Origin of the sequence: Actinobacillus porcinus, assembly GCF_901764995.1 — a bacterium.
GTDB classification, from domain to species: domain Bacteria; phylum Pseudomonadota; class Gammaproteobacteria; order Enterobacterales; family Pasteurellaceae; genus Exercitatus; species Exercitatus porcinus.
Window position 1 is genome coordinate 1 of sequence record NZ_CABFKI010000007.1, and the last position, 115343, is coordinate 115343.

Annotated in this window: 95 protein-coding genes and 2 pseudogenes (1 of these 97 running past the window's edge); 50 read left to right on the forward strand and 47 right to left on the reverse strand. The window is 41.0% G+C overall.

The genetic code is table 11. The features are described 5' to 3' along the window. Window positions 1-9: 9 nt before the first annotated feature. A complete protein-coding gene (locus tag E7T07_RS06225) occupies window positions 10-984 on the reverse strand; it encodes an IS30-like element ISApl1 family transposase (RefSeq protein ID WP_012478345.1) in 975 nt (324 codons plus the stop codon). Window positions 985-1139: 155 nt separating this feature from the next. Here E7T07_RS06225 and E7T07_RS06230 point away from each other — a divergent pair, with 155 nt between their 5' ends. Continuing rightward, window positions 1140-2036, forward strand: a complete 897-nt coding sequence (locus tag E7T07_RS06230; protein WP_135710032.1) for a homocysteine S-methyltransferase family protein — start codon at window positions 1140-1142, stop codon at window positions 2034-2036. A gap of 17 nt (window positions 2037-2053) precedes the next feature. Further along, entirely contained in the window at window positions 2054-3463 is a 1410-nt protein-coding gene (locus E7T07_RS06235; protein ID WP_135710033.1) for a basic amino acid/polyamine antiporter, read from the forward strand. Window positions 3464-3777: 314 nt separating this feature from the next. Here E7T07_RS06235 and E7T07_RS06240 read toward each other — a convergent pair whose 3' ends face one another. The 5 genes from E7T07_RS06240 to E7T07_RS06260 form a co-directional block, all read right to left on the reverse strand. After that, complete coding sequence (locus tag E7T07_RS06240; RefSeq protein WP_135710155.1) at window positions 3778-4626, reverse strand: DMT family transporter; 849 nt, start codon at window positions 4624-4626, stop codon at window positions 3778-3780. A gap of 82 nt (window positions 4627-4708) precedes the next feature. Next, complete coding sequence (locus E7T07_RS06245) at window positions 4709-4972, reverse strand: hypothetical protein (protein WP_135710034.1); 264 nt, start codon at window positions 4970-4972, stop codon at window positions 4709-4711. Next, window positions 4963-6612, reverse strand: coding sequence for a glucose-6-phosphate isomerase (gene pgi, locus E7T07_RS06250; RefSeq protein ID WP_135710035.1), 1650 nt, complete (start codon window positions 6610-6612; stop codon window positions 4963-4965). Before pgi ends, E7T07_RS06245 begins: the two co-directional genes overlap by 10 nt. Window positions 6613-6647: 35 nt before the next feature. Beyond that, window positions 6648-7724 carry an alanine racemase gene (gene alr / locus E7T07_RS06255; RefSeq protein WP_135710036.1) on the reverse strand — a complete coding sequence of 359 codons (1077 nt, stop codon included), beginning with the start codon at window positions 7722-7724 and terminating at the stop codon, window positions 6648-6650. Window positions 7725-7760: 36 nt separating this feature from the next. Continuing rightward, a complete protein-coding gene (locus tag E7T07_RS06260; RefSeq protein ID WP_135710037.1) occupies window positions 7761-9173 on the reverse strand; it encodes a replicative DNA helicase in 1413 nt (470 codons plus the stop codon). 134 nt (window positions 9174-9307) lie between these two features. On the opposite strand from E7T07_RS06260, the gene gntR reads away from it, so the two are divergent. Continuing rightward, window positions 9308-10306, forward strand: coding sequence for a gluconate operon transcriptional repressor GntR (gntR, locus tag E7T07_RS06265; RefSeq protein ID WP_135710038.1), 999 nt, complete (start codon window positions 9308-9310; stop codon window positions 10304-10306). A gap of 206 nt (window positions 10307-10512) precedes the next feature. On the opposite strand, the gene E7T07_RS06270 is transcribed toward gntR, so the two are convergent. After that, window positions 10513-11031 (reverse strand): gluconokinase, encoded by a 519-nt coding sequence (locus E7T07_RS06270; RefSeq protein ID WP_135710039.1) that lies wholly within the window; start codon window positions 11029-11031, stop codon window positions 10513-10515. A 217-nt stretch (window positions 11032-11248) separates the two neighbouring features. Between E7T07_RS06270 and idnD the strand changes: the two genes are divergently transcribed. From idnD to E7T07_RS06310, 8 genes are all read left to right on the forward strand, one after another. After that, window positions 11249-12292: an L-idonate 5-dehydrogenase gene (idnD, locus tag E7T07_RS06275; protein ID WP_135710040.1), complete on the forward strand. Its 1044-nt coding sequence runs from the start codon at window positions 11249-11251 to the stop codon at window positions 12290-12292. 9 nt (window positions 12293-12301) lie between these two features. Further along, window positions 12302-13066 carry a gluconate 5-dehydrogenase gene (gene idnO, locus E7T07_RS06280; RefSeq protein WP_135710041.1) on the forward strand — a complete coding sequence of 255 codons (765 nt, stop codon included), beginning with the start codon at window positions 12302-12304 and terminating at the stop codon, window positions 13064-13066. A gap of 12 nt (window positions 13067-13078) precedes the next feature. Beyond that, the gene (locus E7T07_RS06285; protein ID WP_135710042.1) at window positions 13079-14428 is read left to right on the forward strand and encodes a GntP family permease; all 1350 of its coding nucleotides are present in this window, start codon (window positions 13079-13081) and stop codon (window positions 14426-14428) included. Between the two features lie 159 nt (window positions 14429-14587). Then, window positions 14588-16945 (forward strand): EcoAI/FtnUII family type I restriction enzme subunit R, encoded by a 2358-nt coding sequence (hsdR, locus tag E7T07_RS06290; protein ID WP_135710043.1) that lies wholly within the window; start codon window positions 14588-14590, stop codon window positions 16943-16945. A 3-nt stretch (window positions 16946-16948) separates the two neighbouring features. Beyond that, window positions 16949-18421, forward strand: a complete 1473-nt coding sequence (locus tag E7T07_RS06295; RefSeq protein ID WP_135710044.1) for an RNA-binding domain-containing protein — start codon at window positions 16949-16951, stop codon at window positions 18419-18421. A 229-nt stretch (window positions 18422-18650) separates the two neighbouring features. Beyond that, window positions 18651-20120 (forward strand): class I SAM-dependent DNA methyltransferase, encoded by a 1470-nt coding sequence (locus E7T07_RS06300; protein ID WP_135710045.1) that lies wholly within the window; start codon window positions 18651-18653, stop codon window positions 20118-20120. Window positions 20121-20178: 58 nt separating this feature from the next. Then, window positions 20179-21687: a restriction endonuclease subunit S gene (locus E7T07_RS06305; protein ID WP_135710046.1), complete on the forward strand. Its 1509-nt coding sequence runs from the start codon at window positions 20179-20181 to the stop codon at window positions 21685-21687. Window positions 21688-21743: 56 nt separating this feature from the next. Beyond that, entirely contained in the window at window positions 21744-22547 is an 804-nt protein-coding gene (locus E7T07_RS06310) for a tyrosine-type recombinase/integrase (protein ID WP_135710047.1), read from the forward strand. Window positions 22548-22602: 55 nt separating this feature from the next. On the opposite strand, the gene E7T07_RS06315 is transcribed toward E7T07_RS06310, so the two are convergent. The 12 genes from E7T07_RS06315 to prfA form a co-directional block, all read right to left on the reverse strand. Further along, complete coding sequence (locus E7T07_RS06315; RefSeq protein ID WP_425455036.1) at window positions 22603-23862, reverse strand: restriction endonuclease subunit S; 1260 nt, start codon at window positions 23860-23862, stop codon at window positions 22603-22605. A gap of 161 nt (window positions 23863-24023) precedes the next feature. Then, on the reverse strand, window positions 24024-26930 hold the full coding sequence (locus E7T07_RS06320; RefSeq protein ID WP_135710049.1) for an autotransporter family protein: 2907 nt from the start codon (window positions 26928-26930) through the stop codon (window positions 24024-24026). A 244-nt stretch (window positions 26931-27174) separates the two neighbouring features. After that, on the reverse strand, window positions 27175-31842 hold the full coding sequence (locus E7T07_RS06325; RefSeq protein WP_135710050.1) for an exo-alpha-sialidase: 4668 nt from the start codon (window positions 31840-31842) through the stop codon (window positions 27175-27177). Between the two features lie 283 nt (window positions 31843-32125). After that, the gene (gene aroG / locus E7T07_RS06330) at window positions 32126-33208 is read right to left on the reverse strand and encodes a 3-deoxy-7-phosphoheptulonate synthase AroG (RefSeq protein WP_135710051.1); all 1083 of its coding nucleotides are present in this window, start codon (window positions 33206-33208) and stop codon (window positions 32126-32128) included. 128 nt (window positions 33209-33336) lie between these two features. After that, entirely contained in the window at window positions 33337-34575 is a 1239-nt protein-coding gene (lolE, locus tag E7T07_RS06335) for a lipoprotein-releasing ABC transporter permease subunit LolE (RefSeq protein ID WP_135710052.1), read from the reverse strand. A 1-nt stretch (window position 34576) separates the two neighbouring features. Beyond that, window positions 34577-35260, reverse strand: coding sequence for a lipoprotein-releasing ABC transporter ATP-binding protein LolD (gene lolD, locus E7T07_RS06340; RefSeq protein WP_135710053.1), 684 nt, complete (start codon window positions 35258-35260; stop codon window positions 34577-34579). A gap of 642 nt (window positions 35261-35902) precedes the next feature. Beyond that, window positions 35903-37108 (reverse strand): lipoprotein-releasing ABC transporter permease subunit, encoded by a 1206-nt coding sequence (locus tag E7T07_RS06345; protein ID WP_135710054.1) that lies wholly within the window; start codon window positions 37106-37108, stop codon window positions 35903-35905. Beyond that, a complete protein-coding gene (locus E7T07_RS06350) occupies window positions 37108-38049 on the reverse strand; it encodes a 2-hydroxyacid dehydrogenase (protein WP_135710055.1) in 942 nt (313 codons plus the stop codon). Before E7T07_RS06350 ends, E7T07_RS06345 begins: the two co-directional genes overlap by 1 nt. An 81-nt stretch (window positions 38050-38130) precedes the next feature. Further along, window positions 38131-38985, reverse strand: coding sequence for a 3-deoxy-8-phosphooctulonate synthase (gene kdsA / locus E7T07_RS06355; RefSeq protein ID WP_135710056.1), 855 nt, complete (start codon window positions 38983-38985; stop codon window positions 38131-38133). A gap of 37 nt (window positions 38986-39022) precedes the next feature. Further along, on the reverse strand, window positions 39023-39832 hold the full coding sequence (locus E7T07_RS06360; protein ID WP_135710057.1) for a SirB1 family protein: 810 nt from the start codon (window positions 39830-39832) through the stop codon (window positions 39023-39025). Next, the gene (prmC, locus tag E7T07_RS06365; protein ID WP_135710058.1) at window positions 39832-40692 is read right to left on the reverse strand and encodes a peptide chain release factor N(5)-glutamine methyltransferase; all 861 of its coding nucleotides are present in this window, start codon (window positions 40690-40692) and stop codon (window positions 39832-39834) included. The genes E7T07_RS06360 and prmC overlap by 1 nt, the downstream gene beginning before the upstream one ends. Window positions 40693-40788: 96 nt before the next feature. Next, entirely contained in the window at window positions 40789-41871 is a 1083-nt protein-coding gene (gene prfA, locus E7T07_RS06370; protein WP_135710059.1) for a peptide chain release factor 1, read from the reverse strand. A gap of 137 nt (window positions 41872-42008) precedes the next feature. Between prfA and sixA the strand changes: the two genes are divergently transcribed. After that, entirely contained in the window at window positions 42009-42506 is a 498-nt protein-coding gene (sixA, locus tag E7T07_RS06375; protein WP_135710060.1) for a phosphohistidine phosphatase SixA, read from the forward strand. A 45-nt stretch (window positions 42507-42551) separates the two neighbouring features. On the opposite strand, the gene folE is transcribed toward sixA, so the two are convergent. Then, window positions 42552-43205 (reverse strand): GTP cyclohydrolase I FolE, encoded by a 654-nt coding sequence (folE, locus tag E7T07_RS06380; RefSeq protein WP_135710061.1) that lies wholly within the window; start codon window positions 43203-43205, stop codon window positions 42552-42554. A gap of 176 nt (window positions 43206-43381) precedes the next feature. Between folE and asnS the strand changes: the two genes are divergently transcribed. The 3 genes from asnS (at window position 43382) to E7T07_RS06395 (ending at window position 45864) form a co-directional block, all read left to right on the forward strand. Next, window positions 43382-44785 carry an asparagine--tRNA ligase gene (gene asnS, locus E7T07_RS06385; protein WP_135710062.1) on the forward strand — a complete coding sequence of 468 codons (1404 nt, stop codon included), beginning with the start codon at window positions 43382-43384 and terminating at the stop codon, window positions 44783-44785. A gap of 69 nt (window positions 44786-44854) precedes the next feature. Further along, window positions 44855-45379, forward strand: a complete 525-nt coding sequence (locus E7T07_RS06390) for a hypothetical protein (protein WP_135710063.1) — start codon at window positions 44855-44857, stop codon at window positions 45377-45379. Between the two features lie 251 nt (window positions 45380-45630). Continuing rightward, a complete protein-coding gene (locus E7T07_RS06395) occupies window positions 45631-45864 on the forward strand; it encodes a hypothetical protein (RefSeq protein ID WP_135710064.1) in 234 nt (77 codons plus the stop codon). A gap of 73 nt (window positions 45865-45937) precedes the next feature. Here E7T07_RS06395 and E7T07_RS06400 read toward each other — a convergent pair whose 3' ends face one another. Then, a complete protein-coding gene (locus E7T07_RS06400; RefSeq protein WP_135710065.1) occupies window positions 45938-46711 on the reverse strand; it encodes a TIGR01619 family protein in 774 nt (257 codons plus the stop codon). A gap of 9 nt (window positions 46712-46720) precedes the next feature. Continuing rightward, window positions 46721-47521 carry an exodeoxyribonuclease III gene (gene xthA, locus E7T07_RS06405; protein ID WP_135710066.1) on the reverse strand — a complete coding sequence of 267 codons (801 nt, stop codon included), beginning with the start codon at window positions 47519-47521 and terminating at the stop codon, window positions 46721-46723. Window positions 47522-47703: 182 nt separating this feature from the next. Between xthA and moeA the strand changes: the two genes are divergently transcribed. The 5 genes from moeA (at window position 47704) to dxs (ending at window position 52762) form a co-directional block, all read left to right on the forward strand. Further along, on the forward strand, window positions 47704-48915 hold the full coding sequence (gene moeA / locus E7T07_RS06410; protein ID WP_135710067.1) for a molybdopterin molybdotransferase MoeA: 1212 nt from the start codon (window positions 47704-47706) through the stop codon (window positions 48913-48915). A gap of 3 nt (window positions 48916-48918) precedes the next feature. Then, window positions 48919-49644: a molybdopterin-synthase adenylyltransferase MoeB gene (gene moeB, locus E7T07_RS06415; RefSeq protein WP_135710068.1), complete on the forward strand. Its 726-nt coding sequence runs from the start codon at window positions 48919-48921 to the stop codon at window positions 49642-49644. A gap of 42 nt (window positions 49645-49686) precedes the next feature. Further along, a complete protein-coding gene (gene xseB, locus E7T07_RS06420; protein WP_135710069.1) occupies window positions 49687-49923 on the forward strand; it encodes an exodeoxyribonuclease VII small subunit in 237 nt (78 codons plus the stop codon). A gap of 1 nt (window position 49924) precedes the next feature. Then, window positions 49925-50821 carry a (2E,6E)-farnesyl diphosphate synthase gene (ispA, locus tag E7T07_RS06425; RefSeq protein WP_135710070.1) on the forward strand — a complete coding sequence of 299 codons (897 nt, stop codon included), beginning with the start codon at window positions 49925-49927 and terminating at the stop codon, window positions 50819-50821. Window positions 50822-50905: 84 nt separating this feature from the next. After that, a complete protein-coding gene (gene dxs, locus E7T07_RS06430) occupies window positions 50906-52762 on the forward strand; it encodes a 1-deoxy-D-xylulose-5-phosphate synthase (RefSeq protein WP_135710071.1) in 1857 nt (618 codons plus the stop codon). Window positions 52763-52975: 213 nt separating this feature from the next. Here dxs and rplT read toward each other — a convergent pair whose 3' ends face one another. From rplT to ald, 5 genes are all read right to left on the reverse strand, one after another. Continuing rightward, entirely contained in the window at window positions 52976-53329 is a 354-nt protein-coding gene (gene rplT, locus E7T07_RS06435; RefSeq protein ID WP_005596075.1) for a 50S ribosomal protein L20, read from the reverse strand. 62 nt (window positions 53330-53391) lie between these two features. Continuing rightward, entirely contained in the window at window positions 53392-53589 is a 198-nt protein-coding gene (gene rpmI, locus E7T07_RS06440) for a 50S ribosomal protein L35 (RefSeq protein ID WP_005596065.1), read from the reverse strand. Between the two features lie 241 nt (window positions 53590-53830). After that, window positions 53831-54373, reverse strand: a complete 543-nt coding sequence (gene infC, locus E7T07_RS06445; RefSeq protein ID WP_135710072.1) for a translation initiation factor IF-3 — start codon at window positions 54371-54373, stop codon at window positions 53831-53833. Window positions 54374-54553: 180 nt separating this feature from the next. Continuing rightward, on the reverse strand, window positions 54554-55921 hold the full coding sequence (locus E7T07_RS06450; RefSeq protein ID WP_135710073.1) for a sodium-dependent transporter: 1368 nt from the start codon (window positions 55919-55921) through the stop codon (window positions 54554-54556). 85 nt (window positions 55922-56006) lie between these two features. Continuing rightward, window positions 56007-57119 (reverse strand): alanine dehydrogenase, encoded by a 1113-nt coding sequence (ald, locus tag E7T07_RS06455; protein WP_135710074.1) that lies wholly within the window; start codon window positions 57117-57119, stop codon window positions 56007-56009. Between the two features lie 295 nt (window positions 57120-57414). Here ald and dolP point away from each other — a divergent pair, with 295 nt between their 5' ends. Then, window positions 57415-58002, forward strand: coding sequence for a division/outer membrane stress-associated lipid-binding lipoprotein (dolP, locus tag E7T07_RS06460; protein ID WP_135710075.1), 588 nt, complete (start codon window positions 57415-57417; stop codon window positions 58000-58002). A gap of 52 nt (window positions 58003-58054) precedes the next feature. Here dolP and E7T07_RS06465 read toward each other — a convergent pair whose 3' ends face one another. Beyond that, on the reverse strand, window positions 58055-61219 hold the full coding sequence (locus E7T07_RS06465; RefSeq protein WP_135710076.1) for a type I restriction endonuclease subunit R: 3165 nt from the start codon (window positions 61217-61219) through the stop codon (window positions 58055-58057). Between the two features lie 194 nt (window positions 61220-61413). On the opposite strand from E7T07_RS06465, the gene E7T07_RS06470 reads away from it, so the two are divergent. Beyond that, window positions 61414-61719: a type II toxin-antitoxin system RelE/ParE family toxin gene (locus E7T07_RS06470; protein ID WP_135710077.1), complete on the forward strand. Its 306-nt coding sequence runs from the start codon at window positions 61414-61416 to the stop codon at window positions 61717-61719. A gap of 10 nt (window positions 61720-61729) precedes the next feature. Next, complete coding sequence (locus E7T07_RS06475) at window positions 61730-62056, forward strand: HigA family addiction module antitoxin (RefSeq protein ID WP_135710078.1); 327 nt, start codon at window positions 61730-61732, stop codon at window positions 62054-62056. Window positions 62057-62232: 176 nt separating this feature from the next. On the opposite strand, the gene E7T07_RS06480 is transcribed toward E7T07_RS06475, so the two are convergent. From E7T07_RS06480 to E7T07_RS06500, 4 genes are all read right to left on the reverse strand, one after another. Beyond that, on the reverse strand, window positions 62233-63138 hold the full coding sequence (locus tag E7T07_RS06480; protein WP_135710079.1) for an FRG domain-containing protein: 906 nt from the start codon (window positions 63136-63138) through the stop codon (window positions 62233-62235). A 3-nt stretch (window positions 63139-63141) separates the two neighbouring features. Then, a complete protein-coding gene (locus E7T07_RS06485) occupies window positions 63142-64494 on the reverse strand; it encodes a restriction endonuclease subunit S (RefSeq protein ID WP_135710080.1) in 1353 nt (450 codons plus the stop codon). Next, window positions 64485-66137, reverse strand: coding sequence for a class I SAM-dependent DNA methyltransferase (locus E7T07_RS06490; RefSeq protein ID WP_135710081.1), 1653 nt, complete (start codon window positions 66135-66137; stop codon window positions 64485-64487). The genes E7T07_RS06485 and E7T07_RS06490 overlap by 10 nt, the downstream gene beginning before the upstream one ends. Window positions 66138-66263: 126 nt before the next feature. Further along, entirely contained in the window at window positions 66264-66875 is a 612-nt protein-coding gene (locus E7T07_RS06500; protein WP_135710082.1) for a riboflavin synthase subunit alpha, read from the reverse strand. 38 nt (window positions 66876-66913) lie between these two features. Between E7T07_RS06500 and E7T07_RS06505 the strand changes: the two genes are divergently transcribed. From E7T07_RS06505 to E7T07_RS06535, 7 genes are all read left to right on the forward strand, one after another. Further along, complete coding sequence (locus E7T07_RS06505) at window positions 66914-68311, forward strand: MATE family efflux transporter (RefSeq protein WP_135710083.1); 1398 nt, start codon at window positions 66914-66916, stop codon at window positions 68309-68311. Between the two features lie 133 nt (window positions 68312-68444). Continuing rightward, window positions 68445-70610 carry a TonB-dependent siderophore receptor gene (locus tag E7T07_RS06510; RefSeq protein ID WP_135710084.1) on the forward strand — a complete coding sequence of 722 codons (2166 nt, stop codon included), beginning with the start codon at window positions 68445-68447 and terminating at the stop codon, window positions 70608-70610. A gap of 338 nt (window positions 70611-70948) precedes the next feature. Then, a complete protein-coding gene (locus E7T07_RS06515) occupies window positions 70949-72712 on the forward strand; it encodes an ABC transporter ATP-binding protein/permease (protein WP_135710085.1) in 1764 nt (587 codons plus the stop codon). A 204-nt stretch (window positions 72713-72916) separates the two neighbouring features. Continuing rightward, window positions 72917-74131 carry an acetate kinase gene (locus tag E7T07_RS06520; protein ID WP_135710086.1) on the forward strand — a complete coding sequence of 405 codons (1215 nt, stop codon included), beginning with the start codon at window positions 72917-72919 and terminating at the stop codon, window positions 74129-74131. 114 nt (window positions 74132-74245) lie between these two features. Then, window positions 74246-76387: a phosphate acetyltransferase gene (pta, locus tag E7T07_RS06525; protein WP_135710087.1), complete on the forward strand. Its 2142-nt coding sequence runs from the start codon at window positions 74246-74248 to the stop codon at window positions 76385-76387. A 239-nt stretch (window positions 76388-76626) separates the two neighbouring features. Continuing rightward, complete coding sequence (locus E7T07_RS06530) at window positions 76627-77058, forward strand: tetratricopeptide repeat protein (protein WP_135710088.1); 432 nt, start codon at window positions 76627-76629, stop codon at window positions 77056-77058. A 1-nt stretch (window position 77059) separates the two neighbouring features. After that, on the forward strand, window positions 77060-77764 hold the full coding sequence (locus E7T07_RS06535; protein ID WP_135710089.1) for a hypothetical protein: 705 nt from the start codon (window positions 77060-77062) through the stop codon (window positions 77762-77764). Window positions 77765-77922: 158 nt separating this feature from the next. Here E7T07_RS06535 and mdh read toward each other — a convergent pair whose 3' ends face one another. Next, window positions 77923-78861 carry a malate dehydrogenase gene (gene mdh, locus E7T07_RS06540; protein WP_135710090.1) on the reverse strand — a complete coding sequence of 313 codons (939 nt, stop codon included), beginning with the start codon at window positions 78859-78861 and terminating at the stop codon, window positions 77923-77925. 207 nt (window positions 78862-79068) lie between these two features. Between mdh and argR the strand changes: the two genes are divergently transcribed. Together argR and E7T07_RS06550 are read left to right on the forward strand one after the other, a co-directional pair. After that, a complete protein-coding gene (gene argR / locus E7T07_RS06545) occupies window positions 79069-79536 on the forward strand; it encodes a transcriptional regulator ArgR (RefSeq protein WP_135710091.1) in 468 nt (155 codons plus the stop codon). After that, window positions 79537-80424 (forward strand): TIGR01777 family oxidoreductase, encoded by an 888-nt coding sequence (locus E7T07_RS06550; RefSeq protein WP_135710092.1) that lies wholly within the window; start codon window positions 79537-79539, stop codon window positions 80422-80424. It begins immediately after the preceding gene. Here E7T07_RS06550 and E7T07_RS06555 read toward each other — a convergent pair. From E7T07_RS06555 to E7T07_RS06565, 3 genes are read right to left on the reverse strand one after another with little or no spacing between them, the layout of a single operon-like run. Further along, window positions 80421-81791, reverse strand: coding sequence for an anti-phage deoxyguanosine triphosphatase (locus E7T07_RS06555; RefSeq protein ID WP_135710093.1), 1371 nt, complete (start codon window positions 81789-81791; stop codon window positions 80421-80423). The genes E7T07_RS06550 and E7T07_RS06555 overlap by 4 nt on opposite strands. Then, the gene (locus E7T07_RS06560) at window positions 81788-82471 is read right to left on the reverse strand and encodes a CidB/LrgB family autolysis modulator (protein WP_135710094.1); all 684 of its coding nucleotides are present in this window, start codon (window positions 82469-82471) and stop codon (window positions 81788-81790) included. The genes E7T07_RS06555 and E7T07_RS06560 overlap by 4 nt, the downstream gene beginning before the upstream one ends. Further along, window positions 82468-82899, reverse strand: coding sequence for a CidA/LrgA family protein (locus E7T07_RS06565; RefSeq protein WP_135710095.1), 432 nt, complete (start codon window positions 82897-82899; stop codon window positions 82468-82470). The genes E7T07_RS06560 and E7T07_RS06565 overlap by 4 nt, the downstream gene beginning before the upstream one ends. Window positions 82900-82998: 99 nt before the next feature. On the opposite strand from E7T07_RS06565, the gene E7T07_RS06570 reads away from it, so the two are divergent. Genes E7T07_RS06570 through E7T07_RS06580 form a run of 3 tightly spaced genes read left to right on the forward strand, consistent with a single transcriptional unit; the run spans window position 82999 to window position 85080 of the window. Continuing rightward, the gene (locus tag E7T07_RS06570; RefSeq protein ID WP_135710096.1) at window positions 82999-83496 is read left to right on the forward strand and encodes a thermonuclease family protein; all 498 of its coding nucleotides are present in this window, start codon (window positions 82999-83001) and stop codon (window positions 83494-83496) included. After that, a complete protein-coding gene (locus E7T07_RS06575; protein WP_135710097.1) occupies window positions 83496-84692 on the forward strand; it encodes a cysteine desulfurase in 1197 nt (398 codons plus the stop codon). The genes E7T07_RS06570 and E7T07_RS06575 overlap by 1 nt, the downstream gene beginning before the upstream one ends. A 1-nt stretch (window position 84693) precedes the next feature. Continuing rightward, on the forward strand, window positions 84694-85080 hold the full coding sequence (locus tag E7T07_RS06580; protein WP_135710098.1) for a SufE family protein: 387 nt from the start codon (window positions 84694-84696) through the stop codon (window positions 85078-85080). Here E7T07_RS06580 and E7T07_RS06585 read toward each other — a convergent pair. The 4 genes from E7T07_RS06585 to E7T07_RS06600 form a co-directional block, all read right to left on the reverse strand. After that, window positions 85072-86058 (reverse strand): capsular polysaccharide synthesis protein, encoded by a 987-nt coding sequence (locus E7T07_RS06585; RefSeq protein ID WP_210403515.1) that lies wholly within the window; start codon window positions 86056-86058, stop codon window positions 85072-85074. The genes E7T07_RS06580 and E7T07_RS06585 overlap by 9 nt on opposite strands. A 151-nt stretch (window positions 86059-86209) precedes the next feature. After that, entirely contained in the window at window positions 86210-86539 is a 330-nt protein-coding gene (locus E7T07_RS06590) for a branched-chain amino acid transport AzlD family protein (protein ID WP_135710099.1), read from the reverse strand. Next, complete coding sequence (locus E7T07_RS06595) at window positions 86529-87227, reverse strand: AzlC family ABC transporter permease (protein ID WP_135710159.1); 699 nt, start codon at window positions 87225-87227, stop codon at window positions 86529-86531. Before E7T07_RS06595 ends, E7T07_RS06590 begins: the two co-directional genes overlap by 11 nt. 62 nt (window positions 87228-87289) lie before the next feature. Continuing rightward, window positions 87290-88219 (reverse strand): LysR family transcriptional regulator, encoded by a 930-nt coding sequence (locus E7T07_RS06600; protein ID WP_135710100.1) that lies wholly within the window; start codon window positions 88217-88219, stop codon window positions 87290-87292. A gap of 166 nt (window positions 88220-88385) precedes the next feature. On the opposite strand from E7T07_RS06600, the gene E7T07_RS06605 reads away from it, so the two are divergent. From E7T07_RS06605 to tehB, 9 genes are all read left to right on the forward strand, one after another. Then, a complete protein-coding gene (locus E7T07_RS06605; protein ID WP_135710101.1) occupies window positions 88386-89426 on the forward strand; it encodes an ABC transporter substrate-binding protein in 1041 nt (346 codons plus the stop codon). A 118-nt stretch (window positions 89427-89544) separates the two neighbouring features. Next, on the forward strand, window positions 89545-90582 hold the full coding sequence (locus E7T07_RS06610) for an ABC transporter substrate-binding protein (protein ID WP_135710102.1): 1038 nt from the start codon (window positions 89545-89547) through the stop codon (window positions 90580-90582). An 81-nt stretch (window positions 90583-90663) separates the two neighbouring features. Continuing rightward, complete coding sequence (locus E7T07_RS06615) at window positions 90664-92721, forward strand: ABC transporter permease (RefSeq protein WP_135710103.1); 2058 nt, start codon at window positions 90664-90666, stop codon at window positions 92719-92721. A 99-nt stretch (window positions 92722-92820) separates the two neighbouring features. After that, window positions 92821-93879, forward strand: a complete 1059-nt coding sequence (gene fbpC, locus E7T07_RS06620; RefSeq protein WP_135710104.1) for a ferric ABC transporter ATP-binding protein — start codon at window positions 92821-92823, stop codon at window positions 93877-93879. 37 nt (window positions 93880-93916) lie between these two features. Further along, entirely contained in the window at window positions 93917-94846 is a 930-nt protein-coding gene (gene uriH, locus E7T07_RS06625) for a uridine-preferring nucleoside hydrolase UriH (protein WP_135710105.1), read from the forward strand. A gap of 268 nt (window positions 94847-95114) precedes the next feature. Beyond that, entirely contained in the window at window positions 95115-96218 is a 1104-nt protein-coding gene (locus E7T07_RS06630; protein ID WP_135710106.1) for a carbohydrate kinase, read from the forward strand. Continuing rightward, window positions 96211-97122, forward strand: a complete 912-nt coding sequence (locus E7T07_RS06635) for a pseudouridine-5'-phosphate glycosidase (protein WP_135710107.1) — start codon at window positions 96211-96213, stop codon at window positions 97120-97122. The genes E7T07_RS06630 and E7T07_RS06635 overlap by 8 nt, the downstream gene beginning before the upstream one ends. A gap of 52 nt (window positions 97123-97174) precedes the next feature. After that, window positions 97175-98440: a NupC/NupG family nucleoside CNT transporter gene (locus E7T07_RS06640; protein ID WP_135710108.1), complete on the forward strand. Its 1266-nt coding sequence runs from the start codon at window positions 97175-97177 to the stop codon at window positions 98438-98440. Between the two features lie 117 nt (window positions 98441-98557). Then, the gene (gene tehB / locus E7T07_RS06645) at window positions 98558-99418 is read left to right on the forward strand and encodes an SAM-dependent methyltransferase TehB (protein WP_135710109.1); all 861 of its coding nucleotides are present in this window, start codon (window positions 98558-98560) and stop codon (window positions 99416-99418) included. A 334-nt stretch (window positions 99419-99752) separates the two neighbouring features. Here the strand turns inward: tehB and modA are convergent, their stop codons facing one another. Continuing rightward, window positions 99753-100517 carry a molybdate ABC transporter substrate-binding protein gene (modA, locus tag E7T07_RS06650; RefSeq protein WP_135710110.1) on the reverse strand — a complete coding sequence of 255 codons (765 nt, stop codon included), beginning with the start codon at window positions 100515-100517 and terminating at the stop codon, window positions 99753-99755. Window positions 100518-100631: 114 nt separating this feature from the next. Between modA and E7T07_RS06655 the strand changes: the two are divergent. From E7T07_RS06655 to metE, 4 genes and pseudogenes are all read left to right on the forward strand, one after another. Further along, a pseudogene (locus E7T07_RS06655) lies at window positions 100632-101202 on the forward strand (TOBE domain-containing protein); the annotation flags it as partial. A gap of 202 nt (window positions 101203-101404) precedes the next feature. Then, window positions 101405-101818 carry a hotdog fold thioesterase gene (locus tag E7T07_RS06660; protein WP_135710161.1) on the forward strand — a complete coding sequence of 138 codons (414 nt, stop codon included), beginning with the start codon at window positions 101405-101407 and terminating at the stop codon, window positions 101816-101818. 19 nt (window positions 101819-101837) lie between these two features. Beyond that, entirely contained in the window at window positions 101838-102797 is a 960-nt protein-coding gene (gene hemH, locus E7T07_RS06665; RefSeq protein ID WP_246046160.1) for a ferrochelatase, read from the forward strand. A 129-nt stretch (window positions 102798-102926) separates the two neighbouring features. Beyond that, window positions 102927-105197 (forward strand): 5-methyltetrahydropteroyltriglutamate--homocysteine S-methyltransferase, encoded by a 2271-nt coding sequence (gene metE, locus E7T07_RS06670; protein WP_135710113.1) that lies wholly within the window; start codon window positions 102927-102929, stop codon window positions 105195-105197. 143 nt (window positions 105198-105340) lie between these two features. Here the strand turns inward: metE and E7T07_RS06675 are convergent, their stop codons facing one another. Beyond that, entirely contained in the window at window positions 105341-106303 is a 963-nt protein-coding gene (locus tag E7T07_RS06675) for an SEL1-like repeat protein (protein ID WP_135710114.1), read from the reverse strand. Window positions 106304-106513: 210 nt separating this feature from the next. Between E7T07_RS06675 and E7T07_RS06680 the strand changes: the two are divergent. Beyond that, a pseudogene (locus E7T07_RS06680) lies at window positions 106514-106705 on the forward strand (hypothetical protein); the annotation flags it as partial. Window positions 106706-107102: 397 nt separating this feature from the next. Here E7T07_RS06680 and E7T07_RS06685 read toward each other — a convergent pair. From E7T07_RS06685 to sucA, 5 genes are all read right to left on the reverse strand, one after another. Further along, window positions 107103-107660: a DUF5358 domain-containing protein gene (locus E7T07_RS06685; protein WP_135710115.1), complete on the reverse strand. Its 558-nt coding sequence runs from the start codon at window positions 107658-107660 to the stop codon at window positions 107103-107105. A 142-nt stretch (window positions 107661-107802) separates the two neighbouring features. Then, the gene (gene sucD, locus E7T07_RS06690) at window positions 107803-108672 is read right to left on the reverse strand and encodes a succinate--CoA ligase subunit alpha (RefSeq protein ID WP_135710116.1); all 870 of its coding nucleotides are present in this window, start codon (window positions 108670-108672) and stop codon (window positions 107803-107805) included. 2 nt (window positions 108673-108674) lie between these two features. Next, window positions 108675-109841 carry an ADP-forming succinate--CoA ligase subunit beta gene (gene sucC / locus E7T07_RS06695; RefSeq protein ID WP_135710117.1) on the reverse strand — a complete coding sequence of 389 codons (1167 nt, stop codon included), beginning with the start codon at window positions 109839-109841 and terminating at the stop codon, window positions 108675-108677. A 110-nt stretch (window positions 109842-109951) separates the two neighbouring features. Continuing rightward, on the reverse strand, window positions 109952-111157 hold the full coding sequence (gene odhB / locus E7T07_RS06700) for a 2-oxoglutarate dehydrogenase complex dihydrolipoyllysine-residue succinyltransferase (RefSeq protein WP_135710118.1): 1206 nt from the start codon (window positions 111155-111157) through the stop codon (window positions 109952-109954). A 66-nt stretch (window positions 111158-111223) separates the two neighbouring features. Then, window positions 111224-114031: a 2-oxoglutarate dehydrogenase E1 component gene (sucA, locus tag E7T07_RS06705; RefSeq protein ID WP_135710119.1), complete on the reverse strand. Its 2808-nt coding sequence runs from the start codon at window positions 114029-114031 to the stop codon at window positions 111224-111226. Between the two features lie 174 nt (window positions 114032-114205). Between sucA and E7T07_RS06710 the strand changes: the two genes are divergently transcribed. Next, window positions 114206-115343: the 5' portion of a DASS family sodium-coupled anion symporter gene (locus E7T07_RS06710; RefSeq protein ID WP_135710120.1), read on the forward strand. Its footprint extends 257 nt past the window's final position; 1138 of the gene's 1395 nt are visible here — the first part of the coding sequence; the start codon lies at window positions 114206-114208; its stop codon lies beyond the right edge, outside the window.

Here is a 115343-nt window from a genome sequence, read left to right on the forward strand (position 1 = left end):
CTTGAATTGTCAAACCAAGTGCAACGATTTTTTGAAGTAAACTTCATAAGGTGTTTTCCAACCTAAACATTTACGTGGTCGTAAATTCAGTTTATTGATCACCTGTTGAATATCAACTTCGCTCCACTGATTGATGTCTTGGTGCTTCGGAAAGTATTCACGAAGTAACCCATTTGTATTTTCATTCGTTCCCCGTGTCCACGGTTGATGCGGCTCGGGGAAGTAAAATTCTACACCCAGTGCTTCTGTTACCAAACGATGTTGGGCAAATTCTTTACCACGGTCTGGCGTAATTGACCGCAATATATGTGAATCCAGCAATTCAATCATGGCTTTTTGGACTGCTTCGGCTTTTTTGGCAGGAATTTTCTTCACCAACTCAAAACGACTTTTGCGTTCCGTCAGCGTCAGCAAACAAGCTCCACCCGCTTTACCCAGTACGGTATCGGCTTCCCAATGTCCAAAGCGACTGCGATTTTGCGCCGAAATGGGACGGTCGTTCAAATGGTTGGATATCTGAATTTTGCCACGTTTTTCATGATGATTTTTTGTATGCCGTGTTTTGCCTTTGTGGCGCAGTTTGCGACTGGCTTTGCGTTCGCCTATATCAAACAACCCTGAATAAATACCACGATAAATGGTTGAATAACTAATGGATAATTCAGATTTTTCCAATTTTAATCGTGCGCTGATTTGTTCGGGCGACCAGTTTTCTGTCAGAAACTTTTCTTGCACCAAATTGAAATATTCAGGCTGCTCTAATTTGCGCTGTGCTTTGCTATTTTGACGATGCTTCAAATAGCTGTTTTGTGCGTTCGTTGCACTGTAGCTTTCTAGAGCGTGTCGTTTCAGCTCGCGAGAAATGGTGCTGGAGCTACGTCCCAGTGCTTTGGCAATTTCTGCTTGTTTTTTGCCCTGTGCGAGTAAAATCATTATCTTTTCTCGCTCGTTTATTGTAAGATGTCGGTAGGAAGTACTCATCATTTGGAAGTGGTTTTTGTGTGGAAACAAAATTATATTCTAGTTGATGAGTACTTCTTTTTTTGTTGCACTTGGATTGTAAATTCAGCGTACAAAAATTTGGTAAACAATATTTAAACTATAAACAATCTGTTAGACGATGGATTTAAGGAAATTTTATGTCAATCACAATCTTAGATGGCGGTATGAGCCGTGAATTAATGCGTTTAAACGCGCCTTTCAAACAACCTGAATGGTCTGCCCTTTCTTTATATGAAAAACCTTCCGCAGTACAACAAGTACATGAAGAATTTATCAAAGCCGGTGCGCAAGTCATCACAACAAACAGCTACGCCGTTGTACCATTTCATATTGGCGAACAACGCTTTCACGCAGACGGCAAAATGTTATCTGATTTAGCCGGTCGTTTGGCAAAAAGTGCGGTGAAAAATTCAGGGGTTTTAACCACCAAAATTGCCGGTTCTTTGCCACCTATGTTTGGCTCTTATCGCGCAGATTTAATTGAGCAAGATCGTTTTGCTGATATTGCTCAGCCTATTATTGACGGACTTTCGCCTTATGTGGATTTATGGCTTTGTGAAACCCAAAGTGCCATTATTGAGCCTGTTTCAGTGCAAAAATTATTGCCAAAAGATGAACGTCCGTTGTGGGTTTCCTTTACTTTAATTGATGAAAAACCAACGCCGGAGCCGCAACTTCGTTCAGGTGAAACGGTAAAAAGTGCGGTGGAAAAAATGGTTGAAATTGGGGTATCCGCTATTCTATTCAATTGTTGTCAACCTGAAGTCATTGAGCAGGCGTTAATTGTAACACGTGAAACATTAAAGCAGCTTAATGCCACTCATATTCAAACAGGGGCTTACGCCAATGCTTTTGCACCACAACCCGAAGATGCGACGGCAAATGATGGCTTGGATGAAGTGCGTAAAGATTTAACCCCTGAATCCTATCTTGAATGGGCCAAAAAATGGACAGGGCAAGGTGCAACAATTGTAGGCGGTTGCTGTGGCATTGGTCGTGAATTTATCAAAGTATTAAGCGAAAATTTAGCATAGGTGTATAAGGATTTTTTATGTCAAACAAAAAAATCGGATTACTCTCTCTCACAGCGTTAGTGTTGAGTTCAATGATTGGTTCGGGTATTTTTAGCTTGCCACAAAATATGGCGGCCGTGGCGGGGGCGGAAGGAATTTCCATCGGCTGGCTCATTACCGGTGTGGGAATTATCTTTCTTGGGCTTTCCTTTTTCTTTATTTCTCGCTTACGCCCTGATTTAGACGGCGGTATTTATACTTACGCGCGCGAAGGCTTTGGTGATTTGCTCGGTTTTATGTCTGCTTGGGGCTATTGGCTTTGCGCAACCATCGGTATTGTGGGCTATTTAACCGTTGCTTTTGAAGGCTTAGGCGTGTTTACCGACAACGAAAGTGCGGTGATTTTTGGGCAAGGAAATACCATTGCCTCTTTCATTGGGGCATCGATTATCGTTTGGTTGGTTCACGCTTTAATTGCAGGTGGGATCAAGGAAGCGGCATCGGTGAATTTAGTGGCAACCTTTGTGAAAGTCGCGCCGTTGGTCTTATTTATTTTGCTGGGCTTGTGGTACTTTGATGTGGATATTTTCAAATCAGACCTAAAAGCCACCGCACTTGGCAACAGCACCACGGCGCAAGTAAAAGATACCATGTTAATTACCCTTTGGGTGTTTACCGGCGTGGAAGGTGCTTCTATCTTATCGGCACACGCGAAAAAGAAAAGTGATGTGGGCTTAGCCACTGTTTTGGGTATTATTATTGCCTTAGGTTTATATGTCGCCATTACTATTCTGTCTTTAGGCATTTTACCCCGTGAAACCATTGCCAATTTAGCCAATCCTTCGATGGGACCATTGCTCGATGTGATGATGGGGCCAACAGGCAAAGTGATTATCACGGCGTGTTTAATTGTGTCTGTATTAGCCTCTTATGTGAGTTGGACTATGTATTCGGCGGAAGTGCCTTATTTAGGTTCAAAAAATGGCGCTTTCCCGAAAATTCTCGATAAGCTGAATGACAACGGAACACCGATAAACTCTCTGTGGTTTACTGGGTTTATCGTGCAATTATGTTTGGTGATGGTGTTGGTGTTTGAACAAAGCTATAACACATTGTTGCTGATTTCCACTTCAATGATCCTGATCCCCTACTTCCTAATTGGTGCCTATTTAACGAAACTTGCTTTCCAAACACAAGCAAAATGGTTTGTAAAATTAACAGGTATTATGGCGTCCATTTATGGTTTATGGATCGTTTATGCGGCGGGTTTGCAATATTTGCTTTTATCTGTGGTACTTTACGTGCCCGGAATTGCATTATTCCTTTATTCAAATCGCCAATTCCACGGCAAAATCAAATTAACCGCTTTAGAAAAAATCTTGCTTATCATTATCTTAGCAATTTTTGCCTACGCGGTTTGCGTTTTACCTGAGTTGTTAGGGGCGTAATAAAATATAGCAAAAGCACAAAGCTGAAATTGCCGGATTTTAGCGGTATCGTAAATTCTGTTGGTAAAATAGAAAAATACAGGGGCGAAAGATGTTTCGCCCCTACAAATATTCATCAATCCCACGCCGTTTTTACGGTTGTGGACAGGCATAAAGCCTGTCCCTTCGGGATCGTAATATTGCCCCATTTTTTAATGTTTCACCCAAATTGTACTTGTGTCCGTTGTGATGACAACGTGAGATTTGGATAAATGGCTGTAGGGGCGAAATATCTTTCGCCCCCATTAAATTCAATCAAAGTGCGGTCAGAATTTTTATTTTTTCAGATTTGCCCAAGCGACAGAAAGTAAAATAATGGCACCACCAATCAACATTCTTAAAGTGGGAACTTCATTAAAACAGATCCATGCAATGGCGATGGCATACACAGGTTCTAATGAGATAATCATTGATGCGGTTCGGGCGTTAATGGTGTCGAGACTCGAGACAAATAAGGTATAGGCTACCGTTGTACATAAAAATCCGATACAAAAAATCCAGAACCAATCTACCGCCGAAACCACCAATAATTTTTCCGCCGAAAAAGGCAACAGAATTAACCCTGCAAAAAGATATTGCCACCAGCTTGCTTGTGTACCGGATAATTTGCTCATGCTTTTGCGGTTTACAATCGCCAAAATACCATAAGACAGCGCAGAAAAAACGCCCCAAAGCAAGCCTTGTGTCCCTTCGCTTCCTAGCGTAAATTCAGGGGTAACTAAAATTAATCCAATGGTAATGGCGACCAATAAGATAAGTTCTTTTAGATGTAATTTTTCTTTAAAAAAGATCACTTCAAACAGCGCAACAAAGGCGGGGAAACCGGCAAATCCTAAGGTGGCTAAAGCCACCCCACCGACTTTTACCGCCACAAAAAAGGTAACCCAATGGGCGGCTAATAATACGCCCGAAAGCGCAAGTTGTCCTATATCTTTTTTAGCTAATGGGGTAAGGGATTGTTTTTGCCAAAGGAAATACAAAGAGATCATAAAAAAGGCGATCCAAACGCGCCCTAAGACCAGTGTGTCTGCGCTACTTTGAATTAAAGCCCCAAAAATGCCTGAAGCACCAAAAAGCACGGCTGTTCCGTGGACTTTGAGTAAGGCTAAGGTGTGTTTATTCATCATGAATGTGTTTTATGCCGAATATAGCTATTGCAATGATTACGTGAGATTTAGGTCATTATTCATACGGACGGAGCATCTTTTATCCCGAATCATCTCGATAAATTAGGGCGAAAAATTTTTCGCCCCTACAAATGTTCATCAATCCCACACCGTTTTTACGTTTGTGGACAGGCATAAAGCCTGTCCCTACGGGATCGTGATATTGCCCCATTTTTAATATTTCACCCAAATTATACTTGTGTCCGTTGTGATGACAACGTGGGATTTGGGTAAATGGCTGTAGGGGCGAAACATCTTTCGCCCCCAAATAATCACCATTAATTAAGGCGAAAATTAACGCCAAGCTTTGAACTGGTTGATTAATCCATTGGTTGAGCTGTCGTGGCTTGAAACCGGTTCGTTGCCGGCAAGTTCAGGCAGAATGCGGTTAGCGAGTTGTTTGCCTAACTCTACGCCCCATTGGTCAAAGCTGTAGATGTTGAAGATAACGCCTTGTACGAAAATTTTGTGTTCATACATGGCAATTAACGCACCTAAGCTGAACGGTGTGATTTTTTGTAACAAAATGGAGTTCGTTGGTTTGTTACCTTGGAACACTTTAAATGGCACAATGTCTTTCACATCGTCTAAAGATTTACCTGCTTTCACAAATTCCGCTTCCACTTCTTCTTTGGTTTTACCGAAAGCTAAGGCTTCTGTTTGAGCAAAGAAGTTTGAAAGTAATTTTGCATGATGATCCGCTAATGGATTATGTGTTTGTGCCGGTGCAATAAAATCACAAGGAATTAAGGTTGTCCCTTGGTGAATTAATTGATAGAACGCGTGTTGGCCGTTGGTGCCCGGTTCGCCCCAAATAATCGGGCCGGTTTGATAGCTGTCAATGACTTTGCCATCACGTCCAACATATTTACCGTTAGATTCCATATTGCCTTGTTGGAAATAAGCGGCAAAACGGTGTAAATATTGATCGTAAGGTAAGATCGCTTCTGTTTGTGCGCCTAAGAAACTGGTGTTCCATAAGCCCACCAAGGCTAAGGTTGTTGGGATATTTTGCTCAATTGGTGCTGTGCGGAAATGTTTATCCATTTCGTGCGCACCGGCTAATAATTGTTCAAAATTCTCAAAGCCAATAGAAAGTGCGATAGATAAACCGATAGCTGACCATAAAGAATAACGACCGCCTACCCAGTCCCAGAAACCAAACATATTGTCGGTATCAATACCAAATTTAGCCACTTCTGCCGCGTTAGTTGAAAGTGCTGCAAAGTGTTTTGCTACGTGTTTTTCATCTTTTGCTGAAGCCAAGAACCAATCACGCGCGCTGTTTGCGTTCGTCATGGTTTCTTGTGTAGTAAAGGTTTTTGAAGCCACTAAAACAAGGGTGGTTTCAGGGTTCACTTTTTTCAAGGTTTCCGCGATATGCGTACCGTCCACGTTAGACACAAAGTGCATGGTTAAATGGTTTTTATACGGGCGCAAAGCTTCCGTGACCATGTAAGGGCCGAGGTCTGAACCGCCGATACCAATGTTAATCACATCGGTAATGGCTTTGCCTGTATAACCTTTCCACTCGCCTGAAATAACGCGTTCGCAGAAAGATTTCATTTTTGCCAATACTTCATTCACTTCAGGCATCACATCTTTGCCGTCTACTAAAACAGGGGCATTTGAACGATTACGTAAAGCCGTGTGCAATACCGCGCGATTTTCAGTACGGTTAATTTTTGCGCCTGTAAACATCGCTTCTTTTGCGCTGTCTAAAGCACATTCTTGCGCTAGTTGACGCAATAATTTCAAGGTTTCTTGGTTGATATTATTTTTAGAATAATCCACCAAAATCTCATTGTTGAAAGTCAAAGAATAATCCGCAAAACGGTTAGGTTCTTGTGCAAATAATTCTTGAATGGTTGTTTTACCAAACGCCGCTTTGTGCGCGTCTAATGCTCGCCAAGCTTGGGTGGTGGTTGGGTTAATATTTTGCATTATTTTCTCCTATGAATAATCAAATTTTAAAAAATCTAGTCAATATATTCGGTTAGAACACGTGGTGTCAATTTTGTCATTAATTCATAACTTAACAGCCCCATATGTTTTGCCACGGTTTCAAGAGGTAATTCTTTACCCCATAAAATCACTTCATCGCCTACTTTGTCTGTGCAATCCGCACCAAGATCTACGGTGATCATATCCATAGACACACGCCCTACAATAGGGACTAATCTGCCGTTGATATACACTGGCGTGCCTTGTGGGATATTACGCGGATAGCCATCGCCATAACCAATAGCCACTACGCCAATTTTTGTCTCTTTCTCACTGGTCCAAATACCACCATAACCGACCGGCTCTCCGGCTTTGTGATCACGCACGGCAATCAGTGAGGAAGTTAATGTCATCACAGGCTCTAAGCCATATTCTTGCGCAGGGGTATCCGTTGGTGAAACGCCGTACATAATAATCCCCGGGCGAATTAAATCTAAATGGGAGGCTTGCCAAAATAAAATACCGCCTGACGCCGCGATGGTTCGCTCGCCTGCTTTTCCTTTCGTTGCGGTTAAGAAGCGTTCAAGCTGAATTTGGGTATAATCACTGTCAAGCTCATCGGCACGGCTAAAGTGGCTGACAAAGCCAAAGTGCGGTTCAATATTCGGGCATTTTTCAAAGGCTTGGCAATAGGCATCCACTTCTTCTAATGCCACCCCTAAACGGTGCATCCCCGTGTCAATTTTTAGCCAAACTTTGATCGGATTAGGTAATTTTGCCGCTTTTAACGCGTCAAGCTGCTCTTTATTATGCACCACGGTTTGAATATTGTTCACCGCAATAATCGGCAAATCCGTTTCAGAAAAGAACCCTTCCAATAAGAGAATCGGTTTAATCACGCCTTTGGAACGTAAGGCTAAGGCTTCTTCCAAACGCGCCACCCCAAAACAATCGACATCTTGTTCAATTTGTGAAGCCACAAATTCCACACCATGCCCATAAGCATTGGCTTTTACAATGGCAATAATTTTACTTTCGGGGGCTTTTTGTTTAATTAGTTGAATATTATGTTTTAACGCCACGGAACTAATTTTGGCGGTTGCTGGTTTCATGTTGTACTTCTTTTTTAATTCATTTTATATTTACATCTAATACTCATCCGATAACTGCCACGCTTGCGGTGCATTATCAAAACGAGAATATTGCCCTTGGAAAATCAATGGCACACGCCCGATTGGGCCGTTACGTTGTTTACCGATAATGATTTCTGCACGGTTGCGGTTTTCTTCCGTGGTTTCATGATACACCTCATCACGATAAATAAACATAATCAAATCCGCATCTTGCTCAATAGAGCCTGATTCACGTAAATCCGAGTTAACCGGTCGTTTGTCCGTACGGTTTTCCAAGGTACGGTTTAATTGTGACAACGCCACAACAGGCACTTCCAATTCTTTTGCCAACGCTTTTAATGAACGGGAAATTTCCGCAATTTCTAAGGTTCGGTTATCAAATCCCGGCGCGCGCATTAGCTGCAAATAATCCACCATAATCAAACTCAAGCCTTCATGTTCACGATAAACACGGCGCGCGCGCGAACGCAATTCCGTTGGCGTTAATCCCGATGAATCGTCAATATACATATTCGGTTTTTCCGCCAACATTGCCATGGTGCTTGAAATCTTCGCCCAATCGCCATCATCATTAATTTGCCCGGTACGAATGGCCGTTTGGTCAACGCGCGAAAGGGATGCCAAGGTACGCATCATAATTTGTTCCGCCGGCATCTCAAGGCTGAAAATCAACACCGGTTTATCGCTATTCATTGCCGCATTTTCACATAAATTCATAGCAAATGTGGTTTTCCCCATGGAAGGACGCGCCGCCACGATAATTAAATCGGAAGGTTGTAACCCTGCGGTTTTCTTGTCTAAATCCACAAAACCGGTTGTCACACCCGTTAAGCCTTTATGACCGCTCATTTTCAACATTTCAATCCGATCCAAAGTGCGGTCTAAAATAGAAGCAATATTTTCAGGGCCTTCATTCTGTGATGTACGCTTTTCTGCAATACTAAACACTTCGCGCTCGGCTTCATCCAAAATTTCTTTAATATCTTTTCCTTTTGGCGAATAAGCACGTTGGGCAATATTATTCCCAACCCCAATTAACTCACGCAAAATCGCTTTTTCGCGCACAATGTCCGCATAAGCATTCACATTCGCCGAACTTGGCGTATTTTTAGATAATTCCGCAAGGTAAGCAAATCCCCCAACATCATTAATCACACCGCGATTTTGCAAGGATTGATCTAAGGTTAACAAATCAATAGGTGAATTTTGACGGGCTAAATGCTCAATTTCTTGGAAAATAATACGATGCGCCGCAAGGTAAAAATCCGCAGCAATCACGCGCTCCACCACATCTTCCCAATGCTTATTATTAATCATCACCGCGCCCAAAACCGCTTGCTCCGCTTCAATGGAATGAGGCGGAATACTGGCTTGTGCTAATTGCTGATCTCGCTCGGAAGAATATGTGGAAGTGGGTTGTTTAGCCATTGAATTAACCTAAAATACCTGTCAAAAATTGCCGTATATGATACCTGAAATCAAAATAAGAATTAAGTTAAAAGTGCGGTGAAATTTTACGAAGTTTTGAGTAAAATCAATAAAAAATAATCAACGAGCATTTTATGTCAAAATCTAAACGCCCTACTTTACAAGATATTGCTAACTATCTTGGTATTACAAAAATGACTATTAGTCGTTATTTGCGTAATCCTGATACCGTTGCGCCGGAAACACAGGTTCGCATTGCACAAGCTATCGAACATTTTGGTTATATTCCCAATAAAGCCCCTGAAATGCTGTCTAATGCCAAAAGCCGTGCCATTGGAGTGCTTCTCCCCTCCTTAACGAATGCGGTTTTTGCGGATGTATTAAAGGGGATTGAAATTGTGACGGATAAAGCAAACTATCAGACCATGCTCGCTCACTATGGTTATAGCCTAGAAAAAGAAGAACAACGTATTGAAAGCCTGCTTTCTTATAATATTGACGGTTTAATTTTATCGGAAAATCAGCATACCGCACGAACCTTAAAAATGCTTGAAGTGGCCAATATTCCTGTTATTGAAATTATGGATACCTCTGAACCGGGCATTGAGCAAGTGGTCGGGTTTGATAATATTTCCGCCGCACAGGCAATGGTGGAAACTATGATTTTACGTGGTTACAAAAATATTGCCTATTTTTCTGCCCGACAAGACAAACGCACCTTACTCAAAATGCAAGGTTATGAAAAAGCCATGAAAAAACACAAGTTAAAACCCAAGGTGATCAGTTCTGAAGAACCATCATCTTTCACCATGGGCGCAGAATTTTTACAGCAAGCGTTAAAAGATTATCCGGAGCTCAATGGGATTTTTTGCACCAATGACGACCTTGCCATTGGTGCTTTATTTGAATGTCAACGTTTAGGCATTTCAGTGCCTGAGCAAATGGCAATCGCAGGATTTCATGGTCACGATGTAGGGCAATCTCTCACACCACAACTTGCCACCGTCATCACCCCACGCTTAGAAATTGGACAAGTCGCCGCCCAAGAACTATTAAATCGAATCAATCAAATCCCCCAACAAAGCCGAATTATTGATTTGGGGTATGATATTCATTTGGGGGAAACGTTATAAAGCGCAAAGTGCGGTTAATTTCACCGCACTTTAAAATCGCTGACAACCCTATACGAGCCGTATAGAGTTGCTTAATCTGAGCCGCTCTGCGGCTCTTCCATTCAGCCCCGGCGGGGCTGGGCTTAACGAACCTAGCACGGCTCGTGCTAGGTTATTTTTCCAAAGTACGATTAAATTTCACCGCACTTTCCCATCACACTTCCCTCTTAAATCAATGGCTTTAAGGCTTCCACACAACGCGCCACTACCTCATCAAAACTGCCATCAATACTAATCGGAATAACATCTGTTTCTTCTGAAATATCAGGTTCTTCCAACGCTGCAAATTGGCTTTTGAGCATTTCTTCTTTCATATAATGCCCTTTACGCTGGCGCATTCGTTCTAAAATCAAATCATAACTGCCATATAGCCAAATAAATTTCACATTTTCATTGCCATCACGGATTAAATCACGATATTTTTTCTTCAACGCAGAACACACGATAATCCCGATTTCACTTTTTTTCTCCAAGCTAAATGCCGCGTCACGAATTCGCTCCAACCAAGGCGCACGATCTTCATCATTCAACGGCTGCCCCGCCCCCATTTTCAAAATATTCGCTCTAGGGTGCAAATCATCGCCATCAATCAATTTTATCCCCAACTGATGAGCTACTTCTGTTCCAACCGTTGTTTTGCCTGTACTTGATACACCCATTAAGATAAAACTTTTGCCAATTGTCATATTACTGCTCCTTGTTTTTTCCCATTACCATATCTTACTTTGGGGTTAAATGTTACTGGTAACAATTAAATCTGTGATCTTGATCACAAAGAATTTTCCTATTTATCCATTGAATCATTTAATTTGTGATATAGCTCACAATTTATAAGATTGAAACTTTACCTTTTCATTAAAGTTAACTATGTTACGCGTAACAGTAAGCAAAAAGGAGAATTTTATGGAAATAGAAACATTATCCTGTGTGGTGAAAGGTAAATTAGATTTAGATGTAATCACTCAGCGGATTGAATATGATGAAAATAGTCCTAATCAGACCCTTGTTCAAATTACCCGTGGGGGGATTTGTGGTTCAGATTTAAGCTATTACCAACATGGCAAAATTGGGAATTTTGAAGTAAAACACCCGATGATTTTAGGACATGAAGTGATAGGCAAAGTGGTCAAAACCAATGACCCAAATCTTTATGTTGGGCAAAAAGTGGCGATTAATCCAAGCAAACCTTGTTTGAAATGTAAATATTGTCTATCAGGCGATACCAATCAATGCGAAACCATGCGTTTCTTCGGGAGTGCGATGTATAACCCACATGTAGATGGCGGTTTTACACAATTTAAAGTCGTTGATAATGTGCAATGCGTAGATTATCCGCAAGACGCACCTGATGATGTGATGGCATTTGCCGAACCTTTAGCTGTGACCATTCACGCGGCTAAACAAGCAGGTGATTTAACAGGTAAAAAAGTTTTTGTATCAGGAGTTGGACCTATCGGATGTTTAGTGGTTGCTGCAGTTAAGGCATTAGACGCTGCTGAAATTGTGTGTGCAGATATGAGCCAACGTTGTTTAGATTTAGCGACCGCAATGGGTGCCACTAAAACCTTACACGCGGCTAACGATGATTTTTCATCTTATGCGGAACATAAAGGTTATTTCGATGTGTCTTTTGAAGCTTCAGGTCATCCTTCTTCTATTGAACGCTGTTTAGCCATTACCAAAGCGCGGGGAACATTAGTTCAAGTGGGAATGGGCGGTGTTGTGCCTGAATTTAATATGATGACATTAATTGCCAAAGAGATGAGTTGGAAAGGAACATTCCGTTTTGTGGAAGAATTTAATACTTCTGTTGAATGGTTAAGTTCAGGAAAAGTCAACCCATTGCCTTTACTGTCAAAAGTCGTGCCATTCCAAGCCTTTGAAGAAGCAGTAAAACTGGCTGGAAATAAAAATGAAATTGTAAAAGTTCAACTTAGTTTTGAATAAGGATTAATGATGAGTGACTTATTTTCTTTACAAAATAAACGGATTTTAATTACCGGCTCTACGCGAGGAATTGGGCGTTTATTGGCGCAGGGTGTGGTTGAACATGGTGCGGAAGTGATTATTAATAGCACCAATCAAGAAAAATCCCAAGCGGTTACCGATGAATTAAATGCACAAGGTTTTAAAGCCCATGCTGTCGCCTTTGATATCACGGATACACAAGCCGTTCATAACGCGATTGATTATATTGAACGCGAAATTGGTGCTATTGATGTATTAATCAATAACGCAGGCATTCAACGCCGCCATCCATTCTGTGAATTCCCAGAAAAAGATTTTGATGATTTGGTAAGCGTAAACCAAAAAGCGGTCTTTATTGTTTCTCAAACGGTAGCACGTTATATGGTGAAACGTCAGCGTGGCAAAATCATTAATATTGGTTCGATGCAAAGTGAATTGGGGCGCGATACGATTACGCCTTATGCCGCCACAAAAGGCGCGGTTAAAATGCTCACGCGTGGTATGTGTGTTGAATTAGCGCGTTATAACATTCAAGTCAATGGCATTGCGCCAGGCTATTTTGCTACAGAATTAACCAAACCGCTGGTTGAAAACAAAGAGTTTACCGAATGGCTATGCAAACGTACGCCGGCTAATCGTTGGGGCGATCCAAAAGAACTTATTGGCGCAGCGGTATTTTTATCATCAAAAGCCTCAGACTTCGTGAACGGACATTTATTGTTTGTTGATGGCGGTATGTTGGCGGCAGTATAAGAGGGATTGTCTATGTTAATCGTAACTTTAATAGGTTCCATTGCACTACTACTTGTATTAATTATGAAATTTAGAGTGCATGCGTTTGTTGCATTAACTTTAGTAAGTTTATTGACCGCACTTGTGACTGGTGTACCTGTCAATAAAATTCTACCGACCTTAATGACGGGGTTTGGTGGCACACTGGCCTCCGTTGCATTATTAGTTGGTTTTGGCGCGATGATTGGTCGTCTGCTCGAAATTACCGGTGGAGCAAAAGTTCTCGCGGATACCTTAATCAATAAATTTGGGGAAGAAAAAGCACCATTTGCATTAGGTGTGGCATCATTCTTATTTGGCTTCCCTATTTTCTTTGATGCCGGTTTAGTGGTGATGCTACCGATTATTTTCAGTGTAGCAAAACAATTCGGTGGTTCGCTATTCCGTTACGCATTCCCGGCGGCTGGTGCCTTTGCGGTAACACATGCATTCTTACCACCCCATCCCGGTCCCGTTGCCGCAGGAGATTTATTAGGTGCTAATATCGGTTTATTAACCATTGTCGGTTTTATTCTTGCTATTCCAACTTGGTATTTTGCTGCTTATCTCTACGGAACATTCTTAGGTCGTAAATTTCATTTAGATTTACCAAAATCATTTTTAAATGCCGCCCCGATTAATGAAACTGCTGTACTTAACCCACCAAGTTTTAGACGCGTATTATTTATCCTATTACTACCACTTTGCTTAATTATGTTAGATACGGTACTCAATACCTTATCGGTAGCAAAAGTCATTGATGGTTCTCAATTATGGGTAGAAAGTTTACGTTTGATCGGTAAAACGCCGGTAGCATTGCTCATTACACTTATTGTGACAATCTATCTATTAAAAGAACAACGTAGCGTTGAGCAAATAGAAAAAATCTGTGATAACGCATTAGGTCCTATCTGCTCCATTGTACTTGTAACGGGAGCGGGGGGAATGTTTGGTGGCGTATTGCGTGCAAGTGGTATTGGAGATGTGTTAGCGAATATGCTTTCAGACACTGGCATGCCTGTGATTGTCGCCGCATTTATTATTTCTAGTGCATTACGTGTCGCACAAGGGTCTGCCACTGTTGCTATCACCACTACATCAGCGCTTGTTGCTCCAATGGTTTCTGCAACAACAGGATTAAGCGAATTTGATTTGTGCTTTATTGTTATCTCAATCGCCTCCGGCGCGACTGTTCTTGCCCATGTTAACGACAGTGGTTTCTGGCTAGTCAGCCGTTTCTTGGAAATTGATACTAAAACCATGTTTAAAACTTGGACAGTTCAAGAAACCTTGATTGGCTTAGTTGGATTTGGATTATCGGTGATCGGTTCGATTATCTTATAACCTTTCATACTCAAAGCGCGGTTAAAAAATACGAAGATTTTTAACCGCGCTTTTTCTTTATTACCTATCAAAATCTGAATTCCCGGATTTCTGTTATTTTGACGCTATGCGTTAAACTTGGCATAATAGTGAAAATCAAGATCTTATCGGAAGTTGTTTATGTACACCAAACAAGAAAAACTCAAAATGTCTGAAACGGATATTCGTACTAAATTTATTACGCCCGCAATTCAAAAATCAGGTTGGGCGGATCGCCAAATACGCGAAGAGTATTCTTTTAAAGCTAATAAACAATTTACCGATGGGCAGATGATCGTTGATCCTAAAACCAAGAAAGCCCATCGATTAGATGCCAAACGAGCTGACTATCTACTTTACCATTCACCTAATCAAAAAATTGCTATCGTTGAAGCTAAAGATAATAAACATACTCCAAGGGATGGATTGCAACAAGCGATGGATTATGCTCGTTTACTTGATATTCCTTTTGCTTACAGTTCTAATGGCGATGAGTTTATTGAGCACGATTTCACCACTGGTGTTCAACGCACTTTAAATATGGAGCAATTCCCAACCCCTGATGAACTTTATCAGCGTTGGTCAGAACAATATACGCAAGAAGCGCTGAAAATTATTCAACAACCTTATTACACAAGTGCAACGGAAACATTCAAAGAGCCCCGTTATTATCAAGAAATTGCAATTAACCGTACCGTTGAAGCTGTCGCCAAAGGACAGTCGCGTATTTTATTGGTTATGGCAACAGGGACGGGAAAAACCTATACCGCCTTCCAAATTATTCATCGATTAAAAACAAGTGGAACAAAAAAGAAAATTCTGTTTTTAGCAGATCGCAATGTATTAGTTGATCAACCGATGACCCAAGACTTCAAACCCTTTAAAGACAAAATGGTAAAAGTCACGAATAAAACGCTTGATAGTGCTTTTGAAGTCTATTTAGCGTTATATCAACAGCTTGATGGTTCTGCAGATAATGAACTCTTTAAGCAATTTCAGCCGTCTTTCTTTGATTTAATCATTATTGATGAATGTCATCGTGGTAGTGCGAAAGAAGACTCTAACTGGCGTGCGATTTTGGAGTATTTTAATGAAGCAACGCATATCGGTTTAACTGCAACCCCAAAAGAAACCACGGATGCTAGTAATATCACTTATTTTGGCGAGCCAATTTATACTTATAGTTTAAAACAAGGTATTGAAGATGGCTTTTTAGCGCCTTATCGGGTAATTCGTGTGGAGCTTGATTGTGACAGAGGCTGGCGACCAACTAAAGGAATGAAAGATAAAGAAGGTAATGAAATTGAAGATCGTGAATATACGGTAAAAGATTTCGATTACAACATTATTCTAGATGATCGCACTCGCTTGGTAGCAGAACGAATTACCGAATTTTTGAAGAAAACCAACCGCTTAGATAAAACCATTGTTTTCTGTGCCAATATTAACCATGCACAGCGAATGGTGGCAGCGCTTTGTCGTTTAAATGCTGATATGTTACAGCAAAATTCCAAATATATTTGCCAAATCACAGGCGATCAATCAGGGAAAAGTGTTGATTTAGAAGAGTTTTGTGATGTACATAATGAAGGCAAAGACTATCCTGTTATTGCCGTTACATCTAAATTAATGACTACTGGCGTGGATAGTAAAACCTGTAAACTGGTTGTACTGGATGCCAATATTCAGTCAATGACTGAATTTAAACAAATTATTGGGCGTGGCACACGTTTACGGCCAGACGCAGGCAAAGAGTTTTTTACAATTTTAGATTTCCGTGGCGTAACAAAATTATTTGCCGATCCTGATTTTGATGGTGAACCAGTCGTTATTCTTGACGTACCAGAAGATAAACCTTTTGATAATCCAAAAGATGATGAAGATGACTCTGCTAAGCAACCTAACGGCGAAGTAAATGAACCTGAACCAACTTATAAACCTATTGTTGTTGTAGAAGCAGGCTTGCTCAAATTAAGAATTTTAGATGAAAAAGTACAATATCTTAATGAAAAAGGGGAATTAATTTCAGAAGACATTGATGTATTCTCAAAACGTGAAATTCAAAAAGATTTTACTAGCTTTGAGCAATTACAACACCAATGGCTAACAAGCGGTGAAATTCCAGCAAAATTTTACACTGATTCTAAATGGCTCAACGCACTACGCAAAAAGCAAGCCCTATCTGAAGAGTTTGATGATTTAGATGTTATTGCTTCCGTTGGTTTTGGTAAAAAACCTTTAACCAAAAAGCAACGAGTCGAGAAAGTCAAACAAAGTCATTATCTCAATCAATACTCTGCTGAAAATCAGCAAATCTTAGGTTTATTACTTGATGAGTATGTAAAATCAGGTTCAAAAGATCTCACTAAAACCGAATTATTACAAACACCACAATTTAGTCCTTTAGGTGGACTGGTTTCTATTGTCAAAAAATTTGGCGGTAAGGAGCTTTATCAAAAAGCTGTAAAAGGCTTAGAAAAGATGATTTATTCGGAATAATGTATGAAAACAGAAGAATTACAACAATTATTAAAAGCATTAATTAATCATCCAAATGAAAGTGAATGGTTGGAATTTAAACTGAATTATCATTCTGATAATGAAATTGGGGAAAGAATTTCTGCGCTTTCGAATTCTGCTTGCATCCATCAACAGGCTTATGCTTATTTAGTTTTTGGGGTTGAAGATAAAACACATAGTGTGTTAGGCACAACATTTAGCCCTAAATCAGCAAAAGCCAAGGGGGAAAAAGGCAAGGAAAGTAAAGAAGAACTAGAAAATTGGTTAGTTCAACGTTTAAATCCAAGAATTGATTTTACGATTGAAGAATTTGAATATGGCGGTAAACACATCGCTTTATTCAAAATCCCTGCAACTTACAATCAGCCGGTGGAATTCTCGCACACTGCTTATATTCGAGTGGGTTCTTATACCAGAAAGCTCAATGAATTTCCTGAAAAGGCAAGAAAAATTTGGAAAAATAGTACTAATAATGTGTTCGAAGAACGCCTTGCACAAGAAAATGTGTCTGCTGATCAAGTTATTGAGTTACTCAATACGCAATCTTATTTTGAATTAATGAAAATTCCTTATCCAACAGATAGAAAAGGTGTGTTGGAAAAATTCTGCACTGAGAAATTTATTCATCTGAATAATGATGGAAGTTACGATATTACTAATTTAGGGGCACTATTATTTGCTAAGGATCTTAATGCGTTTGATCAACTAAAACGAAAAGCGGTTCGTGTCATTGTGTATGATGGAAAGAATAAATTAAATACGATTCGTGAAGTGATCGGAAATAAAGGCTATGCTGTAGGATTCGAAAATCTTATTGAATGGATAAATGGGCAGTTACCCTCTAATGAAATTATTGGGCAAGCTTTGCGAGAAGAGATTCGAATGTATCCCGAAATTGCTATTCGTGAATTAATTGCAAATGCTTTAATTCATCAAGATTTTGATGAAAAAGGATTTCCTATGGTTGAAATCTTTAGTGATCGGATTGAAATTTCAAATGCTGGTTTACCACTGATTATTCCAGAACGCTTTATTGATGAATATCAATCAAGAAATGAAAAATTAGCTGATGTTTTACGTCGTGCAAGAATTTGTGAAGAAAAAGGTAGCGGTATTGATAAAGTTATTTCTTGGGTAGAAGCATATCAGCTTCCTGCCCCTAATTTTCTAGTGCAAGAAAAACATACTAAAACGATTTTATACGCTCATCAAACGCTTAATGAAATGGACAAAAAAGACAAGGTTCGGGCAACTTATCAACATTGTTGTTTGTGTTATGTCAATAATGAAAAGATGACAAATCAATCTTTACGAGAACGATTCAAAATCGACGATAGAAATGCGGCAATTGTTTCACGAATCATTGCTGAAGCGATTGCGGAGAATTTAATTAAAAATGATGATCCTGAGGCCAAATCCAAAAAGTACGCAAAATATATCCCATATTGGGCATAGTTTTATTTGATAAGTCATTTTATAGCATGAGTATTTTATATTTAACTATATGATTTTATTGTGTATTTTTATTTGATGGTTATTTGATTTTTTGTGCAAAACTTAGCCCAAAAATAAAGGTTGTTTGACATAGTCTGAATTTTGGGTATAGATGAATTGCTAACTAATTGATAAATAAGGAATACCTTATTTGATGGTTATTTGATAGATAGAATAAATAAGGAACAAAATGAGCCTAAATAATTTAGTAAAACGCCTACAAGATGTGATGCGAAATGATGCGGGAATTAATGGTGATGCACAACGTATTGAACAAATTGTCTGGATATTATTTCTTAAAATTTATGATGCTAAAGAACAGGAATGGGAACTCTTGAACGATGAATATCGTTCTATCATTCCAGAAAAGTTACGTTGGTCAAATTGGGCAAAAGATAACAAAGACGGAAAAGCAATGACAGGCGATGAGTTACTCTCTTTTGTCAACAATGATTTGTTCCCTACACTTAAAAATTTGTTAATTTCTTCAGATATGCCAATGAATAAGCGGATTATTCGTGCCGCTTTTGAAGATAATAACAACTATATGAAAAATGGTATTTTGCTTCGCCAAGTTATTAATATCATTGATGAAATCAACTTTGAACAATACCAAGAACGCCACGCTTTTGGCGATATTTATGAAAATATCCTAAAAAGCTTACAAAGTGCAGGTAATGCCGGTGAGTTTTATACGCCACGAGCAGTCACCGATTTTATGGTTAAAATGATCAAACCAAAACTTGGCGAACGAATTGCTGATTTTGCTTGTGGAACGGGCGGATTTTTAACTTCCGCATTGAAAGTATTAGAAGCTCAAATTTCGTCTGTTTCCGATCGCACTTTATTTAACAATTCTGTGTATGGTATTGAGAAAAAAGCATTGCCACATCTGCTTTGTATTACAAACTTGTTGTTGCACGATATTGATAATCCCAATGTCCATCACGACAATGCTCTTGAAAAGCCTGTCAAAGATTACACAGAAAAAGATAAGTTTGATGTTATTTTGATGAATCCACCTTACGGCGGTGCGGAAATTGAGCAAATTAAAACCAATTTCCCTACTGCCTTGCGTTCTAGCGAAACCGCTGACCTATTTATGTCGGTTATTATGTACCGTTTGAAGAAAAATGGACGAGTAGCAATCGTATTGCCTGATGGCTTCTTATTTGGTACAGACAACGCAAAAATGGCAATTAAGAAAAAACTGATGACAGAAATGAATTTACATACTGTTATTCGTTTACCACACAGCGTGTTTGCCCCTTATACGTCTATCACGACTAATATTTTATTCTTTGATAACACCAAACCGACTGAAGAAACTTGGTTTTATCGTCTGGATATGCCACAGGGTTATAAAAATTTCTCTAAAACGAAGCCAATGAAATTAGAACATTTCAATGATGTTATGGAATGGTGGGATAACCGTCAGCCTATTGAAATTGATGGCTTTGACAAGGCTCGTTGTTACTGTTTCCAAGAAATTGCCGATCGTCAATTTAATATTGATCTTTGTGGTTTCCCACACGAGGAAGAAGAAATCCTACCGCCAGATGAACTTATTGCAAATTATCAGCAAAAACGAACCGCTTTAAATGCAGATATTGACCGCATTTTAGGGGAAATTACGGGAATTTTGGGGATTAAGTTATAAAGGATACCTTTATAACTGCTATGTAGTGATGATTACGGAATAAAGTTGAAGAAATAAGATGAAAGCCCAACAATTAAAAAATGCCATTTTACAATTAGCCATTTCTGGAAAACTTGTACCACAAGATCCTAATGATGAACCTGCCAGTGAATTACTCTGCAAAATTCAGGCAGAAAAAGACCGCTTGATCGCAGAAGGCAAAATCAAGAAAAGTAAAAAATCTGCCGATAAAGCCCCTTATTCGAAGATCGAACCGCCGTTTGATATTCCTGAGAGTTGGGTTTGGGTGAGGCTTGATGATATTTGTGAATTTAACCCTAAAAAAGATATTGAGGGTAAAGATATTCCTTTAAATTCTTGGGTTTTAGATTTGGAAGATATAGAAAAAGAAAGTGGAGTTTTATTACGAAAAAAAATAAAAACACAGAATAATATTAAAAGTCAGAAAAATTCATTTGAAGAAAATGATATTTTATATGGAAAGCTAAGACCATATCTAAATAAAGTAATTATTGCTACAGATAAAGGCTTCTGTTCAACGGAAATTGTCCCCTTAAAATTTACTATAAATTTTTATAATCGTTTTGCTCAAATAGTTTTAATGTCTCCTTATTTCCTTAGTTATGCAAAACAAAATTCTCATGGCACGAAGATGCCTAGGTTTAATTTAGAAAAAGGAAAAGAATTTTTATTTCCTCTCCCCCCATTAAACGAACAACACCGCATTGTTGCAAAAATTGAAGATCTGTTACCCTTTATCGAACAATACGATCAAAAGGAACAACAACTTACCGCATTAAATAAAAATTTCCCGGAACAGCTTAAAAAATCCATTTTACAAGCTGCAATTCAGGGCAAGCTAACAGAGCAACTTCCAACTGACGAGCCCGCCAGTGAACTACTGAAACGTATTCAAGTGGAAAAAGCTCGCTTGATTTCAGAGAAAAAACTAAAGAAACCAAAGCACACTTCTGAAATTATTATTCGTGATAATTTAGCGTATGAGATCAAAGACGGTGTTGAGAATTGTATCGCTGATGAAATACCGTTTGAGATTCCTGAAAGTTGGTGTTGGGTTAGGTTGGGAAACTATTTAGATGTTAGAGATGGAACACATGATACACCTAAATATGTGGAAAAAGGTTATCCATTAGTTACAAGTAAAAATTTAGTTAATGGAAATCTAGATTTTTCAAATGTAAAATTCATTTCAAGAGAAGATCATTTAGCTATTTCTCTGCGTTCCAAAGTAAATGTTGGCGATATTTTATTTGCAATGATTGGGAGTATTGGAAATCCTGTTTTAGTAAAAAAAGAATTAGAATTTAGTATTAAGAATGTTGCTTTATTTAAACCCTATATAAAACAAACAAATATGGATTATATATTCTATGTTCTTTCTTTTTATCAAAATGAAATGAAAAATGTAGCTTCAGGTGGAGTGCAATCATTTATTTCCTTATCATTTCTAAGAGAATTTATTATTCCTTTACCTCCTCTAAATGAACAACATCGTATTGTAGCTAAAATAGAACAACTTCTATCCAATCTACAAAAATTAGAATAAATTTAACCGCTTGTGTCTCTATCATACTGATTTTCAATCAACAAAAGGAAATCAGTATGATCCAATCTTACGAAAAATATCTCAAACAATCAAATCTAGCAAAAAATACCATTTCAGTTTACCTATTTTCGGTTAAACAATTTCACCAATTATTTGGTGAAATAACAAAGCCAAATTTAAAAGAATACAAAGTTTACCTAATCGAAAATTTTAAACCACAAACCGTTAATTTAAGACTACGAGCTGTGAATAGTTATTTGGAATTTATAAAAAAGGAAAAATGGAAGCTAACTTTTGTCAAAGTCCAGCAAAAACCATTTTTAGAAAATGTAATTAGTGAAGCTGATTATAATTATTTCAAAAAATGTTTAAAACAAGATAACGATCTGTATTGGTATTTTGTGATCCGCTTTATGGCAGCCACTGGTGCAAGGGTTAGTGAGCTTATTCAGCTAAAATGTGAGCATATTCAGGTCGGATATTTTGATTTATATTCTAAAGGTGGAAAACTACGCCGAATTTATATACCTGAGAAATTACAAGATGCATGTTTAAACTGGCTGCAAGAACAGAATAGAAGATACGGTTTTATTTTTCTTAATAAATATGGCGAACGAATTACAACAAGGGGAATATCAAGTCAGTTAAAAGTATTAGCGAAAAAATATAAACTAGACCCCAAAGTTGTTTATCCACATTCTTTTCGTCATCGTTTTGCTAAAAGTTTTTTAGAACGCTGTAATGATATTACTTTTTTAGCTGATTTAATGGGGCACGAAAGTATTGAAACTACGAGAATTTATTTAAGAAAAACGAGTACAGAGCAACAAGCTATTATTAATAAAATTATTGATTGGTAATGATTATATTTTATTAGCAATATAATAAGGACAGGTTTTAACCTGTCCTTGAAATTTATAAATGGTTAATTACTGACATAAATAATTCTACTTTTTCTACAATGCGTTTTTGCTCTTTGATTGGTGGTAAAGGTATTAAACGATTGTTTAGATTATTTTGCGTAATTTGATTGATTGTTGTAGTTCCAACTCCATCAAAATCATTTCTGAATAATGGTGAAGATAAAAAATGATAAATATATTGATAAAAAGGGCTCCGAAGAACAGCCATAAAGGCTCCAAATGAATAACCATCTTTATCAATAATTGCTGTTTTTCCAACTAAGGATTTACTACCATTTCTCGCACAAATAAGCAAATCATTTTTATAACACTTTTTATTTTCAGGAATATCTATATTTACTCTGACAATATCATTTTGAATATTTAATTTCCCATTTTGTATATTTCCAGAACGCAAAACAATAGTACCATTCTTAGATACATCACTTGGGGAATATGTTAAACCTATATTAGTTTCGGAAATATCCCCCAACCTAACCCAACACCAACTTTCAGGGATCTCAAACGGTATTTCATCAGCGATACAACGCTCAATACCCTCTTTGATCTCATACGCTAAATTATCACGAATAATAATTTCAGAAGTGTGCTTTGGTTTCTTTAGTTTTTTCTCTGAAATCAAGCGAGCTTTTTCCACTTGAATACGTTTCAGTAGTTCACTGGCGGGCTCGTCAGTTGGAAGTTGCTCTGTTAGCTTGCCCTGAATTGCAGCTTGTAAAATGGATTTTTTAAGCTGTTCCGGGAAATTTTTATTTAATGCGGTAAGTTGTTGTTCCTTTTGATCGTATTGTTCGATAAAGGGTAATAGCTTTTCTATTTTTGCAACAATGCGGTACTGTTCATTTAGTGGGGGAAGTGGAAGTATTAAATCTTTTAATGAGCTTAAATAAATCCCTTTCTGTGCGGTTCCTTTACTACTTAAATTTAGTAAATCTAATAAAAATGCTGATTGCAAAACATAGCTGAGATATTCAGAATACACTTGAATTGGTTTTAAAACTGCAACACTTCTCTGCAGAGCAAATTTATCATTTGATTTAACAATAGCTGTTCTACCTATTGTACCAACAATAGTTAATAGAATGTCATTTAGTTGAATATCTGTTCTTTTATTTTCAATTTCCCATTGTTCTTCTGATACCCAACGAGAAGCTGATTCTAGTTGAATTTTTTCATCAAAAATATTTGTTGCACTTAGAATAGGAATCCCTGATAGATTATTTGGTGGTGGATTATGTGAACCATCTGTAATTTTCGATGTAATTTCATCGAGAGTTACCCAAACCCAACTCTCAGGGATATCAAACGGCGGTTCGATCTTCGAATAAGGGGCTTTATAAGAATAAAAACCAATAAATTCAATAAAAAAATCGCCCTGATACTCAATACCAAGGCGATGTTGTTTATTTTGAATTAGAACAACCAGTTAACATTAACTTGAGCTTGATAGCTTTGTTTATAACCGTTGCCTATGACGTGGTTAAGTTCTGTTGACCAGTGGAAATTAGGTGTCAATTTGGCCTGTATGCCAACACCGACTACGCCCCAAGTAGCGTGATTGTTCCAATCTTGACGTAGAATATCAGCAGGTGCTGCATCGTGGGTCAGGAACAATTTTTGTTTTCCAGCAAGTTCACGATATAGTGCAGCGTCAACATAAAGTTGTACATTTGGTTTAATTTGTACCGCACTTTTTACGCCTAGGCTTGCAACTAAGCTATTCACCGCATCACGTTTTACCATGACGTGATTTTGATGATAATCTGTTGCGCTAAGATGATGATACGCCAATTGCCCATAAGGATCTAACACCCAATAAGGTGTAAGCTGGAAACGTTGCCCATAAGCTACACTCGCAGAATACAGGTTATGGTGATAACGGAAATGCTGAACCGGATTTTTTACTGAAATACGTGCAGCACGCGCAATAGCATCAATGTGCTGCCCTTTTTCTGTTTCGTAAGAACCGTACAATGCAGCACCATAATCACGCAAACGCAATTCATCGCGAGATTCCGTTAAGCGGATTTGTCCATGCGCCATATCCACCGCGCCCCCTAAACGCAACAAACCACTTTCAATCGGTAAGGTTGCATCGTAACCAATTTGTACACCCCAATGACGCAGCTTGTAATCATGATGTTGTTTGAGGCGTTGAGATTGTACGCTGACCCAAAGTCCGGATTCTCCGGTAAATGGTATGGCTGCACTGTCTAAAGCGGCACTAAGATCCTGATGTGAATCATAAGCGCGTAGTTGGTTTAGACGTTTGTTAATACCATTCATCGCTTGTGACGATACCATTAGAGCATAAACAGCTTTAGCCGATGACTGGTGATAAGCGATTTCTGCCGTAGAAATCAATGAAAGTGCGGTATTTTTTGGCGCAGTTTCTACTGTTGCTGATGCCTGAGCATTTTCTTTTGATTCAGTGTTTTCAGCATTGTTTTCTTCTTGAGCTTCTTGTGCCGTTTCTTCTGCCGGTTGCTCTGTAGCAGATGGATTGCTTTCTTGATTTTCAGTGTTTTCTACCGCACCACTATTTTCGGTTGTGCCATTATTTTCTGCTTCACCACGACTTTCAGCCGTGCCATTATTTTCTGTTGTACCGTTATTTTCAGACGGTATATCCGTTGCGTTGGCATTATTCGGATCTTCGCTGGTATTCGGTGTTTCTGCTTCAGACGGCTCTACGTTAGGGGTGTTGTTTCCATTTTCCGGTGTTGTAGACGGTGGGGTTTCTTCACCCGCTGTTGGCGCATCTGGTACAGGGGTTGTTGTTCCGCTGTTATTTTCATCCGTTTCATTCTCACCCTGAGAATTATCAGCCGGCTCGCTTGGTGTCGCTGGCGGTTCAACAGGATCCGCCGGAACGACAGGCTCAGACGGTTGTTCAGGCTCTGCCGGCGGTTGAACCGGTTCTACAGGTGGTTGCTCAGGTTGTGTTGGAACAACAGGTTCTTCCGGTTGTGCCGGTGATTCAGGTTCTGTTGTTGGCGGTGTCACTTCATTTGAATGACCTTGCTCATTTCCATTTGTGGATTCATTACCTTGCCCGGTTTCGCCTTGATTCGTTTCACTTTGATTAGACTCACCTTGGTTCGTTTCACCTTGGCTTGAATCAGTCGGCGGTGTTTGGGGTTGCGGTGGTGTTGACGTTTTGAGTTCAACTTTGCCGTTAGAATTAAGCTGATAATTATCGCTGAGCTTAACGTCATTGCCCGTAATTTTTAAATCGCCATCAATATTGCCAGAAATAGTTAAATTCGCTTTTTGACCGCTTTTTTCTTCTGCTTTAATTTCTCCACGTTCAACTTTTACATTATTTAGGTTAATTTGGCTGGCTGTTTTAGGGAAATTTGGCGTTTGCAACACAGCACCATTTTTCAATGTCAGGGTTTCTGTTACGGTTAAATTCTCAACGCTAATGTTTTTTGAACCATCAAGCGTTAAATTTTTTAACTTGCCATTTTCACCTAATTTTAAAATACCGTCACCCGGCAAGCCGTTGGTTAACGTTAAAGAAACATTGGGGTTCGTTGTCGTATCAAATGTTTTTAAATTTGTATTACTTTCCCCAATAATTAAATCAACATTTCCAGTGTAATTTTTACCATTAAAAGTGCCAACTATAACGCCTTCATCTGTCCCGCGTGATTTTTTATCAACAAAAGACACGCCTTTTTCCAAGGTAATTTTAGTAGATTGATTTTGATCATTCGTACCATTACCGCCTGCAACGACCGCATAAAGTTTGGTTTTATAATTAGAATTTGTTACCACCAATTCGCCGTGACCGGCATTTTGTGTACTGTTATCTTTAGAACCTAAAATAATAATGGGGCGCGAATCGTCATGCTCACCTGAAACTTTGGTATCAACTGCATCCAATACTAATTTATGTCCATTAGTCACAATAACAGACGGCGTTGCATTTTGCGTATTAAAACCGCCCCCAAAAATGTTATCTAAAGTTTGACTGGCTTTGAGCGAAAGATTGGTATTTTTAATGGTAACATCGGCTTCAAGAGAAAGATTTGAGCCTTCGATATGTAATTGATGACCGTTTCCGTCAATGGTGATATTTTTGTTAATGGTAAGATAGCCTTCGCCACGTAATAATGACGTCTTTCCTTCTAACTTAATAGTATCGCCGTCTTTGGCATTTTGAAGTGCTTGTTTAAAGCGTTCTCCGCGCTGGGTTTTATCTGTTGTAGATTCGTAGAGCGTTTCTGCCGCATTGGCATAAGTTGGTATGATTACAGCTGGTGAAAGTGCTAATAATAAGGCTAAAGCTACAGGTGACTGTCGGAATTGCATATTTTCCCCTTTGGTTAGATTGGTGAATGAACATGCCCTAGGCAGGCATCGGTATCGCACTATTAAAATCAAGATAATCTCAATTGGAAATGACAACAACGATAAACAGAACCTAGCATTTTTTCTTGAGCTTGGCAAGTTAATGGGAAAATAACGGAAAAAATAACCGCACTTTATTCAAACAAAATAACCCTATAGCGCTGAGATTGCTTATAGGGTTATATTTTGAACATTTAGCAGTTGATTAGAAACGATATTCCAATTTTCCTGCCACTTCTGTTTGTTTCAATTTTGCATTAGAAACACTATGACGATGATTTAATTGAACACCAAAGCTTAACTGTGGTGTCAATGCGACATCACCACTGGCTTTAACAACGACAGCATTGCCCAATTTACCTGTCAAGAAACGTTCATTACCCACATAAAGGTCTTTACCGCTGTCTTGATTATGTTCATAAAACGCGCCAAGTTTCCATTGGAAGCGTGCTTGGTTCCATTCGGCATAAGCCCCTAAAGATGGCGTTAATACACGGCGTTTATCTTGTTCAATGGATAAGGATGACATTGAACGATCATCAATATTGACGTGCAATTGTTGGTAAGACAATCCCACCGTTGGTGTGATTCGGAATTGTTCATCACCGATTTGATAACCTAATTCCGTATCCACTTGATATTGCGTACCTTTAATTTTACCGCTCGCGCCGGCGGCAGAAACATCACCGCGGTGGAAATGTACACCAACGCCACCATTTAAACGCCAATTATCCCATTTATGTTGTAATGCAAAGAGTAATGACGTGGTTTTATAACGAGTTTCACTCGCCCCATCCGCGGCTTTTGGTGTTACTTTTTGGCGACTGAAGCCGATACCACCGTGTAATTCCGTTTGTGCCGTCAACGGAATATAACCGCCAAATAATGTGGAATGTTGTTTAGAATCAAAATCATAGCCGTAATTGCTAAAACTTAAATCTGACTCATAACGGCGTTTATCATATTGTTGCAACACATAAAATCCTTGTTTTTCTTTGGCATAAGCATTATCAAGGAAACGATCACGCAACGCATTACCTTGGCTTAACATTGCATTGGTAGCCACTAAATAAGACGGTACTTGTGCTTTTAATTTGGCACGAGCAGGTGGTGTTGGTGTCACTTGTGGTATTGGCGCAACTTGTGGGCTTGGTGTCACTTGTGGCGTTGGCTCAACTTGAGGGCTTGGTGCCACTTGTGGCGTTGGCTCAACTTGAGGGCTTGGTGCCACTTGTGGCGTTGGCTCAACTTGCGGATTTGGTACCGATGCCTTAATAACAGGTGTAACAGCATTACCATTGGCGTCAATTAAGGTATTGTGTAATTGGTAGTCATAATAATTACCGGCAATGCCTTTATCCACGCTCACAAGGGATAAATCATAAGGACTATGGCTCAAATCCTGCGCTTGACGTAATACAAACTGACTTAAAGCGCCTTCGCCATAAACACGAATTAGGGATAAGCCCTCATTGGCGTCATAAGCTCCATTATGATTACGATCTGATTTGCCTTGGCGATCACCTAATAAAACAACGTCAACGGGCACCGCACTTTGCGTTTTTAGATCCCCTTCGATGACGAGGCGATCATGTGTCCATTGCGTTAAATCATCGTGATGATTATTTACGCGTAATTCAACTTCTGCGCCCAAATTCTCTACGTCAGTGAAAGATAAAGTTTGTGGGCTAAATACATTGGCTGCGCGTTCTTGCGAAACATCAAGGTTTTCATAAAGGCTTGGGGCAATGCGACTGCCTAGACTCCATTGGGTTTTAGCATTAATTTTACCTGAACCCGCTAGCTGAGTTCCTGCGCCTAAAATCACTTCACTGCCTGACAAACTACCGCCATTTAACCAAACACTACCCTGTTGAATATCGGTTTTACCACGATGCGCGATTTCACCGTCAAGAAGCAACACGCCTTCACCCTGTTTAATGAGATTACCGTCTCCTATAACACGCTCGCTGAAAAGTGCAGCAACATTTTGCGCGCTAACCTTGGCAATTAAATTGGCATTTGGGGCAATTTCCGTTAATTTTGTGTTCAAAACGCTGTCTTCCAAACGCAAAGTCCCATTAGGCTCAATATGTGTTGTTTCTGCTAGATGATTCGTTTTTGGGGCTAAAACCAACGTACCTTTTTGGACATTTAACGTGCCTAAGGTGCTGTCGCCGGTTAAACGTAATTCAGAGTTTGCACTTTCAGGGGCATAATTAAAGTTCAATACGCCCCGACTTTCTATATCCCCTAGCTTACCATTCAAGGTTGTATTACCACCCACTTGATATTCCAAGGTCACATCATCCTTGGTATTGATAATATTCCCGTTGATATTTTCCGCACGTAGCCCTTCACGATTATTATGATGATCGATAATAAAATAATGCCCATTGACATCTAAGGTGCCGCCATTTAAATGAAGATTTTCCAATGGTACTTGGGAATAATCATTTCCTACACGAAGGGTTCCTTGTGAATTCACTTGTACATCCGAATAGGCTTGTACGTTACCTTGCGCGTCCGGTGTTTGACTTAAGGTTGCAATCCCTTCTTCTACAACTAGTTTTGCAGGATTTGCCCCTTCTCCCACTTTCACCATCTCGCCATCACCGATTTTGTAGAAGGTTTCTTCTTCAAGACTATTGAATGAAACATTAGGGTTTGAATCATTACGGCTATCGCGATAAATTAAATTATCTTTCCACAATAGCTCTTGTAAATTAAAGCGTACATATTGCACATTGTCGCCTTGGCGTTGTTCATAGAGCAAGCCAATATCCCCATTTGGCAACTCCGTTAAACTGTTATAAGAGTAAGTCCCCGGGTCAATCACGGTATTATATTTCCATTGAATTGAACCATCTTCCTGAACTTCGCCCAACCAAGCCATACCATTACGGCGTGCACCATTAGCGTGCGGATTGGCAAAAACTAAATATTCTTTACCATTAATTAATTTTGAATAATGGATGACTGACATTTGTGAATAAGGATCCAAAAGTGCGGTTTCTTTTAAGCGCATTCCTTTATCCCATGTCATTCCACCATCATGGCTGGTTGAAATAATAACTGCCCCACTACGATTACGTGAAAACATTTTAATGTCGCCATTATTCATTTCGACCACTTGAGATTCCGTAATTTCATAATCAGTAGTATTTAAGTAACGAGAACCCCCAATTTCGTCTAAATAAGCATCATTAGGTGAATCTCCACGCGTCCAAGTTTTCCCGCCATCTTTACTCATAATGACCGCTGAAGATTGTTTATTATCTCGGTTGGTATAATACACAGGGATCATCAATGTACCATCTTTTAGCTGAATCCCTGTTCCTGGCCCTGTGCCAAGAAAACGCATCCAATCCGCTTTAACTTGTGTAGTGATGTCCACAGGGCTTGCCCAAGTGGCACCATTATCATCACTATAAGTCATCCAAAGATAAGTCGTATAATGAGCATTAAACGGTCCGCTATCATGCCCTGTTTTTCTTGAACGCAAGAAAATATTACCTTTTCTTTCATTCGTACTGATCTGAATAATATCGCCTAAATTTTTAAATGCGATTGCAGGATCGCCTTCAGTTACAATGCGAAAGTCTTGCGCTTCCCCTAAACGGTTATACACTACGCCACCTTCACGCACGGTGTATCTATTACCGTCTACATCAGTGATCAAACGATACCATTTACCATCAACTTGAATATGTCCATTACCTTCCGACTCAAAACTCGCTTGGCTATTACTAAACATACCAAATAAAGCTTGAGATTCCGGGAACATATCAAATACTAAGGTCACACGTTTATCATTGCGATTTTGTACCATGACGGCATCAATGACTAATGCGGATTCAGCTGCACCTAAAGATGGATAAGTTTGTTCGGCGAGATCCACCACAAGCTGATCATCCTGCCACGTTATCCCGCCATCCAAACTACGGCGAATAGCTAAATCAATATTCCCCCAGTCAGAGGCATGCTGATTACGTTTATCAATAGCTGCAATAACGACCCCACTGTCCAAGGCTAACAAACCCGGAATTCGATAATTATTCGCACCTGCTTGATGAGGTTTAAAAATTTCATATTTTTCACTCATAAACGCGCCCATAGCAGAGCGTTTTTGAGCTAAACTCGCCAATTTTTCCGCCTGTTTGGCTAAATCTATAGAATGTCTTGCGACTATATCTTCATGTAATCGCTGAATTGCTGTTTCAGATAAAACTTCATCTGTTGCCCCCGCATGATAAATCGATCCTGAAAATTTATTCGTTGGATAATTTGGGCTATGTCGAGTGAGTTGCCCCAATGTTGCCAAGTCTAAACCTGAGATATCCTCAAAGAATTTAGATTGATTCGTGCTTTTTTGTAATTGACCATCGACATAAATCTTGATACTTTGCGCTTGCTTATCAAAACTATAAGTGATAGTTCTAAAACCATTTTCTGAAGGCGAAAGTGGGTTGGTAACCAATTCACTATTTGGGATTAAGCGCGTATTTTGACCATTACGTATTTCAACACCATATTGCTCTTTACCATTTTTTACATTGACATAAAAAGCGATATATCGCACATCTGAAGAACTATCACTAACACCCAATAAATTGCTAAACCCTGCATTGGGACGAATACGGAAAGTCAAGGTTCCTGAACCAAGATTAAAGACATTTTTATCTGTAAACTGAGTGGTTAAATTAATTGGTTGGCTGAAATCGTCAATACTAGAAAAATCTAAAATTGCAGTATTAACAGGGGAAGAAGTCGCATTGGGAATTTCAGCTGCGGCAAAACAAACTGAACCTACCGCTGCCGACACCAACAACGACACTAAGGTTATTTTGAAATTTTGATTTTTAATTTTCATAAGCGCACCCTTTTTGTGGAGTTTAGTTTCAATATGCTTTATATAGAAAAAGAAACGCTTCAGAAAGTAAAAATATTACGTTTTGCTAGAAAGATCACAAAATTCGACTCATCAATTTTCAAATTTGATAACTGGCTCGATAAAGCGAAAATGGGTGAAGCGATATGATGTAGCCGTTTTACAAGTCCAACAGAATACCGGAATTATCTCGTAAAAAGATCGAAAAAAAGGGGGATATACAAATCCCCCATTATGCAGAATAAATATTAAGGCTGAATTTTGATTAAGCTTTTGTACGGCGAGCCACAACCGCATCATTAAGCGCTTGAAGTAAGATTTCAGTATCTTCCCAACCGATACACGCGTCAGTAATACTTTGACCGTACGTTAACTCTTTGCCTGCCACTAAATCTTGACGACCTTCTACTAAATGGCTTTCCACCATAACGCCGAAAATTTGTTTTGAGCCGTTGGCTAATTGGTTGCAAACGTCTTTACAAACGTCCATTTGTTTTTTGAATTGTTTGCTACTGTTTGCGTGGCTGAAATCCACCATAACGTGTCCTAAGCGACCTGATTTTTCAATGCTTTCGCAGACATTTGCTACGCTTTCTGCATCGTAGTTGGTGCCTTTGTCGCCGCCACGTAAGATAATGTGGCAGTCTTCATTGCCTTTCGTGGTCACAATGGCGGAATGACCAAATTTAGTCACCGATAAGAAATGGTGTGGTGCTTCTGATGCGCCAATCGCGTCTAAGGCAATTTTTACGCCGCCATTGGTGCCGTTTTTAAAGCCCACCGGGCAAGATAAACCCGAAGCTAATTCGCGGTGAACTTGTGATTCTGTGGTACGTGCCCCGATTGCGCCCCAGCTCATAAAATCAGCCACGTATTGTGGTGTGATCATATCTAGGAATTCACCTGCCGTTGGCAAACCTAAATCATTGATATCAGACAATAATTTACGTGCCACACGCAAACCGTCATTTAAAGCATAAGTATCATTTAAGTGCGGATCGTTAATTAAACCTTTCCAACCCACGGTGGTGCGTGGTTTTTCAAAATAAACGCGCATAATAATTTCAAGGTTATCTTTATATTTATCGCGTAACGGTTTTAAGCGGTTGGCATATTCTAATGCGGCTTTAGTGTCGTGAATGGAACAAGGCCCGATAACCACTAATAAACGGTCATCTTCGCCGTGAATAATGTCATGGGCTTTTTTACGTGCATTTTTTACGGTTTTGATCGCCACTTCGCTTGCCGGGAATTTTTCCAATAAGGCAATCGGCGGTAAAACTTGTTCAATATTGGCAATGCGCGTGTCATCATTAGCAAAGCGTACTTCATTTTTGCTTTTTGGCATAATTTACTCTCTATTATGTTGTGTTTGAATATATGAGCATTTACGCATAAAAAACCGCACAAATGCTCGAAAGTGCGGTTAGTTTAACACTATTTTCTTGTACTGGTAAAGTAGTACATTGAAATTTATTAATGCCCACTTAAAATTTGGGCGGGTTGTAATTTTGCCGCGCGACTAGCCGGATACAGGCTGGCGATTAAACTCAACATTAAAGCTGATAACAACACAATCCCTACGTCCTGCCAATGTAATTCGCTAGGCAGAAAATCCACGAAATAAATGCCGTCTGACAATAGTTTTCGCCCGATCAACTGCTCTAATCCTTGAATAAGTGCGGTTAAATTTATACTCAAAAATACGCCTAAGACAATGCCAATCAAACAGCCTTTCATGCCGGCTTGTAAGCCGTACCATAAAAAAATACGTTTAATAAACCCGTTATTGGCACCTAGGGTGCGCATAATGGCAATATCGCCGGCTTTGTCTTTGACCGCCATAATGAGCGTTGAAACAATATTAAAACAAGCCACGCCAATCACAAGCACCATGGCGATATACATCACCGTGCGAATCAGTTGAATATCGCGATACATATAGCCAAATTTGCTCATCCACGTGTTCAAATTGAGCAATTGCGGATACTGATTTAAGCTCGAATAATCGATATTTTGCATAGCAAACGGCTGTTCAGCTTTGATTTCAACCCCTGTAATTTGATCAGGTCGATAACCTAAAAACTGCTGCGCTTGCGCCATTGGAATTAAGGCATAACTATGATCCAATTGACCATCTAAGCGCAAAATCCCTGTCACTTGAACACGTTCGCGACCGGGTTGCGCCATTTCGCCACCGTTATTTTGTGAAATCAACAAAGTCACCCAATCGCCTGCCTGTACATCAAGCTCTTTGGCAATACCATAACCTAATACCAATCCCCCCTGTTGGGCAAAGTGTTGCCAACCTTGATCAAGCACAAATTTCCCCAAAGCACTGACCTTATCTTGTTCCCTTGGATTAACCCCTTTGACCTGTACCACTTTCATCTTCGCCCCGTTTTCCACCAGTGCCGTAAAGGTCACGTAAGGCGATACGCCTTGAATATGAGGAATTTTTTCCAAAGTTTGGGCTAATTGCGGATATTGTGAAATCGGTTCGTTATACCCTGCGGTAATTTCGGCGTGGGGCACTACAGCCAGAATACGATTGTTCAATTCACGCTCAAAGCCATTCATGGCACTTAAACCTAAAATTAACACCGCCACCCCAAGGGCAATGCCTAAGGTAGAGAAAAAGGAAATCAACGACACAAGGCGGTTTCGCTGCTTCGCGCGCTGGTAACGCCAGCTAATAAAAAAAGGCGTATTCATATTAACGCTCCGCTCGCAGTACGCCGTCTTGCATGGTCATACAACGTTGTAACTTTTCGGCCAGTTGTAAATCGTGAGTCACCAATAAAAAGGCGATTCCCTGCTCTTGATTTAATTGCTGAATCAACTCAAAAATACTTTCTGTGGTTTTTTGGTCAAGATTACCTGTGGGTTCATCCGCTAACACCAAGGCCGGATTATTCACCAAGGCACGGGCAATCGCCACGCGTTGACGTTCCCCCCCTGAAAGGGCGGAGGGTTTATGACTAATTCTGTGTGACAATCCCACGGCAGCGAGCATCTTTTCCGCCCGATCTTTCGCCTCTGTTTTATTTTGACGACCAATCAACATAGGCATTAATACGTTTTCCAATGCAGTAAAATCCGCCATAAGATGATGAAATTGATACACAAAGCCAAGATATTGATTACGCAATTTTGCCAACTCATCGCTACTCGCTTTTTGCAATGATTGCCCTTTGATAAAAACTTCCCCGGTGGTTGGTTGATCCAAGCCGCCTAAAGTATGCAATAAGGTACTTTTCCCTGAACCCGATGCACCAACAATGGCAATCAACTCACGGTCGTTCAGTTGAAAAGAAACATCCTTCAGCACTTCTGTTTGAATCGTGCCTTCGGTGTAGTGTTTTGTGATGTTTTGGCAGGTTAGTAGTGTGTTTTTCATTTTGTTTAGTTTTTTGTTGTTATTTAAATTGGGTTTCGCCCAATGGGCGACTTACTTTCTTTACTCGTGTAAAGAAAGTAAGCAAAGAAACACGCCCCGGGATTTGTCGCTTTTTCCTTTTTACATATTGATTTTCTTCACGCTAAATTCCTAAACTCGCTACGCTCAAACAGACGGAATTTAGCTAAAAATCAATATGTAAAAAGGGCGCCAAATACGGGGAATTATCTATCATATTCATAATCACCCTAACAATATTAAACCTATAAGTACATGGTTTAATAGTCTGTCAAGACTTAAAGTTTTTTGTTTACATAAAGAACATAAACAAAATACAAAATCTTAGCGATAGATTGGGGTCCCCGTCTGAGCAGCCCGAGTGTTTTGAAATTTTTAGCAAAATTCCGTCTGTTTGAGCGTAGCGAGTTTAGGAATTTTGCGTTAAAAAAATTTCAAATAAGCGAGGAAAAGCAGCGAAGTCGAGGTGTGCTTTATTCGCTTCGCTCACCCTTCGGGCTGTTGCTAAAGCAACATTCAAACGCAAGCGTTTGTCTTTTGCCTACTTTTCTTTGCACAAGCAAAGAAAAGTATGGTCGCCAACAGGCGAAACCTGTTTCGTTAATTTGGCACGAACGCCAATAATTACTCATACCTTAACGCTTCTGCCGGCTCAACCTTACTTGCTCTATAAGCCGGGTAAATCGTTGAAAGTAACGCTAATCCTAAAGAAAACACGATAATCATCGCGATTTGGATTAGGTTAATTTCTGTGGGTAGAAATACCCCCATTGGGTTGATAAAGTTCAGTATTGTGCCGAGGTTTAAGGTGATTAAAATGCCTAAAACCGCGCCGATGACGGTTCCTACTGCGCCGACTAAAAAGCCTTGTAAAATAAAAATCTGGCGGACTTGGCGTTTGGTTAAGCCTTGGGTTTGTAAAATGGCGATTTCCCCTTGTTTATCGACCACCATCAGGCTTAAGGATGTCACGATGTTGGAAACTGCCACCACAATAATCAGGCTAATCAATAAACCCATCATATTTTTTTCCATACGAACGGCTTGGAAAAATTCCCCTTTTTGCGCGCGCCAGTCGGTAATTTGCCATTGTTGCTCTGGAAAAATTGGCGGTAATTCCGTAATTTGGAACGGATCTTTAAGGAATAAACGCACGCCTTGGACTTCATCGGGTTTTATGCGCATTAAACGTCCAATATCTGCAAGGTTGGCAAAGGTTTCATAGCCTGCGGCTTCGCTTTCAGACACGTAAATATCGCTAATCGTAAATAAACGTTGAGCCGGCACGCGACCAAAAGGCGTGTATTGGCTATTCTCGGTCAACATTAACCGCACTTTATCCCCCACATTCAGCCCTAACTTTTCTGCCAAGGGCGCGCCTATGATGAGTTTAAATTCGCCTGTGGGCAATAAACTGTCCAATTGCGACTGATCCAAATAATCCAAAAGCGGATCATCTGTTGAATGTTGTACACCAATGACCATGCCTGCACTTACGCCCTTTGCCGTTTGGAAAATGCTGTTGGTCATATTAATGGGCGTTACCGCGTCAATCCCTGTCATTTGTTGCAACGGAGATAAGGGCGTTTTCGCTTCTTCTAAGGTAAAATTTTCCCCTTTTTTCATAATAATAGCGTGGGGAATATGGGATAAAACCTGCTGTTTTTGATGATTTTCTAAGCCGTTCATAACCGAAAGGACAATAATCAAAGCCATAACGCCCAGCACAATACCGCTACTGGCTAGATTTGTGACTAAACGCCCAAAGCGATCCGCGCTTTTTGCCCGCCAATAACGTAAGGCGATAAATAAAGAAACACCTAAATTCATTATTTCCCTGTTCTCACAAATTCTTCTAAATTTAACCGCACTTTGTTCACCAAGGTGGTGACAGCACTATCTGAAGCCCAAGCGACATGGGGCGTGACAATAAGATTTGGCATGGTTTTTGCTGCTAAAATTAATGGATTATCTTTTTCAGGCGGTTCTTTTGCCAATACATCCAATGCAGCCCCCGCCAATTTTCCGCTTTTTAATGCGGCTAAAAGTGCGGTTTCATTGACCAACGGACCACGTCCTGTATTAATTAAACATGCCCCGTTTTTAAAATGTGACAAGGTTTCTTCATTAATTAAATTTTCAGTTTCTGCGGTTAATGGACAATGTAATGTGACAATATCCGCTTGCGCTAATACCTCATAAAAGGGCGTATAACCATCACGGCAAGCAGTCGCATTTTTATGTTCGGCATATAACACTTTCATCCCCAATAATGCGGCTAAACGCCCCACTTCTGAGCCTAAACTACCTTTGCCAATTACCCCAAGGGTTGAACCACGTACATCGGTAATAGGATGATCAAAATAGCAGAATTGTGGACTTTCCGCCCATTTGGCTTGTTGTTGATCGCGATACCATAAATGTAAACTGTGTTTTAAGGTGAAAATTAAGCCTAATACATGTTCCGGTACAGTAACCGAAGAATAGCCCGCCACATTTTTCACCACAATCCCTAACTCTTTTGCCGCCACTAAATCAACGTTATTCGTTCCCGTTGCCGTTAAGGCAATGAGTTTTAACTTGGGTAATTGTTGCATCACTTCGCGGCTAAACACCACTTTGCTGGTAATAATAATGTCAGCCTCTAAAGCGCGTTCCATTACTTGATTTGCCGAAGTGGTTTCATATTCGACCCATTCATGTTCAAAATCAGGACGCGGAATCGGTAAATGAGAAGGTAATGCTGTACTGTCAAGAAACACGATTTTCATGGTTTATTCCTTACAGAAGTTAGTAATTGGGATGAATAAACCTAGCATTACTCATGCTAGGTTATTTAGTGCTGAATACGCTTAAATTGATGTATCTAATTCAGGGAATGATTTGACTAAATCATCCACCGCTTTCATTTGGCTCACAAAACCTTCAAGCACTGATAACGGTAAGGCAGAAGGACCGTCACATTTCGCTTTATTTGGATCAGGATGAGCTTCTAAGAACAAGCCGGCAATGCCTACTGCTAAGCCGGAACGCGCCAACTCGGTGACTTGTGCACGGCGACCACCTGAAGCCGCACCAAAAGGATCACGACATTGTAACGAATGGGTCACATCAAAAATCACAGGCGAACCTTTTGACGCTTTTTTCATCACGCTAAAACCCAACATATCTACGATTAAATTATCGTAGCCAAAGTTCGTCCCACGATCACATAAAATCACTTTATCATTACCACATTCTTCGATTTTCTCAACGATATTTCCCATTTGCCCCGGGCTTAAAAATTGCGGTTTCTTCACATTAATCACCGCCCCGGTACGTGCCATGGCTTCCACTAAATCCGTTTGACGCGCTAAAAAGGCAGGCAACTGAATCACATCAACCACCTCTGCCACAGGTTGACATTGATAAATTTCATGCACATCCGTAATAATTTTTACCCCAAAGGTGTCTTTCAACTCTTGGAAAATTTTCAACCCTTCTTCCATCCCCGGGCCGCGATAAGAATGAATTGATGAACGGTTTGCTTTGTCGAAAGAAGCTTTAAATACATAAGGCACGCCCAATTTATTGGTCACTTCTACATATTTTTCACACACTTGCATTGCCATATCGCGACTTTCAAGCACATTCATTCCACCAAACAATACAAAAGGCTTGTTATTTGCTACATCAATATCGCCAATTTTTACGATTTTATTAGTCATTTTGTTTTACTCCTTATGGTATTTATCTAATTAATTATTAGTTTAACAAATCCGATTCTAATGCCTTTTCCATTTCCGGTAACTGCGACATTAACATATAAGCAGTCGGGTCATCGGGGCATTGGTCAATAAAATACTGCAAATCTTCTACTGCCGCATGATATGCCCCCATTTGAGCTAACACTAAACCACGATCTCGTAATTCTAAGGCTTTTTCTTTTTTCTCTTTAATAAAGATAAGGCGATATTCAATATATTTAAACGCTGCGTCATTCATTTCTTCCCGAATTAAACAACTTTTCGCCATTTGCGCAAAGCGTTCCCTTAACTCTTTAGGTTCCGCAATAGCCAAATCATCCCTGCTTAATTGTGCGCCAAAGCCAAACGCGCCTTGATATAATTTCTGCAATTCTTCTTGACTTAGATATTGACCATTCCACGGATCAATAAACGCCGTTTGATTATCTACATCCGCACGTAAAATTAACTGTGTTGGAAATAAAACCGGATAAATCGGTAAATCTAATTTGTCCGCCAAATAGAGCAAAATACAACCAAGGCTCACCGGCATTCCCTGTTTACTTCGTAGCACATAGCTCATATATAAATTTTCCGGGCGGAAATAGGTATTAGGATCGCAATAAAACCCCCAATCGCCATACATTAATTGTAACAACTGGTGGATTTTTTCTTTCACATCCGCATCCGCCGGGATAGCTTTACGGGCTTTACGAACCAAACCGCCCATCATTGAGCGAATGGTGCGTAAATCTTCCCCTTCATCTGATGCTGTCACCAGATAAAAACTTTCCATTTCTAAATAAAGTGCTAGTTTATCGTATTTCATCATTTTAACCGAGCCAAAGTAACGCGTTCATTGTCGCCATAATCTTTTACCGTTGCAACCATTTCCCACAAATTATTAGCAAAAAAAGATCGCACTTTTTCCCCTTGCTGCCAGCCGTGTTCTAAAAGTAGCCAACCTGAAGAATGTAAATAATTCGGTGCTTGTTCAATAATATGGCGTAAATCCTTATATCCCTCTTCGTCAGATACCAATGCCGTTAAGGGTTCAAAACGCACATCCCCTTGTGTTAAATGCGCATCTTGCGGATCGATATAAGGCGGATTGCTCACAATCAAATCAAATTTTTCCGCCACATTGTCAAACCACGAACTTTGACAAAATTCCACTTGTGGCAACTGATTTCGTAAGGCATTACGTTGCGCCAATGCCACGGCATTAGGCATTAAATCCACACCCAAAACTCTCGATTTTTGACCGCGCTTTTTCAATTCATCCGCCAACGCAAGCGCGATAGCACCTGTGCCTGTACCTAAATCTAAAATGGCTACTTGTTCCTTTTGCGGTATTCGTATTAACGCCTGCTCAACCAACACTTCTGTATCAGGACGCGGAATTAAAGTATCCTTAGACACTTCTAAATTCAATGACCAAAAATCCGTTTCACCCAAAATATACGCCATCGGTTCGCCTGTGGCACGGCGTTGCAAAAGTGCGGTGAGTTTTTCTAAGGTTTGTTCATCTAATTCCGTTTCAGAAAACGCCAAAATTTGGGATTTAGATTTTCCTGTTACCGACTGCAAGATTAAATGCACATCGACTTTCGCATTAAGATAGGGGTCATTGTGGAGATTTTCTGTCAAAAATAGTGCTGCGCTATGAAGCCATTGCTGATAATTCATTCTCTCGTTTCCGACTGTAAAAAGGCTTTGGTGTGACGAATAAGGATGACATAAGCGAAAAGGACAGGCATAAAGCCTGTCCCTACGCAGATAAAATTAATTATTCTCTGACAAAGCTGCCAACTGGTCTGCTTGATATTCCGTAATAATCGGTTGAATCAACTCATCAATTTTACCGTTCATTACTTCGTCCAAACGATATACCGTTAAGTTAATACGGTGATCGGTCACACGACCTTGCGGATAGTTATAAGTACGGATTTTATCCGAGCGGTCGCCTGAACCTAAAAGGTTACGGCGCGTATCCGCTTGTTCTGCTGCTTGGCGTTCCTGTTCCACTTGAACAATACGCGAAGCCAAAACGGATAAGGCTTTCGCTTTGTTTTTGTGCTGTGAACGTTCGTCCTGACATTCCACCACAATACCCGTTGGAATATGGGTAATACGCACTGCGGAATCTGTGGTATTAACGTGCTGACCACCTGCGCCCGAAGAACGGTAGGTATCAATGCGCAAATCTGCCGGGTTAATTTCAGGCATTTCGCTTTCAGGCAATTCAGGCATAACCGCCACCGTACAAGCAGAAGTATGAATACGTCCTTGGCTTTCGGTTTTAGGTACGCGTTGAACACGATGACCGCCCGACTCAAATTTCAGCTGACCATAAACCCCTTCACCTGAAATTTTCACAATGATCTCTTTATATCCGCCCTGTTCACTTTCGTTGGCAGACATTTCTTCAATGCGCCAGCGTTTGCTCTCGCAATAGCGGCTGTACATACGATATAAATCGCCGGCAAAAATCCCTGCTTCATCGCCACCGGTTCCCGCACGGATTTCTAAATAAGCATTAAATTCATCGTGGGGATCTTTTGGTAATAATAAAATCTGCAAATGATTTTCAAGGCTTTCAATTTCCGCTTTATTTTCCGCAATTTCTTCCGCTGCCATATCCTTCATGTCAGGATCATCCAGCAATAATTGCGCTTCTTCGATATCCGTATTCAGTTTTTTCCAACGATTAAACGTTTTCACCACTTCTTCTAACTGCGCATATTCCTTTGAATAAGCACGGAATTTATCTTGATCGTTGATCACTGAAGCATCGCCTAATAACGCCTGTAATTCTTCGTGACGTTCTGAAAGGCTGTCTAATTTACTGATAATACTGTCTTTCATTAAAAACCTATGATGTGTTGAATTCTTGTTAATGAGTAAAAAAATCGGCACATTCTATCATAAATTCAACCTGAATACATTGACTTTTCTATGGGTTCTTCAGTAGATTATGACGATTTTATTTTCGGAGAAAATTTATGCGAATTTATATTATGCGTCACGGTGAAGCAGAAATGCTTGCACCTTCGGACAAAGAGCGTCATTTAACCCCGCTGGGCAAAGAACAAGCGGCAGAGCAAGGGCAATGGTTAAAAAACACGTTAAATTCCACCGCACTTGATAAAGTGATCGTAAGTCCTTATGTGCGCGCGTTGGAAACCTTTGAAGCCATTAATGCGGAATTCAATCATACCCTTAGCGATTTAACCGAATCTTGGGACAACGTCACACCTTACGGCAATCCTGAATTAGTTCGCAATTATTTAGATGTGTTAGCGGAAGAAAATAATGGCGATAACTTGACCATTCTCATTGTGTCTCATTTGCCACTTGTAGGGGAATTGGTGAAAGAATTTTGTGGGAAAAATACCGTGAGTTTTCATCCTGCCACAATAGCCGTCATTGATTGGGATTGGATGAATGACAAAGGCGTATTAGTTGAAGCCAAATTACCAAGCGCAATATCCGTTTATTAAGCAAAAACAATATGGGGCAACAACTGCCCCATACTTAATGTTTTCTTATTTATTAATCAGACTCAAAAATTCTTTACGTGTTTCACGATCATCTAAGAACACGCCGCCAAATGCCGATGTCACTGTGTAACTATTGGTGTCTTTAATACCGCGACATTTTACGCAGAAATGGGTCGCTTTCATATAAACCGCCACATCTTCCGTTTCAAGAATCGTTTGAAATGCCAATAAAATTTGTTCCGTTAAACGTTCTTGTACCTGAGGACGTTGAGCAAAGAATTGCACCACTCGATTGATTTTTGATAACCCAATCACCCATTTTTTCGGGTAATACGCCACAGAAACCAACCCGTCAATGGTCACAAAATGATGCTCACAGGTACTGGTTAAGGTTACATCATTCACCAATACCATTTCGCTCACTTTCATGCGGTTTTCAATATTGGTAATTTTGGGGAAGTTCGCGTAATCCAAACCGCTAAAAATTTCGTCCACGTACATTTTAGCCAAGCGCGTAGGGGTTTCTTCCAAACTATCGTCCGTTAAATCCAAACCGATTAATTCCATCACTTCGCGCATTTTTTGCTGAATTTCAGTACGGCGTTCATCTTTCGCCATACGCAATGTTTTCATTGGGGTTTCAATTCCCTTTTCAATTAAGGCAGCACGAACTTTTTCCGCTTCTGCTGAAATCGCCATTTTTTATCCTTTAATACTTTTTATTCTTAGAGCCAAGTCAAAATTAATGGCGCATTCTAGCAAAATCAGCAAGAAGATTAAACAAAGCGCGGTCTTTTTTTTTGGTAATTTCACTAAATTAGGGTAAACTAGAGCGCGTTTTTTACATCACAAATCTATTTTATTCGGAGATAAAAATGGCAAAAATTGCAACTATCGTTGATGTTCTACAGGGTAAAGTAGCCATTGGCGAAAAAGTAACAGTACGCGGTTGGGTTCGTACACGCCGCGATTCAAAAGCAGGTTTCTCATTCTTAGCGGTTTATGACGGTTCTTGTTTTGACCCGATTCAAGCGGTAATCAATAGCAATGTGACAAATTATCAAGATGAAGTATTGCGCTTAACAACCGGCTGTTCTGTTATTGTGACAGGGGAAGTGGTTGCTTCACAAGGGGAAGGTCAAGCAGTCGAATTACAAGCGGAAAGCGTTGAAGTAACAGGTTGGGTAGAAGATCCGGATACCTATCCAATGGCAGCAAAACGCCACTCTATCGAATACCTACGCGAAGTAGCTCATCTTCGTCCACGCACGAATTTAATTGGTGCGGTAGCGCGTGTTCGTCACTGTTTAGCACAAGCCATTCATCGTTTCTTCCACGAACAAGGTTTCTACTGGGTGGCTACCCCATTAATCACCGCGTCAGATACGGAAGGTGCGGGCGAAATGTTCCGTGTTTCAACGCTAGATCTTGAAAATTTACCACGCACAGATAAAGGTGCGGTGGATTTTTCACAAGATTTCTTTGGCAAAGAATCCTTCTTAACGGTTTCAGGTCAACTTAACGGCGAAACCTACGCTTGTGCTTTAAGCAAAATTTACACCTTCGGTCCAACGTTCCGTGCAGAAAACTCAAACACGACTCGTCACTTAGCAGAATTCTGGATGGTTGAACCTGAAATTGCTTTCGCAGATTTAGCTGATAACGCTAAAGTGGCAGAAGATATGTTGAAATATGTGTTCAAAGCGGTATTAACAGAACGCCGTGACGACTTAGAATTTTTCGTTAAACACGTAGATAAAGATGTGATCACACGTCTTGAAAACTTCATCAACTCACCATTTGCACAAATCGATTATACGGATGCGATTGATGTGTTATTAAAATCAGGCAAAAAATTCGAATTCCCGGTTTCTTGGGGTATCGACCTATCGTCTGAACACGAGCGTTATTTAGCGGAAGAACATTTCAAATCGCCTGTGGTGGTGAAAAACTATCCGAAAGACATTAAAGCTTTCTACATGCGTTTAAATGATGACGGTAAAACCGTTGCTGCGATGGACGTGTTAGCCCCGGGAATTGGTGAAATTATCGGTGGTTCACAACGTGAAGAACGTTTAGATGTATTAGATAAACGCATGGTAGAAATGGGCTTAAAACCTGAAGATTACTGGTGGTATCGCGATTTACGCAAATACGGTACCGTACCTCATTCAGGCTTCGGCTTAGGATTTGAGCGTTTAATCGTATACGTGACCGGCGTACAAAATATCCGCGATGTTATTCCATTCCCACGCGCGCCACGTAACGCGAATTTCTAATTTGACCTATAAATTAACCGCACTTTTAATGTGCGGTTTTTTATCTTAACTGAACGAAGCAAAAACAAAATGAAAAAACACACACTACTTCTCTCTTTTTTACTGGGGACGGCAATGGTATTGACAACACCTACTGCCGGCGCAGAAATTACCCCGACACTACAAAGCTTTAAGTTTCAAGGAAAAAATTATCCACCTGAAAAAGCTAAAAGCCAGCCCGTAATGCAAACTCAACTCTTAGAACAAATTCAGGCAGCAAAAGAATACGATAATTCTCTCGCTAAGCAATTTAAGGATAATCCCAAATTAATCCCCTTTAATGATTTATTTGAGGAATACAGCAAGGTTTTTAAAAATAATGACGTCCTTTTATTAGACATTTTAAATGGCAACTATAATACGAAAGTGTTAAATGCCTATCTTGCCTATTACGAAAATATGCTCACAAACTTTAAACAGAATAAAGAACTTTTTGCTGAAAGAGATGGAAATCAAGCTGTTGTAAAAAACCTATCCATTATGTTTGATAAGTTAATGGTGCAACATGATGGGCAAATAAAATTCTTCGACCAGCTTAAGAAAATTAATTTGTAATATTTTACGCCCTATACAAGGGGTATAGGATTGCTTAATCTGAGCCACTCACAGCTCTTACATACAGCCCCTGTGGGGCTGAGTTTAATGAACCTAGCACGGCTCGTGCTAGGTTTGCTCTCGGTGAACATCCTGCGCGTTTAAAGTGCTTTTTCACACCCTATTTTCCTAAATTGTGATCCCCCTCACGGAAACATCTTATTAATTTCTGCACAATAGCCATAACAGGAACAAAAGCTGTGGTGGTGAGTATGAAACATTCCAATCCGTTTTTTCATTTACTCGAAGAACTCAGTTTGCTTATTCTTATTACGCCTGTGGTATTTGGTGTGTTGTTGTATGAACAAGGCATTGAGGGATTTCGGCTAGTTTGTATTGCGCTTATTGGCAGTATTTGTGTGTGGGCAGTGTATTTTACCTTGAAGTTATTGCCATACACATCGACAAACAAACCTACGCGAAACTTATCGAAGAAAGAATTCTAAAACAAAAAATAACCTAGCACGCGCTGTGCTAGGTTATTAATTTTCTCATTGAGAGTAAAAAAGATCTGCTATCTTAATTCAGCTGTTTATCCGAAAAAAGATCATCACATTCCCAACCAATATATTCGCCGGAAAGTTGATTCGCCAGTTGTTCAAAATATTCCACTAATTTAAATATTTCCTGCGAATCTAATTTAATTTCCTGTATTAATTTTGCCATATACATCATTTCTTCATCGTTCACAGGAACAAGCTCGTCCGTATATTGAATTTGATTAAACGGCACATCACTTAACCGCACTTTTTCAATAAACTTTTGCAAATTATCCTTATCATCAAAATGAAAACGATGCTCAACCACATAAGTGTCACTCAAAGCGCGGTTATTTTGGGTTAACATTTCCAGAATTTCTTCTGTCGCATTGATCTTCATTTCTAATGGCGAAGGCAATAAGAAATCAAAATATAAATCCCATTCCGCATCGCGCTGGGTTTCTATATCATCAACACCGTCAATTTGACTTAACACCGTCAAAAATACCGCAGTATCACTGGTATAGAAATACAATTTCGATTTTCCTGCCGACATAATATTGCCTGCGTAAAGGGTATCAGGCAATGCAGAAAGTTGCGTTAAGGCCTTAAAGGTTTGACGCGTTAAGCGTTCATATTCTTCTTCATTCGGCAAACCGGTTTCATCGTCCGTTTCATAAGGCAACGAAAATTGCACCACATAACCCGATTGCGGATGGGGAAACTGTTCAAACAAACTCAGATTTGCTGAAAACACAGCTACCTTATCATTTAACGTAGAACGATAAGTTTGCCAATTTTGCTCAATATCCATTTTTTAGCCTTATTCAAATGTCGCCCAAATTGGCGCGTGATCGGATGGTTTTTCCATGGCGCGAATATCTAACGCAATCCCGGTATCCACACAACGCGCCGCTAATTTTTCATTGGCAAGAATATGGTCAATACGCAAACCACGGTTATCATCAAAGCCTTTTGAGCGATAATCAAACCACGAGAATTTGTCATTCACCGTTGGGTTTAATTTACGGAACGTATCTTGCAATCCAAAGCCATATAAGCGTTGATACCATTCGCGTTCTTCAGGTAAAAAGGAACATTTTCCTGTACGCAACCAGCGTTTACGGTTTTCTTCGCCAATGCCAATATCTAAATCCGTTGGACTGATGTTCATATCCCCCATAATCACCACGTTTTCAGCGGTTAAATCTTGCTCTAAGTAACGCTGTAAATCCGCGTAGAATTTTTCTTTTGCGGGGAATTTGGTTTCATGATTGCGCGCTTCACCTTGTGGAAAATAGCCGTTAATCACCGTTAATTCACCAAAAGGTGTCTCAAAATCCGCCATAATAATACGGCGTTGCGCATCTTCAGCATCCGTGGGAAACCCTTTGCGCACCGCTTTCGGCTGTTGTTTCGAAAACAACGCCACGCCATAATGCCCTTTTTGTCCGTGATGAAACACGTGATAGCCCAAGTTTTCCACCAGTTCATAAGGAAATTGTTCATCCGCCACTTTGATTTCTTGTAAGCCTAAAATATCAGGTTGATAGGTTGCAACAAGTTGTTCTAATTGATGTGGACGCGCGCGCAATCCGTTAATATTAAAAGAGATAATTTTCATTGGTTGTCCTAGTTGAAATATATTGACGCCATTATACTGATTTTATCGGATTTTACGAAATTTAAACGGCATTATGTCGGGCGTACAAAAGGCATATAACCCATAATATCCAAATTTAATTGGAATTTTCACCGCACTTTTATGCTAAAATCAGGCTAATTTTTTGAAAACAGGATAAATTTATGTTGACCTTAGATCAAGCATTAGAAAAAATGCTCACCGCTTTACCCCGCCCAACACAACACCAAACCTTAGCCATTCAACAAGCCGCTAATCATATTTGCGCGGAAGATGTGGTTTCCCCCATTAATGTGCCTTCTTTTGATAATTCGGCAATGGACGGCTATGCCGTTCGTCTGGCGGATTTGGCTCAATCCATGACCTTATCCGTAGCCGGCAAATCTTTTGCTGGTAATCCTTTCAACGGTGATTGGATGCCGCAAAGTGCGGTGAGAATTATGACAGGTGCGATGATTCCTGAAGGGGCTGATGCGGTAGTGATGCAAGAAGAAGTTACACTGAATGAAGATGGTACGGTGACTTTTTCTACATTGCCTAAATTGAACCAAAATATTCGCCGTGTCGGTGAAGATGTGAAAAAAGGTGATGTGGTTTTAACGCAAGGCACACCACTCAATAGTGTTTCATTACCATTACTGGCTTCTTTAGGTATTGCAGAAGTTGCGGTTTTCCCACGTTTAAAAGTCGCCGTGCTTTCCACAGGGGATGAACTGGTTCCTGTTGGTCAACCGTTAGAGCAAGGGCAAATTTATGACACCAACCGTTTTGCCGTAAAATTAATGCTAGAAAAGTTACACTGTGACGTGATTGATTTTGGGATTTTACCGGATAATCAAGAACAGTTTGAAAAAGCCTTTGTAGAGGCACAATCGCAAGCTGATTTAGTCATTACCAGCGGTGGCGTTTCAGTGGGCGAAGCGGACTTTACCAAAACCGTCTTAGAAAAAGTCGGTTCGGTGAACTTCTGGAAACTCGCCATTAAACCCGGCAAACCTTTTGCCTTTGGGAAATTAGAAAATGCGTGGTTCTGTGGCTTGCCGGGTAATCCTGTTTCTGCCTTGGTGACCTTTTATCAATTAGTTCAACCGGTGATTGCCCGATTATCAGGCGCCCATTACCAATGCCCAACTCAACTGCCTGCGCTGGCGAAAACCCCTATGAAAAAAGGTGTCGGACGCTTAGATTTCCAACGGGGTTTTTATCGTGTCAATGAACAAGGGCAAATTGAAGTGGAACCGGTCGGTTTCCAAGGTTCCCATTTATTTAGTGCCTTTGTTAAAGCCAACTGTTTTATTGTGTTAGAACAAGAACGCGGCAACGTTAGCGCAGGCGAAATTGTGACCATAGAACCCTTTAACCATTTGTTAGCATAAATTATGGCTGAGTTAAGTTATCAAGAAGAATTGCGTTATAACCGTCAAATTATACTGAAAGCAGTAGATTTTGACGGACAAGAAAAACTTAAAGACAGCAAAATGCTCATTGTGGGTTTAGGCGGTTTAGGCTGTGCGGCAAGTCAATATCTTGCTGCCGCCGGCGTGGGACATTTAACCTTGCTGGATTTTGATACCGTATCCCTGTCAAATCTACAACGTCAGGTGTTGCATAACGACAGTCGATTAGAAATGCCCAAAGTGCAATCAGCACAAATTGCGTTGCAAGAGATCAATCCACATATCGAGATTCAAACGATTAATGGTTTGCTCAGCGAAGAAAAACTGACGGAAATCATACCGCACTTTGATGTCATTTTAGATTGCACGGATAATGTGGATATTCGTAACCAATTGGATCGCTGTTGCCGGCAAGCGAAAATCCCGCTGATTTCAGGGGCGGCAATTCGCTTTGAAGGACAGATTTCCGTGTTTACCTACGAACCCAATACCCCGACTTATCGCACTTTAAGCCAACTCTTTGGTGATAATGTATTAAGCTGTGTCGAAGCAGGGGTTATTTCCCCAATCGTGGGCATTGTCGGCTCAATTCAGGCCTTAGAAGCGCTAAAAGTGCGGTTAAACATCGGTACAAATTTATGTGGTCGATTATTGATGATCGATGGCTTAAATATGGCAATACGGGAAATTAAATTGCCGTCTGCGTAAATTCCAGTACAATACAAAAAATTTAGTTATAAGAGAATCACTATGGCACGTAAACCCACAGAATTAGATTTTGAAAGCACCTTATCGCAATTAGAAACCATTGTTTCACGCTTAGAAAATGGCGATTTACCCTTAGAAGACGCCTTAAAAGAATTTGAAGCCGGTGTGAAATTAGCCAAAATCGGACAAGAACGCTTACAGCAAGCGGAACAACGTATTCAAATTTTGTTGCAGAAAAATGAAAACGCCCCTTTAGACGATTATCAAGCTGAAGAATAATATGAGCCAATACGATTTCAAACAGGATTTACAACAAATTCAACAGCATATTAATGACTTTATGCTGAACCAATTTTCGACCATTGACAGTCAACCGTCCCCCTTGGCGGATGCGATGAAATATGGGCTATTGTTAGGCGGTAAACGTATTCGTCCCTTTTTGGTGTATGCCACCGGGAAAATGCTCGGTGCAACCCAAGCGCAATTAGATCACGCCGCGGCAGCTATTGAATGTATCCACGCCTACTCGCTTATTCACGATGATTTACCTGCTATGGATAATGATGAATTACGCCGTGGGCAACCGACTTGTCATATAGCCTATGATCACGCCACTGCCATTCTTGCCGGTGATGCATTGCAAACTCTTGCTTTTGAAATTCTCACTAAATCCACCGCACTTTCCGCGGCACAACAACTTCGTTTAGTGCAAGTATTAGCACAAGCCTCTGGTGTGCAAGGTATGTGTTTGGGGCAAAGTTTAGATTTATTGGCGGAGCATAAACAGGTGTCATTGGCGGAATTAGAACGCATCCACCGTAACAAAACAGGCGCATTGCTCTCTGCGGCGGTTACCATGGGTTTTCTTTGCTCACCACAGTGGCAAAACAAGGCGTTAGAGCAAAAACTCGCCCGTTATTCTGCTGCCATTGGTTTAGCCTTTCAAGTACAAGATGACATTCTAGATATTGAAGGCGATCAGGCAGAAATCGGAAAACCGGTGGGCTCTGATTTAGATTTGGATAAAAGCACTTACCCGAAATTATTGAGTTTAGACGGCGCGAAACAAAAAGCCCAAGAACTGTATCAAAGTGCGGTGGCTATTTTGGATGAAATTGACGCAGATACCACGGCATTACGTGCATTAGCTGAATTTATCGTTCAGCGCAAAAATTAGCATTTTCGACTTTCTTTTAACGCCTAACAAAATCAAGTACAATGGCGAAGTTTATTTTTATTTACAAATTGATGATTTCAAGCAATGACAAAATATCCTTTACTTTCTCAAATTGATAGTCCGGACGATCTTCGTGCGTTTAATAAAGAGCAATTACCTCAAATTTGTGATGAATTACGTGCTTATTTGCTTGAATCAGTAAGCCAAAGCAGCGGACATTTATCCTCAGGTTTAGGCTGTGTGGAATTAACCGTTGCCTTGCATTACGTCTATAAAACGCCGTTTGACCAACTCATTTGGGACGTAGGGCATCAAGCCTACCCCCATAAAATCCTAACCGGTCGCCGTGACAAAATGGCGACCATTCGTCAGAAAAATGGTATCCACCCTTTCCCTTGGCGCGAAGAAAGTGAATTTGACGTATTAAGCGTTGGGCATTCTTCTACCTCAATTAGTGCCGGATTAGGCATTGCCGTTGCTGCAGAAAAAGAAAATGCAGGTCGGAAGACCGTTTGTGTAATTGGCGATGGTGCCATTACCGCAGGTATGGCCTTTGAAGCATTGAACCACGCAGGGGCATTGCATACGGATATGTTGGTGGTATTAAACGATAACGAAATGTCCATTTCTAAAAATGTGGGGGCATTGAATAACCACTTAGCTCGTCTTTTCTCAGGTTCTCTTTATACCAATGTACGCGATAGCAGCAAAAAATTATTGGATAAAGTCCCTTCTGTTAAAAACTTTATGAAAAAAACAGAAGAACATATGAAAGGCGTGATGTTCTCCCCTGAAAGTACCTTATTTGAAGAATTGGGTTTTAATTATATTGGACCGATTGACGGGCATAATATCGAAGAATTAGTGGCAACATTACAAAATATGCGCGAGCTAAAAGGCCCGCAGTTCTTACATATTCGCACTAAAAAAGGCAAAGGCTATGCCCCGGCAGAAAATGATCCCATCGGTTTCCACGGTGTGCCTAAATTTGATCCCGCAAGTGGCACCTTGCCGAAAGGAAACGCGAAACCCACTTATTCTCAAATTTTTGGTAACTGGTTATGCGAAATGGCGGAAAATGATCCGCGCTTAGTGGGCATTACACCCGCCATGTGTGAAGGGTCGGGAATGGTGGAATTTTCACAACGTTTTCCAAACCAATATTTTGATGTTGCCATTGCGGAACAACACGCCGTAACCTTTGCGGCAGGCTTGGCAATTGGCGGCTATAAACCGATTGTGGCGATTTATTCCAGCTTCCTACAACGCGCTTACGATCAAGTTATTCACGATGTAGCGATTCAAAATTTACCGGTGTTATTTGCTATTGACCGCGCTGGCGTAGTGGGTGCTGATGGACAAACGCACCAAGGGGCATTTGATGTGTCATTTATGCGTTGTATTCCAAATTTAGTGATTATGACCCCAAGTGATGAGAATGAATGTCGCCAAATGCTCTATACAGGTTATCAATGCGGCAAACCTGCTGCAGTGCGTTATCCGCGCGGTAATGCGGTTGGGGTTGAATTAGCACCACTACAAATGCTCGAATTAGGAAAATCAAAACCGGTTCGTCAGGGTGAAACGATTGCTATTTTAAACTTTGGCACCTTGTTACCACAAGCCATGGAAGTCGCGGAAAAAATCAATGCCACGGTCGTGGATATGCGTTTTGTCAAACCCATTGATGAAGCACGAATTATCGAGATGGCACAAAGCCATACGCTTATCGTTACCTTGGAAGAAAATGCCATTCAAGGCGGTGCAGGCTCCGCGGTGGCTGAGGTGTTAAATGCACATCAAAAAAATACCGCACTTTTACAACTTGGTTTACCTGATTTCTTTATCCCGCAAGGCACACAACAAGAAATTATGGCGGACTTAGGTTTAGATGCAAAAGGTATTGAAGAAAAAATTCAGCATTTTTTGAAAAATTTATAAAATATGTTGAACCATTTTGCTATTCACTAGTCTGAGTAATCGCTAGTGCACTGCTATTGAGAAATATCAGTCGTCTTTTTTATAAAATCTTACATTTTTTATTCGCCGCTATCCCTTTGATAGCGGTTTTTTTATGCCGTTTACATCAACGGATTCCCAATCTTACAGACATAAAAAAGGACACCCTAAGGTGTCCTAATTCTATGCTTTAAATTAAAGCGCAGATTTTGCTTTTTCAACTAAAGCAGCGAAAGCCACTTTGTCGAATACAGCGATGTCAGCAAGAATCTTACGGTCGATTTCAACAGATGCTTTTTTCAAGCCATTGATGAATTTGCTGTAAGATAAACCGTTTTGACGCGCTGCCGCGTTGATACGAGCAATCCATAATTGACGGAATTGACGTTTACGTTGACGGCGGTCACGGTAAGCATATTGACCAGCTTTAATCACTGCTTGGAACGCAACGCGATAAACACGTGAACGCGCACCATAATAACCTTTAGCAGCCTTAAGAACCTTCTTATGGCGTGCTCTTGCAATAACACCACGTTTTACACGAGCCATTATTTAATCTCCTAATGTATATTAATAACTAAAATTTACTTGACGTACGTTTGCTTAACGGCTTATGCGTATGGTAAGCAAGCTACAACTAAAACTTGGTCTGCTTTCGCAACCATTGATTTATGACGTAGATGACGTTTACGTTTAGTAGTTTTCTTAGTCAAAATATGACGTAAGTGAGATTGTTTACGTTTGAAACCGCCAGACGCTGTTTTTTTGAAACGTTTAGCAGCACCACGTACTGTTTTAATTTTAGGCATTGTTTTATAAACTCCGCATTGTTTTTGTTAATACAACGATAATCAGGCGAAAAACACGTTTATTTCTAACCGCACTTTTACTTGGAAAGCACTGCTTATCTCTAAAATCGCTTGCGCGATATGGCTTAATTAAAAGCCAAAAGCAAATCAGGCTGCTGAGTATGCCTGTGGATTGCTTTGTTTTTCAAGCATGAAAAACGGACGAATTTTACAGAATCCGTCCGTTTTATGCAAGAAAATATTATTTTTTCTTCGGCGCAATCACCATAACCGCTTGGCGACCTTCTAATTTACCCGGTGCGGATTCTACGGCAGCAACTTCTGAAGTATCTTGCTTAACGCGCTCTAATACGTCAAAACCAATTTCTTGGTGAGCCATTTCGCGACCGCGGAAACGTACGGTAATTTTCACTTTGTCGCCGTCTTCTAAGAAACGCATAATGCTACGAAGTTTAACTTGGTAATCGCCTTCGTCTGTACCCGGGCGGAATTTAATTTCCTTCACTTGTACAACTTTTTGCTTTTTCTTTTGTTCTTTAGCGGCTTTTTCTTTTTCGTAAATGAATTTACCGTAATTCATAATACGACAAACCGGCGGTTCCGCATTTGGACTAATTTCCACCAAATCCAAATCTGCTTCTTCCGCTCTTGCAAGGGCATCTTGCAATGAAACAATACCGACTTGTTCGCCGTTTTCATCCGTTAAGCGAACTTCTTTAATACCGCGAATTTCATCATTAAGACGATGTGCGCGATTTGATTGAACACGTTTTACAGGTTTAATAGTGTTATTCCTTCTAGTAAATTTAACTCACTGTAATTGCCAACAAAGTATTAAACACACTCTCTTGACTTATTCTTTTAAAAAAACGCAGAAATTCTATAGGAATTCAACTGATTATGCAATAGACAATCCTTGCTCGCCAACGAAAAGGATAGACTTGTGCCTATCCTTTATTCTTCGTTATAAAAAATTAGAATTAATAAAGATAATAAGAATAATCAATGGAATAATAAATCTCACATAATTAAACCAAAGATTGGTAAAGGTTTCTCCTGCACCTAATTCCCGCTTCGCTTCATCTTTAAGCACATAGCCCACGAAAATCGCGCTACCAAGTGCGGTCAAAATAAATAAAATATTGCCGCTAGCATAATCAAAGGCATCAAAAATACTTTGACCACCAATAGAAATATGACTCCAAATATTATCGCCCAGCACTGAAGGAACATTGCCTAAAATAAAGGTGCCTATCAACACAATGGCAATAGATTGCTTACGGCTCAATGCCGTTTTTTCTTGCAATGCGGTAACCAACACTTCATAAATCGTAATGGAAGTTGTCAACGCCGCCGTAATCAACAAACTAAAGAAAACCGTAGCAAATATGCCCCCTGCCCACATATGCGAGAAAACAATCGGCAAACTTTGGAACACTAAAGTCGGCCCTGAATTAGGCGCCACATTAAACGTAAATAGCGAAGGGAAAATCATAAAGCCGGCAGCAAGGGCAATAAGCGTATTAATCACGCCGGTAATTGTCGCCGTACGTACCAATTTTTCTTGCTTAGACAAATAGCTCGACAACGTAATCAACACACCAAATCCCAAACTTAATGCAAAGAAAACTTGCCCTAAAACAAAGACAAAAAGTTCTTTAGTGATTTTTGAAAAATCAGGCACAAGGTAAAATTTAATACCCTCCATCGCACCGGGCAAAGTGATATTCCGAATAATCATAATAATTAAACAGATAAATAATAATGGCATCAAAATTTTTACGGAACGCTCAATGCCGTCTTTGATCCCCTTAATTAGAATGACGTAATTCGCTGCCACAAAAAGTGCGGTGTAAATTAACACCGTTACGGGGGAATTTTTGATGTTGTCATTAAAAAATGCGGACGTTGTTTCAATGGTCACATGTTCAGACAAGTCCAACCCACCTGAAATCAGGCTACCGATATAGGTCAACACCCAACCGCCTAACACCATATAATAGGCAAGAATGCCAAAGGAGCCTAATAACCCCATATAACCTAAGATTTTCCACGCGCCAGCAATTTTCTTCCCATTGACTTCCCCACCAAAGGCATCAATGGAATTGACTTGCATGCGTCGTCCAATCACATTTTCTACTAAAATCATCGGAATCCCGATAACGATCATCGCAATGCAAAACAGTAACACATAAGCCCCACCTCCATTCTCCCCGACTAAATAAGGAAAACGCCATGTTGCGCCAAATCCCACCGTTGCCCCGGCGACGGTTAATATATAAGTCAATTGACTAGACCAAGACTGTCGTGCTTTCTTTGTGTTAACACTCATATTTCACCTCGTTTTTGGATAGCCAAAACGCCCATCTGTGATAACACAGAGGGACGTTCTCATACAACTCGGCTTGATATTTTGATTAAGCGTTTAACGCCACTTGTGGTTCGGTATATTCAATGCCAAAGGCATCGCTCACACCTTTAAACGTGCATTTACCGTTATAGGTATTGAGACCCTGCAATAAGGCAGGATCAGATAAACAGGCGGCTTTAACACCTAATGCCGCAATTTTTAAGCCATATTCTAAGGTTGAATCAGTTAAACCTAATGTCGATGTGCGCGCCACACAACCCGGCATGTTTGCCACGCAATAATGAATCACGCCATCAATCTCATAAATCGGGTCATTGTGCGTCGTGGCTTTTGAAGTTTCAAAACAACCGCCTTGGTCAATCGCCACATCCACCAACACTGCGCCTTTTTTCATCAATTTCAAATCATCTTTGCGCAATAAGTGCGGTGCTTTTGCTCCCGGAATTAAGACGGCCCCAATCACCACATCCGCTTCAGGTAACAAGCTCAAAATATTACCACGCGAACTCGTCAAGGTTTTAATACGCATATCAAAAATTTGATCGATATAAGCTAAACGTGCTGCATTAATATCTAAAATGGTCACATCAGCCCCAATTCCCATCGCCACTTGAGCCGCATTCAACCCCACCACGCCTGCACCTAAAATCACCACTTTCGCTTTAGGTGTGCCGGCTGTACCGCTTAATAGCACCCCGGCACCGCCAAAGGTTTTTTGAATATATTTCGCCGCTTCCAAGGTTGCCAAACGTCCGGCAATAGAACTCATTGGCGCGAGACAAGGCAAACCTGTTGGGGTTTTAATGGTTTCATAAGCGATAGATTGAATGTTACGTTCAAGCAACATATCGGTAAGTGGTTTATCTGCGGCAAGATGAAGATAGGTATAAAGGATTTGGTTTTCTCTAAAATAAGGATATTCACATTCAATCGGTTCTTTCACTTTGATGATCATATCACTTTTTTCAAATAGCGTTGTTTTATCTGTGATAATCGCCCCCGCAGCTTGATAAGCTTCATCGGCAAATCCGATTTCTGCTCCCGCGCCCTGCTCAATATAAACAGTATGGCCTGCTTCCACATAGGATTGAACATTAGCAGGGGTTAAACCAACACGATATTCCTGAACTTTTACTTCTTTTGGACAACCTATAATCATAATATCCTCCTTAATGAGATTGATGTTCGATGAGTGATTTAGGTGTACAACATTCTGAAAAGCGTAACCAGCTTATTAAAAATGTTAAATCGAGCAATTGGTAACATTTATGTTACATTATAGTTACTTTTTGATAAAATTTTGTGAATATGCTCACATTTTGAAAAATAAGTGCAAAAGTGCGGTTAAAAATTTCATTTTCTTGACCGCGCTTTGTGGATTAAATTTACAAATAAAAGTTGACAGCTTAATGACTTAACCGCAAACTATGGCACAATTATTTAAGGAGATTTTTATGACAATCAAACACATAAAAAAATTAGCGTTCATTCTAGGATCTGCGGTTTTGCTACAAGGTTGTGTAGCGGCGGTAGTGGGCGGCGCGGCAATAGGTGGTAAAATTGCCACAGACCCTCGTACAACCGGCACGCAAATTGATGACGAAACCTTAGAATTTAAAGTATATGACGCCATCACTAAAGACGAACAAATTAAAGCGGAAGGACGTACCGTTGTCGTGGCTTATAGCGGTCGCGTATTATTACTCGGGCAAATGCCAAATGAAATGTCAAAAGAAACCGCCACCAGCTTAACCAAAGGTGTGGAAGGGGTAAAAGATAATGAAGTGTACAACGAAATGACGATCGGTACGCCAATTAGCCTGACCCAACGCACTCAAGACAGTTGGATCACCACCAAAGTTAAATCGAATATGTTAGTCGATTCTAAAGTGAAAACCACGGATATCAAAGCCATCACTGAAAACGCTACCGTGTATTTAATGGGCAATGTCACCCAAGATCAAGCCACTGCGGCAGCCAAAATTGCCAGCGAAGTAAGCGGTGTAAAACGTGTGATGAAAGTGTTTAAATATTTAGATTAATTAACTTGCACCATAGGGCGGATTTCCTATCCGCCCATACAATGTTCAAGCCCTACTCCGCCGTCAATTCATCCGCAATCACTTCCGCTTGCTCCAACACAAATTGGATTGCCTCATCGCATTTATCCGGTGGATATTTGAATAATCTCAACGTTACACGCACCAAGTTTCGCATTTTGGCACGCACTGCTTCTTTGTATTGCCAGTCGATAGTGGCGGATTTACGCAGTTTATCGGTAATCGCTTTTGCCAAGTTTTTCAAGGCATCATCGCCCAATTCTCGCACCGCACTTTCATTGCGGGCAAGAGCATCGTAAAAGGCAATTTCTGCCGGCGATAAACCCAATTTCTCCCCACGTTGCAAGCGTTCGGTAAATTCCTTACTCATATTCAGCAACTCTTCCAACACTTGCATAATAGTGAGATTTTGGTTGTGGTATTTGTTTAACGCTTCTTTCAAACGCTCGGCAAAATCTTTTTGCACCGCCAAATTGCCTGTTCCTTTTTCATTGATTTGGCTACGCAAATAACGCTCCACCGCCAACAGCCAAAGCTCTTTGGTTTGACTGTTTTTGATTTTCTCTAAAAACTCTTCCGACAAAATATTGATATTCGGCTGTTCGCGGTTAAGCAAATCAAACAGGTTAATCGCACCGCTTGCGTCCACCGCTTTATTCAGTAATGCTACCAACTGCAACTGACGTTCTTCGCTTGAAGCGGTCGAATTTGGCTCACGTTTTGCCAAAATCGCACGCACCGCATCATAAAAGGCAAGCTCTTTTTGGTACTGCTGAACATCGCCGTCTGCACCGCATAAGCTAAAGCCTTTTTTCGCCAAACGCACCGCTTTTAAAAACGCATTACGTCTTGGGGTTTTCTCGGTTTTATCCGCAACCGTTTGATGATCTAAGGCGAGAATATGGTTCGCCCCCAACATTACTTGCTTGAACAACGCCAGTTCATCTTCAATTTTCAAGGCATCAAACAGCTTAAATGGCTGATCGTTCACAGGTGTAGCAAACTGCCCACGCACAACATCAATATATTCCAACATCTTTGCCTTAATTTCAGCGATATTGTGGGTCATCTGCCCTTTGCCGTGCGAGCGAGTATATTGTTCTGTCGCTTCCCGAAGTTCGCTGGTTAGCCCCACATAATCCACAATCAAACCGCCATTATCACGGCTCTTATTGCGGAATACACGGTTTACCCGTGCAATCGCCTGCATTAAATTATGCCCTTTCATCGGCTTATCAATGTACATCGTATTGCAACACGGAGCATCAAAACCCGTTAGCCACATATCACGCACAATCACTATTTTCAGCGGATCGTCAGGATCTTTAAAACGGCGTTCCAACAGCTTTTTATCTTGCGAAGAATAGATATGTTTTTGAATGTCCGCAGGATCGCTCGCCGACCCCGTCATCACAATCTTAATCGCTCCTTCATTCACATCATCGCTATGCCACTCTGGACGAAGTGCGGTGATTTTTTCGTACAATTTCACACAAATCTGACGGCTCATCGCCACCACCATTGCCTTGCCGTCAATTAAAGCGGTGCGTTGTTCAAAATGTTTGACAAAATCTTCTGCCAAACGGCTCAAACGCCCCTCTGTTCCCATTAATTTTTCACGCAAACGGAAGTTGTAGCTACTTTCATCATCTTCATCAATTAACGTTTGGGCTTCTTGCACCACATTATCAAACTCGGCACTCTGTGCAATCGGAATTTGTCGTGCTTCATAAATAATCGGCACTGTCGCCCCATCTTCCACCGCATCGGTAATATCGTAAATCGACACATATTTACCGAACACTTCCTGCGTATCTTTATCTTCAAGACTAATCGGCGTGCCGGTAAAGCCAATAAAAGAGGCATTTGGCAAAGCATCACGCAAATGTTTTGCATAGCCGACACGGTATGTCCCTGTGCGATTTAGCTCGTTGAGTTTCATACTTTGGCTAAAACCATATTGCGAACGGTGAGCCTCATCACTGATCACAATAATATTGTGTCGCTCGTTTAACACAGGGTGAGCCTGCTCGCCTTCTTGTAAACCGAATTTCTGAATAGTGGTAAAAATCACACCGCCTGTTTCACGCTTGGCAAGTTCTTCACGCAACGCCTCCCTGCCGTCTGCTTGCACAGGTTGCTGACGAATTAACGCCTGACCGCCTGAAAAGGTGGCATAAAGCTGGCCGTCCAAATCATTGCGGTCGGTAACGACCACAATAGTTGGGTTGCGTAACTCCGCTTGCGACAACAATTTGCCCGCATAAAACAACATCGACAACGACTTGCCCGAACCTTGTGTATGCCACATTACCCCAATTTTGCCATTGCCCTGCTCGCTCGCCGCCCACAGCGTACAATCCACCGCTTCATTCACGCCGTAGAATTGATGATAAGCGGCAATTTTCTTCACCAAACGACCGCTTGAGGCTTGCTCAAACACAATAAAATTCTGGATATAATCCAACAAACTCGTAGGATTAAGTAAACCACGCACCAAGCCTTCCAACTCGTGTTCAAACGAAATCCGTTGCTTGTTCTTCTCGTCCACCACACGCCAAGGGGTAAACCGCTCCAAATCTGCCGTAAGCGAACCGACCTTCGCCAAAATACCATCGCTGATCACAAGGGCTTGGTTATACACAAACAGATCGCCGATTTCCTGCTTATACGTCTGCAACTGATTAAACGCCTGTGGCAAATCCGCATTCTCTTTCAAGGGATTTTTCAGCTCCAACACCACCACAGGCAAGCCATTGATATAACAAATCACATCAGGACGGCGATTACCCTTCCGCCCCAAAATCGTCAGCTGGTTTACCACATCAAAACGGTTCAAGCTTGGCTGTTGAAAATCAATCAAACGGGCAAATTCCACCTTTTGCTCATCATTTTCCCGATATTCCACCCGAACGCCCTCACGCAAGTAGCGATAGGCTTGCTGATTACGCTCTGTTAAATCCGTAATATCCGTTTTGCACACCAACGCCACCACTTCGTCCACCGTGGCAGACGGCAACAGCGGATTTAACCGCTCCACCGCCTCACGCAACACCGAACGAAACACCACCTCGTCCGTCCGCAACCGCCAAGGATTTTCCCCATCGGCATTGATGGTCGAACCGTGCGTATAATCCCAACCCAATTCCTGCAAATGTCGCAAACAGGCTTGTTCAATGGTGTTTTCGTTGATGAGCATTGTTTTTTCCTTTTTTGTTTGTCTATCCTGTAGGGGCGACACATCTTTCGCCCCTTGTATATTAATTTTGTGATCCATATTCCAAAAATCACAGGATATGATTGATGAATATCTCTTCTATCTCTATTCTTTTACCTGTTAATGCATAGTTGCGCTGTGCATTTTTTTGTTATATATTCATTGAGAGAAAGCTAATGTTTAACCTAACCTATGCGCACTTTCGAGATAGCTATCTCTATCGTTTTTTCCAATATGGCGAAACAGATAGCAAAATCCCGGCAAATTTAAGGAAAGTGCTTGCGCGTAAATTAGATATGATCAACGCAGCGGAAAATCTTAACGACTTACGTATTCCCCCTGCTAATCAGCTCGAATTATTAGAGCCGAAAGAAAATAAGATGTACTCCATTCGGGTCAATAAACAATATCGCTTAATATTTAAATTTGACAACAACAGGTTATCTCATTTGTATTTAGATCCCCATACTTACGACTTATAAGGACCCAAAAATGCAAACCACTCCTAGAAAACCCACAGCGGTCGGTGAGATTTTACAAGAAGAATTTTTATCGCCTTTAAATCTTAAAATTTCAGATTTAGCCAATATTCTTGACGTTCATCGAAATACGGCTAGCGCGATTGTGAATAACAGCACCAAAATCACACTTGAAATGGCATTCAAATTAGCCAAAGCCTTTGGCACAACGCCTGAGTTTTGGCTAAATTTACAAAATGCCGTTGATTTATGGGAACTTAATCACAACACCCAATTTCAACAAAGCCTAGCCAAAGTTAAAATCGCCAAAGAATGGCGTAGCATATCGGCGTTTGCCTAGTTTTTATCCTATCCCATAATCTACCTGTAGGGGCTAATTACATTAGCCCCAAAATCATCGGTAATATCTGGGGCAAATGTGATTTGCCCCTACAACCACGGGTGGCAACGCCACCCAATTATGCTTAACCGATTGCGACAAAGTCGCTGTCGGGGTTGTAAAAATTTGTGGGAATGTTACCGCTTATATTTTTCAAATGAACTCAATAAATCTAAATTTGCTTTTTCGATAATTCCATCTAAATCTGGATAAATTGTTTCATAAGTAATACCGATATGTTCTAAATACTTCTGAATATCTTTTTTTAATGAATTAGATATATAATATTTTGTAAGCATTTTTTCTTTTACTTGTTTTGATAATGGTTTAGACCCTTCTATCTCTTTATTAACATTTTCATCAATTACATTACATATTTTTTCTAAATCACTTTCCATTCCCCAATATGTAAAGACCCCTTGTTGTGCTGTTAGTCTTCCGTAATAATCCATTCTAGGTTCAATTACGATGTTTTGTGATAACTTATTAATAAATTCAGATAAAATCCTATATACAGCTCTATATTCGCATTCTTCTTGACTATTAAAAGCAAAAAAAACTCCAACAAAAAATGATTTTGACCAATCTATTAATGGTGTTTTCATTTTTAAATGCTGTGCAATAGCCCATAACTCGTTATCATATTCTGAAGTATTACCTTTTAATAAACTTTGATCTTTTAATTTACCCCTTGCTAGCTTTTTAAAATTCGCAAGGTGTTCTTCTCGAATTTTATCGTAAAGCTCAGTAGTAATTATATCATTCGGAATATTATTTATAATTTCCCTTTCTAAAGAACTCGTTAATTTCCAATGATAATTAGATTGACCTCTATATATTGTGGGTCTAATTTGTTCAAGAGAAAATATCTTCTGACATACATAATAGAATTGTTCTATTGTTTCAATTTTTATACAATTAGCAAAACCTACTGAATTGTCAGAATATTTTTCTAAGGTATAGTTTTGTTCAAATATTCTTTTATTAATATCTATTTCTTGAATTTCATCAAGGTTTTCAACCGTTGGACATTGAAAAACCATACTCTAAACCTCCCCACTCAATAACTTAGGTAATAATTCATCTCTAATTTTTATCAAAGACACGTTTTGCAATCTATTATTAACAATCTGACTGATATAATCTTCAAGAAAACAAAACTTCTGGATAAATTCGTTATTTGGTATAACGCATAGTGCCAGAGATAAATGTTCTCTTTTTATATGCCCCATTGTTACCGCTTTATCCGCTGCAATTCTCTGAAATTCAGCTAAATGATGAACTGTGTAAAAATAATAGAGCCATTTAGGATAATTTTTTGATGTTACCTTAAATAAATGTTGATTTAGTGCAGCCTTCCCCCCGCACCAAATATCTACAACCAAAGAACCCGACCAAGAAAAAATTACATCGCCATTATCAATGATACATTCAGGCTTAATATTGACTGATGCTTTTTCTTTACCATCAGCATACCCTTGTTTTAATTGTGCAATTTTTACTATGGGTAAATACTCATCTTCGCTTTCAGGTCTGAATTTTTGTAATGCCAATCCATTCTGATAAATAGCTATTTCATCTAATGGCTTACTCTCCCACCCCCACGGCACGCCCTCTTCATCAAACCCACTCGGAAATGCCTCTGCGATTTCCCATAGTTGTTGGTATTGTTCGGGATTTGCCGTCTGCAAGCGGTGTAATTCTTGCGTGTTTTTACCACTGATCACTGCCATTGCCACTTGGGTGGCTTGTTCAGCGGTTTGTCCGCTTGCCAGCGCGTTGGCTTTGGCGTGAACGGGGTCAAAATCAATAAACCAGCTTTTAAAAATCGTTTGGGCGATTTGTTCTAGGGTTTGGTTGATTTGGGTGTTGAGTTGGATTTTGTTTTCCAATCTCCCAACCATATCTATAACTTTTTTCTGATTTTCTAGAGATAGATTTGGCATCTTCAAGTTTTTTAAATCTTTTATAGGTAGCTGTGGCACAGCAGAGCCTGAGACAAGTCCTTTTATTTGATTTTGAAAAAATTCAGAACGAAATACTATATCTAAGAATACGGTACTATATTTTTGTTGATTACATCTTAAAATAACCATTCCTGAGTTTATTCTAATATTATCAAAAGGAACAATATCATTATATAGTGCAACATTACCAACCGTTCCTCGTGTTGTTATAACAATATCTCCTCTTGATAATTTTCCTTTCCTTAATAAGCCATCTTTTTCTTGAGAAATAAATAACTTTTCATCAAAAAGAAACCCCTTATTTGTTACATTTTTTGCTGATAAAAATAAGCAATATCCTTGCTCCTTAAATTCATCTATTTTAGGGTAATTTTTCCCACGATCTCCATCAATAAATTCTATACCAGCATTTTCTAAAGTTATTAATTCCATCCCAACCCTCCCAAATTCGCTTTAATTTTGGCTTCTAATTCTGCACTTTGCTTAAATTGTTGTTGTAAAAGCGCGGTCAGTTCTTGCATTTTTTCTGCAAATGGTACGCCGTCATCTTCTTGTTCGGCAGCACCGACATAACGCCCTGGGGTAAGGACGAAGTCGTTTTGGGCGATTTCGTCAAGGCTTGCGGTGTAGCAGAATGCAGGGATATTTTGGTAGTCGGCGGATTGTTGCCAGCTGTGGTAAGTGTCGGCAACCTTGGCGATGTCGTCTGCGGTGAAGTCGCGTAAGACACGATCTTTCATATAGCCGAGTTGGCGTGCGTCAATAAACAGCACTTCGCCTTTGCGTGCTTTGTTTTTGTTCAAAATCCAGATACAGGCTGGGATTTGGGTGTTGGTAAAGAGTTGGCTTGGCAGGGCGATCATCGCTTCCACTAGGTCGGCTTTGAGAATATTTTTGCGGATTTCGCCTTCGTTGTTAGTGTTCGATGACATTGAGCCGTTGGCAAGCAACAACGCCATTCGTCCGTTTGGCGAAAGGTGGTAAATCATATGTTGTAGCCACGCAAAGTTGGCGTTGCCTTCGGGCGGTATGCCGTATTGCCAGCGTGGGTCTTGGGCAAGGCTTTCGTTCCACCAGTCTTTCATATTGAACGGTGGGTTTGCCATCACAAAATCCATTTTTTTATCACGGTGTTGCGGATTGCTGAAGGTGTCGGCGTTGCCTTTGCCGAAGTCAAATTCAATGCCACGAATTGCCATATTCATTGCGGCAAGTTTCCAAGTGGTTGGGTTGAACTCTTGTCCGAAAATGCTCACTTCGCTGACGTTGCCTTGATGTTCGCGGATAAAACGTTCTGTTTGCACAAAAAAGCCACCCGACCCCATTGCTGGGTCGTAAATGCGTCCTTTGTAGGGTTCGAGCATTTCGATAATCAGGGTAACAATGGATTTTGGTGTGAAATATTGACCGCCCTTTTTACCTTCCGCAAGGGCAAATTGCCCGAGAAAATACTCATAAACGTGACCGAGAATATCTTTTGCCGCCAAGGAAATCGGCTTGCCGTCAAGGGTTGGACGGGTGAAGTTGGTGTCGGAAAAGAGATCGATTAAGCCCAATAAAATGCTTTCATCGACTTTATAAGGGCTGATGCGTTGAATGACGTTTTTGAGTTTGGGGTTGTCTTGTTCGATAGCGTCAAAAGCGTCATCAATCAAGTTGGCAATGCCTTTAAAGGTTTTCTCGCCCCAGATTTTGTCGCCAATGTTAGCACGAGCCACGACTTTGATTTCGTCCCAACGGGCTTGTTGCGGCACCCAGAATACGTTGTCTTGGGCGTAGTTGTCCCGTTCTTCCAATTCGGCGTTAAGAATATCGGCAAGTTCGCTTTCGCTGTAAGCGGTCGGATCGAGATAAAAATCGGACGTTGGATCGGTGTAACGTTGTTTGATGATGTCTTGTTGTGCCGAGAAGCTGTCGGAAACGTATTTTAAGAAGATTAAACCGAGAACGATGTGTTTGTAGTTGGCAGCGTCAAGCTGTTGGCGAAGTTTATCGGCTGCTTTCCAAAGGTCGGCATCGAGTTTGTTGAGAAAGGCTTGTTGATCTGCTTGCTGAGTAGCTAAATTTTCAGCCAGATGTGCTGTGCTGTGCTGTGCTGTGCTGTGCTGTGCTGTGCTGTGCTGTGCTGTGCATTATACTATATCTCCGTAAAAAATTCCAGTGTGGGACACACGGCGTGTGTCCGCAAGATGTTAATTAAATTAATTCTTCGTTGCCAAATATCGCTCAACGGTATCCACAATAGCTTGGGTTTGTGGATCAATTTCGATATTGACCTCATCCCCTAATTGGCGTTGCGCAATTAAAGTGCGGTCGATGGTTTCGGGAATTAGGTTAACGCAAAATTGGTTGTCTTTGACTTCGCCGATTGTCAGGCTAATGCCGTCAATGGCAATAAAACCTTTGGTGAGAATATATTTCATCACCTGTTGATCAGGCAATTCAAACCAAATTTGTAAGTTATTTTCGCTAGGAATTCGTTGGCTCACTTTGGCAGTGCAATAAACATGCCCTGATAAAATATGCCCCCCCACTTCATCACCCAATTTCATGGCACGTTCGATATTAACAAAATCCCCTTGTTTTAAGCCGCCCAAATTGGTGATACGTAAAGTTTCTGTCATTAAATCAAAACTGACCAAATCATTTTCAATTTTCGTCACCGTTAAACACACACCATTATTGGCTACAGAGGCACCAATTTCTAAATGATCCAGTAAATTCTGTGGCATTTTGACCGTATGTGTTCTAAAATTTTGCTTTTCCACAATGGACTGAATTTGTGCCGTGCCTTGCACGATACCTGTAAACATAAGCATTCTCCTTAAAAATTTTCTGCATTATACCTGATATGAAAAAATTTCTAAATCTCGCGGTTTATCAAGAACAAGCCATCAAGCTTATTCAAATTGCGTTGCCTATTTTATTAGCCCAATTGGCGCAAAATTCTATGGGAACAATAGACACCATTATGGCGGGGCGCGTAAGTGCGGCGGATATGGCGGCAATTTCCGTTGGTGCGTCTATTTGGTTTCCGTTGGTGTTATTTGGGCATGGTTTATTACTTGCTTTGCCGCCGACAATTTCCTATTTAAACGGTTCAGGCAAGCGTGATCGTATTGCGCATCAAGTGCGTCAAGGCTTGTGGATTGTTTTACTTGCCACCATTCCCCTTGGGCTGATTATTTATCACAGTGATTTGATTATTCAGCAAATGGGAATGGATGAAAAACTGGCGAAAATTACCATTGGTTATCTGCACGCCATGATTTTTGGGTTGCCTGCTTATTTGTTGTTGGTGAATTTTCGCTGTTTAAATGACGGCATTGCCAAAACCAAACCGGCTATGGTGATTACCTTTTTGGGGCTGGGGTTAAATGTGCCGTTAAACTATATTTTTATTTACGGCAAATTTGGCGTGCCTGCCTTTGGTGCAGTCGGTTGTGGGATTGCTACGGCGATAGTGAACTGGGCGATGTGTATTATGATGATCGTGTATACAAAACGGGCGAAAAATCAGCGTGATTTGAAAGTGTTCGAGCAGATCATCGAAAAACCAAATTGGGCAACCTTGAAAAAATTGCTGCGTTTGGGTTTCCCGATTGCGGTGGCGTTGTGGTGTGAAGTGGCATTATTTGCGCTCACTTCGCTCTTTTTATCGCCCTTAGGCACGGATATGGTGGCAAGTCATCAGATTACCTTAAACACCAGCTCTTTTATTTTTATGCTACCAATGTCCATTGGTATGGCGACCACCATTTTAGTGGGACAACGCCTTGGCGAAGGTTCACCTGAGAAAGCGAAAAAAGTGTCTTATGCCGCACTAGCCGTAGGGTTGAATATTACGATTATCACGGCGTTTATTACTGTGTATTTTCGTGAAAATATCGCGTCTATTTTTGTGTCGGACACCAAGGTTATCGCAATGGCAATGCCGTTGTTGTTATTAGCGGCACTGTATCAATTTTCCGATACGATTCAAGTGGTTATCGCGGGTGCGTTACGCGGTTACAAAGACACCAAAGCCATTTTATATATCACCATTTTCTGCTATTGGGTGATCGGCATGCCCACAGGTTACAGCTTGGCAATGACGGATTTTATCGTGCCACATTTAGGCGCAATGGGCTTTTGGATTGGTTTTGTGATTTCGCTCACCTGCGCCGCCATTTGTTTAAGCTATCGCATGCGCAAAATCCAAAAACAATCTGATGAAGCGTTGCTGGCGCAATTGGATAAGTTGAAATAAGGATTAGCGAACTTGTCGAAGCAAGGTTGATGAGCTTGTCGAACCACAAATAACAATAATTCCTATTTGTATTGCGTTTTATTTTTTTTCTCTTTATACTTTGCACCAATTATTTTTACCCTAAGGACAAAGTATGAACTTTAAATTAAGCCTAATTTACACCGCACTTTTTGCTTCGGCGTCTTTTGCGGTGAATGCTGAAACGAATACAGCAGAACAATTAAATGAAATCGAAGTGATTACTTCGGAAGAATTACAACAAATGGGCTATCACGCTATTGGAACGAGTGCGGTATCCAAAGTCAATGTACCCATTATTGATACGCCAACGACCGTGAATGTTGTAACGAAAAAACTCCTTGAAGATCGTAAACCGAACGATTTAATTGACGCACTTACTAGCGTCAGCGGTGTGAGCCAAGCAAATACCTTAGGCGGTATTTTCGATGCGGTACAAAAACGTGGTTTTGGCGGCAATCGTGATAATTCGATTATGCGCAACGGCGTTCAAGCAGGCCCTTCTCACAACTTTGGCGCAACCACAGAAACCGTTGAAGTCTTAAAAGGCCCCGCTTCTGTGCTTTATGGCATTCAAGATCCGGGTGGTATTATTAATGTTGTCACCAAGAAACCGCAACAAGAGCAAAAAACGATCTTAAGCGGCACCTTTGGTAACAATAATATGTTTGGTGCACAATTGGATAGTACTGGTGGTTTAGGTAACGGTTTTGCTTATCGCTTTATTTACGACAAGCAAGAAAAAGATTACTGGCGTAATTTTGGTCAAATTAAAACCACAACTTATGCACCATCACTTTCTTGGGAAAACGACAATACCAAACTGCTTTTTGCCTATGAACATTTAGATTATGTACAACCGTTTGACCGCGGTACACAAATCGTTAATGGCGAAGTGGTGAATATCCCTGCAGAACGCCGTTTAGATGAACCCAACAATAATACCATTGGTAAAACCGATAATATTCAAATCAAAGCGGAACATAAATTAAATGACGCATGGAAGCTAAATTTTGCTTATGGTTATGCCCGTGATAAATATCGTTATAATCAAACCCGTGTTGTGGCAGTGAATACGAGTTATACCGATACGTTACGTTATAACGCAACTCGTTCATTGCAACCACGCACTGCTCTACGCCGTTTGGAGAAACAAGCTGCTGACCAACGTGTTCATTCTGCGTCTCTCAATTTGGTGGGTGAATTTGCATTAGGCGAAGTGGCAAACCGTTTTATTGTAGGCGTTGACGCAAGCCGCAATTATCGTACAACAGGTCCTGTTTACAATAATGGTGGTTGGAGTTCAATTAATATCGATAACCCTCTTTATACCAGTCCGGAAGCGAAAGAAACCATTGCCGCGAATAACTGGCAGATTAACAATATCAAAACCATTGGTGCCTTTGTTCAAAATACCGCTTATTTAACGGAAAATTTAATTCTTACCGGCGGTATTCGTTATGAATATTTTGACCAAGTTGCAGGCCGTCACGCACTAAATAAAACGCTCGTTCCAAGTACTGATCAACACAATGGTAAATTCTTATATCAAGCCGGGGCGGTTTATAAATTTAATCCACATTGGGCAACCTACATTAACTATGCGGAGTCATTCCGCCCACAATATGCCATTGCTAATAACGTAGACCCAAATTTACCGCCTGAAGAAGGTCAATCGGTGGAAACCGGCTTGAAATATGAAAGCACCAACATTAACGCCACAGTCGCGCTCTTTAATATTGTGAAGAAAAATGTAGGCGAAACCGATGCCAATAACGATCTTTACATTGCAGGCAAACAACGCTCACGCGGTGTTGAAGTGGATATTAACGGTAATATTACCGATCGCTTAAGCGCATCTGCAACTTATACTTATACCAAAGTGGAAAACCGTGAAAATAGCGCATATCCAAATGCGGTGGGTAAACAATTGATCGGAGTGCCGAAACATCAAGCCGCATTATTCTTAAGTTATGACTTAGGCCATTTCTTAGGGGGCGACTGGCGTGTCGGCGCGGGTGCGCGTTATTTAGGTTCTTGGAATGCTTACAATGCAAGTTATACGCAATCCTATAAAATTCCTAATGCGACCATTTATGATGCATTCTTAGCTTACGAAACCAAAATCGCAAATAAAAATGTTTCATTACAACTTAATGGCAAAAACTTGTCGGATAAAGTGTATTATCAATCAACCGCAGGGAACGTAGATAACTTCATTACCCCAGTCTCTTTGGGTTATGGTCGTGAAGTGATGTTGAATGCGAAGATTGAATTGTAAAATAGCCTAGCGTAAAACCCATAGGTAAAAGTAGGGACACGCTGAGCGTGTCCGTTTTTATGACGAAGTAAGATTATTAACCATAAATCGAACTTCGATTTCACAACGGATACTCGCAGAGTGCCCCTACAATAAATTTTGCGGTATTATGTGGCACTTGCACAAGACGGTCGTTGAGCTTGTCGAAACGTAAGTCTTGTGCTACACGCTGAAATGCCTTATGGTTCGACAAGCTCACCAACCACCATTTCAGCTTTGTGTAATTACTGCATAGTATCTCTTTTCCATATCTAACATTATGGGTGAAAGATTTCACCCTTAAAAATTTCGTATATTTTATGAACTGGCAAACCGAACTTCACAACAGTTTTCCTTGGCTTTTAAAGTCTTTAACTTGGCTTATTTTAGGTTTATTTTTGACCGCACTTTTATTGCGTAAAACAGCATTTGGTCGGAAATTGGAATGGATTGTTAAGCCTTGTTTAACCGCCAAAAACCGTTGGAAAGCCTTGGGTTTAATCCTGTTGTTATTATTGTTTATTTTACTTGAAGTTCGTATTAGTGTACTGAACACTTTCTTCTACAATGGATTATATACATCCATGCAAAATAAAGCGGCAGACGCATTTTGGTTCTTTGCCTTAATTAATGCGCTGTTGGTGGGGTTTAAGATTATTCATTCCATTTTGAATTATTTTGTACGCCAAGTGTTTGAAATTCGTTGGTTGGAAAAACTGAACGATGAGATGCTGTCTCGTTGGTTGCAAAATAAAAATTACTATCGTGTGAAATATGAAAAAGAGTTGCCAGATAATATTGACCAACGTATTGAACAAGATGCCCGAGAGTTTATTACGGGGACAGTAGATCTGCTGGATGGGGTAATTGGTGCCGTTTTATCCATTATTGAATTTACCATTATTTTGTGGGGGCTATCAGGGGTTCTTGCGCTGTTTGGCGTTGAAATTCCCAAAGCCGCGGTCTTTTTTATTTACGGATTTATCCTTTTTGCCACCGCACTTTCTGTGTGGATTGGGCATCCGTTGATTAAACTCAATTTTGACAAAGAAAAATATAATGGTGACTATCGTTATTCGCTGATTCGCGTGCGCGATAATGCGGAAAGTATTGCCTTTTATGACGGTGAATCCAAAGAACATATTCACTTAAAAACAAAATTCCAAGCCATTATTCAAAACCGTTGGGCAATTGTGCGCCGTATGTTAGGGTTGGACGGTTTTAATACCGGGATTACGCAAATTGCAATGATTTTGCCTTTAATGTTGCAAGCACCACGTTTTTTTGCAGGCGCGGCAACCTTAGGGGATATGCACCAAACCGTACAAGCCTTTAACCGTTTAATGCGCGCGCTGTCCTTTTTCCGTTTGTTTTATGAACAATTCACACTCTATCAAGCCCGTTTAAATCGTTTATACGGCTTTATGACAAAGTTGGATTATCTCGATCAACACCAAATTGCCCACCCGGTAGAATGTGGTTTTGGGGTGGCTTTGCGCGATTTTGGGCTGAAAAATCAGTCTGGTGATGTGCTGTTGCAACAGGTAAATTTGCGCTTGCAAAAAGGCGATGCGCTGTTAATCAGTGGGCCTTCAGGGGCGGGCAAAACAACCTTGTTAAAAGCCATTGCAGGGATCTATCCTTTTGAAACCTTTGGTTATAGCGAACGCCCTTGTAATGCGAATACGCTCTTTTTGCCGCAACGTCCTTATATGCCGCAAGGGGCTTTGCGCGATGCCATTTGCTATCCGAATATCGATCCTAACCATCCTAAACTTGAGCATTATATGAAAGAATGTCGTTTAGGGCATTATCTCCATGCCTTAAATCAAGAAAACGATTGGCAGGTGATTTTATCGCCCGGGGAATTACAACGCGTGGCGTTTATGCGTATTTTTCTCACTCAACCTGATGTGGTGTTTTTAGACGAAACCACGTCTGCCTTAGATGAACCTACGGAATATTTGCTTTACCAAAAAATTCGTGACGAATTGCCTGATATGATTGTGTTGAGTGTGGGACATCGTGGTACGCTACATCAATTCCATAATAAATTTTTGGATTTGGGGATTTGTCGAATTTAAGTGGTAAATACACGCAATGTAAAGTTATAGAAAATATTGAAATCTTCAACTTTTTTGATAAAAATCATATTTTTTCTTTGTTCAAGAATTTATTTTATTTTCTAAAACGTGTATCCTATTGGGCGTTAAAATTTTATGCGTTTGTCGTCAATAAGTTGGATGATAAACACTCTTTTCACTTAAACCCAAAAGATAGGTTAATCTATGTCAAAATTAGTTCTCATCCTTAACTGTGGTAGCTCTTCATTAAAATTTGCTATCTTGGATCCTGTATCTGGTGATGAAAAATTATCAGGTTTAGCGGAAGCGTTTTACCTTCCTGAAGCACGTATCAAATGGAAATTACATGGTGAAAAAGGTAATGCAGACTTAGGCGCAGGCGCAGCTCACAGTGAAGCATTAAACTTTATCGTAAACAAAATTTTCCCATTAGATCCTGAATTAAAAGACGGTATCGTTGCAATTGGTCACCGTATCGTTCACGGTGGTGAGAAATTCACTTCATCTGTTGTGATCAATGATGAAGTGGTCAAAGGTATTGAAGAAGCGATCCAATTTGCACCGCTTCACAATCCGGCGCACTTAATCGGTATCAAAGAAGCATTCAAAATGTTCCCACATTTAAAAGATAAAAACGTTGCTGTATTTGACACTGCATTCCACACCACAATGCCTGAAGAAGCGTTCTTATACGCGTTGCCATACTCTTTATACAAAGAACACGGTGTTCGCCGTTATGGTGCACATGGTACAAGCCATTATTTCGTTAGCCGTGAAGCAGCAAAACGTTTAGGCGTTGCAGAAGATAAAGTTAACGTAATTACTTGCCACTTAGGTAACGGTGGTTCGGTTTCTGCGGTTCGTCACGGTGAATGTATTGATACTTCAATGGGTTTAACACCGTTAGAAGGTTTAGTGATGGGTACTCGTTCAGGTGATATTGACCCTGCAATCGTATTCTACATGCACGACACTTTAGGTATGTCTGTGGAAGAAATTAATACGACTTTAACCAAAAAATCAGGTCTTTTAGGTTTAACTGAAGTCACCAGCGACTGCCGTTTTGCGGAAGACAATTACGACAGCGAAGATGAATCATTACGCGTACCGGCGCGCCGTGCATTAGATGTTTATTGCTACCGTTTAGCGAAATACATCGGTTCGTACATGGCGGTTATCGGTGAACGTTTAGATGCCATCGTCTTTACAGGCGGTATCGGTGAAAACTCTGCGCACGTACGTGAAATTACCTTAAACCACTTAAAATTATTTGGTTATAGCGTAGACAACGAGAAAAACTTAGCAGCACGCTTTGGTAAAGAAGGTGTCATCACTACAGAAGGTACACCGGTTGCTATGGTTATCCCAACAAACGAAGAGCTTGTTATCGCACAAGATACTGCGCGTCTTTGTATCTAATGACCGCAAAACTGCCGAGATTTTCGGCAGTTTTTGTTTGTTCTTAAAAAAGATAAATCAATCTAAAAAACATATCCAAAATTAACCGCACTTTTGTGCAAAATAGGAAAAAACATGGCTCATACAATTATCCTTACCCCAATTAGCGGCGGTGTGGGTTTAACTAGCGTTAGCTTAGGTTTAATCCGCGCTCTTGAGCAAAAAGGGGCTAAAATTGGTTTTATGAAACCAATTTCACAACCGATTTCAGGCGAAGATAAACTTGACCGTACAACCTCGATTGTACGCACGTCAACATCACTGGAAACCGCCAATCCAATTATGTTAAGCGATGCGGAAAATCTGATCGCCAATAAACAAAATGATGTTCTCTTAGAAAAAATCGTGGCGAATTATCAAGAATTAGCGAAAAACAACGACATTGTTATTGTTGAAGGTTTAATTCCAACACCAAAACACAGCTTTGCAAACCGTATCAACTTTGATGTGGCACAAGCATTAGATGCGGAAATCGTTTTAGTGGCAGCACCGGCAACAGAAACCCCGGCGGAATTAAAAGAACGCGTTGAAGCGGCAGCGGCATCATTTGGCGGCAAAGACAATGAAAACCTATTAGGTGTGGTAATCAATAAATTTAATGCGCCAATTGATAGTTCCGGTCGTACACGTCCTGATTTGGCTGAAATCTTTGATTCATTCCAACACAGCCATAATAACCCGAATGAAGTGTACAACTTATTCAAAAACAGCCCAATTAAAGTATTGGCTTGTATCCCTTGGTCACAAGACTTAATTGCAACACGTGCCATTGATTTGGTAAATCATTTGGGCGCAAGCATTATCAATGAAGGCGATGTTAAAACACGCCGTATTCGTGGTATTACGTTCTGTGCACGCTCATTACATCATATGGTTGAACACTTCCATACCGGTGACTTACTTGTAACTTCCGCAGACCGTCCGGATGTCCTTGCTGCGGCAGCATTGGCGTCAACCAATGGTATTGAGTTAGGCGGTATCCTATTAACAGGCGGCTATAAAATTGATAGCGCGTTCAGTAAATTATGCCAACGCTCATTTGAATCAACGGGTTTACCGGTGTTCCGTATTGAAGGTAACACATGGCAAACCGCATTAAGCCTACAAAGCTTCAACCTTGAAGTGCCTGTGGATGATAAAGAACGTATCGAAAACATCAAACAATTTACCAGCGAACAATTTGACGCCGAGTTTATTCACCACTTAGCAGGTGGTTCCGCACGTATTCGCCGTTTATCACCACCGGCATTCCGTTATCAATTAACTGAATTAGCTCGTGCGGCGAAAAAACGCATTGTGTTACCTGAAGGGGATGAACCGCGTACCATTAAAGCAGCCGTACTTTGTGCAGAACGTGGCATTGCAGAATGTGTGCTTTTAGCAAACCCTGAAGATGTACAACGTGTAGCGGATGCACAAGGTGTTACCTTGGGTAAAGGCATTACCGTGATCGATCCGGCTTCTGTTCGTGAAAACTATGTGGCGCGTTTAGTAGAATTACGTAAAGCGAAAGGCATGACGGAAACCGCTGCGCGTGAGCAATTAGAAGACACTGTCGTATTAGGTACGATGATGTTAGAAGCCAACGAAGTGGATGGTTTGGTCTCAGGCGCAGTTCATACTACAGCGAATACAATCCGCCCACCAATGCAAATCATCAAAACTGCACCGGGTAGCTCGATTGTTTCTTCCATCTTCTTTATGTTATTACCGGATCAAGTGCTTGTTTATGGTGACTGTGCGGTTAACCCGGATCCAACGGCTGAACAATTAGCTGAGATTGCGATTCAATCTGCAGATTCGGCGAAAGCCTTTGGTATTGATCCGAAAGTAGCGATGATTTCCTACTCAACAGGGACATCAGGCGCCGGTGCAGATGTTGAAAAAGTGAAAGAAGCAACACGTATTGCGAAAGAAAAACGCCCTGATTTATTAATTGACGGTCCGTTACAATACGATGCGGCAGTCATGGCGGATGTGGCGAAATCGAAAGCCCCTAACTCACCGGTTGCGGGTAAAGCAACGGTATTCGTATTCCCTGATTTGAATACAGGTAATACCACCTATAAAGCGGTTCAACGCTCTGCTGACTTGGTGTCAATCGGCCCAATGCTTCAAGGTATGCGTAAACCGGTTAATGACTTATCACGCGGTGCATTAGTGGATGATATTGTTTACACTATCGCCCTAACCGCAATTCAAGCGACACAGGCTTAATTGTAAAACCCTTAAAAAACAAACCGCACTTTTTGCCAAAAGTGCGGTTTTTCTATTCCCCCCAGCGGCTGAGCTTAATAACCACCAAGCATTCCTTCTCACCAAACTACCAAGATTGCTTAAAAATCCATCACTCATCATCCTTTCTCACAAAAAAGCACTGATTACATCTTGATTGTATTTTGTTTTTTTTTTGTACAATTTACCTATTTTAAAACCACCATTAAAAGGAAACCAAAATGACACTTCGTAAAACCCTACTCTCTGCCTTATTACTCTCTTTTGCCATTGCCGGCAATGTTTCTGCTGAAACAGCAAAAGAAAAATTTAGCCGTGCAGTTCAATATGATGAGCAACAAAATTATCAAGCCGCTTTTCCTATTTTTAAGGAATTAGCTGAACAAGGATATGCAGTGGCTCAATTTAATTTAGGTGTAATGTACGAGAATGAGCAAGGTGTTAATCAAAACTATCATCAAGCGGCCAGATGGTATCAAAAAGCAGCTGAACAAGGGAATGCAAAGGCTCAAGCTGTGTTAGGGTTGATGTACATCTTGGGGCAAGGTGTTCGACAAAATGATGCCTCAGCTAAAATGTGGATTGGAAAAGCTTGTGATAATGGCGAGCAAAAAGCTTGTGATTTCTATCATAAATTAAATGAGGGGAAATAATATGGAATTTTCTGGGGCAAGCTTTGGATTGATTTCCAAAGTTATCCAATTTATTTGGATTGATATAGAAAAGGAAATCAGGAATTTACAATTCTATATTAATGAGTTAGATGAAAATGAAATAGATGAATATAAAAATATCCCAGTATTAGAAGAATTAGCTAAAATGGGTTATCTTCATGCTCAGAATCGTTTAATCGACTTCTATTTTGATGATAAAGATAACCATAACTGGGAAAAGGCATTTTATTGGGCTGATAAGTATTATCAAAATACCCAAAAATATAATACATCTTATATTGATAAGGATAATTATCAGAGACTTGCCATATTATATTATTTAGGGATTGGAACAACTTCAGATATTGCCAAAGCTGAACAAATCTTAGCTAAATATAGCTCTTTATTAGAGAATTCTGTCTTAGACCAATATAATAAAGCAATTTTTAAGGATATTGACCATTTAAAAATGCAATTAGTTGCTCGTAAAGACAAAGATGAAATACTTGATAAAGTTGCCCAAGATAAAATCCAACAGATTAGAGAAGACTTACAGGCTAATAATGGTGCTGAACGCTTTTTCAAACAGGCGAATATTTTTCTAGATATGGATTTAAAATATGATGCCAAAGCCTATTTCGGTATTGCTTGTGATATGGGCAACCAATCGAGTTGTGATAAATATGCAGAGTTAAATACAAAATAAACCAAACAGCACATCATTTATGTTTATGGGCGGGTATAACACCTGCCCTGTGGGATCCTGAAAACGTCCCGTTTTTTTAATGATAACGGTGTAATAGACAAATTTGTTGCTATTACACCGCTCTTTTGTCAACGATACCTTTCTATAACCGCATCTCATTATGCTTCGCTAATGAATTTTACGCCATTTTCGATTTCTGTACGTAAAATAGGTAACATTTCATCTAATGCCGCTTGTTCAAAGGCACTTAATGGACCTAATGGTAAGAATTCTTCAACCCCTTCTTTGCCCAAACGTACAGGTTGTGCAAAGAATGGTGCAAATTTACCATCTCCTTCCACATACGAACAAATCGTGACATTTTCACCCTGTGCTGCACGAACTAATGCAACGGCAAAACGCATTGCGGCATAAGCCATGGATAAGGTTGCAGAACCTGCGCCCGCTTTCGCCTCTACCACTTCCGTACCGGCATTTTGAATACGATAAGTTAATGATTTAATTTCTTCATCGCTAAATTCAACATGTTGAACTTGTGATAATAATGGCAGAATTGTGGTACCGGAGTGACCACCGATCACACTTACTGAACCTGAACGTAATTCGGTATTTTTCAATTCCGCAATAAAGGTTTCTGAACGAATAACGTCTAAAGTGGTTACACCAAATAATTTACGCTTATCGTAAACACCGGCTTTTTTCAATACTTCTGCCGCAATTGGCACAGTGGCATTCACCGGGTTGGTGATAATACCGATACGTGCTTTCGGGCAAACTTCCGCGGCTTTTGCCACTAAATCGCGCACAATACCCGCGTTAATATTAAATAAGTCTGCACGTGTCATACCCGGTTTACGCGCGACACCCGCCGGAATTAAGACAATATCTGCGCCTTCTAAGGCTTTGCCTAAATCATCGCCTGAAAAACCTTCTACTTTAACATCCGTTGGAATATGGCTTACGTCTTTAGCGACGCCCGGTGTAAATGGCGCAACATCGTATAAACTCAATTCACTTCCTGCCGGAAGGTTTAATTTTAATAATAAAGATAATGGTTGACCAATACCGCCTGCTGCACCTAATACAGTTACTTTCATAGGACTCTCCTTGCTACATAAACCTAAATAACTTGAATGGGTTATAAGTTTACGGATGATTTCACATAATTTCAAATAGGAAATATGAATTTTGCGATCTAGGTCAAATTTTTTATTCACCACATCAAAACAAAAGCAAAATCCCATTGCATATTTCTGCATTTTTATGCAAAATTTATGCAACATTTATGCATTTTATAGGGGAACATTATGACAGAAAAAACAGATAGCTTATTAAATGCCTTCAAAGAATTATTGGCGCAAGAACGTTTTGGTTCTCAAAGTGAAATCGTTGCGGCATTACAGGATTTAGGTTTTAGCAATATCAACCAATCCAAAGTATCGCGCATGTTAACCAAATTTGGTGCTATTCGTACCAGAAACACGCGCATGGAAATGGTGTATTGTTTGCCTAATGAATTGAGCGTACCGAACACCAGCAGTCCACTAAAAAACCTTGTGTTGGACATTGATTATAATGATTTGCTTATCGTGGTGAAAACCAGCCCGGGTGCCGCACAGCTGATTGCGCGCTTACTTGATTCCGTAGGAAAAGCCGATGGCATTTTAGGGACGATTGCTGGCGATGACACCATTTTTATCACGCCAACAAAGGGAACCACTATCGAGCAATTAATGCTCAATGTACAACAACTTTTTGAAAACTCTCTTTAAATGAACATTCTCATCACCGGCGCAACAGGCTTTATCGGCAAGGCATTGGTTCAAAAATGGCTTGCCGATAAGCATCAAATTACCATTCTTTCGCGCTCGCCCCAAAAGGCAGAAAGTCTTTTCCAACAGGCGGTAAGTGCGGTGGGAAATCTTGATGTTTTTTCTGACCTGAATGAATTTGATGTCGTTGTCAATTTAGCCGGTGAACCGATTTTTGACCACCGTTGGACCGTTCAACACAAAGCCCTTCTTTGGCAAAGCCGTCTCCATTTGACCCAAAAATTAACCGCACTGATTAACCAAAGCACAACGCCACCAAAAGTATTTATTTCCGCTTCGGCTACGGGGTTTTATGGTCATGGTGGCGAACAAGAACTGACGGAAAATACCCCGCATAGCGAAAGTTTTACCGGGCAACTTTGCGCCCAATGGGAACAAAAAGCGTTACAAGCCAATACGCGAGTTTGTCTGTTGCGTACGGGAATCCCCTTGGATTTATCCGGTGGTGCATTGGCAAAAATCATCCCATTTTATCGTTGGGGTTTAGGGGGAAAATTAGGCGATGGTCAGCAATTTATGCCTTGGATTGCCTTGTCCGATATGATTAATGCCATTGATTTTCTGGTCATGCATGAACCATGTCAGGGGGCATTTAATCTTTGTGCGCCGAATCCCATTCACAATGCTGAATTTAATCAGTGTTTAGGATCTCATCTCAATCGACCGCACTTTATGACTGTTCCTGCCTTTATGTTGAAATTACTGCTCGGCGAACGCGCGTGCTTGGTGTTAGACAGCCAAAACGCCAAGCCGCGAAAATTGCAAGAAATGGGATTTCAATTTGAATTTGAACATATTGAAGATTGGCTTCGCGCCAATGTATTTTAAGAAAGTTGCTTATAAACCTTTAAGGCATAAGCATCTGACATCCCCGCCATATAATCACAAATCACCCGTTTTTTCCCCTGTTCTGTCGCATTTAACCAACGATTAACCGTATTTCGCGGCAATAAACGGGTTGGATCGCTATCAAAAATTTGGAACATTTCCGTTAAAATGCGTTGCCCTTTATATTCAATACGTTGGGTTTCCACATCCCGAATCACATATTTAAACACAAAGGCTTTTAAAATATTTAATACACAAATCACATCATCCGGTAATTCTGCGTTATAGCGCAATAAAGGATCGTCAAACTCCCCGCTCAATTTCCAACGAACGTGGGTAATAAAATAATTGACCAACGCCCCAATGGCATTTTTACGCTCATAATGGTAATCGGAAAATAATTTCTTCGTCAGTGGATCCACCTGTTGACGCATCCAATCCGATGAACATTGTTTTAATTCATCATAAGCCACTTGCCACAAACTTGGCGTAATCATGCCCACCACAATAGCATCTTCCAAATCATGCACACCGTAAGCAATATCATCCGCCAATTCCATAATGCTGCAATCCAAAGATTTAAATCTTGTTTTCAAAAACTCATCGGGTTTTGACCGCGCTTTGGTAAAAGAGGTAAAAAGGCAACGATCCGCTTCATTCAAAGGCTCAAGCAACCAATTCATCATGGCTAAATCATCACGATACAACCCTTTGCTTGGTCGCCAATCTACGCTGCGTAAATTATGAGAATCCGTATGGGATGGCAATGGTAAGGCAGAATATTGCGGCGAAGCTTCATCTAAAATGGCAGGATATTTGACCAATCCCAACATGGTGCGGCGGGTTAAATTCATGCCCGCGTCAGGCGTATAAGGCTCAAGTTTAGTGATAATCCGAAAGGTTTGCGCATTACCTTCGAAGCCACCGTGATTACGCATCATGCCATTTAATGCGGTTTCGCCACCATGCCCGAAAGGTGGATGTCCAATATCATGGGCAAAACACAGGGTTTCAATTAAATCAGAACTGGGCAATAAAGGTTTTAATTGACGTTGTAATTCGTGCTTATCTTGTTTCAATTGGGTTGAAAGTGCGGTGAAACTTTCTGCAAATTTGAGTTGTGACGTCAAACTGCTCCCAATTTGCGCCACTTCTAAAGAATGGGTTAAACGCGTGCGGAAAAAGTCATTTTCACCCACCGCGTGAATTTGGGTTTTCGCTTGCAAACAACGGAAAGCCGCACTATGCAAAATGCGCGCACGATCTCGGCGAAATGGCGGACGAAAATCTTTTTCGCGCGCCGGATCAGGTAAAAAACGTTCAAGCCAACGGCTATTAATCGAAAGGGCATGAGTCAAGGATGTCATAGGGCAAAATAGATTAATTTAAAAACAAATGGTGCAAGAATTGAGCTGATAATACCACAAAGCACCAAAGAAATTGAACTATAGCTCCCGGCTTTTGGATCCACTTCCATTACTGTCACAGTGCCCAAAGCGTGAGACATCGAGCCAATGGCTAAACCCATTGCTTCCGAGTTTTTCACCCGTAATTTTTTCAACACCAAATAACCAAACATAGAACCTTGTAGCCCGGCTAAAACAACGCCTACTGCGGCAACTGCCGGCACACCGCCTAAATGACGAGAAATTTCCATGGCAATGGGCGTGGTCACGGATTTTGAAATCACGGTCGCCACAATGTCAGGATTCGCCCCCAGCAAGATCGCCATCAATGCCCCTGAAGCCATTGCCAACAGCGAAGCAACGGTGGTGGTAATTAAGATCGCTTGCCAACGCGCTGCAATTTGGCGCAATTGCTCATACAAGGGCAACGCCAACGCCACCACACTCACGCCTAATAAATTATTTAAGGGCGCATTACCTTGCATATAGGTATCATAAGGAATATCCGCCACCACAAGCAACGCCACCAAAATTAACACCGTTAACACGAAAGTGTTCAACAACATGGAACGCAAACGCTTGTTAATTTGCAACGCTAAGGAAAAAGCGGCAATGGTCAATAAAGAAAAAAGGTAAATCATACGTTTTGCTCCTTAATTCGGCGTTTAATCACTTTCTTGCGTAAATGTTTAAAAGAATTGAGAGAAAAAAGATAATCCCCTAACAACCCCACCACAATTAAGGTGACCATCGAGCTGATAAAATTCGGAATCAGCAATGCTTTAGCTTGTGACAAAAGCAAATCTGAATATTTCATAATCCCGACACTCACCGGCACAAACAAAATCGCCATATAACGAATAATCAAATTCGCCCCGAAAAAAATCCAATGTACATGAATAATTTGGGTCGTTAAACACAGGAATAAAATCAGCAAACCGACAATACTGGCAGGGATGCCAATAGGCACTAAATTCGTCAACCACTCGCCAAGAAACAACATTAAGTATAAAATGGCAACGGAACGGATTAACTCAAAGGCATTTTGGAATAATTTAGATAGCTTCATAGATTCAACTTTTTTTGAATTTTTGTACAAATATTTTACGCCAAAAATGCCGAAATTGTTACCCTAAATTAAGATAAAAATTTGATGTAAACCAAAATTATGTTGAAAAAACGGCTTTTTTATCCCCTTATATTACTAGCCTTAACGTGCCATGCACAACCAAACCGCACCTTAGATTGTCTGGTTGTGGGCATTTCCGATGGCGATACCTTTACCTGTTTAACTACGGAACACAAACAACTTAAAGTTCGTCTCAATGAAATTGACGCCCCCGAAAAAGCACAAGCCTTTGGCAATAAATCTCGTCAAACGCTGGCGCAATTAATCCATAAACGCCCTGTTCATCTGGTGATTTCCGGCTATGATCGCTATCATCGCATCATTGCCACGGTGTATAACACGCAAGGGGAAAACATCAATTTAAAAATGGTGCAACTGGGCATGGCTTGGGCTTACACCCAATATATGAAGCATGAAGAATATGCCCTTGCTCAACACCAAGCACAACAGCAAAAAATCGGATTATGGCAAGATCCTAACCCCATTTATCCGAGCGATTTTCGTCACCAAAAACGCAAAGCGCGGGAGTATCCATAATGTTTAACGCTGAAAAATTTCGTCAGGCATTTCCTTATTTCCAACAACCTGATGCGGTGGTGTATTTGGATAATGCGGCCACCACACTCAAACCACAGGTATTAATTGATGCCACCGGTGAATTTTATTGTTCCGCTGGTTCCGTTCACCGCAGCCAATATGACGCCAAACAGACCGCACTTTACGAACAAGCGCGCGACCGAGTGCGTCAATTGATTAATGCAGAAAGTCACAATGCGGTTATTTGGACCAGCGGCACCACCCAAGCCATCAACACCGTGGCTTATGGTTTAATGCACGCTATTCAGGCAGGTGATGAAATCATTATCAGCGAAGCGGAGCATCATGCCAACTTTGTTACATGGCACGAAATCGCGAAAAAGTGCGGGGCAAAAATCCATGTTTTGCCTTTATTGGATAATTGGCTAATCGATGAAAAAGCCCTGCTCTCTGCGTTGAACACACGCACAAAATTAGTGGCTCTCAACTTTATTTCCAATGTCACCGGCACAGAACAACCTATTGCGCATTTTATTCGCCTGATCCGCCAGCACAGCACCGCGCTCGTCTTAGTGGATGCGGCACAAGCCATTAGCCATACAAAAATTGATTTGCAAAAACTGGATGCGGATTTTATCGCCTTTTCCGCTCACAAAATCTATGGGCCTAATGGCATTGGCGTTTTAAGCGGAAAATTGACCGCACTTGAACAATTACAACCATTCAATTACGGCGGCAAAATGGTGGATTTTGTCTCTAAAGAACGTATTCATTTTGCGGAATTACCCTATCGCTTAGAAGCCGGTACGCCCAATATTGCCGGAGTCATTGGGTTTAATGCGGTGCTGGAATGGTTGGAAAAATGGGATATAACGCAAGGGGAACAACATGCCATTCAACTGGCGGAACAAGCCAAAGTGCGGTTAAAAAATTACCCGAATTGTCGCTTGTTTGAAAGCCCACAGCCAAGCTCCGTGGTCAGTTTTGTATTTGATGACATCGCCACTGCCGATATCGCCACTTTGCTCGCGGAACAGCATATTGCCTTACGCACCGGCGTCCATTGCGCCATGCCTTATTTAGCGCGTTTAAGCGTAACGAGCACATTGCGTTTAAGCTTCGCCCCTTACAACACACCGGCAGAATTAAACCAATTTTTTGCCGCATTAGACAACACCTTGGATTTATTACAATAAAATGAACATCGAAGCCATTAAAAATGCCCCAAGCTGGGAAGAAAAATATCGTCAACTCATTCAATTAGGCAAAAATCTCACTAAACCCACTGATAGTGAATTAGCGCAATGGCAACCCATTTCGGGTTGCGAAGTGAATTTATGGGTAAAAATCAGCGTCAATTCCGACCGCACTTTGCAGCTCAACGCCTATAGCGAAGCGCGAATTATGAACGGGTTATTGGCGATTTTGATTCATGAAGTCAATGGCAAATCACTGGAAGCTTTAGCAAATTTTGATATGACCGCTCGATTTACCGAATTAGGTATCGCCCAACGTTTGAGCGATACCCGATTAAATGGGCTAAAGCAAATTGAGCAAAAAATACGTGCTTTAGCGTTAGCTTAATATCAACCCAAACTCACGCAATAAATGTTCATAATAAGAACCTTTCGGCACTTGATTAAAATACGTCATTTTATGGACGTTCGTTGACTGTAAAATCGCCAGAAAAGTTTGTGCATCAAAAGGCTCATTGGCGACAGCTTGCAGCACATGCGGCAAGGTGTCATCAACAAGCACACCTTGATAAGGTTTAAACTTCTTCGTTAAAACATCAAACATAATTTGGAAAAAGAAGTAATGAGGAATTTGCGTTTGACTATGCCAAAAATTCAACATTAACTGCAAACAATGGTGCAATAACTCACTCTTTTTATCGGCAGCGATAAAGCTGTTTAGCATATTAACCGCATGCGTTGGCGACCAACCAAAATAATCTGAATTATAATGTTGCCAAAAAGATTGATTTTTGGCATGGGCATTGCGTTGGAACACAAAGAAATCCTGTTCAAATAACGCAGGGTTTAAAGGTGCGGTCAATAAAATGGTCGCATCCGCCCACACGCCACCATAAGCGCTTAACAACGCTAAGCGCAAGATATCCGAAAAGAAGGTATAACCAAAGGCGGGGTTTTGTCGCTTCTGCCAAATAAATTCAGGCAAATCGATATAATCCGCAATGGTTTTATCCGTCAATCGAATCACTTCACATTCATCTTTAAAACGTTCAACGCTGGCAAAACAAAGCTTAACCATATCGGGTAAAGTTTCATCAATATCTTGTCCCCAATATTGCCAAATAATCTTCTTACCCGCTAAATTTTTCTTAGGCTTAATCTCAAAATAGGGCAACTGTTGGTCAAAATACTGCGTAATCACTTGCTCCCAAATGTTCGCCACATGTTGCATTTGCTCACGGTTTACTTCTCTTTGATAGTCAAACCACCGCTGCGGTTCCATTGTTTGGAAAAAATCCGACCGCTTGTATAGTTCGATATAAAATTGTTTTGCCAAGCAGTCTGTAAAATAAATAGGTTGCATCATACCGGGATCTTCCTGTTGTTGGGGAATTGAAAATTTTTTAAACAGGGCAAACCATTCCCCCCCCCCACCCCGAAAGCGGTAACAATCGTAATTTCTTTCGTCATGAGAAATCTCTCTTACATCAAAAATTTTTGCTGAGGTTAGACAATTTTTACACAAACACATTTTGCACCAGCACCATATACAAAATCGTGCCCACTGCCATGGATAAAAACATATTTTTCTTCCATAAATGTAGCCATAATGTGACCGCACCTGCGATAAAATCGGGCAAGCCATGATGCTCTTGAAAGAGATCCACGTTTTTATACACATAAATCACCAACATCCCAAACATTGCCGCGGGCAACACTTTGCCTAAATAACGAATATATTCAGGCACAGGGCGATTGGCAGGGAAAACCCAAAATGGAATTAGACGGCAAATTTGCACCCCAAGCACGCCCATGGCAATGGTGATAATTTGTTCGTTAAGCGTCATGATTAACTCCCTGTTGTTCGCTCTGCGCATTGTGTTCAATGCGGGCTAATTTGCCGGCTAATTTCGGACGGCGTAAGGTTAAAATTCCCCAAATGGCAAATAAAGTGGGGATTAAGAAGTTCTCTTTGCCGACAGCGACTAAGAAAAACAGCGTGACGCCTAAGCCAATAAGCGAACTTTCGTGGGATTTTTCTTTCATCCAGTTTTCCGCAAAAATCACAATAAACAACGCCGTCATTGCAAATTCCACGCCTTGAAGGCTAAAAGGCAGAATATTGCCAAATAAATTACCGATTACTGCACCGCTCACCCAATATATTTGCAAGAACAAGGTGACCCAAAAGTAATACCAACCTTTGTCTAAGTGCGGTGGAATTTTTGCCATATAATTTAATGAAAAGGATTCGTCCACCAACGCAGAAATAAGATACCAGCGTTTTTTACCGTTTTGTACGCCGTATTTTTCCAACATCGAAATACCATAAAAAATTTGGCGACCGCTCACCATTAAGGTCACAAGCAAGGTGGCAACTGGCGCAAAAGGCGACACCAAGGAAGCGGCGATAATAAATTCCACTGAGCCGGCATAAATTAATAGCGCGGCAAAAAAGGGATACCACACATCAAACCCCAAGGCTTTCATATAAACGCCGTAGGAAATACCTAAAAATAAAAAGCCCGAGATCATGGGGGATGAATAAGGAAAGGCGGCTTTTGCTGCCGCCCAAATTTGCTGTTTTGTTGCCACCGTTACAACTCCAATACTGACAAACCGGGTAAGGTTGAAAAACTTTGCGCTTTTACCGTTTCATAAAAATCATCCATATAAGCCCGATTGCCGTCATGTTCACGAAAGGCGCAATATAAATTACTCTGCAAACCTTTTGCGGTAATTTTACGCGCCACCACATAACCGCGCTCTAAATAAGGTTGCACCGCCCAATAAGGCAATGCCGCAATACCGCGCTTACTGGCAACCAACTGAATAATCGCAATGGTTAATTCACTGGTGCGGCGTTCAGGGTTAATACCTGCCGGTTTAAGCACCTTGCGCAAAAGATCTAACATATCATCCGGCACCGGATAGGTTATCCAAGTTTCATTGGCGAAATCTTCTGCATCCCAAACGTCTTTCGTTGCCAAAGGGTGATCCTTGGCACACAACCCCACCATTTCGTAAGAAAACAACGGCTTATAAATCACACCTTCTGTTTCTTCCACTTCGGACACAATCGCCCAATCCGCACGATCTGTTAACAATAAACCAATGGTATCGGTATGGAACCCCGACACAATATCTAATTCCACCAAAGGCCAATGCTGGCGAAAATTATCCATAGCAGGCATCAACCAATCAAAGCAAGTATGACATTCCACCGCAATACGCAACTGCCCCGCTTCCCCATCACGCACACGAGATAAATCACGTTCTGCTTCAATCACTTTCGGCAAAATCTCATTGGCGAGCTGAATTAAACGATCGCCTGCCGGGGTAAAACGCAATGGCGTGCTTTTACGTTCAAATAAAGGCAAACCGTATTGTTCTTCAAGGGCTTTAAGTTGGTGGGAAAGCGCAGACTGCGTAAGGTAAACCAGTTGTGCCGCTTGCGATACCGAACCTGTTGCTTTTAACGCAAGCAAGGTGCGTAAATGGCGCAATTCAAGAAAAGTGGGTTTCATTAACATTCTTCATATTCAACAATAATGTCCGCAATTCTAACGTAATTTTGACCGCGCTTTAAGATTTAGGAAAAAATTTTTATCCCAATTTTGTGACAACGCTCACGGTAATGATTTGAGATTTGCAGTAATATGCCCCTAAATTTTTTCATTACAGGAGTACATTATGAAATTAAAATCTCTTTCTTTCGCTGTAACCAGTGCGATTTTAGGTGTTGGGATGATTTTCTCAGCACAAGCAGAAGCCAAAGGACGCTTAACGGTTTATTGTTCAGCCACCAATGAAATGTGTGAAGCGGTAACCAAAGCATTTGGCGAGAAATATGACGTTAAAACCCAATTTATCCGAAACGGTTCAGGTTCAACCTTTGCGAAAGTGGAAGCAGAAAAAGGCAATCCACAAGCGGATGTTTGGTATGGCGGAACCTTTGACCCACAAGCTCAAGCCGCAGAAATGGGCTTACTTGAACCTTATCGCTCAAAAAATATTGACGATATTATGCCGCAATTCCAAGACCCGGCTAAAACCAAAGGCAACTACGCATCCGCGGTTTATATGGGGATTTTAGGTTTTGGTGTTAACACTGAACGATTGGCTAAATTAGGTATTAAAGACGTACCAAAATGCTGGAAAGACTTAACAGATCCGCGTTTAAAAGGCGAAATCCAAATTGCTGACCCACAAAGCTCAGGCACCGCTTACACCGCGATTGCGACTTTTGTTCAACTTTGGGGCGAACAAGCCGCTTTCGATTACTTCCGCCAAATTCACCCAAATATTTCCCAATACACCAAATCAGGCATTACCCCATCTCGTAACGCCGCGCGCGGTGAAGCTACGGTAGGGATTGGTTTCTTACATGATTACGCAGTAGAAAAACAACAAGGCGCACCGCTTGAATTAATCGTCCCTTGCGAAGGCACAGGCTATGAATTAGGCGGTTTAGGTATTATTAAAGGCGCGCGCAACTTAGATAACGCGAAATTATTCGTGGATTTTGTACTTTCACCTGAAGGCCAAGAAACCGCATGGCGCAAAGGCAATGCCCACCAAACCTTAACCAACACCAAAGCTCAACAATCCCCAACCGCTTTCGACCCAACCAAATTAAACTTAATCAATTATGATTTTGAAAAATATGGTGCCACCGAAGAACGGAAACGATTGATTGAGAAATGGGTTCAAGATGTGAAATTGGCGAAATAGTTGTTCTATATAAATCAAGCGTAGGGTGGGCATCCTTGCCCACCATTTATATTCGATGATTATTTCGGTGGGCAAGAATGCCCACCCTACAAATTACTGAAAATATAAGGAAACACCTATGAAAATCTCAAAAATTGCTTTGTCACTTTCTACGGTTTTATTAGGAAGTTTAACTTTTACACAACCTGTTCAAGCTGACTCAGGACGCTTGGTGGTTTATTGTTCTGCACAAAATACCATGTGTGAACAAGAAACTCTCGCTTTCGAGAAAAAAACAGGCATCAAAACCAGTTTTATCCGCGGTGGAACCGGGGCTATTTTAGCCAAAATAGATGCTGAAAAAGCCAACCCACAAGGCGATGTGTGGTATGGCGGAACCTTAGATCCCCACAGCCAAGCGGGCGAAATGGGCTTATTAGTTCCTTATAAATCCCCTAATTTGCAATATATTCCTGATGAGCTAAAAGATCCTGCTAAAGTGAAAGGAAATTACTCATCTGCAATTTATCTTGGCGTATTAGGCTTTGGTGTTAATACGGAACGCCTAGCAAAACTCAATATTCCCGTTCCAAAATGCTGGAAAGATTTAACCGATCCGCGCTTAAAAAATGAAATTCAAGCTGCAGATCCACAAAGTTCAGGTACCGCTTATACCGCCCTTGCCACATTTATGCAACTTTGGGGCGAAGAACAAGCCTATGCCTATTTGAAAGAATTACACAAAAATGTTTCCCAATACACGAAATCAGGCAATACCGCTACTCGTAATACGGCACGTGGCGAAGCTTCTATTGGTATTGGATTTTTACATGAACACTCTTTGGAAAAAGAAAAAGGCGCACCGGTGGAGCTTGTCGTACCTTGTGAAGGCACAGGCTATGAAATTGGTGGTGTAAGTATTATTAAAGGCGCTCGCAACCTTGAAAATGCGAAAAAATTTGTGGATTGGGCGTTATCAAAAGAAGCACAAGAACTTTCTTGGCAAAAAGGTGAAACCCATCAAATTTTAACTAACGTTCAAGCGAAACAATCGCCTTATGCGCTAGATTTTAAATCCATCAACTTAATCAATTATGATTTTGATAAATATGGTTCGAGCGATTTACGCAAACGCTTGATTACAAAATGGGTTGACGAAGTAAAATTAGCAAAATAAATTAATGCTATTCGATAATCGAACACGGACAGGCTAATGCCTGTCCTTACCAATAAATAAACATTCATATTGCGAGGTTGTATGAATTCCGCAAAAATACCTTTTACGCAATCGCCAAATTTTTGGCTGTTATTATCAGTAATCGCCTTTCTCGTATTACCATCTCAAGCACTTGACTATGGGTTACTCGAAAGTACAGCTGATGAGTTTTATGCTGCCATGGGTTGGTCATCACTTAACCTGACGAGTTTATGGTTTTTACCTTTAATCGGCTTTTTTATTATTCCTAAACTCAATTTAAATGTTGCCACACAAGCTAAAGCAGAGCTTATTTTAATTGTCTCTACCACATTATTTGCTTTTGTGACCGCAACAATTTACAAAGTTTCCATGGGTTATTCGGTCATTATTTTATTAACAACTTTGACCGCACTTGCCACCTTTGCCTTGGCTAAACTAAAAATCATGCAAGGCGATAAATTTATTATCGCATCACTATTAGCTATCATCTTGTTGATTTTCTTCTTTATCGTCTATCCGACATTGGCAATATTAATTTCCATGTTCTATGACGGAGATACCTTTGCGCCACAACAAGTATTGCGTATTTTAAGCCAAAGTTATATTGCCCGTGTTATTACAAACTCTCTTGCTTTATCAGGCTTTGTGGGTGTGGTATCCACAATATTTGGTTTAGCTTTTGCCCTTTATACTACGCGGATTGCTCGCCGTACGGCGTTCATCGGTAAAATCTTTTCCATTTTACCGATTGTAACACCTCCCTTTGTGGTGGGATTAGGTGTCACCTTAATGCTTGGTCGCTCGGGTTATGTCACCGAATTTTTAACTGAACATTTAGGTTTTACCAACCATAACTGGTTATATGGTTTCAATGGCATTGCTATCGCACAAATTTTAGCGTTTGCCCCGATTTCATTTATGATTTTAGATGGCGCATTGAAATCTATTCATCCATCAATTGAAGAAGCCTCTTACACATTAAGAGCGAACCGCTACCAAACTTTCTATAACATTATCTTCCCACTACTTCGCCCTGCATTGGCAAACTCATTTTTAATTGTTTTTGTGCAATCATTAGCGGACTTTAGCAACCCATTAGTGTTAGGGGGAAGTTTCGATGTTATTGCTACCCAAATCTATTTCTACATTGCAGGTTCTCAATTAGATTACGCTTCCGCAAGTACACTGGGATCAATTTTATTAATCTTCTCATTGCTCATTTTCGTAGTGCAATATATGTGGATCGGTAATCGTTCCTACGTCACGGTTTCAGGTAAATCTTACCGCGGTGATGTACAAGATCTTCCAAAAGGATTGAAATTAACCATTATCGCTATGCTGGGTTTCTGGGTTCTTTTCAACCTAGTACTTTACGGTAGCATTTTCTACGGTAGTTTCACCGTAAACTGGGGGGTAGATTACACCTTAACAACTCGCAACTACGAACTTATGTTCGGACAAGGTTTCAGTGACGGTGCATGGCCATCACTCTTGAATACCATGTTATATGCAGGAATTGCCGCGCCATTGACCGCACTTTTCGGCTTATTAATTGCTTATATCGTTGTGCGTAAAGATTTCCAAGGCAAAAAAACCTTAGAATTCTTAACCATGCTTTGCTTCGCAGTACCGGGCACTGTTGCCGGTGTATCTTACATACTCGCCTTTAATAATGCGCCAATGTATATCACAGGAACAGGGATCATCATTATTATCTCAATGGTAATGCGTGACTTACCTATTGGTATGCGTGCCGCTATTGCAGGTCTTGGTCAACTTGATAAATCCCTTGATGAAGCTTCACTTTCCTTGAAAGGTTCTTCATTTAAAACGATTTGGTTTATTGTCTTCCCATTATTAAAACCAGCCTTACTCTCTGCGCTCGTTACGAGTTTTGTGCGTGCAATGACAACAGTGAGTGCCATTATTTTCTTAGTCACTGCAGATACTCGTGTGGCAACGGCATACATCCTAAACCGCGTTGAAGACGGTGAATATGGTGTGGCGATTGCTTACGGGTCAATCTTAATTGTGGTGATGATGGCAATTATCTTGTTCTTTGACTGGATTGTGGGGGATACACGCATTTCACGTTCAAAAGCGAAAAAAATGAATTAATTTTAACCGCACTTGTAAGGGCAAACACAGTTGCTCAATCAATGAATATGGATATAGGGGAATGTATTATCCCCTACAAAATAAAGGTAGTACCAAATTATGACAACAACAAAAAATGATGACTTCTTAGTCTTAAAAAATATCACCAAATCTTTTGGCAAAGTCACTGTTATTGATGATTTAGACTTAACCATTAAGCGCGGCACGATGGTGACTTTACTCGGGCCTTCGGGTTGCGGTAAAACTACCGTGCTTCGTTTAGTAGCCGGCTTGGAAAGCCCGACTTCAGGTCAAATTTTTATCGATGGCGAAGATGTCACTAAATCCTCTATTCAAAATCGAGATATTTGTATTGTGTTCCAGTCCTACGCGCTCTTTCCACATATGTCTATTGGCGATAACGTGGGTTATGGTTTGCGTATGCAAGGCGTCAGTGCCGATGAACGCAAACAGCGTGTGAAAGAAGCCTTGGAATTAGTGGATTTAGCCGGCTTTGAAGATCGTTTTGTGGATCAAATTTCAGGCGGTCAACAACAACGTGTGGCACTGGCGCGTGCGTTAGTGTTAAAACCGAAAGTATTGTTATTTGATGAACCATTAAGTAACTTAGACGCCAACTTACGCCGTTCAATGCGTGAAAAAATCCGTGAATTACAACAACGTTTAGGCATTACTAGTCTTTATGTGACTCACGATCAAACAGAAGCCTTTGCGGTATCTGATGAAGTGATTGTGATGCATAAAGGGAAAATCATGCAAAAAGCTCCGGCGAAAGAACTTTATTTACGTCCAAATTCCCTATTCTTGGCCAACTTTATGGGGGAAAGCAGTATTTTTGACGGCACAGTTTCACACAATACGATTACCGTAAATCAATATTCCTTTACCCTATCCAACGCGGCGGACTTCGGTATTCCGGATGGCGAATGTTTAGTGGGAATTCGCCCGGAAGCGATTTCCTTACAAAACCAAGGGGAAGCCGCCCAAGCCTGCGAAATTAAATCCGCGGTTTATATGGGCAACCACTGGGAAATTGTCGCGAACTGGGGTGGCAAAGATTTACTCGTTAACAGCAACCCTGAAGATTTTGACCCACATGCCCAAACCGCTTATGTGCATTTGGCGGAACATGGGGTGTTTTTGTTGAAAAAAGAATAAACAGCCCTAAAAATTCCCATTTATAAGGAGATAAATTATGGCTCAAAAAATTATTCTCGACTGTGATCCCGGTCATGATGATGCGATTGCAATGATGCTGGCTTGGGGAAATCCGAATATTGATTTACTTGCCGTGACAACCGTTGTTGGCAATCAGACGTTAGAGAAAGTTTCGCGTAACGCGTTGGCGGTAGCGGAAATGGCAAAAATGTATGGAGTGCCTATTGCAAAAGGTTGCGATCATCCGTTAGTACGTGATGTAGAAAATGCGCCGAATATTCATGGTAATTCAGGTATGGATGGCCCTGTATTGCCTGAGCCAACCATGCAATTTGAAGAGAAACACGCGGTAAATCTGATCATTGAGCTTATTATGTCTCACCCTGAGAAAACCATTACACTGGTGCCAACCGGGGGGCTAACCAATATTGCTATGGCTGCCCGTTTGGAGCCGCGTATTATTGATCGCGTGAAAGAAGTGGTGTTAATGGGCGGCGGATACCATACCGGTAACTGGAGTGCGGTGGCAGAATTCAATATTAAAATTGACCCCGAAGCGGCGCATATTGTGTTTAATGCAGGCTGGAAAGTCACTATGGTAGGATTAGATCTCACTCATCAAGCCTTAGCGACACCTGATATTGTGGAACGCTTTGCGGCACTCAATACTAAACCGGGGCAATTTGTGGTGGATTTACTCAAGTTCTTCGGCAAGATGTATAAACAAGTGCAAAATTTTGATGCCCCACCGGTTCATGACGCTTGCGCGGTTGCTTATGTTATCGATCCAACGCTCATTGAAGTGCAACAAGTTCCTGTGAATATTGAATTAACCGGTACGCACACGTTAGGCATGACGGTAGCAGATTTCCGTTATCCGCCAAAACCTTGTAATACGTGGGTAGCGAAAAAACTCGATAAAGCACGTTTTTGGGATCTTGTTGTGGATGCGGTGAGAAATTTATAATTCTCTACTACTCTATCACAAAGCTGAAATGGCGGTTGGTGAGCTTGTCGAACCATAAGACATTTCAGCGTTTACTGCACAAGACTTACGTTTCGACAGGCTCAACGACCGTCTTGTGCAAATACCACAAAATATCGCGCTTCCCTTCAAATTATTTTCTGTGATCTCTCTCACAAATCTCAATATAAGTCATTGCAATGTCTCATTATTTCCCTACAATCACAAACATAAGTTTGAGGTATAAACTTATGTTTATTGGAGGTAAATTATGACTGATAATGAACGTATTATTTTTGAACTTATTCGTAAAAATCCCTTTATATCCCAGCAAGAACTTGCGGATAAAATCGGTCTCTCTCGTTCTGCGGTCGCGAACATCATTTCCGCATTAGTCAAAAAAGAATATTTGCTTGGCAAAGCTTATATTTTTAATGAACGCAATGCTATCGTCTGTATTGGTGCGGCAAACCTTGATAAAAAAATCAAAACCGATCATGAGTTACAAGGATACACATCCAATCCGATTACATCAAAAGTCTCTATTGGCGGCGTTGTCCGCAATATTGCCGAAAATCTGGGGCGCTTAGAACAAGAAGTCATTCTTATTTCTACCGTTGGCAGCGATCCTGAATGGTCAAGAATAAAAGCTCTCTCTTCGCCTTTTATGAACACGGAATCGGTGATCACGCTTGAAGGGCAATCCACGGGTTGTTACACCGCACTTCTTGATATTGATGGGGAAATGTATTTAGGCTTAGCCGATATGTCTATTTATGATCATTTCAAGCCTGAACTCTTAATCAAACGCCAACAATACTTGCGTAATGCAAAATGTTTGGTCGTTGATTTAAATTGCCCGAAAGAAACCGTGGAATTTCTTTGTGCCTACGCCACCAAACACCAAATTAAACTTGCCGTTATCGCAGTTTCTGAACCCAAAATGAAACATTTGCCACGCCAATTAGCCGGAGTCGATTGCTTATTTATCAATAAAGGCGAGCTAGGTGCCTTTGTCGGACGTGTTCTCAATACGGATGAAAGTTTAAAAAGTGCGGTGAATGAAGTGCTAGATTTAGGCGTAAAACAAATTATTCTCACCGCCGGCGCCAAAGGGGTTTTATCCGCCAATCAATCGCACTACCAATGGTATCCGGTAAAACAGCTAGCGTCTTCAAAAATCGTGGACGTCACTGGTGCCGGAGATTCCTTTAGTGCTGCCTATATCGATGCTTGGCTACAACATCAACCTGAACCGCAATGTATTTTAGCGGGAATGGTCAATGCCTATCACACGATTCAATCTGAATTTACCGTTCGCCCTAATTTAACTAAAGCACAATTACAAACTGAAATGGAGCATTTTTATGAATAACTATTTAGTCTTATCTCAAGAAGTCAAAGAAGGTATGGAAAAAGGTTTACCTATTGTTGCCTTAGAATCAACCATTATTTCCCATGGTATGCCTTATCCGCAAAATGTACAAATGGCACGAGAAGTGGAACAAATTGTACGTGATCATGGTGCCGTGCCTGCCACGATTGCCATTGTCGATGGCAAAATCAAAATTGGCTTATCTGATGATGAATTGGAAATGTTTGGGAGTAGCAAAGGCATTGCAAAAGTCTCGCGCCGTGATTTAGCGGATGTTGTTACCTCAAAACGTTTAGGTGCAACCACCGTGGCCAGCACAATGATCGCCGCTCAATTAGCGGGGATTAAATTTTTTGTAACAGGCGGTTTAGGCGGTGTCCATCGCGGTTGGGAACATAACTTAGATATTTCTGCCGATTTAGATGAATTTGCGCAAACGAACGTTACGGTGATCTGTGCCGGCGCTAAATCTATCTTAGATCTTCCTGCCACCTTAGAATATTTAGAAACCAAAGGCGTTCCTGTTATTGGTTACCAAACTAAAAATCTTCCCGCCTTCTTTTGTCGTGACAGCGGCTTACCGCTTCCGCTCTCATCAGATGATTTACAGCATATTGCCAATATGATTAAAACCAAATGGGAACTGGGACTTCAAGGCGGTGTGGTGGTGGCTAACCCCATTCCTGAAGAGCATGCCCTTGCCCCTGAATATATCAACGGCATTATTGAAAGTGCGGTCAAAGAAGCGGAAGAAAAAGGCATTACAGGAAAAGATATTACGCCATTTTTATTAGGCAAAATTGTAGAAATGACGGATGGCAAAAGCTTAGAAGCCAATATTCATTTGGTGAAAAACAATGCCAAAATTGGCGCACAACTGGCTGTCCGTTATTTTAAATCATAAGCTCAACGAGCCCATTCTTTTGGGCTAGGCATTTCTCTAACCGGAGGTTCCTATGGACATCGTAAACAGTTTATTTGGCATATTTATTTTGCTGTTGATTGCCTTTTTATTCTCTAACAACAAAAAAGCGATTAATTATCGCACTGTTATTGGCGCACTACTTATCCAAATGGCAATTGGTGCATTAATTTTATACGTTCCCCTTGGACGTAAAGTATTAATGGCGGTGTCTGATGGCGTGGCGAAAATTATTGCTTTCGGTGCGGATGGGATGAATTTCCTATTTGGTGGTTTAGTCAGTGAGAAAATGTTTGAAGTATTTGGTGGCGGTGGATTCGTCTTTGCCTTCCGCGTACTGCCGCCCATTATCTTCTTTGCCGCGCTCATTTCTGTTTTGTACTATCTCGGTATTATGCAAATGATCATCAAAGTTATTGGTGGTGGTTTGCAAAAATTATTAGGTACATCAAAAGCAGAGTCCACATCAGCGGCGGCAAATATTTTCGTAGGGCAAACGGAAGCGCCTTTATTAGTTAAACCGTTCATTGAAAAAATGACACAGTCTGAATTATTTGCCGTAATGGTTGGGGGATTAGCCTCTATTGCCGGTGCCTCTCTTGCCGGTTATGCCGGAATGGGAATTCCGTTACCATATTTAATTGCCGCATCATTTATGGCTGCCCCGGGTGGCTTATTATTCGCAAAAATTCTCTTCCCACAAACAGAAAAACCGAATGATGATATTAAATTAGTGGATGATGGCGAAAAACCTGCCAATGTCATTGAAGCGGCAGCATCCGGTGCAGCTTCAGGTGCGCAATTAGCCATCAATATCGGCGCCATGTTAATTGCCTTTATTGCCTTAATTTCAATGCTCAATTGGATCATTTCTGCGCTCGCGGGCTTAGTGGGACAAGAAGGCGTAACACTTCAATCATTACTCGGCTATGCGTTCCAACCATTAGCTTGGGCTGTGGGTGTGCCTTGGGAAGAAGCACAAGTTTCCGGTGCCTTAATCGGTGAAAAATTAATTCTAAATGAATTTGTGGCTTATGTAGATTTTATCAAATACCTTAGCCCGGAATCTGCCGTTCAATTAAGCCCGAAAACCGTTGCCATTATCACCTTTGCGCTCTGTGGTTTCGCTAACTTGGGCTCTATTGCCATTTTAGTAGGTGGATTAGGTAGCATGGCGCCATCACGCCGTAGTGATATTGCGCGTATGGGGATCCGCGCGGTTATCGCCGGCTCACTTTCTAATCTTATGAGCGGTGCCATTGCCGGTTTATTTATTGGCATTGGCGGATCCATTATGTAAATTTTCTCGCGATAACCAACCGCACTTTCCCCCTAAAGTGCGGTTCTTTTTTATTGTGTTTTTTATTTTAATAACATACTATAACACTCAGTTATTATCATATTAAAAGGATACACAATGAAAAACGAATTAATTTGTTACAAAAAAATGCCTGTTTGGACAAAAGACAGCTTGCCAAAAATGTTCCAAGAAAAACACAATACCAAAGCAGGGACTTGGGGGAAATTGACCGTGTTAAAAGGGGCATTAAAATTTTACGAATTAACAGAAAATGGCGATGTGGTTAACGAACATATTTTTACCGCAGATAACGACACGCCTTTTGTTGAACCGCAACTTTGGCACCGCGTAGAAGCACTTTCTGATGATTTAGAGTGTTATTTGGAATTTTATTGCACCAAAGCGGATTATTTCAGCAAAAAATACAACCTAACGGCAACCCATTCTGAAGTCAAAGCGGCTGCAGAAATATTAACCCCTTGCAAAACCTTAGATCTTGGTTGTGGGCAAGGACGCAATTCACTGTATTTAAGTTTGTTGGGCTATGATGTGACCGCTTGGGATCATAATGAAATGAGCGTAGGCTTTTTACGCGAAACCGCGGAGAAAGAAAATCTAAACATTTCCACCGCACTTTACGATATTAACAGTGCCAATATTCAAGAGCATTACGACTTTATCGTTTCCACTGTGGTCTTTATGTTCCTAAATCGTCAAGCGGTACCGAATATCATTAAAAATATGCAAGAACATACCAATGCCGGCGGCTACAATCTTATCGTTGCGGCAATGGATACCGCTGATGTGCCTTGCCCAATGCCTTTTTCATTTACATTTAAAGAAAATGAACTGGCGAATTATTATCAGGACTGGGAATTAGTGAAATATCAAGAAGAAATGGGTGAATTGCATAAAACCGATGAAAATGGCAATCGAATTAAGATGAAATTTGTTACGATGTTAGCGCGGAAGAGATAGGTAGCTAAAAACTGAGACCATTGCCCTATACGAGCCGTATAGGGCTAGTTAATCCGAGCCGCTCTGCGGCTCTTTTTCCGAAATTATACAACATCGTACAAGATAGTCGTTGAGCTTATCGAAACGTAAGTCTTGTGCATAGTAAACGCTGAAATGTCTTATAGTTCGACTGGCTCACTAACCGTGGTTCGACAAGCTCACCAACCGCCATTTCAGCTTTATGTAAGTGTGACATAATACCATTTTTATTCAGCCCCAGCGGGGCTGGGCTTAACGAACCTAGCACGGCTCGTGCTAGGTCGTTACTCGAATGTAAATCTTATCGTAGTCTTCTCTATTTCACCACAAAACCATATTTTTTATACACATCTTTTGCTGTTTCTGACTTCATATAATCAAAAAAAGCCTTGGTTTCGGCGTTTTCTTTATCCTTAACAATCGCGGCAGGATATTCAATGGCCGGGTGGCTGTCTGCCGGGAAAGTCGCTACGATTTTCACATTTTTGCCCACCATGGCATCCGTGGCATAAACAATACCTAACGGGCTTTCTGCACGTTCAACCAATAGCAATGCTTTTCGTACATTATCCGCACGCGCTAATTTTTTCTCAACGGCATCCCATTGTTTTAAATAGGTTAAGGCGGTTTTCGCATAAATACCGGCAGGGACGTGATCAGGATCCCCAACGGCTAAAAACGTTCCGTCTAAGCGTTTTTGCCAATCCGAATTTCTGACATCAATCTTTTCTACATCGCTATTTTTCGGTGCAATCATGACCAAGCTATTGCCCACTAAATTCACACGAGTAGCCGGTTCGATATTCTTTTTCTCTGCCAAAAAGTCCATCCATTTTTGATCCGCTGAGACAAAAATATCCGCAGGTGCCCCTTCATTAATTTGGCGAGCCAATACGGATGATGACGCAAAAGATAAGATCACTTTCGCATTGGGATTGGCTTTTTTATAATCGGATACCACATCCTCTAGGGCATTGGTAAAAGACGCGGCAGCAAAAACCGTGACCTTTGCCTGAAGTTGAGTGGAAAAAATTGCCGCCGTTGCCGCAAGCGCGAGAGTCAGCATGTTTCGTTTTAGCATAAGTTCTCCTTTGTTAACTATATATTTGATTATATAACGATAATAAAAATAAATGCTATATAAATTTTTGTATTTTGCGTAAAATGTAGCGAATATCCTAGCAAGGAAATCGCTATGCTAAAAAATACTGAAATTCTCTTAACCATCAAATTACAAGAACAATTATTTGTTGACCCCAAACGAATTCGTTTGCTCAAAGCCATTCAAGAATGTGGTTCCATTAATCAAGCAGCTAAAAACACCCATATTAGCTATAAAAGTGCGTGGGATCATTTGGCCGCGATGAATGAAATCAGCCCTAAACCTTTACTTGAACGCAATATTGGCGGTAAAAATGGCGGCGGTACAACACTCACCTCTTATGCAGTGCGTTTATTGCAACTTTATGATTTACTTGAACAAACTCAAGAAAAAGCCTTTCATATTTTGCAAGATGAAAATATTGCCTTGAGCAATCCTCTTTCTGCTACGGCAAAATTTGCCTTACAAAGTAGCGCGCGCAACCAATTTTTCGGGACAGTCGAAAATGTGACATTACAAAACGGCAACGCCTTAGTCAGTATTCAAATTGAGGGGTTAAATCGCCCGATGGTGGCGTCAATTACGGAAAAAAGTGCGGTAAAATTAGGCTTAGTTTTAGGCAAAGAAGTGATGCTAATGATAAAAGCACCTTGGGTGAAATTACATCAAAATCCACCGCACTTAGACGAAAATCTGTTTTTGGGCGAAGTCCGTTCCGTCACAGAAACAAACCACACGAAAGAAAGCCTGATTGCGGTCAATGGACTGGAATTTTGCGCCACAATCCATGCTGACCAACAAATCAAGGTTGGCGCGCAAACTTGGCTTTCTATTGATCCTGAACAAATTATTTTGGCGACATTATGATGACCATTTGGAAACGAACACTTTCTCTTTCTGAGATGAACCAACTTTGCACAAACTGCGCTGTAGGGTATTTAGGCATTGAATTTACTGCGCAAGGTGAAAACTGGCTCGAAGCCACCATGCCTGTGGACAACCGCACAACTCAACCTATGGGCTTGTTGCATGGCGGTATTTCTCTTGCCTTGGCGGAAACCGTGGGATCTTTAGCGGGATTATTATGCCTTGAAGAACCCCATGCAGCAGTGGGAATGGATATTAACGCCAGTCATTTACGCCCGGTCAAATCCGGCAAGGTCACTGCGCGCGCTACCCCATTGCGCCTAGGCAAACGCACTCAAGTCTGGCAAATTGATATACGTGATGAGCAAGAAAATCTCTGCTGCACGTCCCGTCTCACCCTTTCTGTTATTTAATTTTATAGGATATTCCAAGTTGAAAATCGGCGTTATTTTGGCAAATCTCGGCACACCCTGTGCGCCGACTTCTTCTGCAATTTCGAGCTATCTCAATGAATTTCTAAGCGATAAACGCGTGGTCGATTTACCCCGTTGGAAATGGTTGCCTATTCTCAAAGGCATTATTTTACCCTTACGCTCGCGCCGTATTGCGAAAAATTACCAAGCCATTTGGACAGAACAAGGATCGCCGCTACTCGCCTACTCTCTTGAACAACAAAAAGCACTGCAGCACTATTTGTCTGCGCAAGGCATTGATGTACAAGTAGAAATCGGGATGACTTATGGTGAACCGAGCATTGAAAGCGCGGTGAAAAAATTGACCCTTTCCAAAGTGGATAAGATCATTTTCCTGCCGTTGTATCCGCAATACAGCTCAACGACAACCGCAGCGGCAATTGACGCCTTTGCCCGTGCTTTGACGCAACAACGTGAAATTGTGCCTTTTAGCCTTATCCATTCCTACGCGGATAACGAAAATTACATTAACGCGCTAGCCGAAAGCATAAAAGCGCGGTTAAAAAATGATGAGTTTTTGCTGTTTTCCTATCACGGTATTCCATTACGTTATGAGCAAGAAGGCGATTTTTATCGTGAACATTGCCGTCAAACCACCCTTGCGGTGGTGGATAAATTAGGCTTAATGGAAACTCAATGGGCAATGACCTTTCAATCTCGTTTTGGACGCGAAGAATGGCTACAGCCTTATACGGATGAATTTTTGGCTCATGCCCCAAGCCAAGGTATTGAAAAGATTGCGGTCATCTGCCCGGGTTTTGCCGCAGATTGTTTGGAAACCTTAGAAGAAGTTGCGGAAACCAATCGCCATTTATTCCTTGCTCAAGGGGGACAATCTTATCAATATATCCTCGCATTAAATGCCGATAAAAAACATATTGAATGTTTAGGGCAGTTGGTTTTAAATAATTTACATTAATTTCATTCATAATAAACTTGAATTTTATGAAGTTGCATAATGTTGTTATTTTGTAGATGATAGTCATCGTCATTTAGACGGCTAAACGTCTAAATAGAAGAAATATCTAATCTATCAAAGGAGCACATTATGACAACATTCCATATCTTAGGCTTTCCACGTGTTGGGGCGAAACGTGAATTAAAATTTGCACAAGAACGTTACTGGCGTGGTGAAATTGCAGAACAAGATTTATTAGATTTAGCCAAAGCCTTGCGTGAAAAAAACTGGCAGCACCAAGCAGCTGAGAACGCCGATTTCGTGGCAGTGGGCGATTTTACCTTTTACGATCATATTTTAGATCTACAAGTAGCAACGGGGGCAATTCCTGCGCGTTTTGGTTTTGACAGCCAAAATTTAACCCTTTCGCAATACTTCCAACTGGCGCGTGGTAACAAAGATCAATTTGCCATTGAGATGACCAAATGGTTTGATACCAACTACCACTATCTTGTGCCTGAGTTCCATAAAAACACCGAATTTAAAGCCAACCCAGCTCACTACGTTAATCAAATCCGTGAAGCGAAAGCCTTAGGTTTGAAGGTTAAACCTGTGATTGTCGGACCTTTAACTTTCCTTTGGTTAGGCAAAGAGAAGGGCGAAGCCTTCAATCGTTTTGAGTTATTAAACAAACTTGTGCCTGTTTACCGTGAAATTTTAACCGCACTTGCGGCAGAAGGCGTGGAATGGATCCAAATTGACGAGCCGGCTTTAGCCTTAGATTTACCGGCGGAGTGGCTGGCGGCTTATCAGGCGGTCTATGCGGAATTAAGCCAAGTGGATGCGAAATTGTTATTAGCCACCTATTTTGGCTCAGTGGCAGAACACGCAGAATTGCTCAAAGGCTTAGCGGTGGACGGCTTGCATTTGGATTTAGTACGCGCGCCTGAACAACTTGCAGCATTTGACGATTACCGCAAAGTGCTTTCGGCTGGCGTGATTGATGGGCGTAACATTTGGCGTGCGAACTTAAATCAAGTATTAGATCTGCTTGAGCCATTAAAAGCCAAACTTGGCGAACGTTTGTGGATTGCCCCAAGCTGTTCTTTGTTACATACGCCTTTTGATTTAGCGGTGGAAACGCAATTACAAGCAAATAAACCTGAACTTTATCAATGGCTTGCTTTTACGCTACAAAAAGTTGAAGAATTGTCGGTAATTAAGACCGCACTTGAACAAGGTCGAACAGCGGTGCAAGCACAATTAGTGGCAAGCCAAGCGGCAGCGGATGCGCGTGCAACATCAAAAGAGATCCACCGAGCCGAAGTGGCGGCTCGTTTAGCTAACTTACCTGAAGGGGCAGATCGCCGTAAATCGCCATTTGCAGCGCGTATTGCGAAGCAAAATGCGTGGCTAAACTTACCGCTTTTACCAACGACAAATATCGGTTCATTCCCACAAACCAGCGAAATCCGCCACGCTCGTGCGAGTTTCAAAAAAGGCGAGTTAAGCCTTGCGGATTATGAAGCGGCGATGAAAAAAGAAATTGAATATGTGGTTCGCCGCCAAGAAGAGTTAGATTTAGATGTGCTGGTTCACGGCGAAGCGGAACGTAACGATATGGTGGAATATTTCGGCGAATTGCTTGACGGCTTTGCCTTCACCAAATTCGGTTGGGTGCAAAGTTACGGCTCACGCTGTGTCAAACCGCCAGTGATTTATGGCGATGTGGCTCGCCCTGAACCGATGACAGTGCGTTGGTCGCAATATGCCCAAAGCCTCACCAACAAAGTGATGAAAGGAATGCTGACAGGGCCGGTAACGATTTTACAATGGTCGTTCGTGCGTAACGATATTCCACGCTCAACAGTCTGCAAACAGATCGGTGTGGCGTTATCAGACGAAGTGTTAGATTTAGAAGCAGCAGGGATCAAAGTGATCCAAATTGATGAGCCTGCAATCCGTGAAGGCTTGCCACTCAAGCGGTCAGATTGGGACGCTTATTTGCAATGGGCGGGCGAAGCCTTCCGTTTAAGCTATATGGGCGTACAAGATGACACCCAAATCCACACTCATATGTGTTATTCCGAATTTAACGACATTTTGCCAGCGATTGCCGGCTTAGATGCGGACGTGATTACCATTGAAACCTCACGCTCCGATATGGAACTACTTACCGCCTTTGCCGATTTCAAATACCCGAACGACATCGGCCCGGGCGTATACGACATTCACAGCCCACGCGTTCCAAAAGCGGAAGAAATCGAACATTTGTTGCGCAAAGCCTTGAAAGTTGTACCAAAAGAACGCTTATGGGTAAACCCAGACTGTGGCTTAAAAACCCGTGGCTGGAAAGAAACTATCGAACAGTTGCAAGTGATGGTGGAGGTGACGAAGAAATTGAGGGTAGAGTTGGGTTGATGTAGCTGATTTTATGGGGCAATGGGGCGAAAGATATTTCGCCCCTACATTTAATTTATTGAAATCATTGAAAAAAAATGAGATTAATTTATTGTAGAGCTAATCACATTAGCCCAAATTTGTACTCAACTTTGCTAGATAGATTATTTCATCTCTCTTAATTGACGATAAGCATCACAAGCCTCTTGGCTACCATTATTACAAGCCTTTCCAAACCATATTATTGTAGCAGCATCATTTTGTTGAACGCCTTGTCCATTGTAAAACATTATGCCTAAATTGAATTGAGCCTTTGCAAACTCTTGTTCAGCCGCTTTTTGATACCATTGGAATGCTTGATAATAATCTTGACTGACACCATATCCATTTCCGTACATTACACCTAAATTATATTGAGCATCAGCCAATCCTTGTTCAGCTGCTTTTTGGTACCATTTGGCTGCTTGTTGATAATCTTGGTTAAAGTATATGTATATATTACCTAAATTGTATTGCGCATCAACCAATCCTTGTTCTGCCGCTTTTTGATACCACTTAACCGCTTGGTGATAATCTTGGCTAACCCCTCGTCCGTTGTCGTACATTACGCCTAAATTAAATTGAGCTTTTGCATCTCCTTGTTCAGCGGCTTTTTGATACCATTTGACTGCTTGATGATAATCTTGGTTAACACCTTGTCCCTTGCTGTACATATTACCTAAATTAAATTGAGCCTCTGCATCCCCTTGTTCTGCTGCCTTTTGATACCATTTGACTGCTTGATGGTAATCTTGGCGAACACCGTCTCCTTTTTCGTACATAAAACCTAAATTAAATTGAGCCTGTAGCACCCCTTGCTCAGCCGCTTTTTGATACCATTTGACTGCTTGATGATAATCTTGGTTAACACCATACCCATTGTCGTACATTAAGCCTAAATTATATTGAGCTCCTGCATCCCCTTGTTCAGCCAATTCCTTAAACATAGGAAAAGCCACTTGATAATTTTCTTGTTCGATATATTGATATGCTCTGTTAAATTTCTCTTCTGCTGTTTCAGCATAAACATTTCCAATAAGGGTAAAAGAGAGTAATAAGGTAGAAAGTAGGGTTTTACGAAGTGTCATTTTGTTTTCCTTTTGACGATAGTTTTAAGATAGTAAAATTATACAAAAAAAAAACAAAATGCAATCAAGATGTAATCAGTGGTTTTTTATTGGATTTTGTAATGGGTGTTGAATTTATGAGCAATTTGGAGCTGTTTACCGTTTAATAAAACAAAGGGGAGCCAAATGCCTTCCACAATCCCCTCCCATATGTGTTATTCCGAGTTCAACGACATTCACAGCCCACGCGTACCAAAAGCGGAAGAGATCGAACACTTGTTGCGTAAAGCCTTGAAAGTGGTACCAAAAGAACGCTTATGGGTCCCAAACTGCTGCTTAAAAACCCGTGGCTGGAAAGAAACCATTGAGCAGTTGCAAGTGATGGTGGAGGTGGCGAAGAAATTAAGGGCGGAGTTGGGTTGATGTAGCAGATTTTGTGGTGCAATGGGGCGAAAGATATTTCGCCTCTACGGTTCATGTCTAACCGATTACGTCATAGGTGTTGTCGGTGTAATCGCCATATGTCGTAGGGACAGGGTTTATCCCTGTCCGAGAACGCAAAAACGGCGTAGGATGGATGAAAAAACAATATGACATCTACGGTTAATCCATTGAAATCATTGGGAAAACCTTGGTCTATCTTGTAGGGACACACTGCGTGTGTCCGTTACCAATATTTTCACACCCTTTTGATTTTATTAATATTTTTCGGACACACGCAGTGTGTCCCTACAGCATGATTTAGGGCGAAATATTTTTCGCCCTGATTATCTTAATTTTGGTGTCTGTTTTTTTTCAATTAAAGACTGCATTATCGTTATTAAAGTAAAAATAAAGCAGAACCCCATTTGATAATATCAAAGAAGAATTTGTTTTGCTCTGTTGCTACACCGGTGCTTTTACCATCGGCTTTTGCTTCTTGAACCATACCATTGACATATTGGCCTTTCACTACAGCTAAATCTTCTCTTGCTTTTGTTTGTAAGGTTTTACAGGTTGAAATATCTAAAGGCTCAATATTCTCTTTGGATTTATATTTTTTTAATTGATAGGTCGCATATTTCATCGCTTTTTCATCACCTTGGATGATTTTGACATTATCTTCACCAATAATATCTTCTAAGGGATAGAAAAAGACATATTGAGAATAAATGTAGCTATCTTCTTTTTGGAAATGTTCATATTGAATTCGCGTTAAATTCGGATAAATACATTGCTCCGTTTGTTTTGCCGCAAATGCCCATTTCTGTGCATCCCCATCTGAAAGTTCATAGGCTGCGCCTGCATATTCTGCCGGAATTGCCGATTGTTTTTCACCCAATAAACTGCAACCTGCAAGGCTTAACACTGCTGTCGCTAAAAGTAATTTTTTTAACATATTAATACATCTTCCGTAATTAAAGTTTTTCGCTATTTTAGACGGAAAGGTTTTTTCGTCAACTAATTAATAATTTCAAACTACATTACATAAAAAGCGCGGTTAGAAATTCACCTATTTCTAACCGCGCTTTTAAGGCTTATTAACCTAAAATTTGACGTAAAGCTGTGCCGATGTCTGCTAAACTTTTCACCGTCGTTACACCGGCATCTTGTAAGGCTTGGATTTTTTCATCTGCCGTGCCTTTGCCGCCGCTAATGATTGCGCCTGCATGTCCCATGCGTTTGCCTTTTGGCGCGGTAATACCGGCAATATAGCTGACCACAGGTTTGGTGACATGTGCCTTAATAAAGGCGGCGGCTTCTTCTTCCGCTGAGCCACCAATTTCACCAATCATCACAATGGCTTCCGTTTCGGGATCCTCTTGGAAAAGGCGTAGAATATCAATAAAACTTGAGCCTGGAATGGGATCACCGCCAATCCCCACACAAGTGGATTGTCCATAGCCTTCATCCGTAGTTTGTTTTACTGCTTCATAGGTTAATGTGCCTGAACGTGAAACAATCCCCACTTTTCCTTTTTTATGAATATCCGCCGGCATAATGCCAATTTTGCATTCATCCGGGGTAATAATACCCGGGCAATTTGGACCAATCATCACAACACCGGTTTCCTTTAAGCGTTGTTTGACTTGTAACATATCCAAGGTCGGGATGCCTTCGGTAATACAAACAATTAATTGAATACCGGCATCAATGGCTTCTAAGATAGCATCTTTACAGAATGGTGCAGGCACGTAGATGACCGTAGCGGTTGCGCCTGTGGCGTCCACCGCATCGCGCACCGTATTAAACACCGGCAAGCCTAAATGGGTTGTGCCGCCTTTGTTGGGTGAAACGCCGCCCACTAATTGAGTGCCATAGGCAAGCGCTTGCTCGCTGTGAAATGTGCCTTGTCCGCCGGTAAACCCTTGGCAAATCACCTTTGTATTTTTATTCACTAAAATTGCCATAATTAATGACTCCCTGCTGCTTTTACTGCTTGTATTGCGGCATCGGCTAAACTCTGCGCGGCAATAATATTTAAACCACTTTGTGCAAGAATTTCACGTCCACGTGGCGCATTATTTCCTTCCAAACGTACCACAACAGGCACGGTTACGCCCACTTCATTGACAGCGGCAACGATCCCTTCGGCAATCAAATCACAGCGCACGATACCACCAAAAATATTGACCAAAATCGCCTTAACATTGCTATCGGAAAGAATAATTTTAAACGCACCGGCCACACGTTCTTTCGTTGCACCGCCGCCTACATCAAGGAAGTTTGCCGGCAAACCACCGTGATGCTTGATGATATCCATGGTTCCCATAGCAAGTCCTGCGCCGTTAACCATACAGCCAATATTACCGTCCAAAGCCACGTAGTTTAAACTCAAGGCTTCAGCTTCTGCTTCGCGCGGATCGTCTTGGGTTAAATCTTGCATGGCTTTCAGTTCAGGTTGACGGTAGAGCGCGTTGTTGTCCACGGAAACTTTGGCATCTAAACAAACCAATTCGCCTTCTTTTGTTACAACCAACGGATTGATTTCCACCAACGCTAAATCTTTTTCAACGAATAACTTCGCCAAACGCACAAAAATTTGTGCAAAAGCATTAACTTCATTACCTTTTAAACCCAATTTAAAGGCTAATTCACGCCCTTGATAAGGTTGTCCGCCCACTAATGGATCCAAAGCTACTTTATGAATTAATTCAGGGGTTTGCGCGGCAACTTCTTCGATATTCATACCGCCTGCAGATGATGCCATAAACACAACGCGTTGAGTCGCACGATCAATGACCGCTCCTAAATAAAGTTCTCGAGCAATTTGACAGGTTTCTTCGATATAAATAGCGTTAACAGGTTGCCCTTTCGCATCCGTTTGAAATGTCACTAGGCGTTTGCCCAAAAATTGCTCCGCAAACGACCGCACTTCTTCAGCATTGCGTACTAATTTAACACCACCTGCTTTCCCGCGTCCGCCGGCGTGTACTTGGCATTTTGCTGCCCACGTATTTCCATTTAATTCAGAAATCCCTTGAACCGCTTCAGCAACCGTTTTACAAACAATGCCGCGACTTACAGGTAACTGGTATTGGGCAAAGAGTTGTTTTGCTTGATATTCATGTAAGTTCATGTTGTGTCCTTATTATTTTGATTTCTGTATTCTACCTGTTGATGAAAAAATTTTAAATGTCGACTTTAAAAATAACGACCGCACTTTTCTTAAAGTGCGGTCTTTAACGCTTAAATTTCCAACAACAATCTGGTTGGATCTTCAAGTAGCTCTTTAATCGTGACCAAGAAACCAACGCTATCTTTGCCATCAATTAAACGGTGGTCATAAGATAACGCCAGATACATCATTGGGCGAATAACCACTTGCCCATCAACGGCAACAGGACGATCTTTAATCGCGTGCATACCTAAAATCGCACTTTGTGGTGGGTTAATAATTGGCGTTGACATCAATGAACCAAATACACCGCCATTGGTAATGGTAAAGTTACCGCCGGTCAGATCCTCTACGGTTAATTTACCCTCACGGCCTTTTTCCGCTAACACTTTGATTTGTTTCTCAATTTCCGCCAAGCTCATTTTATCGCAATCCCGTAAAACCGGCGTCACTAAACCGCGTGGCGTAGAAACTGCAATGCTTACATCAAAATAGTTGTGATAAACAATGTCATCACCATCAATAGAAGCATTTATCACAGGATAACGTTTTAAGGCTTCCACCACGGCCTTCACGTAGAAAGACATAAAACCTAAACGCACATCATGTTGTTTCTCAAATTTTTCCGCATATTTTTTGCGTAGTTGCATAATCGGTTGCATATCCACTTCGTTAAAAGTGGTCAACATTGCCGTGGTATTTTTCACTTCAAGCAAACGTTCTGCCACACGTTTACGCAAGCGTGTCATTGGCACACGTTGTTCTGCTCTATTGGTATTTAAAACAGGCGTATTTTGTACCGCACTTTGCGCCTTAACTTGGGCTTTTTCAGCCACCACGCGTTCAACGTCCGTACGCGTAATACGACCGCCCACACCGGTTCCTTGAATTTCATCAGGGTTTAAATCATGCTCACCCACTAAACGGCGCACCGCAGGGCCTAGCGCATCCGCATGATTATCATGATGACTTAATGCGGCTTCTTTTCGTTCCGCCGGCGTGCTTTCTGTTTCCACTTTTTTCGTGACCACAACTTCGCCCACCGCCACAGAACCCAATAATTGGTTACTTGTCACCGTTGCCCCTTCCGCTTGGTCAATACGATCAAGCACACCGTTATCCAACGCAGGCACTTCAAGCACCACTTTGTCCGTTTCAATTTCCACTAAAACTTCATCACGAATAACGGCATCGCCCACGGCTTTATGCCATTTCACCACTGTGGCATCGGCAACGGATTCGGGAAGAACGGGGGTTAAAATATCAAATTTACTCATTGTGTTTCCTTTATCATTATTCTCTTTGTTATGGCTAAAACGAAAGGTTCTGTGCCACGATATTGATTAAAAATTCAGATCCAAAGCGTTATTCACTAACTCACGTTGCTGTTCGTTATGCAATGCCATATAGCCGGCAGCAGGGGATGCGGATGCCGGTCGTCCTACATAACGTAGCGTTGCGTCTTTTGGTAAATCCGCGCGGAAGTTATGTTGGCTACAATACCACGCCCCTTGGTTTAAAGGTTCTTCTTGGCACCAAATAAAATCACTGACATGAGCAAACTTCGCTAAAATTGACCGCACTTCTTCATGTGGGTAAGGATAAAGTTGCTCAATACGAAGAATCGCTACGTCAGTTTGTTCATTTTTACGGCGTTGTTCAAGCAAATCATAATACACTTTGCCCGAACAAAGCACTACGCGTTCTACCCCTTGCGGATCGATAGGATCAATTTCGTCAATCACATGTTGGAAATGGCCATTAATCAAATCATCCATACTCGATTGAACCAACGGATGACGCAATAAGGATTTTGGCGTAATCACAATTAACGGACGACGTTCTGAACAAAGCATTTGGCGGCGCAATAAATGATAAATTTGCGCCGGCGTTGACGGCACACAAACTTTCATATTTTGTTGGGCACAAAGCTGTAAATACCGTTCTAAGCGTGCGGAAGAATGTTCCGGGCCTTGTCCTTCATAGCCGTGCGGTAGCAACATCACCAAACCACACATTCTGCCCCATTTTTGTTCGCCCGAACTGATAAATTGGTCAATTACCACTTGTGCACCGTTGGCAAAATCACCAAATTGCGCTTCCCAAATGGTTAAAGTATTCGGATCCGTTGCCGCATAGCCGTATTCAAAGGCAAGCACCGCTTCTTCCGATAACACCGAATCCCACACTTCAAAACGCCCTTGATTTGGGTGTAAGTTGCAAAGCGGAATATAGGCTTTGCGTTGTTCTTGATTATGTAACACCGCTTGGCGATGGAAGAACGTACCGCGCCCTGAATCTTCCCCTGAAATACGAATTGGGTGACCGTCATCTAATAAGGTGGCATAAGCCATCATTTCCGCCGCGCCCCAGTCAAATAATTTTTCCCCTTGCGCCATTAATTTACGATCTTCGTACACCTTAGCAACGCGTGGATGAATTGGGTGGTTTTCAGGATATTCACAGGCTTTAAGGGCTAATTCTTTAAAGCGTTTCTCGTCATATTTCAGCCCGAAGTTACAGACATTGTCACCTAGGAATTTATACCATTGCGCGGTTGTCGGATCGGTTTCGCGCCATTCTTCGACAACGCAATCCCCTTGATCTAAGGCATCGCGATATTGGTTCATTAACTCTAACGCTTCACCTTCGCTCATCACACCACTTTCCACTAAACGATCTGCATAGACTTTGCGTGGCGTTGGGTGTTTTTTGATGAGTTTATACATTACCGGTTGAGTCGCCAAAGGTTCATCCGCTTCGTTATGACCATGGCGGCGATATGACACAAGATCAATGAAAATATCCCGTTTAAATTTCATGCGGAATTCCACTGCGATACGCGCCGCATAAGCAATCGCTTCCGGATCGTCACCGTTCACGTGAATCACCGGTGCTTCGATCATTTTAGCGATGTCGGTACAATATTCCGTTGAACGCGTATCTTTGGTGTTGGATGTGGTAAAGCCGATTTGGTTATTAATCACCACACGAATCGTACCGCCTACGCCATAGCCACGTGTGCTAGACATATTAAGGGTTTCTTGCACAACCCCTTGACCAATCACCGCGCTATCGCCGTGAACGGTAATCGGCATCACTTTATTGCGTTCCGTATCGTTTAGACGTTTTTGACGTGCACGTACCGAACCAATAACCACAGGGCTGACAATCTCTAAATGAGAGGGGTTAAAGGCAAGGGCTAAATGCACCGCACCGCCTTCTGTCATAAAATCGGAAGAATAACCTTGGTGATATTTCACATCCCCGGTGCGATTACCGGAATGTTTGCCCGCAAATTCATCAAATAAATCTGCCGGCTTTTTACCTAACACATTCACCAGCATATTCAAACGACCGCGATGTGCCATACCGAATACCATTTCTTTCACACCATTTTTGCCGGCGTGACGAATGATTTCTTTCATCAACACAATATAGCCATCGCTGCCTTCCAAAGAGAAGCGTTTTGCGCCCGGGAATTTGGCACCGAGATAACGTTCTAAACCGTCCGCCGCCGTCAATTCTTTTAAGAATGTCAGCTGTTCATCGCGATTAAAGAGCGGTTGATTTAAGAGATTTTCTGCTTTACTTTGCAACCACGTGCGCGCTTCTAAATCGTTGACGTGCATGAATTCAAAGCCAAGGGTACCGCAGTAAGTTTGTTTTAGATTCGCGGCTAATTCGCGCAGCGTAATTTTGTCGCGATTGTACACGTAACCGCCGATATCAAACTCTTGATCAAGATCGGCGTCCGTAAAGCCATAAAATTTATAATCTAAGGTTGGGGAAGGCATACGTTCCCAGAGATTTAAGGGATCTAAATTCGCGTCTAAATGACCGCGGTTTCGGTGTCCATTGACCCACTGTAACACTTTCACCAAACGTTCACTGGCTTTGGAATTGACTTCGCCCACATTTGTCTGCGAATTGTCGCGAGCTAAGCGTTTGAAATAATCGCGTACTTGAGAGTGCGCTTGTTCCGGCGCAGAAAGTGCGGTGGGTTTTGGAAGAGAATCGAAAGTTTGACGCCAACTTGGCTCTACACTTTCAGGATTATTGAGATACTCTTCGTATAAATCCTCAATATAAGATTGGTTCGCACCATTCAATGCCATTTGTTCTAACCAATGTTGAAATGTATTTTGCATAGGATGTCCTGTCGTTTGCACTTTTCGGCATTATACAAACTTTTTTTTAAATTAACCGCACTTTTATCAGGAAATATTTTGACACTCGTCACAAAATCGTAAAAAAGATGTTGAACTATTGTTAAAAAAGAATAAGGTGAGAACATACGAAGTGATGTAAACAAGGAGCAACGCATGAAAAACATTACGCCGGAACTCAAAACGCAATGGAACCCGAAATCCATCATATTTGTTTTAAATATGCTACTTTTCGTGGCATTGCTTAAACTTTTACCTTTTGATCCACAAGCCAATAAAGGGTTAGCGTTGCTGGCTTTTGTTGCTGTGCTTTGGTTGACAGAAGCTGTACATGTCACAATTACCGCGCTTCTTGTCCCTATTTTAGCCATTGCGCTGGGCTTAGTTGGCACGAAAGAGGCTCTCGTGGCTTTTGCTGATCCGACCATTTTCTTATTTTTTGGTGGCTTCGCCTTGGCAACCGCGTTACACATTCAAAAACTCGATAGCTTGATTGCGAATCGTATTATGATGTTAGCGCGTGGTAATTTGTTAATTGCCGTGCTTTACTTATTTGGTGTAACGGCATTTTTGTCCATGTGGATCAGTAACACCGCTACAGCGGCAATGATGTTACCACTTGCCATGGGGGTCTTGAGTAAATTAGACAGAGAACGTGAACATAATACCTACACGTTCGTGTTACTCGGTATTGCGTATAGCGCCAGTATTGGCGGTATGGGCACCTTAGTGGGAAGTCCACCTAATGCCATCGTCGCATCACAATTACATCTCACCTTTGCCGATTGGTTATGGTACGGTTTGCCGATTATGATTTTATTGTTACCGTTAATGATCGGTGTGCTTTATATTGTGTTTAAACCCCGTTTAAATTTCCAATTTGAGCAAAAATTTGAACAAATTGAAATGAATGGTGCACGTTGGAAAACCTTAGGGATTTTCATTTTTGTCGCCCTTTGCTGGATTTTCAGTTCACAACTCAACCCAATCATTAGTGAACTCCTAGGATTAAGCAAAAAACTCGGTAGCTTTGACAGCCTTGTTGCTTTATTAGCGGCGGCAATCATTGTTATCTTGGGCGTAGCCAACTGGGATGATATTCAAAAAAATACCGAATGGGGCGTTTTAATGCTCTTTGGGGGCGGCTTAACCTTAAGTAGCGTCTTAAAAAATTCAGGTGCAAGCCAAATTATGGCAGACGGCATTGTATTTTTAATCGAAGGCGGTCATTTTTATATGATTGGTCTTATTGTGGCGGCATTTATCATCTTCTTAACAGAATTTACCAGCAATA

Excerpts from the sequence above, each read along its gene's own strand:
- E7T07_RS06225 (WP_012478345.1), bottom strand. The coding sequence starts at position 984 with ATGATGAGTACTTCCTACCGACATCTTACAATAAACGAGCGAGAAAAG.
- E7T07_RS06230 (WP_135710032.1), top strand. The coding sequence starts at position 1,140 with ATGTCAATCACAATCTTAGATGGCGGTATGAGCCGTGAATTAATGCGT.
- E7T07_RS06235 (WP_135710033.1), top strand. The coding sequence starts at position 2,054 with ATGTCAAACAAAAAAATCGGATTACTCTCTCTCACAGCGTTAGTGTTG.
- E7T07_RS06240 (WP_135710155.1), bottom strand. The coding sequence starts at position 4,626 with ATGAATAAACACACCTTAGCCTTACTCAAAGTCCACGGAACAGCCGTG.
- pgi (WP_135710035.1), bottom strand. The coding sequence starts at position 6,612 with ATGCAAAATATTAACCCAACCACCACCCAAGCTTGGCGAGCATTAGAC.
- alr (WP_135710036.1), bottom strand. The coding sequence starts at position 7,724 with ATGAAACCAGCAACCGCCAAAATTAGTTCCGTGGCGTTAAAACATAAT.
- E7T07_RS06260 (WP_135710037.1), bottom strand. The coding sequence starts at position 9,173 with ATGGCTAAACAACCCACTTCCACATATTCTTCCGAGCGAGATCAGCAA.
- gntR (WP_135710038.1), top strand. The coding sequence starts at position 9,308 with ATGTCAAAATCTAAACGCCCTACTTTACAAGATATTGCTAACTATCTT.
- E7T07_RS06270 (WP_135710039.1), bottom strand. The coding sequence starts at position 11,031 with ATGACAATTGGCAAAAGTTTTATCTTAATGGGTGTATCAAGTACAGGC.
- idnD (WP_135710040.1), top strand. The coding sequence starts at position 11,249 with ATGGAAATAGAAACATTATCCTGTGTGGTGAAAGGTAAATTAGATTTA.
- idnO (WP_135710041.1), top strand. The coding sequence starts at position 12,302 with ATGAGTGACTTATTTTCTTTACAAAATAAACGGATTTTAATTACCGGC.
- E7T07_RS06285 (WP_135710042.1), top strand. The coding sequence starts at position 13,079 with ATGTTAATCGTAACTTTAATAGGTTCCATTGCACTACTACTTGTATTA.
- hsdR (WP_135710043.1), top strand. The coding sequence starts at position 14,588 with ATGTACACCAAACAAGAAAAACTCAAAATGTCTGAAACGGATATTCGT.
- E7T07_RS06295 (WP_135710044.1), top strand. The coding sequence starts at position 16,949 with ATGAAAACAGAAGAATTACAACAATTATTAAAAGCATTAATTAATCAT.
- E7T07_RS06300 (WP_135710045.1), top strand. The coding sequence starts at position 18,651 with ATGAGCCTAAATAATTTAGTAAAACGCCTACAAGATGTGATGCGAAAT.
- E7T07_RS06305 (WP_135710046.1), top strand. The coding sequence starts at position 20,179 with ATGAAAGCCCAACAATTAAAAAATGCCATTTTACAATTAGCCATTTCT.
- E7T07_RS06310 (WP_135710047.1), top strand. The coding sequence starts at position 21,744 with ATGATCCAATCTTACGAAAAATATCTCAAACAATCAAATCTAGCAAAA.
- E7T07_RS06320 (WP_135710049.1), bottom strand. The coding sequence starts at position 26,930 with ATGCAATTCCGACAGTCACCTGTAGCTTTAGCCTTATTATTAGCACTT.
- E7T07_RS06325 (WP_135710050.1), bottom strand. The coding sequence starts at position 31,842 with ATGAAAATTAAAAATCAAAATTTCAAAATAACCTTAGTGTCGTTGTTG.
- aroG (WP_135710051.1), bottom strand. The coding sequence starts at position 33,208 with ATGCCAAAAAGCAAAAATGAAGTACGCTTTGCTAATGATGACACGCGC.
- lolE (WP_135710052.1), bottom strand. The coding sequence starts at position 34,575 with ATGAATACGCCTTTTTTTATTAGCTGGCGTTACCAGCGCGCGAAGCAG.
- lolD (WP_135710053.1), bottom strand. The coding sequence starts at position 35,260 with ATGAAAAACACACTACTAACCTGCCAAAACATCACAAAACACTACACC.
- E7T07_RS06345 (WP_135710054.1), bottom strand. The coding sequence starts at position 37,108 with ATGAATTTAGGTGTTTCTTTATTTATCGCCTTACGTTATTGGCGGGCA.
- E7T07_RS06350 (WP_135710055.1), bottom strand. The coding sequence starts at position 38,049 with ATGAAAATCGTGTTTCTTGACAGTACAGCATTACCTTCTCATTTACCG.
- kdsA (WP_135710056.1), bottom strand. The coding sequence starts at position 38,985 with ATGACTAATAAAATCGTAAAAATTGGCGATATTGATGTAGCAAATAAC.
- E7T07_RS06360 (WP_135710057.1), bottom strand. The coding sequence starts at position 39,832 with ATGAAATACGATAAACTAGCACTTTATTTAGAAATGGAAAGTTTTTAT.
- prmC (WP_135710058.1), bottom strand. The coding sequence starts at position 40,692 with ATGAATTATCAGCAATGGCTTCATAGCGCAGCACTATTTTTGACAGAA.
- prfA (WP_135710059.1), bottom strand. The coding sequence starts at position 41,871 with ATGAAAGACAGTATTATCAGTAAATTAGACAGCCTTTCAGAACGTCAC.
- sixA (WP_135710060.1), top strand. The coding sequence starts at position 42,009 with ATGCGAATTTATATTATGCGTCACGGTGAAGCAGAAATGCTTGCACCT.
- folE (WP_135710061.1), bottom strand. The coding sequence starts at position 43,205 with ATGGCGATTTCAGCAGAAGCGGAAAAAGTTCGTGCTGCCTTAATTGAA.
- asnS (WP_135710062.1), top strand. The coding sequence starts at position 43,382 with ATGGCAAAAATTGCAACTATCGTTGATGTTCTACAGGGTAAAGTAGCC.
- E7T07_RS06390 (WP_135710063.1), top strand. The coding sequence starts at position 44,855 with ATGAAAAAACACACACTACTTCTCTCTTTTTTACTGGGGACGGCAATG.
- E7T07_RS06395 (WP_135710064.1), top strand. The coding sequence starts at position 45,631 with ATGAAACATTCCAATCCGTTTTTTCATTTACTCGAAGAACTCAGTTTG.
- E7T07_RS06400 (WP_135710065.1), bottom strand. The coding sequence starts at position 46,711 with ATGGATATTGAGCAAAATTGGCAAACTTATCGTTCTACGTTAAATGAT.
- xthA (WP_135710066.1), bottom strand. The coding sequence starts at position 47,521 with ATGAAAATTATCTCTTTTAATATTAACGGATTGCGCGCGCGTCCACAT.
- moeA (WP_135710067.1), top strand. The coding sequence starts at position 47,704 with ATGTTGACCTTAGATCAAGCATTAGAAAAAATGCTCACCGCTTTACCC.
- moeB (WP_135710068.1), top strand. The coding sequence starts at position 48,919 with ATGGCTGAGTTAAGTTATCAAGAAGAATTGCGTTATAACCGTCAAATT.
- xseB (WP_135710069.1), top strand. The coding sequence starts at position 49,687 with ATGGCACGTAAACCCACAGAATTAGATTTTGAAAGCACCTTATCGCAA.
- ispA (WP_135710070.1), top strand. The coding sequence starts at position 49,925 with ATGAGCCAATACGATTTCAAACAGGATTTACAACAAATTCAACAGCAT.
- dxs (WP_135710071.1), top strand. The coding sequence starts at position 50,906 with ATGACAAAATATCCTTTACTTTCTCAAATTGATAGTCCGGACGATCTT.
- rplT (WP_005596075.1), bottom strand. The coding sequence starts at position 53,329 with ATGGCTCGTGTAAAACGTGGTGTTATTGCAAGAGCACGCCATAAGAAG.
- rpmI (WP_005596065.1), bottom strand. The coding sequence starts at position 53,589 with ATGCCTAAAATTAAAACAGTACGTGGTGCTGCTAAACGTTTCAAAAAA.
- E7T07_RS06450 (WP_135710073.1), bottom strand. The coding sequence starts at position 55,921 with ATGAGTGTTAACACAAAGAAAGCACGACAGTCTTGGTCTAGTCAATTG.
- ald (WP_135710074.1), bottom strand. The coding sequence starts at position 57,119 with ATGATTATAGGTTGTCCAAAAGAAGTAAAAGTTCAGGAATATCGTGTT.
- dolP (WP_135710075.1), top strand. The coding sequence starts at position 57,415 with ATGACAATCAAACACATAAAAAAATTAGCGTTCATTCTAGGATCTGCG.
- E7T07_RS06465 (WP_135710076.1), bottom strand. The coding sequence starts at position 61,219 with ATGCTCATCAACGAAAACACCATTGAACAAGCCTGTTTGCGACATTTG.
- E7T07_RS06470 (WP_135710077.1), top strand. The coding sequence starts at position 61,414 with ATGTTTAACCTAACCTATGCGCACTTTCGAGATAGCTATCTCTATCGT.
- E7T07_RS06475 (WP_135710078.1), top strand. The coding sequence starts at position 61,730 with ATGCAAACCACTCCTAGAAAACCCACAGCGGTCGGTGAGATTTTACAA.
- E7T07_RS06480 (WP_135710079.1), bottom strand. The coding sequence starts at position 63,138 with ATGGTTTTTCAATGTCCAACGGTTGAAAACCTTGATGAAATTCAAGAA.
- E7T07_RS06485 (WP_135710080.1), bottom strand. The coding sequence starts at position 64,494 with ATGGAATTAATAACTTTAGAAAATGCTGGTATAGAATTTATTGATGGA.
- E7T07_RS06500 (WP_135710082.1), bottom strand. The coding sequence starts at position 66,875 with ATGTTTACAGGTATCGTGCAAGGCACGGCACAAATTCAGTCCATTGTG.
- E7T07_RS06505 (WP_135710083.1), top strand. The coding sequence starts at position 66,914 with ATGAAAAAATTTCTAAATCTCGCGGTTTATCAAGAACAAGCCATCAAG.
- E7T07_RS06510 (WP_135710084.1), top strand. The coding sequence starts at position 68,445 with ATGAACTTTAAATTAAGCCTAATTTACACCGCACTTTTTGCTTCGGCG.
- E7T07_RS06515 (WP_135710085.1), top strand. The coding sequence starts at position 70,949 with ATGAACTGGCAAACCGAACTTCACAACAGTTTTCCTTGGCTTTTAAAG.
- E7T07_RS06520 (WP_135710086.1), top strand. The coding sequence starts at position 72,917 with ATGTCAAAATTAGTTCTCATCCTTAACTGTGGTAGCTCTTCATTAAAA.
- pta (WP_135710087.1), top strand. The coding sequence starts at position 74,246 with ATGGCTCATACAATTATCCTTACCCCAATTAGCGGCGGTGTGGGTTTA.
- E7T07_RS06530 (WP_135710088.1), top strand. The coding sequence starts at position 76,627 with ATGACACTTCGTAAAACCCTACTCTCTGCCTTATTACTCTCTTTTGCC.
- E7T07_RS06535 (WP_135710089.1), top strand. The coding sequence starts at position 77,060 with ATGGAATTTTCTGGGGCAAGCTTTGGATTGATTTCCAAAGTTATCCAA.
- mdh (WP_135710090.1), bottom strand. The coding sequence starts at position 78,861 with ATGAAAGTAACTGTATTAGGTGCAGCAGGCGGTATTGGTCAACCATTA.
- E7T07_RS06550 (WP_135710092.1), top strand. The coding sequence starts at position 79,537 with ATGAACATTCTCATCACCGGCGCAACAGGCTTTATCGGCAAGGCATTG.
- E7T07_RS06555 (WP_135710093.1), bottom strand. The coding sequence starts at position 81,791 with ATGACATCCTTGACTCATGCCCTTTCGATTAATAGCCGTTGGCTTGAA.
- E7T07_RS06560 (WP_135710094.1), bottom strand. The coding sequence starts at position 82,471 with ATGATTTACCTTTTTTCTTTATTGACCATTGCCGCTTTTTCCTTAGCG.
- E7T07_RS06565 (WP_135710095.1), bottom strand. The coding sequence starts at position 82,899 with ATGAAGCTATCTAAATTATTCCAAAATGCCTTTGAGTTAATCCGTTCC.
- E7T07_RS06570 (WP_135710096.1), top strand. The coding sequence starts at position 82,999 with ATGTTGAAAAAACGGCTTTTTTATCCCCTTATATTACTAGCCTTAACG.
- E7T07_RS06575 (WP_135710097.1), top strand. The coding sequence starts at position 83,496 with ATGTTTAACGCTGAAAAATTTCGTCAGGCATTTCCTTATTTCCAACAA.
- E7T07_RS06580 (WP_135710098.1), top strand. The coding sequence starts at position 84,694 with ATGAACATCGAAGCCATTAAAAATGCCCCAAGCTGGGAAGAAAAATAT.
- E7T07_RS06585 (WP_210403515.1), bottom strand. The coding sequence starts at position 86,058 with ATGATGCAACCTATTTATTTTACAGACTGCTTGGCAAAACAATTTTAT.
- E7T07_RS06590 (WP_135710099.1), bottom strand. The coding sequence starts at position 86,539 with ATGACGCTTAACGAACAAATTATCACCATTGCCATGGGCGTGCTTGGG.
- E7T07_RS06595 (WP_135710159.1), bottom strand. The coding sequence starts at position 87,227 with ATGATCTCGGGCTTTTTATTTTTAGGTATTTCCTACGGCGTTTATATG.
- E7T07_RS06600 (WP_135710100.1), bottom strand. The coding sequence starts at position 88,219 with ATGAAACCCACTTTTCTTGAATTGCGCCATTTACGCACCTTGCTTGCG.
- E7T07_RS06605 (WP_135710101.1), top strand. The coding sequence starts at position 88,386 with ATGAAATTAAAATCTCTTTCTTTCGCTGTAACCAGTGCGATTTTAGGT.
- E7T07_RS06610 (WP_135710102.1), top strand. The coding sequence starts at position 89,545 with ATGAAAATCTCAAAAATTGCTTTGTCACTTTCTACGGTTTTATTAGGA.
- E7T07_RS06615 (WP_135710103.1), top strand. The coding sequence starts at position 90,664 with ATGAATTCCGCAAAAATACCTTTTACGCAATCGCCAAATTTTTGGCTG.
- fbpC (WP_135710104.1), top strand. The coding sequence starts at position 92,821 with ATGACAACAACAAAAAATGATGACTTCTTAGTCTTAAAAAATATCACC.
- uriH (WP_135710105.1), top strand. The coding sequence starts at position 93,917 with ATGGCTCAAAAAATTATTCTCGACTGTGATCCCGGTCATGATGATGCG.
- E7T07_RS06630 (WP_135710106.1), top strand. The coding sequence starts at position 95,115 with ATGACTGATAATGAACGTATTATTTTTGAACTTATTCGTAAAAATCCC.
- E7T07_RS06635 (WP_135710107.1), top strand. The coding sequence starts at position 96,211 with ATGAATAACTATTTAGTCTTATCTCAAGAAGTCAAAGAAGGTATGGAA.
- E7T07_RS06640 (WP_135710108.1), top strand. The coding sequence starts at position 97,175 with ATGGACATCGTAAACAGTTTATTTGGCATATTTATTTTGCTGTTGATT.
- tehB (WP_135710109.1), top strand. The coding sequence starts at position 98,558 with ATGAAAAACGAATTAATTTGTTACAAAAAAATGCCTGTTTGGACAAAA.
- modA (WP_135710110.1), bottom strand. The coding sequence starts at position 100,517 with ATGCTAAAACGAAACATGCTGACTCTCGCGCTTGCGGCAACGGCGGCA.
- E7T07_RS06660 (WP_135710161.1), top strand. The coding sequence starts at position 101,405 with ATGACCATTTGGAAACGAACACTTTCTCTTTCTGAGATGAACCAACTT.
- metE (WP_135710113.1), top strand. The coding sequence starts at position 102,927 with ATGACAACATTCCATATCTTAGGCTTTCCACGTGTTGGGGCGAAACGT.
- E7T07_RS06675 (WP_135710114.1), bottom strand. The coding sequence starts at position 106,303 with ATGACACTTCGTAAAACCCTACTTTCTACCTTATTACTCTCTTTTACC.
- E7T07_RS06685 (WP_135710115.1), bottom strand. The coding sequence starts at position 107,660 with ATGTTAAAAAAATTACTTTTAGCGACAGCAGTGTTAAGCCTTGCAGGT.
- sucD (WP_135710116.1), bottom strand. The coding sequence starts at position 108,672 with ATGGCAATTTTAGTGAATAAAAATACAAAGGTGATTTGCCAAGGGTTT.
- sucC (WP_135710117.1), bottom strand. The coding sequence starts at position 109,841 with ATGAACTTACATGAATATCAAGCAAAACAACTCTTTGCCCAATACCAG.
- odhB (WP_135710118.1), bottom strand. The coding sequence starts at position 111,157 with ATGAGTAAATTTGATATTTTAACCCCCGTTCTTCCCGAATCCGTTGCC.
- sucA (WP_135710119.1), bottom strand. The coding sequence starts at position 114,031 with ATGCAAAATACATTTCAACATTGGTTAGAACAAATGGCATTGAATGGT.